Origin of the sequence: Streptomyces sp. LMG1-1-1.1, assembly GCF_040815545.1 — a bacterium.
Lineage (GTDB): Bacteria > Actinomycetota > Actinomycetes > Streptomycetales > Streptomycetaceae > Streptomyces.
Window position 1 is genome coordinate 1 of sequence record NZ_JBFPNH010000037.1, and the last position, 90,331, is coordinate 90,331.

Genomic DNA, 90,331 nt, shown 5'->3' on the forward strand with positions numbered 1-90,331 from the left:
TGGCGACCAGCGCGTCCAGCGCCTCCTGCGGGAACCGGCCCTCCTCGTCCACCGCCGCCGCGAACGGAACGATCTTCGCCTCCGCGAGCGCACGGACCGACTCCCGGAGCATGTCGTGCTCCTCGGAGGGCCGATAGAGGTCGAAGTCCTTGGAACCCGTCACGTTCACTCACTCCCAGGCTTGCTAACTACCGTTAAGTAACTGAAATGGTAGGGCGTGCCCCGGCCCCGGACCAGGGCACGACTATGCTCGGGCAGGCATTTCCGGCCGACGTTCCCTGGAGACCCGCATGGCCCTGAAGATCACCGTGATCGGCACCGGCTACCTCGGCGCGACCCACGCCGCGGCCATGGCGGAGCTGGGCTTCGAGGTGCTCGGGCTCGACGTCGTCCCCGAGAAGATCGAGATGCTGGCCGCCGGCCGCGTCCCCATGTACGAGCCCGGCCTCGAAGAGCTCCTCGCGAAGCACGTGGCCGGCATCGAGGGATCGAGCGGGCGGCTGCGCTTCACCACCTCCTGGGAGGAGGTCGGCGCCTTCGGCGACGTGCACTTCGTCTGCGTGAACACCCCGCAGAAGCACGGCGAGTACGCCTGTGACATGAGTTACGTGGACGCCGCCTTCGCCTCCCTTGCCGGAGTCGTACGCGAAGGGGCCCTGGTCGTCGGCAAGTCCACCGTGCCCGTCGGCTCGGCCGAGCGGCTCGCGGGGCTGCTGCCGGAGGGCGTCGACCTCGCCTGGAACCCCGAGTTCCTGCGGGAGGGCTTCGCCGTGCAGGACACCCTGCGCCCGGACCGGATCGTCGTCGGCGTCCGCGGCGGGACGGCGGAGAAGGTCCTGCGCGAGGTGTACGCCGTCCCGGTCGGCGCGGGCTCGCCGTTCGTGGTCACCGACTTCCCGACGGCCGAGCTGGTGAAGACGTCCGCGAACTCCTTCCTCGCGACGAAGATCTCCTTCATCAACGCGATGGCCGAGCTGTGCGAGGCCGCGGGCGCCGACGTCGCCAAGCTGGCCGAGGCCATCGGCCACGACGACCGGATCGGCTCCAAGTTCCTGCGCGCCGGCATCGGCTTCGGCGGCGGCTGCCTGCCCAAGGACATCCGGGCCTTCATGGCCCGGGCCGGCGAGCTCGGCGCCGACCAGGCGCTGACCTTCCTGCGCGAGATCGACTCGATCAACATGCGGCGGCGCGGCCAGATGGTGGAGATGGCCCGCGAGGCCCTCGGCGGGTCCACCTTCCTGGGCCGCCGGGTCGCCGTGCTCGGCGCCACCTTCAAGCCGGACTCGGACGACGTCCGCGACTCCCCCGCGCTCAACGTGGCCGGCCAGATACACCTCCAGGGCGGCCAGGTCACCGTGTACGACCCGAAGGGCATGGAGAACGCGCGCCGCGTCTTCCCGACCCTGGGGTACGCCGACTCGGCCCTGGAGGCCGTACGCGGGGCGGACGTGGTGCTGCACCTGACGGAGTGGCGCGAGTTCCGCGAGCTCGACCCCGCGGAGCTGGCGGAGGTCGCCGCCGCCCGGGTCGTCCTCGACGGCCGCAACGCCCTCGACGGCGAGCGCTGGCGGGCCGCCGGCTGGACGTACCGGGCGATGGGCCGCCCGCGCGCCTGATCCGGAGGGCACGAGGAGGGGCGCACCGCCGTGGCGGTGCGCCCCTCTCGCGTCCGTACGGTCAGGCCGCGGCCGGGCGGATCCGGTTCGTGCGGGCCAGGAACTCGGTCTCGCGCAGCGCCCGGGTGACGTTGGCGTGCGCGAGCCCGACCAGCTCCTGGGCCGTCCAGCCCCGGCGGAGCAGCTCCGCGAAGAGCGGGACGTAGCCGACGGCCGGGTCGGTGGTGTGGGAGACGCCCGCGCAGTGCGCGCCCGCCTCCGCCCGCACCCGGTCGAGGACGTCGGCGGCGGCGGCCGGGTCGTCGGTCACCGTGACCATGCAGACGGCGCCGTTCGCGCCGAGCAGGCGCAGCACGTCGTCCGGCAGCCCCTCCGGGGCCGCCCGGGTCAGCAGGGCCGGGGCGCGGGTCACCGCCAGGGTGCGGCGGACCGTGTCCTGGTCGGCGCCGGACAGGTCGACGGCCAGGCCGATGCGGTTCATCTCGCGTACCGCGTCACGGGCGAAGCGGTCGAAGCGGGTGAGGTTCACGGCCCGTACGCCGAGCGCGTGGTACGCCCGCAGGGTGGCCGCGGAGCCGCCGAGCGCGGTCCAGCCGACCGGCCCGAGCACCGCGGCGACGCGGCCGCAGTTGCGGGCGTGGGCCATCTCCGAGGTCGTGTACGCCAGCCTCAGGTCCTCCGGGCAGGCGGCGACGAGCGCCCTGACGGCGTCGATCCGGCGCAGGGTCCCGATGACGCCCTCGTCGGCCTCCACGTCCAGCGACCAGAGCTGCGCCCCGGCCTCCGCGGCGCGGGCCGGCGGCAGGTCCTCGGGGTCGAGGCTCCCGGGGAGTCCGGCGTGGCCCTCGGTGACGGGCTGGGCGGCGAGGATGGCCCGGGCGCGCGCCGTCTCGTCGAGCGGCGGGGGTGGCTCCGGAGGGTCGAGCTCGCCGGCGGCGGCAGGGACGGTGGAGAGGTGGGGATGGTCGTCAAGCAGTTCCGCCATGGTCATACTCCGAACTCGGCGATGCAGTACCGCCCCGCCGAGAGCGGCGGGGCAGTACCGTCCACCGTGCCACCGGCCCCCTCGGGGGGCTCGGCGGAGTACGCCGTCCGGGTGATCCGCGGGGCCCGTCCTAAGAGGCGTCGAGCGCCTCGATGGTGGCGTTCGACGGGGCCGTACGGCTCCTCAGGTCACGGGAGACCGATTCCGCGTCGCGCAGGACGCGGACCGCGTTCGACCAGGTCAGACGGGCGAGGTCGGAGCGGGACCAGCCGCGGTGGAGGAGCTCCGCGATCAGGTTCGGGTAGCCGGCGACGTCGTCGAGGCCGACGGGGGTGAAGGCGGTGCCGTCGTAGTCCCCGCCGATGCCGATGTGGTCGATGCCGGCGGCCTCGCGCATGTGGTCGAGGTGGTCGGCGACCGTGGCGGCGGTCACGACGGGCCGGGGGTTCGCCTCCTCGAAGGCGCGGTGGAGCCGCATGGCCTCGGGGGTGGTGTCGAGGTGGTCGAGGCCGTGGGCCCGGAGGTTGTCGTCCGCGCGGGCGGTCCACTCGACGGCCGCGGGGAGGATGAACTTGGGCACGAAGGTGGCCATCGCCACACCGCCGTTGGCGGGCAGCCGCTCCAGGACGTCGTCCGGGATGTTCCTCGGGTGGTCGCAGACGGCGCGGGCCGAGGAGTGCGAGAAGATCACCGGCGCCGTCGAGGCGTCGAGCGCGTCCCGCATGGTGGTGGCGGCGACGTGCGAGAGGTCGACGAGCATGCCGGAGCGGTTCATCTCGCGGACGACCTGCCGGCCGAAGGCGGTGAGGCCGCCGACGCCGGGCTCGTCGGTCGCCGAGTCCGCCCAGTCGTTGTTGTCGTTGTGCGTGAGCGTCATGTAGCGCACGCCCAGGGTGTGCAGGGCCCGCAGGGTGGCGAGGGAGTTGTTGATCGAGTGGCCGCCCTCGGCGCCCTTGAGGGAGGCGATGCGGCCCTGTGCGCGGGCCGCCTCCATGTCGTCCGCAGTGAGGGCCGGGGCGAGGTCGGCGGCGTACCGCTCCAGGAGCTGGTCGACGATGTCGATCTGCTCCAGGGTCGCGCTGACCGCGTCGTCGCCGGCCAGCGCGCAGGGCACGTACACGGACCAGAACTGGGCGCCGACGCCGCCGGCCCGGAGGCGGGCGAGGTCGGTGTGGAGCGCGCCGGTCTGGTCCGCGCCGATGTCGAGCCGGTCGAGGTCGTACCGGACGTGCTTGCGCAGGGCCCACGGGAGGTCGTTGTGGCCGTCGACGACGGGCGCGGAGGCCAGGAGTTCCCGGGCCTCCGCGAGGTGGTCCGCCGCGGTCACTTGGCGAAGCCGAACGACTCCGCGCCCTCGACCTTGGCCCGCAGCCGCTTGCCCTTCTCGGTCGCCTGGTCGTTCAGCTCCTGCTGGAAGTCGCGCATGCGGCCGAGCAGCTCGGGGTCGTGCGCGGCGAGGATCCGGGCGGCGAGCAGGCCCGCGTTCCGGGCGCCGCCGACGGAGACCGTGGCGACGGGCACGCCGGCCGGCATCTGCACGATGGAGAGCAGCGAGTCCATGCCGTCGAGGTACTTCAGCGGCACCGGCACGCCGATGACGGGGAGCGGGGTGACGGAGGCGAGCATGCCGGGCAGGTGGGCGGCGCCGCCCGCGCCCGCGATGATCGCCTTCAGGCCGCGGCCGGCCGCCTCCTCGCCGTACGCGATCATCTCGCGGGGCATCCGGTGGGCGGAGACGACGTCGACCTCGTACGGGATCTCGAACTCGTCGAGGGCCTGGGCGGCGGCCTCCATGACGGGCCAGTCGGAGTCGGATCCCATGACGATGCCGATGACGGGGGCGGTGGCGGGGCTCATTCGGTGATCGTTCCTCGCAGGTAGCCGGCGGCGTGGCGGGCGCGCTCCAGCACGTCGTCCAGGTCGTCGCCGTAGGTGTTGACGTGCCCCACCTTGCGGCCGGGCTTCACGTCCTTGCCATACATGTGGATCTTGAGCTGCGGGTCCCTGGCCATGCAGTGCAGGTACGCGGAGTACATGTCCGGGTAGTCGCCGCCCAGGACATTGCACATCACGGTCCACGGTGCGCGCGGCCGCGGATCGCCGAGGGGGAGGTCGAGAACCGCCCGGACGTGGTTGGCGAACTGCGAGGTGATCGCCCCGTCCTGCGTCCAGTGGCCGGAGTTGTGCGGGCGCATCGCCAGTTCGTTGACGAGGATGCGGCCGTCCGTGGTCTGGAACAGCTCGACGGCGAGGTGGCCGACGACGCCGAGTTCCTTGGCGATCCGGAGCGCCAGCTCCTGCGCCTGGCCGGCGAGCGCGTCGTCGAGGTCGGGCGCGGGCGCGATCACGGTGTCGCAGACGCCGTCGACCTGGCGGGACTCGACGACCGGGTAGGCGACGGCCTGGCCGTGCGGGGAGCGGACGATGTTCGCCGCGAGCTCGCGGACGAAGTCGACCTTCTCCTCGGCGAGGACCGGGACCCCGGCGAGGAAGGGGTCGCGGGCGTCGGCCTCGGTGCGGACGAACCAGACGCCCTTGCCGTCGTAGCCGCCGCGCACGGTCTTGAGGATGATCGGGAAGCCGCCGACCTCGGCCGCGAAGGCGGCCGCGTCCTCGGAGTCCGCCACGATGCGGTGCCGGGGACTGGGGGCGCCGATCTCGTCGAGCTTGGCGCGCATGACGCCCTTGTCCTGGGCGTGCACCAGGGCGTCGGGGCCCGGGCGGACGGGGATGCCGTCCGCTTCGAGGGCGCGCAGGTGCTCGGTGGGGACGTGCTCGTGATCGAAGGTGATCACATCGCAGCCGCGCGCGAAGTCACGCAGCGTGTCCAGGTCGCGGTAGTCGCCGATGACGACCTCGCTCACCACCTGGGCCGCGGAGTCCTGCGGGGTGTCGCTGAGGAGCTTGAACTTGATGCCGAGGGGGATACCCGCCTCGTGGGTCATACGGGCGAGCTGCCCGCCGCCGACCATGCCTACTACGGGGAACGTCACCCTCTTAGGGTATCCGCACAATCCGGATGACCCGTTCGGCTGTGTGTTGACACAGGCGGGACGGGGAAGCATCAGAGTTTCGACGGCGGGCAGACGATCACCGGACGGGCTAGTTAGCATGGATGGGTTGACGTCATCCGGACGTCATATGAACGGATGAAACGAGCAACCACCATGAGTGAACGAGGCGCACTGCGGGTGCAGCTCGACCGGCTCACCCGTGAGTTCGCGAAGTTCGGCGCGGTGGGCGGCCTCGGGGTCCTGGTGGACCTCGGCGTCTTCAACCTCGTGCGGTCCGTCACGGACCTCCCCGTCGTCCGGGCGAGCGTGATCGCGACCGTCGTCGCGATCGGATTCAACTACCTCGGCTTCCGGTACTTCACCTACCGGGACCGGGACAAGAGCCGCCGCACCCGCGAGATGACCCTGTTCCTCGTGTTCAGCGTGATCGGCCTGGTCATCCAGAACGGTCTGCTCTACGCGGCGACGTACGGCTTCGGCTGGGACACCCCGCTGCAGAGCAACTTCTTCAAGTTCTTCGGCATCGGCGTCGGCACGGTCTTCCGCTTCTGGTCGTACCGCACCTGGGTCTTCCGCGCGATGCCCGACCCGGAGGAGAAGGAGGCCGTGCAGGCGGCCGAAGCGCTCCTGGAGCACGCCCCGCGTCAGGCGACCGGTCGCCAGCCCGACCGGGTCTGATCCCCCGCACTCCCCGAAAGGGCCGGTCCGTCCGCGGACCGGCCCTTTCGTGTGCGGAGAGACACAGCGGACCGGCCCTTTCGTGTCCGGAGACACCGCCGTGCGGTCGCGCCTCGCGGCCCGGACGGTCGGCGGACCGGAGTGCGAGAGGCGCCGGTCAGCGGACCGGGCGGTCCCGGGGTTCCTCCGAGACGCTCCTGACCTCGCGGCTCAGGAAGAGCGCGAAGACCGGCGGCTGCTGCTGGAGCAGCTCCAGGCGCCCGCCGTCCGCCTCCGCGAGGTCGCGGGCGACCGCCAGGCCGATGCCGGTCGAGCTGCGCCCGCTGACCGCCCGCTCGAAGATCCGCGCGCCGAGGTCGGCCGGGACGCCGGGACCCTCGTCGGTGACCTCGATCACCGACTGGTTTCCGGTGACCCGGGTGCGCAGGGCGACCGTGCCGCCGCCGTGCATGAGCGAGTTCTCGATCAGGGCGGCGAGGACCTGGGCGACCGCGCCGGGGGTGCCGACGGCCCGCATCCCCTGCTTGCCCGAGTGCACGATGGCCCGCCCCGCGCTGCGGTAGGCCGGCCGCCACTCCTCGATCTGCTGCTTGACGACCTCGTCGAGGTCGAAGGCGACGGCGGAGCCGGTGCGGGGGTCCCGCGCGTTGGTGAGCAGCCGCTCGACGACGTCGGTGAGCCGCTCGACCTGGGTGAGCGCGATCGTCGCCTCCTCCTTGACCGTGTCCAGGTCGTCGGCGAGGGCGACCTCCTCCAGGCGCATGGAGAGCGCCGTGAGGGGCGTGCGGAGCTGGTGGGAGGCGTCGGCGGCGAGCCGGCGCTCGGCGGTGAGCATCCGGGCGATCCGCTCGGCCGAGGCGTCCAGGACGTCCGCGACGCGGTCCAGCTCGGGGACCCCGTACCGCTTGTGCCGGGGCCGCGGGTCGCCGGAGCCGAGGCGTTCGGCGGTCTCCGCGAGGTCGGTGAGCGGGGACGCCAGCTTGTCGGCCTGGCGTACGGCGAGGAGGACGGCGGCGACGACGGCGAGCAGCGCCACGGCGCCGATGATCAGGAGGGTGCGGCCGACCTCGGCGGTGACCGCCGAGCGGGACTCCTCGACGATCACGGTCTCCCCGCGCTCGCCCTCGGCCAGGCCCCGGATGACGTCCCCCTCGGGGCGGGCGCCGATCTCGATCGACTCCCGTCCGGGGATGCGGATCTGCGCGTACCGCTTCGCGCCGCTCTGCTCGGCCAGGATGTCCGGGTTCACCGGCTCACCGCCGATCAGCCGGCTGTCGACGATCGAGACGATCCGCAGTGCCTCCGAGTCGACGCTCTCCTGGGCGCTGTTCGAGATCGTCCGGGTCTCCACGAGCACCAGGGACACACCGAACACGGCGATGACGACGAGCACCACGGCGAGCGTGGAGTTGATCAGACGGCGGCGCATGGCTTAACGGTGGCTCAGCTCTTTTCGAAGCGGAAGCCGACTCCGCGGACGGTGGCGATGTAGCGGGGGTTGGCGGCGTCGTCGCCGAGCTTCTTGCGGAGCCAGGAGATGTGCATGTCGAGGGTCTTGGTGGACGACCACCAGGTGGTGTCCCAGACCTCGCGCATCAGCTGGTCGCGGGTGACGACCCGGCCGGCGTCGCGGACGAGGACGCGCAGGAGGTCGAACTCCTTGGCCGTGAGCTGGAGCTCCTCGTCCCCCATCCAGGCGCGGTGCGACTCGACGTCGATGCGCACGCCGTGGGTGGCGGGGGCGACGGCGGGCTCGGTGGAGCCGCGCCGGAGGAGGGCCCGGACCCGGGCGAGGAGCTCGGCGAGCCGGAAGGGCTTGGTGACGTAGTCGTCGGCGCCCGCGTCGAGCCCGACCACGGTGTCGACCTCGTCCGCCCGTGCGGTGAGGACCAGGATCGGGACCGTGTGGCCCTCGGCGCGCAGCCGCCGGGCGACTTCGAGGCCGTCCATGCCGGGCAGGCCGAGGTCGAGCACGACCAGGTCCACGCCGCCCTGGAGTCCGGCGTCGAGAGCGGTGGGGCCGTCCTCGCGGACCTCGACCTCGTACCCCTCTCTCCGCAGGGCGCGGGCCAGCGGTTCCGAGATGGATGCGTCGTCCTCGGCGAGCAGTACACGGGTCATGGGGTGATGGTAGTCCGCACGGGGTCCGGGCCGGTGCGGGATCCACACGGGCCGGACATCCCCTGGGGATCTTGTGGGTATCTTTCACATGACCTTCGAATGGCCTTGCGTGGTTGCGCCCACGCCTGTGATCCATCTCTCAAGTCCTTCCATATCCGGCACTGTCGTGTCGTATGGTGGCGAGACGTCAGTAGCGGTATTCGGGGACCTTTGGCCAGCTTCGCGCGCCAAGGTCCTCTTTCTGCGTGAGGTGGGCCCTGCCACCCTCGGTGACGACGAATGACCTGTGGGCCGGGTCCCGGAGCGCGTACACGCGTCTCCCGGGGCGTGGATCCCGGTGGAGTCCGACGACCCCGCCGGTGCCGGCCTCCCCCACCGGGCGCATCACGCTCACAAGGCGTGCGTCCCGACAGAGCAAGGATCGACATGGCGTCCAGCCTGACGAAGGACTCGGCGGCCGAACCCCTCGGCTACGAGAAGACCTTCCTCGGCCACCCCCGTGGCCTGGCCACCCTCTTCATGACCGAGATGTGGGAGCGTTTCTCCTACTACGGCATGAGGGCCCTTCTCGTTCTGTACCTGGTCTCCGGCGGCGTGGACGCCGCTACGGGCAGCCAGGGCGGCGGCCTCGCGATGACCGCCGCGACGGCGACGGCGATCTACTCCGTCTACGTCTCGATGGTCTACCTGATGGCCATGCCCGGCGGCTGGTTCGGCGACCGCGTCTGGGGCGCCCGCAAGACCGTCGCCATCGCGGCCTCCGTGATCATGCTCGGCCACGTCTCGCTGGCCATACCGGGCCAGGCGATGTTCTTCGTCGGTCTCGCGCTCGTCGCGGTCGGCTCCGGTCTGCTGAAGGCCAACATCTCGACGATGGTCGGCCACCTGTACAAGGGTGCGGACGACCCGCGCCGTGACGGTGGCTTCACGCTCTTCTACATCGGCATCAACCTGGGCGCGTTCTTCGCCCCGCTGGTCATCGGCACCGTCGGCGAGAAGGTCAACTGGCACCTCGGCTTCGCCCTCGCCGCCGTCGGCATGGGCATCGGCCTGGCCGTCTTCCTGGCCTTCGGCAAGACGCTGAACCCGAAGAGCAGCGAGGTCCCGAACCCGCTGTCCGCCGCGGAGCGCAAGGCCGTCATCACCAAGGTCGCCGTCATCGCCGTCGTCATCGCCGCGTTCTACGGTGCCGTCGTCGCCCTGGGCATGTACACCCTGAACTGGGCGATGGTCCCGATCACCCTCGCGGGCCTGATCATCCCGGTCGCCGTCCTGGCCCGCATCAAGCGCGACAAGGACCTGACGTCGGGCGAGAAGTCCCGCGTGACCGGCTACATCTGGTTCTTCGTCGCCGCCGCCATCTTCTGGATGATCTACGACCAGGGCGGCTCGACGCTCTCCCTGTTCGCGGACGACAAGACCGCCGACACCATCTTCGGCCTCGGCTTCCCCGCCACCTGGTACCAGTCGCTGAACCCGCTGTTCGTCATGGCGCTGGCCCCGGTCTTCGCCTGGCTGTGGCTGTGGCTGGCCCGCAAGAACCAGGAGCCGAACACCATCGTGAAGTTCGCGATGGGCCTCGTCCTGGTCGGCGCGTCCTTCTTCGTCTTCATCGTCCCGATGAACATGGCGGGCGACGGCACCAAGGTCTCCCCGATGTGGCTGGTCACGATCTACATGATCCAGACCATCGGTGAGCTGTGCCTCTCCCCGGTCGGCCTCTCCGTCACCACGAAGATGGCGCCGCAGAAGTACGCCTCCCAGATGATGGGCGTCTGGTTCCTCGCCGTCACCGCCGGTGACTGCACCACGGGTCTGCTCTCCATCGCGGGCGTCGACCTCAACGGCACGGGGATCATCGCGCTCCAGGCGACGCTCGCCGTCGCGGCCGGCTTCGCGATCTACATGTACCGCAAGAAGGTCCAGGGGCTCATGGGCAGCGTCCACTGACCCCACCCCGTACGGCCGAAGGCCGCCGCACCCCTCGGGTGCGGCGGCCTTCGCCGTTCCCTCACCTCCTGAGCCGCGCCCAGGGGGTGAAGGTGAACACCGCGCCGCCGAGCAGGATGACCGTGCCGGCGACCAGCGCGAGGGCGCGCAGGGCGCCGTCGTGCTCGGCGCCCGTCTCGGCGAGGTTCTCGCCGGAGGAGCCGCCGGAGCCGGAGGGCGAACCGCTGCCGCCGTCCGTCCCGGCGTCCGTGCTGCCGGAGGCGCCGCCGGCCTGCTTGCTGGTGTCCAGTTCGAGGGAGGCCTTCACGGCGCCCTTGACCTGGCAGGGGATCTCCATCTTCACGGTGCCGAGGGTGACCTTGATGGTGAGCGTGCCGGGGCTGAGCGTCGACTTCCCGGTCGCGCCGGGCCGGTACGTGCCCTTCATGTCCTCCAGGCTCACCGGCGCCTTCTCCGCGAGGGCGGTGGGGTTGGGCGCGCCGGTCACCTTCACGGTGCCGCTGTCGGCTCCGCCGATCCTGATCGCCATGGAGGGCGTGAGGGCCCCCTTGGGCAGGGCCGCCGGGCTGTTCATGACGCCCTTGGCCGTCTTGACGGTGAGGTCGTAGACCTCGCCGTTCTTCTTGGCGTTGATCGTCACCTTGGAGTCGATGGCCGCCGGTCCGGGCGCCTTGCAGGCGAACGCGACGGTCACCTCCTTGCCCGGGAAGTCGGTCCGCCCGCCGCCCCCGCCGGAGCTCCCGCCGGAGGTGGTGGTGCCACCGGACGTCGTGGTGCCGCCCGACGTCGTGGTCGTACCCCCTGAGGTGGTCGTGCCGCCGGAGGTGGTGGTGCCTCCGGACGTGGTCGTACCGCCTGAGGTGGTCGTACCGCCCGACGTCGTGCCGCCGGACGTCGTCGTGGAGCCGCCGCCGTCCGTGACCTTGATCGTCGCGCCGACGGGGACGGCTTCCTTCGGCGAGCACTTGGTGTCCGTCGAGAGGGGCTTGGACACGTTGATCGTGTACTTGCCGGGCGTGAGGGTGATGTCACCCGCCTTCGTCAGCTTCAGCTTGCCCTTCATGTCGGGCAGCACCATCGGGCTGTTCTTGGGGATCGGCGGGTTCTGCCGGGGCCCCTCCATGGCGACGGTGCCGGTCGCCGCGCCGCCGACGGTGAGGACGCCGGTCGGCTTGACCGTGTCCTGGCCGAGGTCGAGGACGTCGGGGTTCTTCGAGGCGGCCTGGACCGTCTTCCAGACGATCTCGACCTCGTCGCCGACCTTGGCCTCCGCCGGTGCGGTGACGAGCACCTTCGTGGTGCCCTGCACGGGCGGAAGCCCGGAGATGGACGGCGGGATGCACTCCGTCTTGTACGAGATCTCGGCGGCCTGGGCGGGGCCGGCGGCATACAGGATCCCCGCGCCGCCGAGCATCAGCGCGACCCCGGCCGCGCTCATCCTCCGTTGCGTACTCACACCTGTCCCTTCGTCGTCGGGCTGCTGCTCTCTGGCGCTGACGGTGCGGAGTCAGGGCTGAACCACGGCAGGGCCGTGGCCGGTTCGCCGTCCCCCGGACCGCCCGGTACGGGGGCGGCGGGGACGGAAGTACGGGTCCGGGTACGGGTCCGGGTGGGGCTGCGGCCCGGGCGGGCGGGCGTCCGGGCCGGGCCGGCCGGCGGGCGGACCCGGTCCACCACGGCCATCCCGATCCGGAACAGCGCCGCCGGCACGACGACGGCGAGCAGCGCCCAGAAGAGCGTCACGCCCCAGGGCCGGCCGACGCCCCAGGGCTGCTCGACCAGGACCTTGCCCGCGTACCGGACGGAGACCTGGTAGTCGCCGTGGGCGCCGGCCGTCAGTTCGGCCGGGAGGCGGACGAGGGCCTTCCCGCCGGGCGGGATCGTGCCGCGCCACTGCCGTTCCTCGTACTGCGGGGCGAAGACGCCGTGGCTCGTGCCGACCTCGAAGACGGGGTCGCGGACGGGCGCGGAGCCGAGGTTGCCGACGGTGAAGACGACGTCCCGGCGCGGGGGCGCCCCGAACCAGACGAGGAGGCCGCTGGAGCCGTCGAGCCGTACGGCCGCGAGGACCGCGAGCCGGCCGTCGCCCGAGGCCTCGGGGAGGGGCGCGGTGGGATGCCCGGCGACGGTGAACTCCCGGTCGACGGCGTCCTGCTGCCCGGTCACCCCGGCGACGTGCACCACGCAGGGGCAGGGCTTGGGCGGTTCGGAGACCGGGAGCTTCGCGCTGAACGCGCCCCTGGCGTCGACGGTGGCGGCCCGGCCCTCGGTGTTGGCGCAGGAGTTGGTGCCGCCGATGACACCCCGCCCCGGAGCCGCCTGGCCGCAGATCAGGAGCATGAGCAGCGCGCCCGGTTTCCAGCCGCTGCCGCTGACCGTGATCTCGCCGCCCTTGCCGCCCTCCGGCTGCGAGAGCTCGACGGCCGGCCCCGGGGCGGCCGCCGCGGGTGCCGCGGGCAGCAGCGCCAGGGCGAGGGCCGCCAGCAGAGCGGCGGCCGTCCTGATCGTCCTCATGGTGTCGCTCCCTCCGGGGCGCGCTCGGTACGGGACCCGCGCCGCCGCACCGCCCACGCGCCGCCGCCGGCCGCGAGCAGCAGCCCGGCCACCGCGGCGAGCGCGGGACCCGAGGCGAAGGCCGCCTCGGCGCGGGCCGTGGCGGGGGCGGCGCCCGGCGCGGTGGCGGTCAGCCGGACGGTGACGAAGTCGAGGGCGGGCGGGTCGGGCCAGGGTTCGGTGCGGACGGCCCGTTCGCCGGGCCTGAGGGTGAGCGGCAGGGCGCGGTCGGGGCGGTCGAGGACCGTGCCGAGGAGCCCTTCGGCCCGGATCGCGAGGGTCGGGGCGAGGACCGTGGTGCCGCGGTTGACCAGGGTGTAGCGCAGGGTGCCGGCGTCGACGCGGACGTCCTCGACGGTGAGCGCGGCGAGCCGGGGGCCGTTCACCCGCAGCCGCAGGTCCACGCGCACCTCGCGCCCCGCGGCCGTGGCGCGCACGGTCCCCCGGTGGTCGCCGGGCGGGGTGTCGGCGGTGACGGTCACGGCGAAGGGCACGTCCGCCCTGGTCCTGGCCGGGACGGTCACGGTCCGCGCCGCGAAGGCCACCGGCGCGCCCTGCCCGGTGAGGCGGACGGTGAGGGGTCCCGCGCCCGGGTTGGTCACCGACAGGGTGTCCTGGAGGACGCTGCCGGCCTGGCCCTCCAGATAGGCGTACGGCCGGCCGGCGGCGGGCGCCGCCGTCCAGCCCTGGGCTCCGGGGGGAGCCGCCGCCACCGCGCCGACGAGGGCGGTCGCGGCGGCGACGAGCCCGGAGCGCGCCGCCGCCCGCATCAGCGTGCCGTGCGCCGCGTGAGCCAGAGGACTCCGGCGGCGCCGGTCAGCAGGACGGTGCCGCCGAGGGTGCCGAGGGCCATGGCGGAGTCGAGCGGGCCGGTCTTCGGAAGTTCCTCGCCGGAGCCCTCGTCGGCGGGCGGCGGGGTGTCGCCGCCGCCTCCCGAGACGCCGCTGACCTGGAGTTCGAGCGACGGTTCGGGATGGTTCCCGGGGGTGCAGGTGGCCGCGTCCATGCCGAGCGCGTGCACGATCAGCGTGCCGGCGGTGAAGGTGACCTTGCCGTTCTTCTTCGGGGTGAAGGTGCCGGTGAGGGTGCCGATGGCGATCGGGGTGTCGGGCGGGATGGCGGCCGTGTTCGGGGTGCCCTTGACCTTGACCGTGCCGGTCGCGTCGCCGCCGAGGACGAGTTCGGCGCGGGGGGTCATGACGCCCTTGGGGAGTTCGATCGGGCTGTCGGAGACGCCCTTCTCGAACGACATGGTGATCGTGTAGCCGTTGCCGCTCTTGACGGCCTTGATGTCGACGGGCGAGACGGCGCTCTTCGGTCCGATCTTCGTCTCGCAGGCGTAGTCGACGTCGACCACCGCCGCCTGCGCGGCCGGCGCGGAGGCCAGCACGGCCGCGCCCGTCATCGCGACCGCCGCGGTGAGCGCGGCGGTCGTTCTCCTCAGGTTCGGCACCTTGGACACCCCGAGCACCCCTCACCGCAACGTAACTGACGGTCTTTCAGATTGGGCGCCAAGGTACGCCTGAGGCCTCACGGAGGGAAGAAGCACGAAGAAAGAGAGAACGTGAAGGTCCTGGGGAGCCCCGCTCCCCCCATCTCGACTCAGGGAGCGGCGAGTTCGGCCCAGACCGTCTTGCCGGGGGAGCCGGGGGTCCGGTCGATGCCCCAGTTCAGGCAGAGCCGCTGCACGATGAACATGCCGTGCCCGCCGGGCCGGCCGGAGCGGTGCGGGGTGCGCGGCGCGGGCTGTCCGGCGCCCCGGTCGGTGACTTCGAGGCGCAGGACCGCGGACCGGCGCAGGACACGGAGCCGTTCGGGGCCCTCGGCGTGCAGGCAGGCGTTGGTGACGAGCTCGGAGACGACGAGCAGGACGTCCTCGGCCGCGGCCCTGCGGTCGGCGGTGGCGGCGGGCAGCCAGCCCCACTCCTGGAGCGCCGTCCGCGTGAAGTCGCGGGCGAGCGGCACGGTGCCGCTGGTCTCGCCGAGGGCGAGCGTACGGACGTCGGAATCTTGGTCCATCAACGCTTCACCTCACCGATCGACGAGACAGAGGGGACGAGACACAGGGGCGGGACGTGCGGGCGGGAACGCGGGCGGTGCCGGAGGCCCCGCGACGACACCGGCCTCAGCCGGGGAGCGCCGTGGCGAGCGTCTCATGGAGGGTGAAGACGGCTTCCGCGCCCGTGATGTGGAACACCCGGGCCACCGGGGGCCGCATCGCCACCAGATGGACGCCTCCGCCGGCCGCGTCGGCCCGCAGGCGGGCGCCGAGCAGCACGTTGAGGCCGGTCGAGTCGCAGAACTCCAGGCCCGAGCAGTCGACGACGAGCCGTGAACGGCCCGCGTCCAGCGCGTCGTCCAGCGGGGCGCGCAGCAGTTCGGCGGTGTGGTGATCGAGCTCACCCACCGGCGTGAGGAGTTCGCTCGCGCCGTCCAGGGTCCGGACCTCGACCCGCAGCCGGGCGGGCTGCGCGCTGCCGATGTGCTGGCGGTCCATGACCGTGCCTCTTCTCGCTCTCGCGGTGCCGACTGACGTGCGTCGAACCCTACAAGCGGGGCGGCGTTCCGTGCACCCACGCTCCCCCACATAAAGGGACGAAGCGGATTATTGGCACTTGCAACGATCACCTTCGAGCAGGTAGGGCTAGAAGGGAGCACCCGACACGACCGGCTTTGGAGGCGCCGCAAACCGCAGCAGAAGCACGACGAAGGAGACCCATGTCACCCCGGCTCGACGCCCCGCGTACCCCCGACGCGCCGTCGGCGGCGCATCCCCTCCCCGCAATCCCCGAACTGCCGCACGACGTACCCGCCGTCCCCCACGACGTCCCCCTCGACCGGATCGGACCGGTCGACTCCCGCGCCCTGTCGAAGCAGCTCTTCGCCCGGCTCGCGGAGCTCGAGGAGGGCACCCACGACCACGCGTACGTCCGCAACACACTCGTCGAACTCAACCTGGCCCTGGTCAGGTTCGCCGCCGCGCGCTACGGCTCCCGCAGCGAGCCGATGGAGGACATCGTCCAGGTCGGCACCATCGGCCTCATCAAGGCGATCGACCGCTTCGAGCTCGCCCGCGGCGTCGAGTTCCCCACCTTCGCGATGCCGACGATCATCGGCGAGATCAAGCGCTTCTTCCGTGACACCTCGTGGTCCGTGCACGTGCCACGCCGGCTCCAGGAGCTCCGGCTCGACCTGGCCAGGGTCGGCGACGAGCTCTCCCAGAGCCTCGACCGCGCCCCGACCGTCGCCGAACTCTCCGAAGCGCTCGGCATCCCCCCCGAGGAGGTCGTCGAGGGCATGACGGCGAGCAACGCGTACACCGCGACCTCGCTCGACGCGCAGCCCGACGACGAGGAGGGCGGAGGCGGCGAGGCCGCGCTCTCCGACCGGCTCGGCTACGAGGACCACGGCCTGACCGGGATCGAGTACATCGCCTCCCTCAAGCCGATGATCGCCTCGCTGCCCGAACGCGACCGGCAGATCCTCTCCCTCCGCTTCGTCTCCGGCCTCACCCAGTCGGAGATCGGATCCGAACTCGGCATCTCCCAGATGCACGTGTCCCGGCTGCTCTCCCGCACCCTCGCCCGGCTGCGCCGCGGCCTCACCCTGGAGGAGTGACCTCCACCGGCTCCCCCGAGCCGCCGAAGAGGCCCCGGAGAAGGGCCCGTTCACGACCCGCCGGACTCCGGCCGGCCCCGGACGGGCCCTTCCGCACGTCCGGGATGCTCGCGCCGGGGCGCTGGTGAGGGCCTCGGTGTCCTGAGGAACGAGGTCGTGCGCCGGTTCCGGTGGGGTCAGGCGCGGCGCTTCACGTCCGGGCAGCGGACGTCCGGGGAGGCGCCGTAGGGGTCGAGGGTGGTGCGGGTGCCGTCGAAGGTGGCGGAGAGGCAGAGCTGGCTGCCCATGGAGCGGAGGTCGAGGGTGAAGGAGACCTTGCCGCCGGACTGGTGGGGGCCGTCGAGGCGGTAGTCGACGTCGTAGCCGATGCCGTGGAGGGCCTTCGTGACGGCGGCGGGGGTGGCGGCCGTCCTGCCGTCGAGGGCCTGGGTGACGCGCTTGCCGTGGAGGGGCGCGGCGCACTTCTCCATACCGCTCAACGGCTGCTCCTGGCGGGCGCGTTCGAAGCTCCAGGACTCTTCGGAGGCCGGCGCGGATTCCGGGAGCGGGACGTCGGCGGGGCGGGAGGTGGGCGGCGGCGGTCCGTCGACCGGCGGCGGCGGCGGAGGTCCGTCGGCCGCCGGCGGCGGCGGAGGTCCGTCGGCCGCCGGCGGCGGCACGGTGGGGAGGCCCTCCGTGCACGGTTCGGCGACGCGGACGACGAGCTGCATGAACCTCAGCTCGGCCGCCTGCTCCTCAGGGGTGCGGTTCGGGTCGTCGGCGGGGTCGGTGGCCGGCGCCGTGGGCGTCGGGGTGGAGGCCGGCGTCGAGGCCGGTGCGGCGGTCGGCGTGGGGGCCGCGACCTGCGTGGATCCGGCCGCGGCGGAGGTCCCGCCCGCCGCGCCCTCCGTGCCGCAGGCCGTGAGGGCGAGGGCGCTCAGGGCCGCCAGAACAAGACCGCGACCGACTCGACTGCTGCGCAGGGAAGTTGACGTCATGGGTGAAGTGTGGGCCGGGGGGTCCGGCCCACACCTGAGTACGCCTACTCAAACCCGGTGCTCAGACGGCCCGCACGCCCTTGCGCCAGACCTCCGTCACCAGGGGCACGCCCGGGCGGTAGGCCAGGTGGACGTGGGACGGGGCGTCGAGGACGGCGAGGTCCGCGCGGGCGCCGGGGGAGAGGCGGCCGACGTCGGTGCGGCGCAGCGCCGCCGCGCCGCCGGCGGTGGCGGACCAGACGGCCTCGTCGGGGGTCATGCCCATGTCCCGTACGGCGAGGGCGATGCAGAACGGGACGGAGGAGGTGAAGGACGAACCGGGGTTGCAGTCGGTGGAGAGGGCGACGGTGACGCCCGCGTCCAGGAGGCGGCGGGCGTTCGGCCACTCGGCGCGGGTGGAGAACTCCGCCCCGGGCAGGAGGGTGGCGACCGTGTTGCCGGAGGCGAGCGCGTCGACGTCCTCGTCGGTCAGGTGGGTGCAGTGGTCCGCGCTCGCCGCGTCGAGCTCCACCGCGAGCTGGACGCCGGGGCCGTACGTGAGCTGGTTGGCGTGCACCCGGGGGTGGAGGCCCTTGGCCTTGCCGGCGGTGAGGATCGCGCGGGCCTGGTCGCCGTCGAAGGCGCCCGTCTCGCAGAAGACGTCCACCCAGCGGGCGTAGGGGGCGCAGGCGTCCAGCATCTCGCCCGTGACGAGGTCCACGTACGCCGCCGGGTCGTCCGCGTAGTCCGGGGAGACGATGTGCGCGCCGAGGTACGTGACCTCGTCGGTGTGCTCGGCCGCGATGCGCAGGGCGCGGGCCTCGTCCTCGACGGTCAGGCCGTAGCCGGACTTGGTCTCGAAGGTGGTGGTGCCCTGGGCGAGGGCCTCGCGGAGGTAGCGGGCCACGTTCGCGGAGAGTTCGGCGTCCGAGGCCGCGCGGGTCGCCGCGACCGTCGTGCGGATGCCGCCCGCCTTGTACGGCTGGCCGGACATGCGGGCGTTGAACTCGGCGGTGCGGTCGCCCGCGAAGACGAGGTGGGAGTGGGAGTCGACGAAGCCGGGGACGACGGCGCGGCCTCCCGCGTCGACGGCGTGGTCGGCGGCGGGGGCCTGGGCGGCGGGGCCGGCCCAGGCGACGGTGTCGCCGTCCAGGACGAGGGCCGCGTCCTGGAGCAGGCCGAGGGGGCCTTCGCCGAGGGCGGGGTCGTTCGTGACCAGGCTGCCGATGTTCTTGATGACCGTGGTCGTCATGCTGCTCTCCGGTGGGGGCGGGCGGGGTGGGTGCGGCCGGTGGCCCGTGCGGTGCCCACCCGTTCCGCCCTGCGGAACGATGGCGCACCACACGGGGGCGGCGTCAGCTCCGCAGGGCGGCGATCGAGTCCGCGAGGGCCTTGCCGACGTCGGGGACGGCGGTGTGGAAGCCGTCGCGGACGATGTGGCGGCCGCCGACGACGACGTGCCGGACGTCGGCGGCGGTGGCGGCGAAGACGGCGGTCTCGGCGGCGAGGCGCGGGACGGGGCCCGCCGTGCGGACCGTGTCCAGGGCGATGGTGGCGAAGTCCGCCAGGGCGCCCTCCTCGATGACGCCGGCGTCCTGCCAGCCGAGGGCGGCGTGGCCGTCGGCCGTCGCGGCGCGGAGCAGGGCGGCGGCGGTCCAGTGGCCGCGGGTGCGGGTGCGGAGGCGCTCGTTCAGCTCCATGGCCCGCGCTTCCTCCAGGAGGTCGACGACGGCGTGGCTGTCGCTGCCGAGGGAGAGCGGGGAGCCGGCGCGCTGGAGGGCGACGGCCGGGCCGATGCCGTCCGCGAGGTCGCGTTCGGTCGTCGGGCACATGCAGGTGCCGGTGGACGTCGAGCCGATCAGGGCGATGTCCGTGTCGGTCATGTGGGTGTTGTGGACGCCGGTCGTCCGCGCGCCCAGGACACCGTGCTCGGCGAGGAGCTGGGTGGGGGTGAGGCCGTGCGCCGCGAGGCAGGCGTCGTTCTCGGCGGTCTGCTCCGACAGGTGGACGTGGAGGGGCGCGTCGCGCTCCTGTGCCCACCGGGCGACGGTCCCGAGCTGGTCCGCCGGGACGGCGCGTACGGAGTGGATGGCCGCGCCGACGCGTACGCCGTCCCGGTCCTTGAGCGCCGAGACCCGCTCGGCCCACTTCTCCGCCGTGCCGTCGGTGAAGCGGAGCTGGTGCTGCTCGGGGGCGGCGCCGAAGCCGGCGGAGAGGTAGGCGGTGTCGAGGAGGGTGATGCGGATGCCGGCCTCGGCGGCGGCGGCGACGAGCGCCTCGCCCATCGCGTTGGGGTCGGCGTAGGGGCTGCCGCCGGGCGCGTGGTGGAGGTAGTGGAACTCTCCGACGGCGGTGATGCCGGCGAGCGCCATCTCCGCGTACACCGCGCGGGCGAGCGCGAAGTAGCTGTCGGGGGTGAGGCGCTGGGCGACGGTGTACATGACCTCGCGCCAGGTCCAGAAGGTCCCGGAGCCGACCTGGACCGTGCCGCGCAGGGCGCGGTGGAAGGCGTGCGAGTGGGCGTTGGCGAGGCCGGGGACGGTGAGGCCGTGGAGGGCGACGGCGCCGGGGGGCGCGGTCGCCACGCCGGTCCGGACCGCGGCGACGCGGCCGTCGGTGACCTCCAGGGCCACGCCGGGCTCGACGTTCGTGCCGAGCCAGGCGTGTTCCAGCCAGTACGTCGTCAGCGACACGCCAGCTCCTCCAGTACGTCGGCGAGTGCGAGGACACCGGCCACGCAGTCGTCCTCGGCCGCGAATTCGGCCGGGGAGTGCGAGACGCCGGTGGGGTTGCGTACGAACAGCATGGCGGTCGGGATCGATTCGGACAGGATGCCCGCGTCGTGTCCCGCGCCGGTGCCGAGGACCGGGACCTTCCCCGTCGCGCCCAGGATCCGGGAGAGCTCGTCGCGCAGGGTGTGCGAGAAGTCCACGATCGGGGTGAAGGACTCCTGGACGACGGTGAGGTCGATGCCGTGGCGTTCGGCGTAGGCGCGGGCCTCCGCCTCGACGCCGGTGACGACCTTGTCCAGGGAGTCCTGGTCGGCGGCGCGGGCGTCGAGCCAGCCGCGGACCAGGGAGGGGATGGCGTTGACGCCGTTCGGTTCGACCGCGATCTTGCCGAAGGTGGCGACGGCGCCGGCGAGTTCGGCCTCGCGGCGGGCGGCGAGGACCGTCTCCGCATAGGTGAGCATGGGGTCGCGGCGGTCGACGAGCCGGGTGGTCCCGGCGTGGTTGGCCTCGCCGGCGAAGTCGTACCGCCAGCGGCCGTGCGGCCAGATGGCGGAGGCGATGCCGACGGAGTCCCCGGAGAGGTCGAGGGCACGGCCCTGCTCGACGTGCAGTTCGACGAAGGCGCCGATGCGGGCGAGCCGCTCGAGGTCGGCCCCGATCGTCGAGGGGTCGTGTCCGGCGGCCTCCATGGCCTGCGGGAGGGAGATCCCGTCGGCGTCGCGGAGCTCGTACGCCTGCTCCTTCGTCAGCCGGCCGGCGGTGAGGCGGGAGCCGACGCAGGCGAGGCCGAAGCGGGCGCCTTCCTCGTCGCCGAAGTTGACGATGGCGAGGGGCCGCTTGAACGAGACGCCGCGGGAGCGGAGTTCGTCGAGGGCGGCGAAGGAGGAGACGACGCCGAGGGGGCCGTCGAAGGCGCCGCCGTCGGGGACGGAGTCCAGGTGGGAGCCGGTGACGACGGCGTCGCCGGCCGTGCGGTCGCCGAGCCAGGCCCACTGGTTGCCGTTGCGGTCGGTCTCGACGTCGAGGCGGCGGGCCTCGGCCTGCATCCGGAACCAGAGCCGGCAGTCGGCGTCGGCCGCGGTCCAGGCGTGGCGGCGGTAGCCGCCGGAGGCCGCGTTGCGGCCGATGGGGGCGAGGCTGCGCCACATCGCGTGGAACGAGGGGGAGTCCGGCCGCCCCGCCCGGTCCGCGCGGTCGGTGGCGGCGCCCGCCGCCGAGGCGGCCCGGGCGGAGCCGCGGGGCGCCTCGGCGGCGTCGTGGGACGAGGTCACGCGGAGTCACCCTCGCGCATCGGGACGCGGACGCCCTTCTCGTCGGCGACGCGCTCGGCGATGTCGTAGCCGGCGTCGACGTGGCGGATGACGCCCATGCCGGGGTCGTTCGTGAGGACGCGGCGGATCTTCTCGCCGGCGAGCTTGGTGCCGTCGGCGACCGAGACCTGGCCGGCGTGGATGGAGCGGCCCATGCCGACGCCGCCGCCGTGGTGGATGGAGACCCAGGAGGCGCCGGAGGCGACGTTGACCATGGCGTTGAGCAGCGGCCAGTCGGCGATGGCGTCGGAGCCGTCGAGCATGGCCTCGGTCTCCCGGTACGGGGAGGCGACGGAGCCGCAGTCGAGGTGGTCGCGGCCGATCGCGAGGGGGGCGGCGAGGGTGCCGTTGCCGACCATGTCGTTGAACATGTCGCCGGCCTTGTCGCGCTCGCCCTGGCCGAGCCAGCAGATGCGGGCGGGGAGGCCCTGGAAGTGGACGCGCTCGCCGGCCATCTTGATCCAGCGGTGGAGGGACTCGTTCTCCGGGAAGAGGTCGAGGATCGCCTTGTCCGTCTTGTGGATGTCCGAGGCCTCGCCGGAGAGGGCGGCCCAGCGGAACGGGCCCTTGCCCTCGCAGAACAGCGGGCGGATGTAGGCGGGGACGAAGCCGGGGAAGGCGAAGGCGCGGTCGTAGCCCGCGAGCTGGGCCTCGCCGCGGATGGAGTTGCCGTAGTCGAAGACCTCGGCGCCGGCGTCCATGAAGCCGACCATGGCCTCGACGTGCTTGGCCATGGACTCGCGGGAGCGCTGGGTGAAGCCGGCCGGGTCCTTCGCCGCCGCGTCGGCCATGTCCTCGAAGGCGACGCCGACGGGGAGGTAGGCGAGCGGGTCGTGGGCGGAGGTCTGGTCCGTCACGATGTCGATCGGGGCGCCCTCGGCGAGCATCTGCGGGAGCAGTTCGGCGGCGTTGCCGAGGAGGCCGATGGAGAGCGGGCGGCGGGCGTCGCGGGCCTCGGTCGCCAGCTGGAGGGCGTGGGCGAGGTCGTCGGCCCTGACGTCCAGGTAGCGGTGCTCGATGCGGCGCGCGATGGCGCGCGGGTCGACGTCGATACAGATCGCGACGCCGTCGTTCATGGTGACGGCGAGGGGCTGGGCGCCGCCCATGCCGCCGAGGCCGGCGGTGAGGGTGATGGTGCCGGCCAGGGTGCCGCCGAACTTCTTCGCGGCGACGGCGGCGAAGGTCTCGTAGGTGCCCTGGAGGATGCCCTGGGTGCCGATGTAGATCCAGGAGCCGGCGGTCATCTGGCCGTACATGGTGAGGCCGAGGTGCTCCAGGCGGCGGAACTCCTCCCAGTTGGCCCAGTCGCCGACGAGGTTGGAGTTGGCGAGGAGGACGCGGGGGGCCCACTCGTGGGTCTGCATGACGCCGACGGGGCGGCCGGACTGGACGAGCATGGTCTCGTCCTGCTTCAGCGTGCGCAGGGTGCGGACCATGGCGTCGAAGGAGCGCCAGTCGCGGGCGGCCTTGCCGGTGCCGCCGTAGACGACGAGCTTGTCGGGGTGCTCGGCGACCTCGGGGTCGAGGTTGTTCTGGAGCATCCGGAGGGCGGCTTCCTGCTGCCATCCCAGGGCGCTCAGTTCCGTACCGCGGGCTGCTCGTACGGGGCGGGGTCCTGACATGGGGGTGCCTCCTCGGAATGTCGTTCAGATATTCACATCCTGACCTGCTGAATAGTTGTAGTCAACAGGGCCGCCCTCACCCGTACCGGTGAAGCGAGGGGGGAGGATGGGCCGCATGGCCTCCTCCCGCCGAGATCTCGCCGTCCGAGCCTCCGTCGACCAAGGACTCCTCTCCCCCGCCGAACCGGTCGTCGCCCTCCTCGACACCGCCGGCATCCGCGCCTCCGCCGCCGCCCTCACCAGCGCCTTCGCCGCCGTCACCGACGCCCACGTCCTGCACGCCTTCGCCGTGAAGGCCGCCCCGCTCGTCCCCGTCCTGCGCCTGCTGTACGAGGCGGGCCTCGGCGTCGAGGTCGCCAGCCCCGGCGAGCTCGCCCTCGCCCGCGCCGCCGGCATCCCGCCCGGCCACACCGTGCTCGACTCGCCCGCGAAGACCCCGGCCGAGCTCCGCCAGGCCCTCGCGCTCGGGATCGCCGTCAACGCCGACAACCTCCAGGAGCTGGCCAGGCTCGACGCCCTCATGGCCTCGGCGCCCACCGCCTCGCGCCTCGGACTCCGGGTGAACCCGCAGGTCGGAGCCGGTTCCATCGGCGCGCTCTCGACCGCGACCGCCACCTCCAAGTTCGGCGTGGCGCTCCGCGACGAGGGCGCCCGCAAGACCGTCGTCCAGGCCTTCGTCGAGCGGCCCTGGCTGACCCGGCTGCACACCCACACCGGCTCCCAGGGCATCCCGCTCGCCCTGATGGCGGAAGGCGTCGGCGAGGCGTACGCCCTGGCCGAGGAGATCAACCGCACGGTCGGCCGGCAGCAGATCGACACCCTCGACATCGGCGGCGGCCTGCCGGTCGACTTCGCCTCCGACGAGGAGACGCCGACGTACGCGGAGTACGCCCGGCTGCTCGCCGACACCGCCCCCGGGCTCTTCGACGGCCGCTACCGCCTCGTCACCGAGTTCGGCCGCTCCCTGCTCGCCAAGCACGGCACGGTCCTCGCCCGGGTCGAGTACACGAAGACCTCCGGCGGCCGCCCCATCGCCGTCACCCACGCGGGCGTCCAGCTCGCCACCCGTACGGTCTACGCCCCCGACTCCTGGCCGCTGCGCGTCCTCCCGTACGACTCCGAGGGCCGCCCCCGCACCGGCGAGGTCACCGTCCAGGACGTGGCGGGCCCCGCCTGCTTCGCCGGGGACCTGATCGCCACCGGGCGCGCGCTGCCGCTGCTGCACCCGGGCGACATCGTGGCCGTCCCGGACACCGGCGCGTACTACTTCGCCCACCACTACGCGTACAACAGCCTGCCCAGGCCCGGGATCCACGGCTTCACGGTGGCCGACGACGGGGCGGTGGCGTTCACGGCCGTACGGGAGCCCCAGACGCTCGACGAGATCGTCGCCGAGGCGGGCGGGGCGCGGGCGGACGCGCTCGTCCGGTAGCGGGGGCCCGGCGGCCCGGTTTCGATGGGGACATGACTGCTTCGGGTACGGACACCACCTCCGTCGTCGTCGAGCGCCGGGTCGCCGCCTCCCCCGGGCGGGTCTGGGAGGCGATCACCGACCTGCGGGACCTGCCCCGGGTCCTCTCCGGCGTCGAGCGGGTGGAGGTGCTCACCGAGGGCGTCTTCGGCGTGGGCACGCGCTGGCGCGAGACGCGGCGGATGCTGGGCAAGGAGGCCACCGAGGAGATGACCGTGACCGAGTGCGAGGCGCCCGACCGGTACGTCACGGTGGCCGAGTCGCACGGCATGCACTACGTCTCCGCGCTCAGCCTGACGTCCGACGGCGGCGGCGGCACCACCCTGCGGATGGCCTTCTCGGCCCGGCCCGCCCAGGGCCGCACCCCAGGGCTCGTCGCCCGGCTGCTCGCCCGCTTCGGCGCGAAGGCGGTCGCCAAGGCGCTGGCGAAGGACCTGTCCGACATCGCGAACGCCGTCGAGTCGCGGATGTGACGGACGAGCGAGATCAATTTCCGTCAGACACAGGCATGTTCCGATGGAAAATGCCAGAACGCCTCCCCAAGGCCGGAACGTTCAGTAGCGTCACCGTCACTGCCGCACGTTCGCACGCCGCATCGGGAGGGGAATCCGCGTGCCCGGAATCGACGAGTGCCTTCTGGAGGCCATGGCCCTGCCAGGCGCTCGCGGAGCCTCCCTGGTCGACTGGACCAGCGGGCTCGCCCTCGGGACGGCGGGTGATTCACCGACCGGCGACCACGAGGCCACGGCCGCCGAGACCGCCGAACTGGCCCGAGCGGCCGCCGAGTTCGACTCCTTCACCACGACCGACCACAGCGCCGCCGACCCGGCGGCCGCCGACGGCCCGCCCGTCGAGGACCTGATCGTCAGCACCCGCGCCGGCTACCACGTCCTGCGGTTCGTCGAGACCTCCTTCGACAGCAGCATCTTCCTCCACCTCTGGCTCGACCGGCACACCGGCAACCTCGCCCTGGCCCGCCTCCGGCTGCGCGACCTCGCCGAGAGGCTGGTCCTCGGATGAGCGCGGTCGCCACCCCCGTCTCCCCCATGCTGGTCCGGCTCGCCGCCGAGAAGGCCACCGGCGCCCTGCTCCGCGACCACGGCACGCTCTACCTCGTCGACGGCCGGGTCGTCCACGCCGAGAGCCCCGCGGCCCCCGGCGTCGACGTCCTCCTGACCACCGGCGGCCGGCTCCCCCGCGAGGGCTGGGACGAGGCCGTCGACCGGGCCGGGGCCCACCGGGCCGTCGGCCGCTTCCTCGTCGACAGCGGCCGGCTGCACGACGGCGAGCTGGAGATCTGCCACCTCGGCGCCGTCTTCGACGCGGCCTTCTTCGCCCTCTCCCCCACCAGCGGACCCACCCGCTTCCGGTACGGGGTCGGCCACTGGTTCGGCACCGTGCGGCCGGTCTCCGCCGAGGCCGTCGAGCGCGAGACCGTCCGCCGCCGCGAACTCCTCGACGCCGTCTGGCCGTACGCCTCCGTCGACACCGCCCCGGTCGTGCCGCGCCCCGCCGCCCCCGGCCAGAGCGTCGGGGGCCGGCAGCGCGCCCTGCTCGCCGCCGCCGACGGCGAGCGGACCCCGGCAGAGCTGGCCCGGCTCCTCGGCCGCCCCGCCTTCCACACCCTTCTCGACATACGGCGGCTCGCCGCCGCCGGGCTCGTCGAGACGCCCCTGGAACCCGAGTCCGCACCGCCGGCGCCGGCGCCCTTGGCGGCCCCACAGGTCACGGACCCCGACATCGCCCTGCTGCGCCGGCTCCGTGACGCCCTGGAGGCACACCTGTGATGAGGCGTGCCCTGCGCCTGCGCGCCGAAAGGAAACAGCTCATGACCGCAGAAGCCGAGGTCCTCGGCGAGCTCAGACGACTGCGGGCCCGGCTGCCCCAGCTGACGGGCGCGCTCGCGGCCAGCACCGACGGACTCGTCCTGGCCCACGACACGGTGGACGGCGAGGCCGAGAGCGTGGCGGCACTGACGGCGGCGGCGCTCGGCGTCGGCGCGCGGCTGACCGACTCCACCGGCCAGGGCCGCTTCCGCGAGCTGCTCGTCCGCGGCGAGGCCGGCTACGTGGCCACGTACGCGGCGGGCGGCGCCGCCGTCCTGACCCTGCTCGCCGAACCCCGGATCAACGTCGGCCGGCTCCACCTGGAGGCCCGGAGGTCCAGCGCCCGGATAGGGGAGCTCGTCGACGACGCACTGGAACGCAAAGACCTGAACTGACCCGTCCGCACAGCACACTCGAAAAGGAAGTACGACACCATGGCGAACACCGAGACCTCCCTCAAGGAAGCCGCTTCCATCGACGGCGCGATCGGCGCGGCCCTCGTCGACTACACCAGCGGCATGGCGCTGGGCACGATCGGCGGCGGCAAGGAGCTCGATCTGAACGTGGCCGCCGCGGCCAACACCGACGTCGTCCGGGCCAAGGTCCGTGCGATGGAGCTCCTGGGGCTCAACGAGGACATCGAGGACATCCTCATCACCCTCAACACCCAGTACCACCTGATCCGGCTGCTCAAGGGCCGCGGCACCAACGGCCTCTTCCTCTACATGGCCCTCGACAAGAGCCGGGCGAACCTGGCGATGGCCCGCCACCAGCTGAAGAAGATCGAGAACGAGCTGGAGGTCTGAGCCCCGGACGAGACGCCTCGGGCCCGGCCCCCCGGGCCTACTCGACGAACAGACCCCGCGCCGCCGCCTTCGCGTCGAACTCCTCCAGGCGCGCCTGCGCGTCCGGGAGCTCGTCCGCCATGGCCTCCAGGAGGACCCGGCCGAGCAACATCGGCGCGCAGGCGGTGTCGAAGGCGAGACCGGTGCCGACGGCGGCCGGGATGAGCAGGTCACTGTGAGCGGCGACGGGTGCGAACGCGGACTCGGCGACGGTCACGACCGCCAGCCCGGCCGTCCTGGCGTATTCCAGGGCCTCGACGACCTCCCGGGGGTGCCGGGGCAGCGCGAAGCACAGCAGGGCCGTGGCCCCGGCCCGTACGGCCGCGTCGACGCGGTCCGTGAGCATGGAGCCGCCCTCGTCGAGGAGGCGGACGTCGGGGTGCACCTTGGCGGCGAAATAGGCGAAGCCGCGCGCCTGCGAGGAGGCGGCCCGCAGTCCGAGCACGGGCAGCGGGCGGGAGCCCGCGAGCAGTCGGCCGGCGCGCTCGACGGGCGCAGGGTCGGCGAGCAGCCCGGCGAGGTGCTTGAGGTTCTCGATCTCGGCGAGCACGGCCTGCTGGTACTCGTTGCCCAGCGCGCCGTCGGCGGCGTCCGGCTCGGGGGGCGCGACCTCCCGCAGGTGGCGGCGGAGCGCCGGGTAGCCGTCGAAGCCGAGGGCGACGGCGAACCGGGTGACGGAGGGCTGGCTGACCCCGGCGAGCTCCGCGAGCTCGACGCTGGACAGGAACGGCACGTCACCGGCGCGCCGCACCATGCAGTGGGCGATCCGCCGCTGCGTGGGCGTCAGCCGGTGCCCTTCGAAGAGCGCCTGCAGCCGACCGGCCGGGCTGTCGCTCATGCCGCCCCCTCACCTATTCACCCGCCAATAACTCTGCATAAGGATATGCAGTCGGGTGAAGCGAGGGGAAGGAGTGGCGCGGGGACCGCCGCACCCCCAAGGAGGGGGGCGGGACGACGGCGGTCCCCGCGAGGGACACGGGCCCGGGTCAGGGCCGGTCTCCGCGTCCGCGACGTCTCTGGAGGCCCGGGAGCCGCTCCGGAAGTCCGTGACGCCGACGACCACCAATGTGCCGGACGCGTGTTAAGCGGGCGCTGCGGGCACGTGTCACGCTCGTACCGGTTGTACGAAGAACCTGTTTCACGTACCCGCCGCGGGCCGTCCGGGAACTACTTCGCGCCGCCGTTGGCCAGGAAGGCCAGCAGGTCCTGGCGGCTGACGACGCCGGTCGGCTTGCCCTCGACCAGGACGATCGCCGCGTCGGCGGCCTCGCCGAGCACGGACATCAGGTCGGCGACCGGCTCGCCGGAGCCGACCTGCGGCAGCGGCGCGCTCATGTGGCGCTCCAGCGGGTCCTCCAGGGAGGCGCGCTGGGTGAAGAGGGCGTCGAGCAGCTCCTTCTCGACGACCGAGCCGACGACCTCGGCGGCCATCACGTCGGGGTGACCGGCGCCGGGCTTCACGATGGGCATCTGGGAGACGCCGTACTCACGGAGCACCTCGATGGCCTGGCCGACGGTCTCGTCCGGGTGCATGTGGACGAGGGAGGGCATGGTGCCGCCCTCCTTGTGGCGCAGGACGTCGGCGACGGTGGCCGTGGAGGTGTCCTCCAGGAAGCCGTAGTCGGCCATCCACTCGTCGCTGAAGATCTTCGACATGTAGCCGCGGCCGGAGTCCGGCAGCAGGACGACCACGACGTCGTCGGGGCCGAGGTCCTTGGCGACCTCCAGGGCGGCGACGACCGCCATGCCGCAGGAACCGCCGACGAGGAGACCCTCCTCCTTGGCGAGGCGGCGGGTCATCTGGAACGAGTCCTTGTCGGACACCGCGACGATCCGGTCGGTCACGTTCCGGTCGTACGCGGTCGGCCAGAAGTCCTCGCCGACGCCCTCGACCAGGTACGGGCGGCCCGAGCCGCCGGAGTAGACGGAACCCTCCGGGTCGGCGCCGATGACCTTGACGGCCCCGCCGCTGGCCTCCTTGAGGTAGTTGCCGGTGCCGGAGATCGTGCCGCCGGTGCCGACGCCCGCGACGAAGTGGGTGATCTTCCCCTCCGTCTGCTCCCACAGCTCGGGACCGGTGGTCTCGTAGTGGGAGCGCGGGTTGTTCGGGTTGGAGTACTGGTCGGGCTTCCAGGCACCGGGCGTCTCACGGACGAGGCGGTCCGAGACGTTGTAGTACGAGTCCGGGTGCTCCGGGTCGACCGCGGTCGGGCAGACGACGACCTCGGCACCGTAGGCCCGCAGCACGTTGATCTTGTCCAGGGACACCTTGTCCGGGCAGACGAAGATGCACTTGTAGCCCTTCGTCTGGGCCACGATCGCCAGGCCGACGCCGGTGTTGCCGGACGTGGGCTCGACGATGGTGCCGCCGGGCTTGAGCTCTCCGCTCTGCTCGGCCGCCTCGATCATCCGCAGGGCGATCCGGTCCTTGACCGAACCGCCGGGGTTGAAGTACTCGACCTTGGCCAGGACGGTCGCCTGAATACCCGCTGTGACGTTGTTGAGCTTCACCAGCGGGGTGTTGCCGACGAGGCTGATCATCGAGTCGTGGAATTGCACCGTAATCTCCGGGGTCTCCGTAATGGTGTGGCCAGCGTATGCGTAGTCGGAGCGGGTTACGGGGCAGTTAGACCCTGAACGGCTTGAAGGAGGTGATGGCCCATGTCGAGGGCGAGGGTGGCGCGGCGCATCGCGGCGGGTGCCGCGTACGGCGGCGGGAGCATCGGACTGCTCGGGGTGGCCGCGGTGGGGGTCCTGCTGGCCGAGATGCAGCTCGCCAAGCGGACCGTGGGGGGCTGGGCGGCGCCGCTGCCTCCCGGGGCGGACGGCCTCTACGGCCGCGCGTTCGGCACGGACGACCCCCTGAGGCTGGCCCTTCTGGGTGATTCCACGGCCGCGGGACAGGGAGTGCGCCGCTCGGGTCAGACCCCGGGCGCGCTGCTCGCCTCCGGGCTCGCGGCGGTGGCGGAGCGGCCGGTGGTGCTGCGGAACGTCGCGCTCTCGGGGGCGCGCTCGGACGACCTGGAGCGCCAGGTGTCGCTGCTGCTCTCGCAGCCGCTCGGCCCGCCGGACGTGTGCGTGATCATGATCGGAGCCAACGACGTCACCCACCGCCTGGCGCCCACCGAGTCCGTCCGGCTCCTCGCGGCGGCGGTCCGGCGGCTGCGCACGGCCGGCGCGGAGGTCGTCGTCGGGACCTGCCCCGACCTCGGCACCATCGAGCCCGTCTACCAGCCGCTCCGCTGGCTGGCCCGGAGGGCCTCACGGCAGCTCGCGGCCGCGCAGACGATCGTCGTCGTCGAGCAGGGCGGCCGCACGGTCTCGCTGGGCGACCTCCTCGGGCCCGAGTTCGCGGCGAACCCCCGCGAGATGTTCGGCGTCGACAACTTCCACCCCTCGGCCGAGGGGTACGCCACCGCCGCGATGGCCGTCCTCCCCACGCTCTGCGCCGCCCTCGGCGTGTGGCCCGAGGCGGACCACCTGGAACCCGCCCGGCGCGAGGACCTCCTCCCCGTCGCCAAGGCGGCCGCCGAGGCCGTCCGGGAGGCGGGCACCGAGGTGACCGGCGCCCGCGCGCCCTGGGCCCTCCTCAAGCACCGCCGCCGCCGTCGCCTCCCCCTCCCCACCGAACCCGAACCCACCCCCGAAGACGTCCAGACCTGAGCCCGGCTTCCACGCAGCGGACTGAGCGGGCGCTTAGAAAAGAGGTCGGTGTCACACCGCCAGGGCGGTGACCCGTGCGGTACGTACGGGTAACTTCCCTTTCTGTCCGCCCACTCCGCACCCTCATGGAGCCGTGATGCCCGAAGCCGTGATCGTCTCGACCGCCCGTTCGCCCATCGGCCGGGCCTTCAAGGGCTCGCTGAAGGACCTGCGCCCGGACGACCTGACCGCCACCATCGTCCAGGCCGCCCTGGCGAAGGTGCCGGAGCTGGACCCGCGCGACATCGACGACCTGATGCTGGGCTGCGGTCTGCCCGGCGGCGAGCAGGGCAACAACCTGGGCCGGATCGTGTCCGTGCGGATGGGCATGGACCACCTGCCGGGCTGCACGATCACCCGCTACTGCTCCTCCTCGCTGCAGACCTCGCGGATGGCGCTGCACGCGATCAAGGCGGGCGAGGGCGACGTCTTCATCTCGGCCGGTGTCGAGATGGTGTCCCGCTTCGTGAAGGGCAACTCGGACTCGCTGCCGGACACGCACAACCCGTACTTCGCCGAGGCCGAGGCCCGTACCGCCGAGGTCGCCGCCTCCGAGGGCTCCACCTGGCACGACCCGCGCGAGGACGGCCTCGTCCCGGACGCGTACATCGCGATGGGCCAGACCGCCGAGAACCTGGCCCGCGTGAAGGGCATCAGCCGCCAGGAGATGGACGAGTTCGGCGTGCGGTCGCAGAACCTCGCCGAGCAGGCCATCAAGAACGGCTTCTGGGAGCGCGAGATCACCCCGGTGACGCTGCCGGACGGCACGGTCGTGTCGACGGACGACGGCCCGCGCGCCGGCGTCACCCTGGAGGGCGTGCAGGGCCTGAAGCCGGTCTTCCGCCCCGACGGCCTCGTCACGGCCGCCAACTGCTGCCCGCTGAACGACGGCGCCGCCGCCCTGGTGATCATGTCGGACACGAAGGCCGCCGAGCTGGGCCTGACGCCGCTGGCGCGGATCGTCTCCACCGGAGTCTCCGGCCTCTCCCCCGAGATCATGGGCCTCGGCCCGGTCGAGGCGTCGAAGCAGGCCCTCAAGCGCGCCGGCCTGACCATCGGCGACATCGACCTCGCCGAGATCAACGAGGCCTTCGCCGCCCAGGTCATCCCGTCCTACCAGGAGCTCGGCCTCGACCTGGACAAGGTCAACGTCAACGGTGGCGCCATCGCCGTCGGCCACCCCTTCGGCATGACCGGCGCCCGCATCACCGGCACCCTGATCAACAGCCTCCAGTTCCACGACAAGCAGTTCGGCCTGGAGACGATGTGCGTTGGCGGCGGCCAGGGCATGGCGATGGTCATCGAGCGGCTGAGCTGAGCCGTAGCGGAGGGTAGGGGCCGCCCGAGGAACGAGGGCGGCACCTGCCCGCAGCGGTGGCGAAGCTCAGCGCGACCAGGAGAGCGAGCGGCTGAGCTGAGCCGCGCGCTCTCCACGGGCCGAGCGCGTCAACCGCTCCGCGTCCGAGCCGTGACCGAATCTCCCCCAGGATGTGACCTACATCCCGGGGGAGTTCGTTTTCCCAGGTCAGAGGGGTTTTGGGACTAAACACCTGGCAGAAATACCTGTCCAATTCGTGACGTAATGCACTGACAGCGTGCCCCACCCCAGGACAAGCTGATGTAGGAAGTCGGGGGATCGACTCGGAATCGGGAGTACGTCAGTGAGCGCCATGTCTCTTGCCCTGCTGCTGACCACGGCCGCTGCCACGGCCGTGGGCGCTGCTGCCCTGCACGCCGTCCACGGTCTCCGCAAGGAGGTCACCGCCCTCAGGGGCGAGCTGGCCGCCGGCCACGGCGGCACCGTGCCCGCCGCCCGCACCGCCGCACCCGTCGCCGAGATACGGGCCGCGGTCGCGGAGGCGCTGGCCGAGGAGCGCGAGCGCGAGCTCGCCGAGGCGCGGGCCTTCTGGGCCGCGCAGGAGGCCAGGGACGCGGCCGACGCCCCGTCCCTGCTGGGCGGCTTCGGCGGCCAGGCGGACGACGGCGCCTTCTTCGTGCCGCGCCAGGCCGACTTCGCGGGCCTGGAGGCGATGGCCCTGGAGGCCATGGAGGCGGAGGCGGCCGCGCTCGACGGCCCCGACGCGCTGGACGAGTACCCCGAGGACTCGGCGGAGCTGGCCGCGGCCCGCCGCCGGCACCCCTCGCACCCGGACTTCGTGCCGGTGCAGACGCCGGTCGTCACGGACCACGAGCGGACGGTGGCCCGCCTGGAGGAGCTCGCCGACACCCGCACGGCGCTCACCGACGTGCGCCCCGGCCCGCTGGGCACCCTGGACGTCTACGTCTTCGCGGACGGCACCACGCTCTGCATGACCCCCGGCCACCGGGAGACCGCGGAGCTCCTCGCGGAGGCCCTGCGCTCCGGCCGGACCCCGGTCCTGCTCGGCGGCTCGGGCGTCTCGGGCGCCTTCGCCCTCACCTTCTCCTACGGCGACACCGACGAGGAGAACGTCTACATCCTGGCGGACCGCGTCATCGCGTCGCTGTAAGCCCCCAGGGCCGCACCGCCGGATCCGCCGGATCCGCTAGATCCCCGCGCGCTCCATCGCCTTCCGAACGAGTTCCACGGCCTCGTCCAGTTCCCCTCCGGGGGAGCCGGCCGGGGCCGTTCGCATGATCTCCGCGAGATCGTGGCCGGCGACGGCGAGCTGGTCGGCGACGGTGAAGACGCCGGCGTCGGGCATGATCCGCGGCTCCCGTCCGGGTTCCTCGGCGCGCTGGGCGCGCACGGCCAACTCCCTGGCCAGGGCCAGTCCCTCGGCGGCCGCGCCGCGCTGGAGGCGGCTCTGCGGGGCGGCCCGCAGCCGGTCGGCGAAGCGTTCGACGGCGGCGGTCAGTTCACTCGTATCGCGCACCCCGCGACCCTACGCGCCGCCCCGGGCCCCTTGCCAACGGGCGAAGCCTTGGGCACGGTGACGGGAAGAGTACGAGGAGCACACGGTACGAAGCGTCCGGAGGCGCCGATGTCCCAGACTTTCTCCGCAGAGACCCACCGCAACATGCTGGCCCGCATCCCGCGCCGCACCGGTCGTGAGATCGCCGACTGGATGCGCACGGTCGAGGAGGGTCCTTCCCTCCTCCGCTTCGAGGAGCGGGTGAACTGGCTCCGCGGGGCGCACGACCTCGCGTACGGCCACGCCAAGGCGATCCTTCACGAGTACGACCTGCGGCGGGCGGCGCGCAGACTGCTCTGAGTCGCGCGCCGCGCACCGCACCGGCCGGTCGCCGCCGTCACTTCACGTGCCGGCCGAGGAAGCCGCGGACGAGTCCCGCGATCTCCTCGCCGTGCGTCTCCAGGGCGAAGTGCCCGGCGTCCAGGAGGTGGATCTCCGCGTCGGGCAGGTCGCGGGCGAAGGCCTCGGCGCCGGCCGGTCCGAAGATCTCGTCGCCGCGCCCCCAGGCCGCGAGCAGCGGCGGCCGGTGGGTGCGGAAGTACTCCTGGAAGGCCGGGTAGCCGTCCAGGTTGAACTGGTAGTCCCAGAACAGCTGGAGCTGGACCTCCTTGTTGCCGGGCCGGTCGAGGCCGGCCTGGTCCAGGGTCCAGGTCTCGGGGGCGATCCGGTCGAGCCGGTCGGCGGGCACGCCGTGGGTGTACTGCCAGCGGGTGGCCTCGGCGGTCAGCAGCTCGCGCACCCCGGCCTCGTTCGCCTCGCGGTCCTTCGCGTGGGCGAAGAGCACGTCCCAGAAGGGCGTGAAGCCCTCCAGGTAGGCGTTGCCGCTCTGGCTGACGATCGCGGTGACGCGCTCGGGGTGCCGGGAGGCGATCCGCAGGCCGATGGGAGCCCCGTAGTCCTGGATGTACAGCGCGAACCGTTCCAGGCCGAGCCGGTCGAGGAGTCCGAGGGTGATCTCGGTGAGCTTCTCGAAGCCGTAGGCGAAGTCCTCGACGGCGGGTGCGGCGGAGGCGCCGAAGCCGATGTGGTCGGGGGCGATCAAGTGGTAGGAGTCGGCGAGCTCGGCGATCAGCCCCCGGTACATGTGCGAGCTGGACGGGAAGCCGTGCAGCAGGACGAGGGTGGGGTTCGCCGGGTCGCCGGCCTCCCGGTAGAAGACGTCGAGCCCGTCGACGGTGACGGTGTGGGCGCGCTGGGCGAAGGCGGACATGGCTGACTCCCCGTTTTCGGTTCCCGATCGGGAGAACGGTCGTTCTCCCGATGCCCTGTAGACTACGAGAACGGTGGTTCTCCACGCAAGGGATGGTCGGGAATGGATGCGGAAACGGCCGAGCTGAAGCTGCTCGACACCGCGGAACGGCTCTTCGACGAGCGGGGGGTGCAGTCCGTCGGCATGGACGCCATCCGCACCGCGTCAGGGATCTCGCTCAAGCGGCTCTACCAGGTCTTCCCCTCCAAGGAGCTCCTGGTCGAGGCGGTCCTCAGGCGCCGCGACGAGGCCGTGCGGGCCGCCCTGACCGCCCACGGCGCGCAGGCCGCCGACGGGCCGTACGAGCGGGCGCTCGCGGTCTTCGACTGGCTGGCCGGCTGGTTCGCCGAACCCGCGTTCCGCGGGTGCGCGTTCATCAACACCTTCGGGGAGCTGGGCGGGGTCGCCCCGGCGGTCACCACGATCGCCCGCGACCACAAGGAGGCCCTGCGGGCCTACTTCGCCGAGCAGACCGACGCCCTCGGCGCCCCGCCCGTCCTCGCCGACCAGCTGGCCCTGCTCGCCAACGGCGCCATGGCCGTCGCGGGCATCACCGGCTCCCCCGAGCCCGCCGCCCAGGCGAAGGCCGCCGCCCGCGTCCTCCTCGACGCGGCACGACCCTCCTGACGTACGCAGAAGGGCCCGCCCGGCGTGAAGCCGGACGGGCCCTTCCCCCGAGTCAGGGGGTGCGTCAGTCGTCGCCCTGAAGGATCGACAGCAGACGCAGCATCTCCAGGTAGATCCACACCAGGGTCATGGTGAGACCGAAGGCGGCCAGCCAGGCCTCCTCGCGCGGCGCGCCGTAGGTCACGCCGTCCTCGACCTGCTTGAAGTCGAGGGCGAGGAAGCAGGCACCGAGGATGATGCCGACGATGCCGAAGACGATGCCGAGGCCGCCACTGCGGAAGCCGAGGCCGTCACCGCCGGCGAAGACCGCGAACAGCAGGTTGGCCACCATGAGCAGCATGAAGCCCATCGCGGCGGCCATCACGAAGCCGTAGAAGCGGCGGTTGACCCGGATCCAGCCCAGCTTGTAGGCGATGAGCACACCGGCGAAGACCGCCATCGTGCCCAGGACCGCCTGGATGACCACGCCGTCGGCGATGTACGTCGAGACGGCGGCCGAGATCACCCCGAGGAAGACGCCCTCGAAGGCCGCGTAGCCCAGGATCAGCGCGGGAGACGGCTTGCGCTTGAAGGACTGCACGAGCGACAGCACGAGCGCGACCAGGGCCGCGCCGATGGCGATGCCGTACGACTTGCCGAGGTTCGCCGGGTCGACCGGCAGCAGCAGCCAGGACAGGACGGCGGTGAGCACGACCGTGCCGAGCGTCATGGCCGTACGGCTCACGACGTCGTCGATCGTCATCACGTTGCCGCGCGTCTGCTGCGGGGCACCGAGCTGGGTGTCCTGCGGCGCGTACGGGTTGGTCGCGTAAGGGTTCGCGGCGCCCTCGGCATACGGGTTGCCGGTGGCGTACGGGTTGGTTCCTACGGCGGGGCCCCCGGCCTGCGGCTGCTGGCCGTAGCCCGCGGTGCCGTTGTCGCGGCTGAACCCCCGTCGCGAGAAGACCGGGTTGCTGCTCCTCATCTCACTCCTCCATGGCAGACCGCACGGCGCGGCCTTGCGTCAAGAGTAATGCGTAGGCAAAAGAAACTCTCTAGTGCTCGGGGAGGATCTTTTTCCGCCAGTGCCCGATCCTCTTCGGCCTCGACGGGCCGGGGTGGCTCCCCCGGGCCGCAGGCCATCGCCTGGGGCCCGGTGGTGCCCGGAACCGGACTCGAACCGGTACGGCCCGAAGGCCAGCGAGGTTTAAGCTCGCCGTGTCTGCGTTCCACCATCCGGGCGTACGCGGGAAGCTCCGCGTTGGCACAGGAGCCTATCGGGACGCTTCCCCCGTTCAGCGGAACATCGGCCCGATGTTGTCTTATTTTATTGACGTCTGAGGGTGCGTCAGTGCAGGTGGGAGGCTTTTCGCCGAACTGTGACGGGGGTCGCAGGCGCAAAGCCGCACCCTTTGGAATGACGAAAAGTCGCCGCACTTCTGTCACCTCGGCGCAAAGGGCGTCCCTCGGGGACACCGTCATACCTCAGGAGGACGGAGCGACCCTCCGGTCAGACTCGAGAGGGCCCCGAGAACGGGCACGTGGGCGGACGACCCGAGCCATCACGCTCGACACGATGGAGGGGTTCCCCAGACGACCCCGCAGTGACAGGAGTCCCCCGTGACCACCTCCCCCACCGTGTCCCGCGCCACCGCGGTGGCCGCCCGCGCCACCGACCTCTCGAAGGTCTACGGCCACGGCGAGACCCAGGTGGTCGCGCTCGACCACGTCACCGTCGACTTCCGGCAGGGCGAGTTCACCGCGATCATGGGCCCCTCGGGCTCCGGCAAGTCGACGCTGATGCACTGCGTCGCCGGCCTGGACTCCTTCTCCTCCGGCTCGGTCCGGATCGGCGAGACGGAACTGTCCACCCTGAAGGACAAGCAGCTCACGCAGCTGCGCCGGGACAAGATCGGCTTCATCTTCCAGGCCTTCAACCTGCTGCCGACGCTGACGGCCCTGGAGAACATCACGCTGCCGATGGACATCGCCGGCCGCAAGGCCGACAAGCAGTGGGTCCAGCAGGTCATCGACATGCTCGGCCTCTCCGCCCGGCTCAGCCACCGGCCGAGCGAGCTCTCCGGCGGCCAGCAGCAGCGCGTGGCCGTGGCCCGCGCCCTCGCCTCCCGCCCCGAGATCATCTTCGGCGACGAGCCGACCGGAAACCTGGACTCCCGCTCCGGCGCCGAGGTCCTCGGCTTCCTCCGCAACTCCGTCCGCGAACTGGGCCAGACCGTCGTCATGGTCACCCACGACGCCATGGCCGCCTCCTACGCGGACCGCGTGATCTTCCTCGCGGACGGCCGGATCGTGGACGAGATGCTCCGCCCGACGGCGGACGGCGTGCTCGACCGCATGAAGGCCTTCGACGCCAAGGGCCGTACGAGCTGAGCCGGCGGCACCGCCGCACCCCCGCCCGCCGCCCTCCCTCCCCTTCCTCCAGGACACACCCATGTTCCGTACCGCCCTGCGCAACGTCCTCGCGCACAAGGCGCGGCTGCTGATGACCGTCCTCGCCGTGATGCTCGGCGTGGCCTTCGTCTCCGGCACCCTCGTCTTCACCGACACCCTCTCCCAGGCCTTCCGCAACCAGTCGGCGAAGAGCTACGACGACGTCGCCGTGGCCGTCGACATGTACCCGAACCCCGAGGAGGCCCGGAAGGCCCCCGGCCTCTCCCAGCAGGACGTCGACGAGGTCGCGAAGCTCGACGGGGTCGCCTCCGTCGCCCCCCGCGTCGACGGCTTCGCCGGTGTGCCCGACAAGAACGGCAAGCTGATCGGCAGCGGCTGGTCGAACAAGGGCACCAACTTCGCCCCCGGCAAGGACGGCAAGGACCGCGCGTACGCCTTCACCGCGGGCAGCGGTCCGGCCGACGCCGGCCAGGTCGCGCTCGACAAGGACACCGCCGACAAGGGCGGCTACAAGGTCGGCGACACCGTCCGCGTCGCCACCAACGGCCCGGTGAAGGAGTACACCCTCTCCGGCGTCTTCACCACCGAGGACGGCGCCGTCAACGCGGGCGGCAGCCTCGTCGTGTTCGACACCGCCGTCGCCCAGAAGCTCTACCTGAAGCCGGGCTTCTTCCAGAGCCTGACCGTCACCGCCGCCCCCGGCGCGGACGACGGCAAGCTCCTCGACGAGGTCCTGAAGGTCGTCCCCAAGGCGGCCACCGCGCAGACCGGCCAGGCCCTCGCCGACGAGCAGGCCGAGCAGATCGAGGCCGGCCTCGGCGCGCTCAACCAGGTCCTCCTGGGCTTCGCGGGCATCGCGCTCTTCGTCGGGATCTTCCTGATCTCCAACACCTTCACCATGCTGGTCGCCCAGCGCACCAAGGAACTGGCCCTGATGCGCGCGGTCGGTGCCTCGCGCAAGCAGATCACCCGCTCCGTCCTCGCCGAGGCCGGTCTGGTCGGTCTGGTCGCCTCCGCCGTCGGCTACGTCCTCGGCATCGGCCTGGCCGTCGCCCTCCGCTCGGCCATGAGCGCCTTCGACATGAAGGTCCCGGCCGGCGACCTGGTCCTCGGCGCCACCCCGGCCCTCAGCGCCTTCGCCGTCGGCGTCCTGATCACGATGCTCGCCGCCTGGCTGCCCGGCCGCCGCGCCGCGAAGATCCCGCCGGTCGCCGCCATGAGCAGCGTCCACGCCGCCGCGAGCACCAAGTCGCTCGTCGTACGGAACTCGATCGGCGCCGTGCTCACCGCGCTCGGCGTCGTGCTGATCATGCTCGGCGCGAACCAGGGCGGCGACGACGGCCGCATGTTCATCGCGGGCGGCGCGTTCCTCACCCTCATCGGTGTGATCGTGCTGATCCCGATGCTGTCCCGGCCCGTGATCGCCCTTATCCGCCCGCTCTTCGTCGGTGCCTTCGGGGTCTCCGGCAAGCTCGCCGGCCTCAACGCGGTCCGCAACCCGCGCCGCACCGGCGCCACCGCCTCCGCGCTCGCCATCGGCCTGACCCTCGTCACCGGCCTCTCGGTGCTCGGCGCCACGGTCGGCTCGGCCCTCGACAAGGTCACGACCGACCAGATCAAGGCCGACTACATGGTCTCCATGGCCAGCGGCAACAGCCTGAGCCAGGAGGCGCTGTCCGCCCTGGAGAAGGCCCCCGGCGTCTCCGCGGTGTCCCCGCAGCAGGCGGGCGCCTTCGAGCTGAAGGGCTCGTACGTCTCGGTCTCCGGCGTCACCCCCGGTGACATCGAGAAGGTCCTCAAGCTGGACGTCGTCAACGGCTCGCTGTCCTCCCTCGGCGGGAACACGATCGCCATCGACGACGACGTCGCGGCGAAGCGCGGCCTGAAGGTCGGCGACGCCGTCCCGGTCGAGTTCGCGGACAAGCAGAAGGGCACGCTGACCGTCGGCGCGGTCTACGACGCCAACGAGTTCGTCTCGCCCGTCATGGCCGACCACGAGCTGGTCACCGCGCACGAGGAGCAGGCCGAGATCCGCGAGATCTTCGTGTCGACGGACGGCGGCGCGAGCGCGGCCAACGAGCAGGCGCTGTCGAAGGCCATGGGCGACAACCCGGCCATCCAGGTCATGGACCACAAGGAGATCCGCGACACCTTCGGCGGCCCGATCAACATGCTGCTGAACATCATGTACGGCCTGCTCGGCATGGCCCTGATCATCGCCGTCCTCGGTGTCGTGAACACCCTCGCGATGTCCGTCTTCGAGCGCCAGCAGGAGATCGGCATGCTGCGGGCGATCGGCCTCGACCGGCGCCGCGTGAAGCGGATGGTCCGTCTGGAGGCCGTGGTCATCTCGGTGTTCGGCGCGGTCGTCGGCATCGGCCTCGGCTCGTTCCTCGGCTGGGCGCTCGGCGAGACGTTCAAGAACAGCCTGCCGGGCTACACCCTGGTCCTGCCCTGGGACCGGATCGGCCTCTTCGTGGTCCTGGCGGCCCTGGTCGGCGTCCTCGCCTCCCTGTGGCCGGCCCGGAGCGCGGCGAAGCTGAACATGCTCTCCGCCATCAAGGCCGAGTAGCCGGACGCGCGGCGAAGGGCCGGTCTCCCCACCCGGGGTGGCCGGCCCTTCGCGTACGTACGGGGGTCAGGCCCGCTCGTCCCAGACGCGCGGCCGCAGCGCCGTGCCGCTCTTGCCCGACACTTGGGTCTTCACGGCGAGGAACTGGTTCACGCCGATCCGGTTGCGTTCGAAGGAGACGGCCGAGGCCGCCATGTAGAGCCGCCAGATGCGGGCGCGGCCGGGCGAGGTGAGCCGGACCGCGCGGTCCCAGTCGCGCTCCAGGTTGGCCACCCAGCGGCGCAGCGTGAGCGCGTAGTGCTCACGGATCGCCTCGACGTCCCGGACCTCGAAGCCGGCGTCCTCCAGGGTGGACAGGGTGCGGCCCATCGGGGCGAGTTCGCCGTCGGGGAAGACGTACGCGTCGATGAACGGGTCGATCTCGTAGGCCGTCTCGTCGGGTTCGGGGCGGCGGGAGATCTGGTGGTTGAGGAGCCGCCCGCCGGGCTTGAGGAGCCCGTACAGCGTGTCGGCGTACTCCCGGTACCGCTCGGCGCCGACGTGCTCGGCCATGCCGATCGAGGAGATCGCGTCGTACGGGCCGTCGGGGACGTCCCGGTAGTCCTGGACGCGGATCTCGACGCGGTCGGTGAGGCCCTCCTCGGCGATCCGCTTGCGGGCGAAGGCGGCCTGTTCCCGGGAGAGGGTGATGCCGACGACCCGGGCGCCGTACGCGCGGGCGGCGTGCAGGGCCATGGAGCCCCAGCCGCAGCCCACGTCGAGGAGCCGGTCGCCCTCCTTCAGGTTCAGCTTGCGGGCGATGAGGTCCAGCTTGTCGTGCTGGGCGTCCTCCAGGGTCCCGTCCTCGGTCCAGTAGGCGCACGAGTAGACCATCGACGGGCCGAGGACCAGTGCGTAGAAGTCGTTGCCCACGTCGTAGTGGTGACTGATCGCCTGCTTGTCCCGGCGCTTGCTGTGCCGGCTGCCGCTGCGGCCGCTCACCTCCTCGGCGGGCGGCTTCGGCGGCGGCAGGGGCCCGGCGAGCCGCAGCAGGGCGCGGGCGGCGGCGCGGAGCCGGGGGTCGCGTACGGAGTCGAGGAGGCTCCTGGTCCCCTCCGGGCGGTCCCACAGGAGGCCCGAGAGGCGGTCCAGGAGGCCGTACAGGTCGCCCTCGACGTCGAGCTCACCGGCCACCCAGGCGCGGGCCAGGCCCAGTTCGCCGGGTTTCCAGATCATCCTCCGCAGGGCGCGGCGGTCGCGGACGATCAGGACGGGGCCGCCGGCGGGACCGGCTTCGCTGCCGTCCCAGGCTCGCAGTCGGACCGGGAGCGGTCCTCCGAGGAGTTCCTCGGCGAGGGTCGTCAGCCGCGACGCGGCGTCGGCCATGGTGCACACCTCCGTGATCTCGTGCCCCAGAAATGCTCGTGACCAAGGGAACACCGTCCGTAGGCTTTTCCAGTCCCATCACAGCGCAACATGTCGGCAAAACACGCGAAGGGCCGTCCGCACCACGGATGGCGGACGGCCCTTTTACGGCCTTGCGTGTACTTCTGGTACTGCGGGTACTGCGAGTACTACGGGTCTTACGAGGCCTTGGCCTTCTCCTGGGCCGGGGCGGCCGGCGCGGGAGCGGGCTTGGCGGCCTCGTAGAACTCCTCGCGCGGCGTCTCCATGGCGCCGAGCGAGACGACCTCGCGCTTGAGGAACATCGCGAGGGTCCAGTCGGCGAAGACGCGGATCTTGCGGTTCCAGGTCGGCATCGCCATGCCGTGGTAGCCACGGTGCATGTACCAGGCGAGACGGCCCTTGAGCTTGATCTTCACCTTGCCCATGACGATCATGGCGACGCCCTTGTGCAGACCGAGTCCGGCCACCGCGCCCTTGTTGGCGTGGCTGTACTCCTTCTGCGGGAAGCCGCGCATGCCGGCCACCACGTTGTCGCCGAGGACCTTGGCCTGGCGCAGGGCGTGCTGGGCGTTCGGCGGGCACCAGGCGTTCGGGTTGCCCGCCTTGCGGCCGACCATGTCCGGGACCTGGGCGTTGTCGCCCGCGGCCCAGGCGTAGTCGAGGCCGTTGATCTGGAGCTTCTCGTTGCAGTCCACGTGGCCGCGGGGGCCGAGCGGCAGACCGAAGCGGGAGAGCGCCGGGTTGGGCTTCACGCCGGCGGTCCACACGATCGTGTTGGAGTCGACCTCGAGGCCGTTCTTCAGCACGACGTGGCCGTCGACGCAGGAGTCCATGGAGGTCTCGAGGTAGATCTCGATCCCGCGGGACTCCAGGTGCTCCTTGCCGTACTGGCCGAGCTTGGGGCCCACCTCGGGGAGGATCTTGTCGGCCGCGTCGACCAGGACGAAGCGCATGTCCTCGCGCGACACGTTCTGGTAGTACTTCGCGGCGTCGCGGGCCATGTCCTCGACCTCGCCGATCGTCTCGGCGCCGGCGAAGCCACCGCCGACGAAGACGAAGGTCAGCGCCCTGCGGCGGACCTCCTCGTCGGTGGTCGAGTCGGCCTTGTCGAGCTGCTCGAGGACGTGGTTGCGCAGGCCGATGGCCTCCTCGATGCCCTTCATGCCGATGCCCTGCTCGGCGAGACCGGGGATCGGGAAGGTGCGGGAGACCGCGCCCATGGCGATGACCAGGAAGTCGAACGGCAGCTCGTACGCCTCGCCGACGAGCGGCGCGATCGTGGCGACCTTGCGGTCCTGGTCGATGGTGGTGACCCGGCCGGTGAGCACCTCGGCTCCGCGGACGACGCGTCGCAACGGGACGACGACGTGACGCGGCGAGATGCTGCCGGCGGCGGCTTCGGGGAGGAAGGGCTGGTAGGTCATGTACGACCGCGGGTCGACGACCGTGACGGTCGCTTCCGCATAGCGCATCTTCTTGAGGATGCGCCGAGCTGCGTACAGGCCTACGTACCCGCCGCCTACTACGAGGATCCTGGGACGCTCCGTGGTGCTCATGGGATCGAGTATCCACCCCTCAGGAGGGGGGTGCTCGTGCGCCCCTTCACAAGGTTCGGGGACACCTCTGCTACACTCCGCCGCCCACGTGATCCATGTCATGGTGCTGCAAAGGAACCAGGGTGCAAGGGCGAACGTTGTTCACCCCTTGTGAACTGGCCCGGAGAGGGCCCGTTAACGCCGAACCGCCGGATGCGTTCACACGATGGAAACAGCGAGCGAACCGACCCCCGGACCTGCGAAAGGGCCCTGAGACGCCCCCCGAAGGGGCTAAAGACCCTCCTCGGGCGCCATCAGGGCCCTTTTCCTTGTGAAGAACTTCACGAACTTTCCCGACGGCACGTCGCCGGAAGGCTCGATAGCTGCCCGCTATGCCACGGATAGGGCGATCCCATCGAGGATGTCGTGCTCGCTGACGACGACCTCGCGGGCTCCGACGCGCTCGACGATCTCCCGCAGGACGAGGGTCCCGGCGATGATCACGTCGACCCGGCCGGGGTGCATGACGGGGATCGCGGCGCGCTCGTCGTGGGTGGAGGCGAGGAGCCGGTCGGTCACCTCGGCGATCTGCTCGGCGGAGATCCGGGCGTGGTGGATCTTCGCCGAGTCGTACACGGTGTGCCCGTGCACGATCCCGGCGACCGTGGTGACGGTGCCGGCGAGCCCGACGAGGGTCTCGGCGGTGTCGATCGGCACGGTCTCGGCGGCCAGGTCGAGCGCGGCGCGCACGTCGGCGCGGATCGCCTCGACCTCATCGGCGGTGGGCGGGTCGTGCCGGACGTGCCGCTCGGTGAGCCGGACGCAACCGATGTCGACCGAGCGGGCCGCCTCGACCGACTTGTTGCCGATGACGAACTCGGTGGAGCCGCCGCCGAGGTCGAAGACGAGGTACTTCTGCGAGCCGTGCAGCTCGCCGGTGGCGCCGGTGAAGGAGAACGCGGCCTCCTGGTCGCCGGTGATCACCTCGGGCTCGACGCCCAGGATCTCCACGACCCCGTCCACGAACTCGTGGCGGTTCTCGGCGTCGCGGGAGGCGGAGGTGGCGACGAAGCGGAGCCGCTCGGCGCCCAGCCCCTTGATGACCTCGGCGTACTCGCGGCAGGCCGCGAAGGTGCGCTCCAGGGCCTCCGGGGCGAGCCGGCCCGTCTTGTCGACGCCCTGGCCGAGCCGGACGATCTTCATCCGCCGGTCCAGCTCGACGAGGTCGCCCGTCTCCGGGTCGACGTCGGCGACGAGCAGGCGGATGGAGTTCGTACCGCAGTCGATTCCGGCGACCCGGGTCATTCCGCCGACTCCTTGTCGTCCTCGTCGGCGCACGGGGTCACGCAGGGGCCCTTGGCCCACCACTCCGGCAGCATCGCGAGGGCCTCGTCGCCGAAGGGGTTCACGCCGGGTCCGGCGGCCAGCGAGTGTCCGACGAGGACGTGCAGGCACTTGACGCGGTCCGGCATGCCGCCGGCGCTCGGGAAGCCCTCCAGGACCTCGATGGCGTCGCGGCGGGCGATGTAGTCCTCGTGCGCGGCCCGGTAGGCGGCGGCGAGCTCCGGGTCGGTGGCGAGCCGGGCCTGCATCTCCTTCATGACCCCGTTGGCCTCCAGGGTGCCGATGGCCGAGGCCGCGCGGGGGCAGGTCAGGTAGTACGTCGTCGGGAACGGGGTGCCGTCGGGGAGCCGGGGCGCGGTCTCGACGACGTCCGGGTTGCCGCACGGGCAGCGGTGCGCGATGGCGCGCAGGCCGCGGGGCGGCCGGCCGAGCTGCTGCTCGAAGGCGGCGATGTCCTGCTCGGTGGGCTCGGTGCGGTCGGTCTGCGGAGGGGGCGTTTCCATGTCTGCCTTGCTGTGTCGCGGAGGAGGGGTCAGGGACGGTCGGCGTGGTCGACGCCGTCCCAGAGGTTGTCGTACCAGGGGCGTTCGGCCGCCCCCTGGTCGGCGCGGGGCCGCTGCTCCGCGTCGGGGTCGTTCACGGTGAAGCCGGTCTCGCCGGGCAGCACGTAGTGCAGGTGCTCGCGGGCGAGGCGGCGGACGTAGGCCGGATCCTGGAGCCGGGCCTTCTCGTCCCTGAGTTCCTCGACCCGACGCGCGGCCTCGGCGGCCTTGCGCTCCTGTTCGGCGATCTCGCCCTGCTGGGACACGTAGCTCCGCATCGGATAGGCGAGTGCCACGACGAGGGAGCAGACGACGAGGGCGAGGAAGGCCGCGCGGCCGGTGAGCCGGGAGCGGCGGGCCTGACGGCGGGTCTGGGAGCGGTAGACACGGGCGGCGGTCTGCTCGCCGAGCAGCCTGATCCGGGTCGCGGTCGAGAACCGGTCCCGGTCCTTCGCGGCCATGTCGTGTCGCCTCCCCTGTTCACGCGGACGTCCCCGCACACGGTACGGGACCGAGTACGGGGACGCTTCGCTTCGCTACGCCTTTGCTCCCGGTTCGATTCTCCGGAGGCCGAGCGCGTAAGCCGCTCTGGGGAGAGCTCAGCCCTTGAAGCGCGGGAAGGCGCTGCGGCCGGCGTAGACCGCGGCGTCGTCGAGGATCTCCTCGATGCGCAGCAGCTGGTTGTACTTGGCGACGCGGTCCGAGCGGGCCGGGGCGCCGGTCTTGATCTGGCCGCAGTTCACGGCGACCGCGAGGTCGGCGATGGTGACGTCCTCGGTCTCGCCGGAGCGGTGGGACATCATGCACTTGAAGCCGTTGCGCTGGGCCAGCTCGACGGCGTCGAGGGTCTCGGTCAGCGAGCCGATCTGGTTGACCTTGACCAGGAGGGCGTTCGCGGTGCCCTCCTCGATGCCGCGGGCGAGGCGCTCCGGGTTGGTGACGAAGAGGTCGTCGCCGACGATCTGGACCTTGCTGCCCAGCTTGTCGGTGAGGACCTTCCAACCCGCCCAGTCGTCCTCGAACAGCGGGTCCTCGATGGAGACCATCGGGTACGCGGCGACGAGCTCTTCGTAGTACTCGGTCATCTCGGCGGCCGAGCGGGACTTGCCCTCGAACTCGTACGTGCCGTCCTTGTAGAACTCGGACGCGGCGACGTCGAGCGCCAGCGCGACGTCGGAGCCCGGGGTGTAGCCGGCCTCCTTGATGGCCTCGACGATGAGGTCGAGGGCGGCGCGGTTCGACTCGAGGTTCGGGGCGAAGCCGCCCTCGTCGCCGAGGCCGGTGGAGAGGCCCTTGCGCTTCAGCACGCCCTTGAGCGTGTGGTAGATCTCCGCACCCCAGCGAAGGGCCTCGGAGAAGGACTCCGCGCCGATCGGGGCGATCATGAACTCCTGGATGTCCACGTTGGAGTCGGCGTGCGACCCACCGTTGAGGATGTTCATCATCGGAACGGGCAGCAGGTGCGCGTTCGGGCCGCCGAGGTAGCGGAACAGCGGGAGGTCGCTGGCCTCGGAGGCGGCGTGCGCGACGGCGAGCGAGACGCCGAGGATGGCGTTGGCGCCGAGCGAGCCCTTGTTCTCGGTGGCGTCCAGGTCGAACATGGCCTGGTCGATCAGCCGCTGCTCGGTGGCGTCGTAGCCGACGAGCTCCGGGCCGATCTGCTCGATGACGGCGAGGACGGCCTTCTCGACACCCTTGCCCAGGTAGCGGTTGGGGTCACCGTCGCGAAGCTCGATGGCCTCGAACGCACCGGTGGAGGCGCCGGACGGAACAGCAGCACGGCCGGTGCTGCCGTCGTCGAGGCCGACCTCGACCTCGACCGTGGGGTTGCCTCGGGAGTCCAGGATTTCCCGGGCTACGACGACGTCGATGGACGGCACGAGCATCTCCTTCTGGGATGTGACGCTGGATGTGACGCAAGGTCGATGCAGGTCGCTTGGCCTTGCGACAAGAGCCTAACCGCCTCGGGGGCTCCAGCCAGCCGGGCGCCCGCACCCTGGGACGAAAAAGGACCCAAGGGCACGCACATGGGGACGAAGGGCCTCAGATCTACTGGACGGTAACCGCCGGGGCCCCGCTACGGGCCCTCATTAAGGGGTCCGACACGACGGAACCCCGGTCCGGCGTGCACGGGGGGAAGGCACGCCGGACCGGGGTGGTCACCGCGGGAGAGTCGTCAGGCTCACTTCAGGTGGAGCTGCTGGCCCACGTAGATGAGGTCGGCGTCGGCGACGACGTCCTTGTTCAGGTCGTAGAGCTTCTCCCAGCCGCCCTTGACGCCGTGCTCCTGGGCGATGGTGCCGAGCGTGTCGCCGGCCTCGACCCGGTACTCGCCGTCACCCTTCTTGACCGTCGTGCCGGCCGGGGTGGTGACGGTCTTGCGGGCCGTGGCCTTCTTGGCGGAGGCGGCCTTCTTGGTGGCCTCGGCCTTCTTCGGGGCCTGGCGCTGCTCGCTGCGCGTGGTCGGCTCGGTGGCCGTGCGCTGGGGAGCCTCGGTAGTGCCACCGGTGTAGGCGGCGCCCGAGAGGCCCACGCCACAGCTCGGCCACGCGCCCTTGCCCTGGCCCGCGAGGACCTTCTCGCCGATGGCGATCTGCTGGGACTTCGAAGCCTGGTTGGCGGTCGAGGCGTAGGCGGTGCCGCCGTACGCGGCCCAGGTGGAGGCCGAGAACTGCAGGCCGCCGTAGTAGCCGTTGCCGGTGTTGATGGACCAGTTGCCACCGGACTCGCACTGGGCGACGCGGTCCCACTCGGAGGCCGTGGCGGCCGACGCGGTGCCCGCGGTCATCAGCGGGGCGGCGACGGCGACACCGGTGACGCCGACGAGCGTGGCGACCTGGGTGGCCTTGGAGGGACGACGGTGTTTGCCCTTGCCGGAAAACAGCATGGAGATTCTCCTCACCGACGCCTGTGAGGTGAGCTGTCGGGTTCGGGCCGGAAAGTTGCCCGGCCGCGTGTCCTAGCACGCGGCTTCACCCCAAGCCGGTCTTCGGCCGTCTGTCTCAACGGCCGGGACCGGCACTTACCTTGGGTCCCCCACTCCTGCCTTCGGCGCTGACGCGACGACTGTTCCCATCGGCCGACGGCAGGATTCGGCGTTTCGGTCGACGGGGCCCGCGGTGGCGAGCGGTTACGACCGTAGACACAGACCCACCGGAAGTTCAAAGAGGCCGATTGCGGAAATATCGCCCTTACTTGCCCTCCGGTGGGGGGCGTTTGTGCAGGTGAGAGGTGACGGAGGCAAAGGTTACGGACAGGACACGCCAGTTGAGGCGAAGAGACCCATGTCTCACTTGCCCAGAACCGGACATACAGCCCTGAACTACCCCTCGACCGAAGCCGGATCCGTCGTCAGCTCAAGGCTCTGACCAGGCAGGATCAGGTCCGGATCGGCGCCCACCGTCTGACGGTTGGCGTCATAGAGGGCCGTCCACCCTCCCGGCAGTTCGTTCGACTGCGCGATATCGGAGAGGCTGTCGCCGGGCTGCACGGTGTACGCGCCCGAAGTGTCCTGACTGTCCGTTGCGTTCGAATTCTTCGCACCGTCAGCCGAGGGCGTCGAGGAGGCGTTTTCAGCCAGCTTGTCCGTGGAAGATGCGTGTCTACCCGATTCGCCCGAGCTGCCCGGCTTGCCGGTTTCCTCCGGAGCGGCCTCGCCCCGGTGCTTGCCGGAACCCGGCGTGGCCGACGGCACGTCACCCTCCGCCCCATCGGGGGAAACGGGCGTACCGGGCGTAACGGACTCATCAGGCGTGCCGGGAGTCGTCGGCGTACCGGGGGTGACGGGCACTCCCGGGGTGACCGAGGCGTCCGGGGTCCCCGGCGTGCCGGGCGCGACGGGCGACGGGACGGCCGTGGCCGTCTTCGCCTCCCCGGCGGCGTCGGCGGAGCCCGCCGGGAGGCCGTCGGTCCGGTTCGACTCGGCGACCGGCCCCGTGGGGGCCTTCGGGACGGAGGTCGGGCCCGGGTCCACCCCGGTGCCCTTGCCGTCGTTCGTCAGGCCGGCGATCGGCGCGCAGGTGGCCCACTCGGTGCTGCCCTTGGCAAGGGCCTTCTCGGCCACCGCGATCTGCTGGGCGCGGCTGGCGAGGTCGGGGCTGGGCGCGTACGCCAGACCCCCGTTGCGCTCCCAGCTGTCCTGGGTGAACTGGAGTCCGCCGTACATGCCGTTGCCGAAGTTGGCACTCCACTGGCCGCCGGACTCGCACTCGGCCACCCGGTCCCAGGTGGAGGCGTCGGCGGCGGAGGCGGACCCCGTGGCGAGCAGCGGCAGCGCCATGGCGGATCCGGTCACACCTGCGGCGACGACGAGGGCGGGGGCCTGACGGGGGCGACGGTGTCGTCCGTTCCCGGAACGCATAGAAGCGCCTTTCGCGTGACGGCTGAAGACTGCGGTGAACGTAGCCGTATTCGAACGCTCGTCACAAGTCGATGGACCGGCGATCACGCGAAGATCACAGTTCTGATGAATCGTCAGTTCACTGGAGGGGTACGGAAGGGGAGAATTCCACCGGAAGCGTGCGCAATCCCCGCATGATGAGCCCACCGCGCCACCGCAGTTCGTCCGGGTCGACCGCAAGTCGCAGGTCCGGCAGGCGAGTCAGCAGGGTCGCCAGCGCGGTCTGCCCCTCCAGGCGGGCGAGCGGCGCGCCCAGGCAGTAGTGGATGCCGTGCCCGTACCCGAGGTGCTGGTTGTCCCGCCGGGTGAGGTCCAGCACGTCCGGTCCCGCGAACCGCGCCGGGTCCCGGTTCGCGGCGGCGAGCACCACGAGCACCGGGTCCCCGGCCGGGATCTCCTGCCCGCCGATGGTCAGCGCCCGCGTCGCGTAGCGCCAGGTCGCCATCTCCACCGGCCCGTCGAACCGCAGCAGTTCCTCCACGCCCGTCTCCAGGAGCCCCTGCTCCCCGGCCGCGAGCGAGGCCTGGAGCCCCTCGCGCTGCCCGGGGTGGCGCAGCAGCTGGTAGACCCCGTTGCCGATGAGGTTCACGGTCGTCTCGAAACCGGCGAAGAGGATGATGAAGGCCATGGCGGCGGCCTCGTTCTCGGTGAGGTGCTCGCCGTGGTCGGAGGCCTTGATGAGCCCCGAGATGAGGTCCTCGCCGGACTCCTCGCGCTTGCGGTGGATCAGCTCCGCGAGATAGCCGCGCATCTTCTTGACCGACCGCGCGACCCCGCCGCGCGGCCCCCCGCCGTGCCGGATCATCATCCCGGCCCAGTCCCGGAAGTCGTCCTGGTCCTCCGGCGGCACGCCGAGCAGGTCGCAGATCGCGTAGATGGGCAGCGGGAACGCGAACTCGTGGATGAGGTCGGCGCTCCCCCGCTCCGCGAACGAGTCGATGAGCCCGTCGGTCAGCTCCTGCACCCGCGGCGCGAACTCGGCGACCCTGCGCGGGGTGAAGGCCTTCGACACCAGCCGCCGCAGCCGGGTGTGGTCCGGCGGGTCGATGTTGAGCAGGTGGGTCATCAGCTCGGCCTTGCGCTCGCCCGGGATGCCCGTCTTCCCCTTCGCGTGCGGGGACTCGTCGTGGTGCGCCGGGTTCTTCGAGAGCCGCTGGTCCGCCAGCGCCTGCCGGGCGTCGGCGTACCGGGTCACGAGCCAGGCCTCGACCCCGCTGGGCAGCGTCGTCCGGTGCACGGGCGCGTGCTCGCGCAGCCAGGCGTAGGCGGGATACGGATCGCTCGCGAACTCCCAGGTGAAGAGCTCGGGGGCGGAGGCGGGGCCGGGAGTCGTACGCACGGCACGACCGTACAGGGATACCCCGGGAAGGCACGTTCGTGGAGAACCTGTGATCAAGGGGTACAGGTCGTGCCCTAGATTCTTGTCGGTGGACCCCCAGCTGCTCAGAGCTACCTTCGCCGTCGTCGAGAGACGCGCCGAACAAGCCGTCACCTTCTTCTACTCGCACCTGTTCTGGAACAACCCGGGTGTGCGCGAGCTGTTCCCCGCGGACATGCTCCCGCAGCGCGACCGGCTCTTCGCCGCGCTCACCCATGTGGTGACGCACCTGGAGGACCCCGGCCTCGGCCCCTACCTCGGGCAGCTGGGCCGCGACCACCGCAAGTTCCTCGCCTCCCCCGCGCTGTACGCCGCCGTCGGCGGCAGCCTGCTCGCCGCCTTCGCGCACGCCGCCGGTTCCGCCTGGAACCTGGAGGCCGAGAAGGCGTGGACCGAGGCCTACGGCCTGGTCGCCGACCTCATGCTGGCCGGCGCGGACGAGGCCGCGGCGGCCGGCGAACCGTCCTGGTGGGACGCGGACGTCGTCCGCCACGAGCGGTACGGCGACGACCTGGCCGTCCTCACGCTCCGCCCCCGTCAGCCGCTCCCGTACCTCCCCGGCCAGTACGTCAGCGTCAGCTCGCTGCGCGTCCCCCGCGTCTGGCGCACCTACTCCCTCGGCAACGCGCCGCGCTCCGACGGCACCGTCGACCTGCACGTCAGCCGCATCCCCGGCGGCGCGATGAGCACCGCGCTCGTCGAGGAGACCGGCCCGGGCGAGGTCCTGCGGCTCAGCGCCCCCGGCGGCGGCCTCACCGCCCGGACGGCGCCGGGCGGACTCCGCACCTATATATGCGCCGGTACGGGCTGGGCGCCGGTGAAGGCCCTCCTGGAGGAGGCCGCCGCGGACGAGCCGGCACTCGAGGGGCGGCTGTTCGTCGTGGCCCGCGCCAAGGAGTACCTCTACGCGCGTACGGAGGCCGAGCTGCTGAAGGAACGCCTCCCCGCGCTGAGCGTCACCTACATCACGGCCGCGCCCCGCCAGCGCCGCGACCAGGCGACCGAGCGGCTGGTCCAGGCCCTGCGGGCCTGTGTCCACTGGTCGTCCCACGACGTCTACCTCGCCGGCCCGCCCGCCTTCGTGACCGAGGTCGTTGAGGTCCTGGAGGAACTCGGCACCGACCCGGCGCGCACCCACCACGACACCCTGCCGTTCGTGGGCCGCTTCACCACCCGCCCCGGCACCGCCGCCGAGCGCCTCCTCGGCCCGCCGGCCCCCGTCTGGCACAACCCGGACGCCCGGGCCCCACGCGACCACTGAACCGGACGCCGGATCCGGGCCGAGCACCGGGGCCGTCACGCCCGGCGCGTCGGCGCCCGGCCTCCCCGCGGGGGCTACGCCCCGCTCAGAGCCCTTCCGCCGCGCGGATCGCCTCGCGGTACGTGCGGGCCGCCGCCCGCAGTGCCGCCTCCGGGTCCGCCCCGGACGCCTCGGCCCCGGCCGCGAGGGCGAGCAGCTCGTACCCGATGCCCTCGCCCGCCGGGAGCTCCACGTCGAGACCGGCGGCACGTACCCGGCCCGCCAGCTTCGCGGCCAGCGCGAGGCCGGGCTGGCCGAGCGGGACGCCGTCGGTGACGGACTCGCGCTTCTTCTCGATCGCCTTGGTGCGCAGCCAGTGCGCCTTGACCTCCTCGGGGGTCTCGGCGGTCTCGTCCCCGAAGACGTGCGGGTGGCGGTGGATCAGCTTCTCGACGATCGTCGCGGCCACGTCGTCCACGGAGAACGGCTCCTCCGGGTCCTCCTCGGCGATCCGGGCGTGGAAGACGACCTGCAGGAGGACATCCCCGAGCTCCTCGCGCAGTTCGTCCCGGTCGCCGTCCTCGATCGCCTCGACGAGTTCGTACGCCTCCTCGATGCCGTACTTGGCGAGTCCCTTGTGGGTCTGCTGCGAGGACCACGGGCAGGCGCGCCGGATGCGGTCCATGATCTGCACGAGGTCGAGGAGGCGGGCGCCGGGCAGGTCGTACGAGCCGGGCAGCAGCTCCAGGTCGGGCATCGCGTACCGGCCGGAGCCGGCGAGCCGGGCGAGGCCGTCGGTCAGCGCGCGGTCGCCCTCGCCGGACGGCAGCAGCAGGACCGTCCGGCCGCCGGCGCAGTCCGCCACGAGCTCCTCGGCGGTCGGCCGGACGTGCTCGACGGCGACACCGGCCTCCCGCAGGTACGGCAGCTGGGGGTGGTCCTCGTCGGGGCAGAGCACCCGGTCGGCACCGTGCAGCGCCTGCCAGGCGGGCCAGGAGAGGATTCCGGGCGCCACGCGGTGGCTGGCGGTGAGCAGGACGATGCGGCCGGGGCTCTCAGAAGTCACCCCTCGAACCTACCTGGGTTCAGGCTCCGGCCTGGACGGCGGCCGGGTCCTGGCTCGCCCTGCGGAGCCAGGGGGTGGTGGCGGCGGTCAGTCCGCCCCGTGCCGAGTCCCAGGCGCCGTAGCGCGGGTTCACGTCGATGGCGAGCGCCTTGGAGGCGGCGGAGTAGACGTCGGTCCGCTTCTTCTGGCCTTCGGCGCTCTCGGTGAAGCCGAGCTTGTCGGCGATCTTGAGCATGAGGACCTCGTGGCGGATGAAGTAGTCGATCTGGTCGGGCGCCACGCCACGCTGCTGGAGCAGGATGGCCTCGAACCGCTCCTCGCCGCCGTTCTCGCGGGTGTAGGCGGTGCGGGTCTGCTGGATGTCGGCCCGGGTGGCGGTGACGCCGTTGTCCTGGGCGACCTTCTCCACGATCCGGTCGATGATCATGGAGTTGAGCTTCTGCCGGCCGAGGTCGCCGGTGGCCTTGAGCAGCTCGGCGGACTGCGCGGAGGAGGCCTGCGCGGCGCGCACGTCCTTCACCTGTGCCTGGAGGCTGGAGACCTCGATCCGTTCGCCGCCGACGACGGCCGCCGCTCCTGGATGGGCGTCACTGCCGCAGGCGGTGAGCAGTGGGGCCGCGGCGAGGAGCGCGGCGGAGACGGTGAGCGCAGTGCGGCGGTGCAAAGGAGCCTCCCGGGCTGGTCGTGCGTCACGTTGAACGACCTTGCGGTGATCGATGGTAGGGAGTCGCCGGGGCCTGAGCCACTACTTCGGTGCGACTGTTTCCCACAACGACTCACCCGTCACCCGGGTGTCGGCCGGTTCCGGACCTCCGCTCGTCTCCTGGAGCAGGTAGTGCGGCCTCCGCTTCACCTCGTAGTAGATGCGGCCGACGTATTCGCCGATCAGTCCGACCATGACCATCTGGACCCCGGCGAGGGCGGTGACAGCGACGAGCAGGGTGACGTATCCGGGGGTGTCGACGCCGTGGGCGAGGGCGTCGGCGACGATCCAGGCCGCGTAGCCGAGGGCGACGACGAGGAGCAGCAGCCCGAGGTGGACGGCGGCCCTCAGGGGCTTGTTGTTGAAGGACAGGAGGCCGTCGAGGCCGTAGTTGAGGAGCTTGCCGAAGGACCACTTGGAGCGGCCCTGCTCCCGGACGGCGTTCTCGTACGCGAAGGTCGTGGTGCGGAAGCCGACCCAGGAGAACAGCCCCTTGGAGAAGCGGTTGTACTCGCCGAGGTCGAGGACCGCGTCGACGGTGCGTCGGGAGAGCAGCCGGAAGTCGCCGACGCCGTCCACCAGCTCGACGTCGACGAGCCGGTTGATCGCCCGGTAGTAGAGGCGGGCCGTCAGGGTCCGGGTGACGCGGTCGCCGTCGCGGGTGCGGCGGGCGACGACCTGGTCGTACCCCTCCGCGTGCAGCGCGAGCATGCGGTGCACCAGCTCGGGCGGGTGCTGGAGGTCCGCGTCCATGATCACGACGGCGTCGCCGGCCGCGTGCCGGAGACCCGCCAGCATCGCGGCCTCCTTGCCGAAGTTGCGACTGAAGGAGGCGTAGCGGACCCGGCGCGGGTCGCGCGCCGCGAGCTCCCTGAGGAGCGGGAGGGTCCCGTCCCGGCTTCCGTCGTCCACGTACACGATCTCGAACTCGCCGTCCATCTTGGCGAGTTCGGCCGTCACACGGTCATGGAAGCGGGCGAGGACGTCCTCCTCGTTGAAACACGGGACGACGATCGAGAGCAGCACGTGCCCCACGACAACGGAGCGCGGTGTCCCGGCCGGTCCGCGTGCGTGGCGGGCAGACGACCATCACGTGAACTGGCCCTCCGACTCCGCCCCTTCCCCCCGGGACGCTGACATATTCGGACCGTCATGCCGAACACCAAGCGCTCCTCCCCGCTCGCCGCCCTCCTCGCCGCCGTCGCCGTCTGCGCCGGTGACGCCGTCGCCCGGGTCTTCCCCTTCGGCCCGCGCCACCGGGCCGTGAACGACCTCGCCAACCAGTTCGTCCCGTTCCACGCCCGCCTGTGGGACCTCCTGCACGGCCGGGCGGACGGCGGACTCCTCCTCGACTGGCAGGCGGGCTGGGGCACGAGCTTCCTCCCCGACTACGGCACCTACCTGTCGAGCCCGCTCGCCCCGCTCGTGGCCCTCTTCCCGCGCGCCGACATCGAGTACGCGGTGTACACGATCACCGTCCTGAAGACGGCGCTCGCGGCGGCCGCGATGGCCTTCCTGCTGCGCCGCGTCGGACCGGGCGGCGTGTGGTGGTGGGCCGCCGTCCTGGGCGCCTCGTACGCGCTGTGCGGCTGGTCGCTCGCGGAGGGCACGTACAACCCGATGTGGCTGGACGGCCTGATCGCGTTCCCGCTGCTCTGCCTCGTGGGCGAATGGACCCGGGAAGGGCGGCGGCCGCTCCTCGGGCCGCTCGTGGTGGCCGTCTGCTGGCTGGCGAACTTCTACACGGCCTACATGGCGACCCTGGGCGCGGGCCTCGTGCTCCTCGTCCGCCTCGCGGCGACGGACTCGTTCCGCGTACGGACCCTGGGCCGGGCCGCGCTCACGACCGGACTCGGGATCGGCCTCGCCGCTCCCGTCCTCGTCCCCGTCTTCCTGGGCTCCCGGCACGCCTACCCGGGTGTCGTACGGGACTTCGCGCCCGCGGACGGTACGGACGTGCTGGCCCGGCTGCTCCCGGTGACGTACGGCTTCGCGACCCCGGCGGCCTTCGTCTGCACGGCGGTGCCGCTGCTCGCGGGCGCGCTGCTCTTCCGCCGGGACGCGCCGGGCCGCGAGCGGTGGCTGTGGGGAGGCCTGTGCGCGGCGGTCGCGATGTCGATGCAGTGGGGCCCGACGCATCTCGTCTGGCACGTCTTCGCCACCCCGAACGGCAGCCCGTACCGCCAGACCTTCGTCCTGTCCGGCGTCCTCGTCCTCGCCGCGTGGACGGGCCTCGCCCGCGGCCTCCCGGACCGCGGGGCGCTGCTCGGCGGGTCCGCGATCGTCCTCGTCCTCGCGGCCGGAGCCCTGCCGAGCCCCCTGCTCACCTCCTGGTCCCTCCTCCTCGCGGGCGCGGGCCTCGCCGCGGTCGCGGGCGCGCTCCTCCTCCCCCGCCGCGGCCGGTACGGACTCCTCGCCGCGCTCCTCGTCACCGGGACCCTGCTCGGCCAGGCCGCCGCCACGACGGCGTACGCGGACCGCGAACGCCTCGCCCGGCTCGACGACTACCCGCCGTGGGGTCCGGAGCACGCCCGGCGCGCGGCCGCCCTGGCCGCGGCCGACGACTGGCCCGCCTCCCGCACGGACTCCGGCCTCCCCCGCGTCGCCGGAAACGACCCGCTGCTCCTCGGCGGCCAGGGCTCCGCCTACTACAGCAGCCACACCCCCGCCGTCCTGACCGAGACGCTGGCCGCGCTCGGCGGCGGCTGGACCTCCCGCGGCCGCAACCTCCTCAGCCTCGACAACCCGGTGACGGACGCCCTCTTCGGCGTCGGTGCCCGCTGGCGCGACGGCGCCGTCGCCCGCACGGACACCCGCCTCCCCCTCGTCACCGTCCGCCCCCCGGGACCGCCCCCGGCCTACGGCCCCTCCCCCTTCCGCAACCAGGAACTCCTCCTCGGCTCCCGGGTGTACGAGCCCCCGCACGCGGGCGCGTGCCGCGTCGGCACCGAGGTCTTCCTCTGGTCCCCCGACGCCACCGGCACCGCCCGCCTCGGCGACCACCCCCCGGTCCACCTCCTCGGCGGCGGCCCGAAACGCCGCGCGGCCATGACCTCCCTGGGCGTCCAGCGAGTGCCCGGCCTCAAGCCGGTCCTCCCCGGCCCCGGCGAACTCGGCTGCCTCGACCACGCACGCCTCCGCTCGGCGGTGACGGCCCTGCGCGCCCGCGCGGCGACGTCGATCCGCGTGACCCCGGACGGCATACGGGCCACCCTCCCGCCGGGCGGCGGCACGGCCGTCGTCGCGGCCCCCCGCATCGCGGGCTGGCACTGCGCGGACACGGAAGCCCTCGCGTACGGCGGCCTCCTCGCCGTCCCCCTCCGCCCCGACCGCACCGAACTCTCCTGCGCCTTCCGCCCCCCGGGCCTCGGAGCGGGCCTGGGAGCGGGAGCGCTGGCCGCGCTGCTGCTCCTGGTCGTGCTCGTGGCGCCCCGGCGGGAACGGCCGGACTAGGAGGGGAGCCGCAGCTCCCAGCGGACCTCGCCGTCCTCTTCCTGGTCCGTCGGGGCGAGGCCGACGGCTCGGGCGACGGAGGCCGAGGCGGTGTGGTCGGGGTGGATGTGGGCGACGACGGTGCGGACGCCGTGTTCCAGGAGGAGGGCGACGAGGGCTTCGGCGGCTTCGCGGGCGATGCCCTGTCGCTGCCAGGGAGTGCCGGTGACCCAGGCGACCTCGGCGGTGCGGCCGGCGTCGGTGACCGTCGCCTGGACGGTGCCGGCGAGGCGGCCGGAGGCGCGGAGCCGGATGACCCAGTTGCACCAGAGGACCGCCGGGTCGGGTGACCCGGCGGTCAGGCGCTCGTAGCGGGCGCGGAGGTCGGGCTCGGCGAGCGGGGTGCCGCCGGTGAAGGAGTGGAGGGCGGGGTCGGCGAGGACCTCGGCCATCTCGGCGGCGTGGGCGACCGCGAGCGGCACGAGGTCGAGGCGCTCCGTGCGCGCGGTCGCGGCCGCGGTGCCGTGCCGTTCGGTTTCCGTCTTCACGCGTCGGCGTCCCAGGTCCCTTGGTCGATGTCTCTGGTCATTGTGGCCCTCCTCCCCCATGCTCCCGCGGCCGGGCCTCCGCCGGCCGGTCGAACGGCTCCGAGCCTAGGCTGGGGCGACGGCGCCGGCTGTGCGTCCGGCGCGGGCGTCCTTGACGCTCAGCGCGCGGAACTCGGTGGGGCTGACGCCGTACGCCGCGCGGAAGGCGCGGCTGAAGACGGCCGGGCCGCTGAAGCCCCAGCGTGCGGCGATGGCCTGCACGGGCCGCCCGAGGAGTTCGGGGCGGGCGAGGTCGTCGCGGCACCGCTCCAGGCGGCGGCGCCGGATGCCGGCCTGGACGGTCTCGCCGTCGCCGTACGCCTGGAAGAGCTCGTGGAGGGTGCGTACGGAGATGTGGTGGCCGGCGGCGACGGCGGCCGGGGTGAGGTCGGGGTCGCCGAGGTGGGTGTCGACGAAGGTGTGGATCCGCTGGAGCAGGGTCCGCGCCCGGGCCTCGGCGGGCAGCTGGTCCTCGGCGTCGAGGTTCTGGGCGAGGCAGGCGGCGGTGAGGTCGACGACGACGGAGCCGAGTCGCGGCAGGTCACCGGGCCCGCACTGTCCGGCGTGGGCGTCCAGGGAGTCGAGGAACGAGGCGAGGACCGCCCCGAGCCCGTGCCCTCCGGGGATCCTGCTGCCGAGCAGCCGGTCGATCCGCTGGGTGCGCAACGGCATCACGGTGCGCGGGAGTTGCAGCATGGTCAACTGCACGGGCCCCGCTTCGTCGGGCATGGCCGCCTGGGAGGGCCGCGAGGTGTCCCAGAAGACCAGGTCGCCCGCCCCGACGCGGCAGTCGTTGCGGTGCTGGGACAGGACGGTGGCGCCCCTCCGTATCAGCCCCAGCTGGTACTGCTCCGGATCGCCGCGCCTGATCAGCGCGGGCGTGCGGCGCGACCGCAGGGGCGAGAAGGAGAACCGTGCGACGCGGACGTTCCCGAGGTCCAGCACGGCGGCCTCGGCCTGGAAGTCGGCGGGCCGCTCGGCGGTGAGGGCGGTGGGCATCACCTCGCGCGTGACCAGGTCGGCGAACCAGTCGAACCGTTCCCGCGCGGGCAACTCCCCTGCCGAGACCACTGTCCACATCGCTTACTCCCCCGTCGATCTTCATGTCGGCGGCCAGAATGCAGCGGCGCGAACGCGTTTGTCGCCGGGTTTCGTGATCGGCGTGGCGCTCCCGGAAATCCCCGTGGACCCTTCGGCACGCCCTCGGACCTGCGCTTCAACGGCCTTGCGTTGAGCGGAGGTTGAGGCTCCCTTGACCGTTCGTTGAGCGCCCCTGGCAGCGTCGTGCCGTACCGGAGAACCGGTCCATGAGAAACGGAGAGCCTCTCGTGAACTTCAAGCGATCCCTCGCTGCCCTCGGCATGGCCGCAGGAGTTGCCCTCGGTGCGGCCGCCGTCGCGCCGGCCGCGAACGCCGCCCCGGCGGGCTGTGCCAGCGGCGGCCTGTGCGTGTACTGGCAGGCCGACTACCAGGGCGCCGTGCAGACGGTCTTCCAGGACAACTACGACCTCACCGGGTACAACAACTTCAAGTACGCCCTGAACGGCGCGGCCTTCAACAACGGCAACAGCTGCAACGTGGTCGTGTGGAAGGAGACCGGCTACCAGGGCCAGGGCTGGATCCTGTACCGGGGCACCGGCTGGAGCCGCATCGGCGACAACCTGAGCACCATCGGCTCCAACAAGTGGTGCACGGTCTGAGTCGATGACCTCCGCACGGCGCACCACCGCCGTGGCGCTGCTTCTGGGTCTCGGTGCCGCCGGATGCTCGACGTCCGGCGGCACCGCCGCCCCCGGCCCCGCGCCACTCCCCGCACCCCGCCCCTTCCAGGGCGTCACCCACTACCCCGGCTCGCAGCTCGCACCCCTGCACGCGGCGGAGGAGGACCTCGTCGCCGCCTGCATGAAGCGGCGCGGGTTCACGTACCGCCCCCAGCCCCTGCCCACCGGGAACCACCTGGCCGACGTCAACCCGTACGGGCTGCTCAGCGTCGCGCAGGCGGTGAACGACGGCTACGGCATCACCAGCACCACGCTCTCCATGGGACCGCCGGCGGACGCCAACGCCGCCGAGGGGACGGACAAGCGCTGGACGGACGCCCTGCTCGGCACCCCGGCCCACCGCGTGAACCTGGCGATGCCGATGCGGCGGGAGTTCTTCTACCAGGCCGACTCCTGCGTCTCCGACGCCAAGTCCCGTCTCTTCGGGCCGGATTACTACAAGCTCTACAACACCTTCCAGGTGCTCGGCGACGCCGTCGTCGACAAGGTCAGGACCGACCGCCGCTACCTCGCCGCACAGGACTCCTGGCGCACCTGCATGAAGGACGCCGGAGCGACGGTGAAGGCGTTCGGCGATCCGCAGACCGCGGTCGACCGGCAGCTCCGGCAGGCCGGCCGGGACCAGGCCAAGCTGCACGCCGTCGCCGGCGTCGAGCTGAAGCTGTCCCGTGCGGACGCGCACTGCCAGGCCTCGACCGGCCTCACCACCGTCGTCTCGGCCGCCCAGACCGACGCCGAGAAGACGATCGGCGCGGGGTACGAGGACGAACTCGCCGCACTCCGGAGCATGCGGGAGAAGGCCCTCGCGACGGCGGCACACCGCTGACGGGGCCGCCGGGCCCCGCGCGGGGGGCCTACACGTCGCCCAGGAAGCCGGGGTCGGCCCCGTCCAGTTGCAGGCTCGTGTCGCGGGCGAACCCGAGAAGCTCCCCGAGGGGGACGACCGCGCGGCTGGTCGCGGCCAGGTCCTGGTGCGCCTCGGCGGACCACAGCGGCGGGTAGAGGCTGAGCCCCTCCCCGCCGGTGAGGCCGGGCACCTCGTCCCGCCAGCCGGGCCAGCGCAGGCCCTCGTAGAACTCCTCGGTGCCGCCGTCGAGCAGCCAGGACAGCCAGGCCCCGTACCCGGCGCCGACCGCGTCCCAGCGGAGCGAGTCGGGGGCGAAGTAGACGATCTCGCCGGGGCGGCCGGGCAGCCCGGTCTCCTCCTCCGTGCCGCCCTGGACGGCGAAGGTCCCGCCGAGGACGTCGTGCGCGACGACGAGTGCGCCGGCGGGCCGCCAGGCGGCGTCGGGCTCGGCGGGGTAGCCGTTGACCCGCGCGAGGCCGGGCAGGCGCCGGTCGTTGTGGGCGGCGGGGCTGCCGTACACCCTCAGCCAGCCGTCGTCGACGAGCAGGCCGCCCGTGCGGAACAGGAACGCCCCCAGGTACGAGCGGACGGTGACCTGCGTCTGCAGGAGGGTGGCGGCCGCGCGCCCGGGGTCGGCGTCCAGGACCTCGACGGGCACCTTCGCCGCCCGCAGTTCCTCTTCGAGCAGCGGCCACGCCGGCTCGTCGACCCCGGTCAGCTCGTCCAGTCCACGCAGTTCTCGCACCCCCGCATCGTCGCACGCGGTTCGCCGTTGATCAGCGGCGCCGTCGGGGGTATCTTGCATTACATGGTTCCTGGCGAAGCAAGATCGGAGGCGACCGGAAAGGTCGCCAGTCAGCTGCGCAAGGGCGTACTGGAGTACTGCGTCCTCGCCCTGCTGCGCGACGGCCCGCGCTACGGCGTCGAGATCCTCGACGAACTGGCCGCCGTCAGCGTCATGACCACCAGCCAGGGCACGATCTACCCCCTGCTGTCCCGGCTCCGCCGCGACGGACTCGTCGACACCGAGCTTCGCGAGTCGGCCACCGGCCCCGCCCGCCGCTACTACACCCTCACCGCTCCGGGCAGGACCGCGCTCACCGAGTTCACCGAGAGCTGGCCGCGCTTCCGCGACGGCGTCGACCACTTCCTGACCGCACCCCACGGAGGCACCGCATGACCGGCACCGAACACCCCCTCGTCACCGACTACCTCGCCACGATCGAGCGCGAGGCGTCGTTCCTCCCCGCCGGCCGCCGCGCGGAACTCCTCGCCGACCTCCGCGAGCACCTCGACGTGGCCGTCGGCGACGAGCAGGACCCGGCCACCGTCCGCGCCGCCCTCGAACGGCTCGGCGCCCCCTCCGCCATCGTGGCCGCCGCCCGCGCGGAGGAGCCCGAGACCGCCGCGGCGCCCCCGGCCCCCGCCGCCGAGCCGCAGCCCCGGTCGCGGACCGTCACCACCGCCGTCCTGCTCGGCGTCAGCGGCGTCGCCACCCTCGTCACCGCCTTCGCCGGCCTGGCCGCGCTCGTCGTGGGCCTCGTCCTGCTGTGGACGTCCGCCGCCTGGGACCAGCGGACCAAGACCCTCGCGACCTGCCTCGCCCTCGCGACCCCGGTCGTCGTCACCGCCGGCGCCCTCTTCCTGGCCGCCCGCGTCGGGCCGACGGAACTGCTCGTCCTCCTCGCCGTGAGCATCGCCCTCCCGGCCACGGCGGCCGCGCGTCTCCTCCGTACCCGGCCCGAGGCCGCCTGACCGGGCCCGGAGCACGGGGGGGCGCGGGGGGGCACCCCCACTCCGACCAAGATCATCACGGGTACAGAATGACCCGTATGCCCCTAGCGAACACACCGAAGACGGCCACGATCGACGACGCTCGCATGGTCGGCCGCACCCTGGCCTCCGCCTTCGGCGACGACCCGATGATGCAGTGGTTCTTCCCCGACGCCGCCACCCTTGAGACGGACCTCTGCCGCTACTTCACCACCCTCTTCACCCGGCAGTACGGCCTCCACGGCGTCTGCGAGCGCACCGAGTCCGCCGCCGCGTTCTGGGTCTCGCCCGAAGGCGCGGACAGGGCCGTCCCCGACGCGGAGACCATCCAGGAGCTCGTGGCGATACTCGGCGACCGCGCGCCCGTCTTCCGCGAGGCCGTCATGGCCGCCGCGGAACACGGGCCCACCGAACCCCACTGGTACCTCGCCGTCATCGGCGCCGACCCCGCCGCCCGCGGCCAGGGCCACGGCGCCGCCCTCCTCCGCTCCGGCCTCGCCAAGGCCGACGCGGCCGGGATGCCCGTGTACCTGGAGTCGTCCAAGCCCGACAACCTCCCGGTCTACGAGCACTTCGGCTTCACCGTCCGCGACGAGTTCGCCCTGCCCGGCGGCGGCCCCGTCCTGTGGTCCATGAAGCGCGACCCGAGGTCGGCCTGACGTCCTTCACACGCGCTGCGGCGGGCGCCGATGACCCCGTGGCCGAACCGCTCGGCCAGCCACTGGACCCGCTCCTCCTCGTAACCGTCACCGTTGCGGCGACGGACGTGAACGAGGGCCAGGTGTGCGTCGGCCGGCACGTCGAGTTCACGCGAGTCGTTGTCAGCGGTGGTCCTGCCACAAGTGCCGCCTCAGCAGCACGTCCGCATCCGTCACCGCACTGTGGTCGAACCGGCGCCGGGTCTCGGCCCGTTCCCGTACCAGCAGCGCACACGCCACACAGTGCTCCACCGGCTCCGGCGGACGGCTCAGGTCCGGCGCGGGCTGCGGCGAGCAACCGGCGCGAGCCCTGCCGTTGGCGGCGCGCACCCCGGCGCTCAGCCGCTCGGCCGGCGTGGCCGGCCGCACGTCGGCCGGGTCCGCCTGCCACTCACGGCCGCCCCCGACCGGCCGCAGCATCACATAGGGCCCCGCATCCCCCTTGAACTCACCGACCACACCCGCCACTTGGTCGTAGACCCAGGCCCCTCGTTCCATTAATTCCGCCCCTCTCCGTGGACTACCCTCTGTGATCCCGGCACTACGAGAATGGACCGGGACACACGGAACCCGGAGCGGTGGCGGACCGTACTTCCCCAGGTCGCGCGGGTAGTTCCACATCTTCCACAAGGGAGTACGCGCGATGCCGACGAGACGCGTGGTGACGGGCCGCAGCCAGGAGCCCAGGAAGAGGTTCGCCGAGGAACTGAAGCTCCTCCGCACCGACCGGGGCCTCAGCCTCCGGAAGCTCGGCGAGGCGCTGGGGTGGGACTGGTCGCTGTTCTCGAAGATGGAGAAGGGCGAGACGGTCGGCGGACCCGAGGTGGTCCAGGCGCTGGACCGGTACTACGGGACGGCGACGACGCTGCTGGCGCTGTGGGAGCTGGCGATGGGGGATCCGACCCAGTTCAAGGAGCGGTACCGGAGGTACATGACGCTGGAGGCAGAGGCGATCAGCCTGTGGCACTTCGCGCCCTACTTGCTGCCAGGCCTGCTCCAGACCGTCGACTACGCGCGCACGCTGATGAGTTGGAGCGGCGGCTTCGAGGGCGACGAGTTGACCCGGCAGGTCGAGGCGCGCTCAGGACGACGAGCCCTGCTGGAAGGGGAGCACGCTCCCGTGTTCCGCACGATCCTCTCGGAGACGGTGCTCCGCACCCCGCTGCCGGTGCGAGCACAGTGGCAGGAGCAGCTGGGACGGCGGCCAGTGCGCCGAGGTCGCCGACCACCTCCCCGTCGTCCCCGTCCGCGACAGCAAGACCCCCGCCGGCCCCGCGCTCGTCTTCGGGCCCGCCGCATGGTCCTCCTTCGTCGCCGGAGTCAAGGGCGGGCGGCTCGGCGCCTGAGGCACCGGTTCAGCAGTCAGGGCAGCAGGGTGAAGGCCTCGGTGTGTGCCGGGCGTACGGCACCGAAGTGGCGGCGGTCGACGGTCGCCACCTCGTGCACACCGAGCCGCTCGGCGCAGGCGATGACGGACGCGTCGACGAGGCCGAGCGGGAAGCTCGCGTACCGGGCCGTCAGTTCGGCGATCCTCAGCCAGTCGCCCGGGTGGACGGATTCGACGGTGAAGAGGCCTTCGGCGAAGTCCTGGGCGAGGAGGAGTTCGGAGCGGGCTCCGAGCCGTCGGCCGAGGAGGTGGGCGACTTCGGCGATGACGAGGGTAGGGACGACGAGCGGGCCTGGGTGGGTCTCCAGGAGGCGTACGCACCGGTGGTGCCACGCGTCGCTCCTGTCGTGCAGGGCGTAGAGCGGTCCCGCGTCGACGATCAGAGCGGTCATGCGCTGCGCCGCACGTCGTGCGTCTCCTCCTCCGCGATGAGGTCGCGCCCGTCGGCCAGACCGGCCAGCAGTTCCTCCATGCGCTCCGCGATGTCACTGCGCCCGCTGGAACCGGACCCTGTGGAGTGGAACCTGCGCCGGACGGGCGCGTCGCCCCGCTCGTCACCGGGCAGGTGGGCGGCGATGGCCTCGCGCGTCCACTCCGAGACCGTCATGCCGCGCCGGGCGGCCTCGTGGCGCATCCGGGCGTCCAGCGATTCGTCGATCTTGATCGTCGTCCGCTTCACGTATGCCAGCATACCCGGATCGGCCGCACGCATCCCGGGCCTCACGCGGCGACGGCCGTGGCGCCGGTAGACACGTTCGCGGCGAGCCACCCCGCCCCCGCCTCCCTGGCCGCCGCCGCGTCCGCGCGACAGTCGGGGCACTGGCCCGGTTCCCAGGCGCGGAAGGCGACGTTCTCGCAGGTGACGCAGAGCTGGATCGGGCGCTGCCCCTGCGCCGGGGCCGGTGTGGGGAGGGGCGGCGGGAGCAGGTTGGCGAGGCGGTGGGAGAGGGGTCCCGCCGGGTGCTTGAGGGTGTCGGGGAGCGCGGCGAGGAGCGTGCGGCGGACGGCGTCCGGCGTCGCGCCCCGCGCGAACCACGCGTCGATGCCGGGGGCCAGGTGCCGCACGTCCCGCGCCGACAGCAGCAGGCGCTCGTCATGGCGCCGCAGGTCGAGCAGCAGCTCGGTGGCCGCACCTTCCGGAAGCAGCTCCGCATCGCGGCGTACGTGCTGCGCGGGCGGGGCCTCGGCCGCGTCCGGGACGGAGGGGGGAGCAGGGGCGGTGGTGGCGGTGGTGGCGGCAGGGGCGTGGGCCGCCGGGCTCTGGGCCGAGGACGGCGCCGAGCCCTGTGCGAAGTACGGGATCGGGCCCTGCCCCGTGGTGCCCGGGACCGACCCCTGCGCCCCGTGCCGGGCCTCGCCCTGCGCCGCCTGCGGGGCAGGGCGGTTTCCCCGATCGAGCTCCTCCCCCGAGTCCCCGCCCGCCCCTGGGTTGTTGCACGAGAACGTCCGCGTCACGATCCGACCGCTCGGCAGGCGCTCGCGGAGGCGGCGGAGGTAGCCGTACGCCTCCAGCTCGCGCAGGGCGGAGGCGATGCGGATCTCACCCTCGGGGAAGCGGCCGGCGAGCGTTTTGATGCCGATCGGAGTGCCGGCGGGCAGCGACTGGATGTGGGCGGCGAGACCGATCGCGGTGAGCGAGAGGTGCTCGTGCTGCGCGAGGTGGTTGCCGACGACCACGAAGCCGCTCGTGTGGGGGACGTTGGCGTGGATGACGCCCATGGCGGGCACGGTCGCGCTAGGGTGCTGGATACCCATAGGGAAGTTGCTGCTTCCTTGTTGGTCAGGCCCTCCCCGGGATTCCGAGTCCCGGGCGAGGGCCGAACTGTTTCCGAGTTCAGGTCGCCGCGAGCATATGCCAAGCAACCACCCCGAAATCCAGCCCAGTTGGGATGGTTCGCTCGTGTGGGTGACACCCCCCGGCATGGCCAGTCAGAGCAGGTGGGGGTGGGGTGGGTACTTTCCCCGGGTACTTAAAAGGACGTCGGGAGCCGCCGCGTCGCGGGGCCGCGCGACACGGCGGGACGCGGTCCGGTCCGGGACGCACGAAAGGGCCGGAACCCGTGGGTTCCGGCCCTTTCGGGGGTGCGGGGATTACTTCTTGACCGCGTTGAGGCAGAGGACGAACTTGTCGGCGTCCCACTGCTGGGCGAGGGCCTGCTCACTGTCCTCGGCGCACTTGTTGACGTCGAAGGTGTCGTCGTAGACCTTGACGACCTTGAAGAGGTCGGCCTTGCCGGAGGAGCAGTCCGCGCTGTCGACCTTGGGGTCGTTGTCCGAGCCGGTGACGACGACGCACTCGCCGGCCTTGGCGTGGACCGGGGTGTCACCCGTGAGGAAGGGGAGGCCGAACTTGACGGCGAGGGCGACGACGATCGCGACGACGACGCCGCCGACCTTCTTGAGGGCGGCACCACCCTTCTTCACGGGGGCGGGAGCGGCGGGCTGCTGCTCGGGGGTGAGAGGCGCGGAGGGCGTCGTCATGAGGGATTCCTTGGGGACGCGGACATGATCAGACGCGAACGTTACATGCGCCAAAACCGGCAAAAAGGATCGGGAAGATCCACTACTGGATCAGTTGTGGAGTCGTGATCCTGGCGGCGCGTCAGAAACCCTTCAGGGGCGGGGCCCAAGCTGCCGCTGGTGGTCGAGCGCCCTGCGCAAGTCGACCGGAAGCGGGTGATAGGGGCCGTAGGCGCGCTCGGCGTCGAACAGGAGCCGCTGGAGCTGGTCCTGGCCGGCCGTGTGCTCGCCGGTCGCCAGGAGGAGCAGCCCGATGCGGCGGCGGATGTCGAAGGCGCGGGCGGGGTCGTGCTCGTAGTACGGGAGGACGGCCCGGAACTCCGTGAGCGCGGCGGCCGTCTCGCCCAACTGCTCCAGGCAGAGGGCGGCGTCGTGACGGAACTGGAGGGTCCCCGGGTCCGCGGGCCCCGCCTCCGCGTCGCGGTCCTCCGCGAGCCTACGGAGCTCCGGGAGCGCGCGGCGGTACTGGCCGTCGTCCATCAGCGTGGAGGCGTACTGCTTGCGCAGGATGTGGACGACCGGCGAGCGCTCCCCGTGCTCGGCCGCGGCCGTGGGCAGGATGCCGCCGAGGAGGTCCACGGCCTGGGTGAGCGAGCCCTCGCCGAGGAGCCGCTTGACCTCGTCCACCGCACCGGCGAGGTCGACGCGCGGTGCGGCGGCGCCGAGCGGGACCCGGGGGTCGCTCCGGAGGTCGGTGCGGGGGTCGTTCCGGGGGGCCGCGGGTGCGGCATGCGGCGGCAGGGGCGGCGGTACGGGCACGGGCACGGGCGCCGACACGGCGGTGGGGCGGGCCGGCCAGGGGGCGTGCGGGCGGAGGAAGGGACGGGTGGGGTCCATGGGTCCCGTGGGGGCGCCGCGCGCGGGCAGGAGGGGGAGCAGGTGCTCGTAGACCTCGTGGGCGCCGGACGGACGGGCCTGCGGGTCCTTGGCGAGGAGGTGGAGGACGAGCGCTTCGAGGGCCTCGGGGACGTCGGGCCGGATCCGGCGGACGGGCACGGGCGGCTCGTACAGGTGGCGGTGGAGGACGCCGAGCGCGGTGGAGCCGGCGAACGGCACGTCACCGCTGAGGAGTTCGTGGAGCAGGACACCGAGTGCGTACAGGTCGGTGGACGGGCCGACCGCACCGCCCATGGCCTGCTCAGGCGCCATGTAGGCCGGGCTGCCGATCTGCGAACCGGTCTGGGTGAGACGGGTGGTGTCCGTGTCGAGGACGGAGGCGACGCCGAGGTCGAGGACGGTGAGGGAACCGTCCGGGCGGATCATCACGTTCCGCGGCTTGAGGTCGCGGTGCACGATCGGCACCGCGTGCACGGCGGCGAGCACCGCGCACAACTGCGCGGCGACGCAGACGGCCCACTCCCACGGGTACGGGTCGTGCTCGGCGAGGTGGTCGGCGAGGTCGGCGCCCTCCACGTACTGCATCACGAGGTAGAGGTCGTCGCCGTCGCTGCCCGCGTCGTGCACGGTCACCAGACCGGGGTGGTCGACGTGCGCGGTCACCCGGCACTCCCGGACGAAGCGGCGCCGCAGCTCCTCGGCCGCCGTGGCGGGGCCGGTCATCGTCGCCGGCCGGAGCAGTTTCACCGCGACGCGGCGGTCGAGCCGCCCGTCGTACGCCGTCCAGACCTGCCCCATCCCGCCCTGCCCGATGACGGTGGCGAGCTCGTAACGCCCGCCGATGACACGCCCGTTCACCTGCGGTCTTCACCTTCCGGAGCGTTCTTGCGGAGCAGGTCGCTCAGCTCGTCGAGCTCGGCGCGGACCTGCTCGATCCGGGGAGCGACGGGCGGCTTGACCGGCGGCTCCGGAGGCGGCGTGCTGGTGTACGGGTTGGGGGGACCGAGCGGACTCGGCACCGTGACGGCCGCGCCGTCGGCGCCGTAGCCGTGGCCGAGCGGCCGGTACGGCGGGGGAGCCTGCTCCAGGGCGACACGGCGGCGCTCGAAGTGGCGGATCTCCGCGACCAGGTAGTACGTGACCGAACCGGCGGCGAGGACCGTGATCGTGCCGATCCCGACGAACGCCTCCAGGGTGCTGCCCTCCTCCTCACCGGTCGCCGCGGCGTACGCGAAGAGGGCGCCGCCCGCCAGGAACGCCAGGCCGAACAGCACCCAGTCCAGTGTCCTGCGGGTCACGATCGCGAGCCGCAGCAGCGGGGCCCAGGCGAGGAATCCGCAGCTGAGCAGCGGGAGCGCGGCGAAGAGCACGCGCAGCGCGATCAGGCCGCCGGAGGCGGGGCTCTGCGGCGACTTCGGGGCCTGCGGGTGGCCGTACATCTCGGCTGCTCCTGCTCGGACGGATCGGGGTGCGGAGACGAGCGTATACACCGACGCGGACAACGGTTCCGGGATACCCGGAACCGTTGTCGAAGTGAGCGGGAAGCGGCCCCCGGGGCGGGGTCAGGGCGCGACCGTGCCGTCCGCCAGGCCGTCGTAAAGCCCCTGCACGAGCTGGTCCCCGAGCCGGGACGTCTGCCGCAGCGCCTCCTCGAACTCGGCGAGGGCCCGGAACCGCGCCCCGAACCCGCGCTGTTCGGCCAGGGGCAGCCGCGGCAGCTGGAGGCGGCGGACGTCGAGCCGGGTCGCGGTGGAGGCGTAGCTGCTGGCCTGCCGGTTGTTGGCGGTGGCACGGAGGAAGCCGGCCAGGAACCAGGGGTCGAGCGCGGCCGGGTCGGGGCGCAGGAGCTGGAGGTTGCGGCCGAGCGCCGCGCCCTCCGCCGAGGCGTCGACGACCCGGACGGCCGCGCCGCCGCCCAGGACGGGGACGACGACGTCGCCGGCGGCGAGCAGCACCGGCTCCTCGGGCGGGCCGTCGGGCAGCGTGCCCGACGGCGGCTGGGCGGCCAGCACGTCGTGGTCGGTGAGGACGGCGATCGGGGACGCGGCGGGGGTCGTGCCCGTGCCGCCCGCGCGCAGGACCAGGGCTCCGGCCCTGGCCAGTTCGCCGACGGTGGTGGTGGGGCGGCCGACCGGTCCGGTACCGGCGTCGGCCGGGTCGGTCACGGGCGGCGGGGTCAGCTCACAGGTCCGGCGCAGGGTCTCCGTCAGGCTCTCGCGCACCCCGGCCAGCTGGGCCGCGCCCTCGGCGGCGGCCGGGGGCGGCAGCCGGCGGGCGGGGGCGAGGTCGACGTCGTCGTCGAGGAGCTCGACGACGGGGAGGGAGCGGCTCACGCCCGGCGTCGCCGCGACGCCGCCGTCCCGGTCGAAGGGCGTCCACGCGTCGAGTACGGCGGTGTGGACGCTCGGCCAGTCGATCCGGTCGCGGGCGTCCCGCGCCGGGCCCGCGTGCTCGGAGGCGGTGTCGACGAGGAGGAGTTCGGCGGGGGGCCGCTCGCCGGGGACGGGCCGGCGCAGCACCCAGAGGTGCAGCGGGATGCCGTACGGCGGCGCGGCGCCGGCCGGGAGGGCGACGACCGCGCGCAGGGCGCCCCGGCGCAGCAGGTCGGCGCGGATCCGGCGGCCCGAGCGGCGGGAGGCGGCGGCGGGCGGCATGAGGAGGACGGCGGTGCCGCCGGGGCGGAGGCGGGCCAGGGCGTGCTGGACCCAGGCGAGTTCGGACTCGGTGCGGGCCGGGAAGCCGTACTCCCAGCGCGGGTCGTAGGCCAGTTCGTCGTGGCCCCAGTTGCGTTCGTTGAACGGCGGGTGGCAGAGGACGGCGTCCGCGGCGAGCGACGGGAAGGCGTCGGCGCGCAGGCTGTCGCCGGACCGGACGCGGATGTCGGCGTCGGTGGCGAGCGCCAGGCGCAGGGCGGTGAGCGCGGCGAGGTCGGGGTCGGCGTCCTGGCCGCAGAACGCGCCGGGCCGCTCGACCGCGGTGAGCAGGCTGCCGGTGCCGGAAGCGGGGTCGAGGACGGTGAGCGGGGCGTCGTCGTCCGCGCCGGTGGCGAGCGCCGCCATGAGGGCGGCGGGGCCGGGCGGGGTCAGGGTGTACTGCCGCGGGTTGGCGTCGAGGTGACGGCCGAGCAGGAACTCGAACGCCGCGCGGACCCCGGTCTCGGCCGCCAGCTCGGCCGCCCCGCGCAGGAGGGGGACGGAGGCGGCGAGCGCGGTGCTGGTGGGGGTGAGGACGGGCCGCCCGTGGCCGAGGCGCTCGCCGAGCGTCTCCTCCAGGGCGACGGGCAGCACCTCGACGAGCCGCTCGTCGGGCAGCTCGGCCAGCGCGGGCCAGGCCGCGGACCGCTCCCGTACGAGGAGGAGGGCGCAGCCCGCGTGGACGAGGGCGGTGACGGCGCCCGCCGGATGGCCGGCGACCTGCTGCCAGACCCGCTCTCGGAGTGGGACCTCGGCCAGTTTTCCCTGGTCGCGGAGCCACTGCTCGACCTCGACGAGGGCGAAGGAGGGGCTGGCCTCGGTGCCGCCGACGGGCTTGGGGAAGTCGGCGTGGCGGCGGCGCCAGTTGCTGACGGCGGCCCGGCCGACCCCCGCGAGCCGGGCGATCCCGGCGGCGGTCACCTCGGCCCCGCTCACCTCTTCGGTGCCCGCGTCCCCGCTGTCTCCGCCGCCTACGTCCGCTGCGCGCTCCGGCACGTGACCCATCTCCCCTGTTTCGCCCGCTTGCTCGTCCTGCTCTTCCTCGTGTGACACCAATCCTACTGACGAACGCCCGCCGCACCACTTCACAGTGTGAGTCGATCCGTTTTTCGTGAACCGTGTTGACTCGGTTCACAGGCTCTGCTGTGATTGACCCATCGCGCCAGACATCTTCACCGTCCGGGAGGACACACCCATGTCGTACGACACCCAGGTCCCGCCTGCCGCCGCCCCGCAGGTCATGCGCAACGGGCTCGGCACCGCGGCCCTGATCCTCGGCATCATCGGCACGCTCTCCGGCCTCATCCCGCTCTTCTTCTGGCTGGCCGGCATCCTCGGCCTGATCGCCCTGATCCTGGGCCTCGTCGCCAGGGGCCGCGTGAAGCGCCGCGAGGCGAACAACAAGGGAGTGGCCCTCACCGGCGCGATCCTGGGCCTCGCGGCCCTGGTCCTCTCGGTCGTCGGCGCGGTCATCACGTTCACGGCCGTCAGCGACGCGGTCGACGAGCTCGACAAGGCGGTCAAGGACGCGGCCCCGAAGGACCCGAGCGCGAGCCCGAAGGGCAAGGCCCCGGCCGACTCCGCCTCCAAGGCCCCCGCCGGCGACGCCGGCAAGAAGGACAAGGGCGCGGGTCTCGCCGACGGCGACACCTCGGTCTACGACGACGACGTCAAGGTCACGGTCTCGGACCCGAAGCCGTACACCCCGGGCGAGTACGCGATCGGCCACACCAAGGGCAACACGGCCTACCAGGTCACCGTCGTCATCGAGAACGGCGGCAAGGAGAAGTTCGACACCGCCCTCGTGTCCCTGAGCGCCACCGCGGGCAACGACGGCGTCGCCTCCGAGCAGATCTTCGACGACAAGGTCGGCGCGGGCTTCGAAGGCACGATCATGCCCGGCAAGAAGGCCACGATCACCGTCGCCTTCGACGCCCCCAAGGCCGCCAAGAACCTCACGGTCGAGGTCAACCCCGGCTTCACCTACGACGCCTCGCAGTGGGAGCTGAAGATCGGCTGACCCGGCACCACCGGGCGCCACTCCGGCACCGCCGAACCACCCCCGGCACCACCGGGCTCCACCGAGCCCTACCGAGCACCGCCCAGCACCACCCACCACCACCGCGCCCCACCGAGCACCACCCAGCACCACCGAGCACGCCAGGACCGGGGGCCCTCAGGGGCCCCCACCGCCCGTACGACCCCTCTCGGAGACACTTCATGCGCGCCCTCACCCGCCCCCGGATCCACCCCGCCACCCGGACGACCCGCATCGCCGCCACCACGCTCCTGTGCGCCGCCGTCGCGGCCGGCGCCGCCGCCTGCGGCCCGTTCGCGGACGAGGCGAAGGGCAAGCCGGCGGGTCCCTTCGCGGAGCTGACGGGGTCGCAGATCGCCGAAAAGGCGTTCGCCGCGACGAGGACGGCGAAGTCGCTGACCCTGACCGTCGACCTGAAGTCCGCCGACGAGCCGACGAAGGGCTACCTGTCCCTGGACGCCGAGGGGAAGTGCGCGGGCACGCTGACCTTCGACACGGTCAACACGGCCGAGCTGGTCAAGGCCGACGACAAGGACGTGTACCTGCGCTTCGACGAGGGCTTCCTGCGCGCACAGGTCGAGGACGAGAGCCCGGAGGTGCAGGAGGCCACGCTCAAGGAGCTCAAGGGCCGCTGGGTGAAGACGCCCGTGTCCGACCCCGACTCCAAGGACATGACGGCGCTCTGCGACCTGGAGTCGCTGCTCTCCGCCTTCGAGGAGGGCGCGACCGGCATCAGCAGGGGCGGGGAGACCACCGTCGACGGGCACAAGGCGCTGGCGCTGACGGAGCCGGGCGACGCCGGCGAGTCGAGCACGGTCTACGTGGCCACGGAGGGCACGCCGTACATCCTGAAGATCGTCACGAAGGGCGGCGAGGAGCCCGGGACGATCGCCTTCTCCCACTACGGGAAGCCGGTCGTCGCGAAGGTCCCCGCGCCGAAGGACGTCGTCGTCACCGACTGAGCCGCACGGACACGCGTACGCGGGGTGGGGCCGCCGCAGGGGAGCGGCCCCACCCCGCGTGCGCGTGTCCCCACCGGGGCACGGACACGGACGCGCGCCCGTGCCCGCCCGTGCGCCCGGACGTCAGATGCGGTGACGGACCCAGACGTTGGGCTCGACGTAGACCGCGTAGCCGCGCGTGACCTGGCAGTGGACCGGCACCAGGGCGCCCGCGACCTCGACCGGACCGTCCGTGTCGAAGGGGAGGCCGGTCCAGTCGCGCCACTGCTCGACGGAGCCGGAGACGGTCATCGAGGCCGCGGCCACCGCCACGATCGCGCCGCCCGCGCGCACGTGGACGCGGAGCCACGGGTCGTGCGGCAGGCCGTCCTCACGGGTGCGGAAGGCGTACTCGTGGATGGAGGTCCCGGCCTCCAGGTGCTTGCCGTTGGGGCGGACCGGGGCGACCAGTTCGGCGAAGCCGAGCCGGCCGACGTTCTCCCGCATGGCCGCGAGCATCCGGTGCGACAGGCCCTTGCCGAGGTGGGCGAGGTCGACGGTGATCTCGATCGCGCTCACGGTGTCCGCCTCCCTGCCGTGCCGCAGGTCGGAGAAGGCCCAGTTGAGGACCTCGTCCCAGCCCCGGGCGGGCAGCTCGCGGCGGCCCTCCGCGTCGAGCCGGAAGGGCACGCTGAAGCCACGGGCGACGACCGCGCCCTCCGCGTCGGTGGCGACGAGCACGTACTCCGGGAACTCCCGGACGATCCGGCCCATGTTGGCCCACCCGACCGGGTCGTACATCATGAACTCGGGCCAGAGGTCCTTCATGGACCACATCGCCCCTTCGAGTTCGGGTCGGGCGGCGAGGGTCGATATGTTGATGTCCATGCGGGCAGGATAGGGATCACTGCCCGCTACACCAACCGACTTTCCCGTCTGTTTTCATGGCGGATTTCCCGACAGGGCCCCGCGCTACGGGAGTTTCTGCTGCGGGCAGCCGCCGAGGACCCTCTTCATCGCGTCCCGCTCACCCGTCGTCACCCACACCCCGTACTTCTTCTTCACCGCGACCTGCCGGGCCACGTAGGTGCAGCGGAAGGCCTTGTTCGGCGGCAGCCAGGTCGCCGCGTCGCCGTCGGACTTGCGGCGGTTGGCGGACGCGTCGACGGCGAGGAGGTTGAGCGGGTCGTTGGCGAAGCGGCGCCGGGTCTCCCCGTCCCACTTCTGCGCACCCTTCTGCCAGGCGTCGGAGAGCGCGACGACGTGGTCGATGTCGACCTTGCTGCGGCCCCGGACATAGGGCACGTCGGCGCCCGTGTACGGGTCGTCGGCCAGGGTGCCGGACGCGACCTTGCAGCGGCCGTCCGTGAAGCGGACGCCGGTCAGGTCGCGCTTGAGTATGTCGTCGCGGGTGCCGCAGCCGTTGCCGTCGACGTCCACCCAGGAGCGGCCGAACTTCTCCCGCTCGTAACCGGCCTTCGGGGCGCGGCCCTTGACCGTGAGGGTGTCCACGGCCGCCAGGGCCGTACCGCGTGCCGCGGGCTTGCCGCCCGAGCCGTCGCCCGGCCCGGGGGTGCCGGTACCGGGCGAGCATGCGGTGGCGACGAGCGCGGCGGCGGCGAGCACCGTGGCGGCCAGGGGCCTTCGATTCGTTCGATACGTCCGTTGTGTGAACACCCCGGAATCCTAAGGGGGTGTCCTGTCGGCGGCTCAGAACGTACCGAGGGGTGCCCTGTCGGCCGCTCAGATCTTGCCGATGCCCAAAGTGTTCTCGGAGGGGAGCAGGCCGGAGCCGATCGCGGCGAGCCAGGGGCCGCCGAGGAGGTTGGCGAGCCGGGCGGTGGACTCGGGGCCGAGGGCGGTCCAGGGGGCGGCGGCCAGGACGTCCGTACGGTGCTCGACGTCGGCGCGGAGGGCGCGGCCCGCCTCGGTGACGGCGCCGGCCGGGTCGAGGAGGCCGCGGGCGGTCAGGCGGGCGCGGACGGCCGACCAGTCGGCGGCGGACCAGCCGCGGCTCTCGAAGACGGGCTCCGGGGCGGCGCCGACGGCGGCGAAGGAGACGAGCGCCTCGACCGGGTCGAGTCCGGCGGCGAGGAGGGCGGCGAGGTGCCCGTCGCCGCGGTGCTCGCGCAGGACCGTCGCGGCCTGCCAGAGGACGAGGTGCGGGGCGTCGGGCCAGGGCAGTCCGGCGTTGGCGGCGGCGAGCGGGCGTCCGGCCAGGCCGAGCGGCCGGACGGCCTCCGCGGCGCGGCGGGCGAGCGCGGCGGCCTCGGCGAGTTCGGGGCCCGCGACGGCGTCGTCGCCGAGGACGGCCCGGTAGGTGCGGTCGACGGCCCGCAGCCGGGCGGCGAGGACCTTGGCCGGGGCGGCGGTCTCCCAGACGGCGGGGACGTAACGGGCGACCATCCCGGGGCTGAAGCTGTAGAAGGCGGAGGTCACCGGGAGCGGGCCCGCGGTGCCGAGGGGCGCGGCCCGCCAGGCGAAGTAGGAGGGCCAGCGCTCGGCGGTGTCGTAGCCGAGGGCGGCGGCCTCGTCGAAGGCCTCGGGGGCGTAGTAGAGCAGGGCGTGCAGGGGTTCGAGCAGGTGCCACATCTGGCGTACGCGTCCGGGTTCCACGGCTTCCTCGTTCCCTCGCTCCATCGTCTTGTCACTGACTAGATTGCTCCGGCGCCCTCAACTTGTCAATGCCTAGATACGGGCTACGCTGCTGCCATGACGAGCCGGAACAGCTACCACCACGGCGACCTGCGACAGGCCGTCCTCGGCGCCGCCCTCGACGTCATCGCCGCCGAGGGCCCCGGAGCCCTGAGCCTGCGCGACCTCGCCCGCCGCGCCGGGGTCTCCCACGCCGCCCCCGCCCACCACTTCAAGGACCGCACCGGACTCCTCACCGCCATCGCCGCCCAGGGGTACGGGCTGCTCGCGGACGCCCTCGCCGACGCGCCCGAACTGAGCGAACGCGGCGTGCGGTACGTACGGTTCGCCGTCGACCACCCCGCCCACTTCACCGTCATGTTCCAGCCCGAGCTGCTGCGCGCCGACGACCCCGACCTCCTCGCCGCCAAGGACCGCGCCTCCGCCGAACTCCGCGCGGGCGTCACCGACCTGGGGAACGTCCCCGACCCCCGCACCGCCGGTATCGCCGCCTGGTCGCTCGCCCACGGCTTCGCGACCCTGCTCCTCACCCGCAACCTGGACGACCCCGTCGGCGACCGGGACCCGGGAGAGGTGTTCCGCTCCCTGACCGGCTCGATGTTCGGCCCTCCGGGAGCTTGATGCTCCCTCAACTCCCTTGGGGCGCAAGGGAATAGACGGAGCCGATCAAGGCTTGGAACCTATGTGCGCCCACCGGCGCCAGCGATCGAACTCCACGGGGGAAACACCAGATGAGCACCCGCACGACCGTCCGGCGCTCCGCCGCCGCCCTGCTCGCCGCGACCACCCTGACCCTCCTGCCGACCACCGCGACGGCCACGGCCACCACGGGCACGACCGCCGACCGTCACACGGACGGCGGGTGGCGCGGCGCCTGGGCCGCCTCCCCGCAGTCGGCGGCCGAGTCCTTCAGCCCCAACTGGTCGCGGCAGGGCTTCGCCGACCAGACGGTCCGCCAGGTCGTACGCGTCACCGCGAGCGGCACCCGGAACCGGATCGAGCTGACCAACCGCTACGGCACCACCCCGCTGCGGATCACCGGCGCCACCGTCGCCCGTACCGCCGACGGCGGCGCGGTCGAGCCCGGCTCCGTACGCCGGCTGCTCTTCGGCGGCCGGACGTCCGTGACCATCCCGGCCGGCGGCACCCTCCGCAGCGACGCCGCGCACCTCCCCGTCGAGGCCTTCGAGTCGCTGACCGTGACCCTCTACCTGGCGGGCGAGACCGGCCCCGCCACCTTCCACCAGTTCGCCACGGCCACCAGCTACCGCGCGAACGGCGACCACCGCGCCGACGTGTCCGGCACCGCCTTCGGCGAGAGCACCGACTCCTGGTACTACCTCTCCGGCGTCGAGGTCTCCGGCGGCCGGGAGGCCGGACGGAGGAACGGCATCGTCGCCTTCGGCGACTCGATCACCGACGGCGTCGGCTCCACGGCGAACGCGAACGACCGCTACCCCGACGAGCTCGCCGAACGCCTCGCCGCCGCCGGCAGGCCCCGCGCCGTCCTCAACCACGGCATCGGCGGCAACCAGGTCGTCAACGACACCACCTGGGCCGGCGAGAAGGCCCTCACCCGCTTCCGCAAGGACGTCCTCACCGAACCCGGCGTCCGGACCGTCATCCTCCTCGAAGGCATCAACGACATCGGCGGCAGCGGCCCCGCCTTCCCGGACCCCACCCCCGAGGTCTCCGTCGACCGGCTGATCGCCGGCCACCTCACCCTCGTCCGCGAGGCCCACGCCAAGGGCCTCAAGGTCATCGGCGCGACCCTCACCCCGATCGAGGGCTCCTTCTACGACAGCCCGGAGAACGAAGCCAAGCGGACCGCCTTCAACGAGTGGGTCCGCACCTCCGCCGCCTACGACGCCGTCGTCGACTTCGACCGCGCCGTCGCCGACCCGGCCCACCCGGACCGCATCCTCCCCGCCTACGACGCCGGCGACCACCTCCACCCGAGCGACGCCGGCTACGCCGCCCTGGCCCGCGCCCTCGACCTCGACGAGCTCTGACCGCACCGTCGCCCCGGCCGCCCCGATCCCGGGGCCGGCCGGGGCGACACCGTCACGAGTCGAGGATCGTCGTCAGGAACTCCCCGGTCCACGCCAGCAGTTCACGGCCGACCACCGGCTTGCCGCCGATCTTGCCCGCCGTCGGACGCGGGACGAGGATCTGGCGGACGGCCGGCTTGATGACCGTACGCGGGTGGAGGCGCTTGAGGCGCAGCTCCTGCGACTCGCGCAACTCCACCGGCGCGAAACGGATGTTGGAGCCCTGGAGGACGATCTCGCCGACACCGCAGGAACGGGCCAGCATCCGCAGGCCCGCCACCAGGAGCAGGTTCTCGACGGGCTCCGGCAGCTTGCCGTAGCGGTCGGTGAGCTCCTCCCGCACGGCCCTGATGTCCTCCTCCGAGTTGGCGGAGGCGATGGAGCGGTAGGCCTGGAGGCGCAGCCGCTCCCCGGGGGCGTAGTCGTGCGGCATGTGGGCGTCCACCGGCAGCTCGATCTTGACCTCCAGGGGGGCCTCCTCCTCCACCCCGCCCTCCATCTGCGCCCGGTAGTCCGCGACCGCCTCGCCGACCATCCGGACGTACAGGTCGAAGCCGACGCCCGCGATGTGGCCGGACTGCTCGCCGCCGAGGAGGTTGCCCGCGCCGCGGATCTCCAGGTCCTTCATGGCCACGTACATGCCGGCGCCCATCTCGGTGTGCTGGGCGATCGTCGCGAGCCGCTCGTGCGCGGTCTCGGTCAGCGGCTTCTCCGGCGGGTAGAGGAAGTACGCGTACCCTCGCTCGCGGCCACGGCCGACGCGGCCGCGCAGCTGGTGCAGCTGCGACAGGCCGAAGTTGTCGCCGCGCTCCACGATCAGGGTGTTGGCGTTGGAGATGTCGATGCCGGACTCCACGATCGTCGTGGACACGAGCACGTCGAACTTCTTCTCCCAGAAGTCCACCACGACCTGTTCGAGCGCCGACTCCGACATCTGGCCGTGCGCGGTCGCGATCCGCGCCTCGGGCACGATCTCCCGGAGCCGGGCCGCCGCCCGGTCGATCGAGTCGACCCGGTTGTGGATGTAGAAGACCTGGCCCTCGCGCAGGAGTTCACGGCGCACGGCCGCGCCGATCTGCTTCTCCTCGTACGGGCCGACGAAGGTGAGGACCGGATGCCGCTCCTCCGGCGGGGTGGTGATCGTCGACATCTCGCGGATGCCGGTGACCGCCATCTCCAGCGTGCGGGGGATGGGGGTGGCCGACATGGTCAGCACGTCGACGTTGGCGCGGAGCTTCTTCAGCTGCTCCTTGTGCTCGACGCCGAAGCGCTGCTCCTCGTCGACGATGACCAGACCCAGGTCCTTGAACTTCGTCTCCGACGAGAACAGGCGGTGGGTGCCGATGACGACGTCGACCGACCCCTCCCGCAGCCCCTCCAGGGTCGCCTTCGACTCGGTGTCGCTCTGGAAGCGGGACAGCGCCCGCACCTTCACCGGGAACTGGGAGTACCGCTCGCTGAACGTGCCGAAGTGCTGCTGCACGAGCAGGGTCGTCGGGACGAGGACCGCGACCTGCTTGCCGTCCTGGACGGCCTTGAACGCCGCCCGCACCGCGATCTCCGTCTTGCCGTAGCCGACGTCGCCGCAGATCAGACGGTCCATCGGGACCGTCTTCTCCATGTCCTCCTTCACCTCGGCGATGGTCGACAGCTGGTCGGGCGTCTCCGCGTACGGGAAGGCGTCCTCCAGCTCCCGCTGCCACGGCGTGTCCCCGCCGAAGGCGTGGCCGGGGGCCGCCATCCGGGCCGAGTACAGCTTGATCAGGTCGGCCGCGATCTCCTTGACGGCCTTCTTCGCGCGCTGCTTCGTCTTCGTCCAGTCCGCGCCGCCGAGCCGGTGCAGGGTCGGCGCCTCGCCGCCCACGTACTTGGTGACCTGCTCCAGCTGGTCCGTCGGGATGTAGAGCCGGTCGCCGGGCTGGCCGCGCTTCGCGGGCGCGTACTCGACGAGGAGGTACTCGCGGGTGGCGCCCTGCACCGTCCGCTGGACCATCTCCACGTACCGGCCCACGCCGTGCTGCTCGTGCACGATGTAGTCGCCGACCTCCAGGGTCAGCGGGTCGATCGTCTTGCGGCGCTTGGCCGGCATCCGCTGGCCGTCCTTGCCAGCCGCCTTCTGGCCGGACAGGTCGGTCTCGGTGAGGACGGCGAGCTTGAGGGCCGGGTCGACGAAGCCGTAGTCGATGGAGCCGGTCGACACGTGCACGACGGACGGCGAGATCTCCGCCAGGTCGGCGTCCAGACGGGCGGCGATGCCCTCGCCGCCGAGGACCTCGACCGTGCGGGACGCGGGGCCGTGCGCCTCCGTCACGTAGACCGTGCGCCAGCCGTCGGCCAGCCAGCCCTTGGTGTCGGCGAGCGCGCGTGCGGTGTCGCCGCGGTACGACTCCGGGGCGTGCATGCCGAGCGTCAGGGTGTCGCCCGACACGACCTCGTCCGCGGCGAACGGCGACACCGACCACCAGGCGATGCCCAGCTCCCGCGCCCGGTCCCGCACGTCCGCGATCCCCCACAGGGACGCCGCGTCCACGTCGATCGGCGCCTCGCCTCCGCCGGCGGTCGCCGCCCAGGACGCCTGCAGGAACTCCTGCGACGTCGCCACCAGGTCCGCCGCCCGGGTCCGCACCCGCTCGGGGTCGCAGACCACCGCCATGGCGCCCTTCGGCAGCACGTCGAGCAGCAGCTCCATGTCGTCGACGAGGACCGGTGCGAGGGACTCCATGCCCTCGACCGCGATGCCCTCCGCGATCTTGTCCAGCAGCTCCGCGAGCTCCGGGTGCGCCTCGGCCAGCTCGCGGGCCCGGGCCCGCACGTCGTCGGTCAGCAGCAGCTCGCGGCAGGGCGGCGCCCACAGCCCGTGCTCGGCGACCTCCAGGGACCGCTGGTCGGCGACCTTGAAGTAGCGGATCTCCTCGACTTCGTCGCCCCAGAACTCGATCCGGAGCGGATGCTCCTCGGTCGGCGGGAAGACGTCCAGGATGCCGCCGCGCACGGCGAACTCGCCGCGCTTCTCGACCAGCTCCACCCGGGAGTACGCGGCCGCCGCCAGGCCCTCGACGATCTCGTTCAGATCCGCCGTCCGGCCGCTGCGCAGCGCCACGGGCTCCAGGTCCCCCAGGCCCTTGACCTGCGGCTGGAGCACGGAGCGGATCGGCGCGACGACCACGCTGACCGGTCCGGCCGCCGGGTCGTCGTCCCGGGGGTGCGCGAGGCGGCGCAGTACGGCCAGGCGGCGGCCGACGGTGTCCGAGCGCGGCGAGAGCCGCTCGTGCGGCAGCGTCTCCCACGACGGGTACTCGACGACCGTGTCCGGGTCGAGCAGCGACCGCAGCGCGGCCGCCAGGTCCTCGGCCTCCCGGCCGGTCGCGGTCACCGCGAGCACCGGCCGCCCCGAGTCGCGGGCCAGCGCGGCCAGCGCGAACGGCCGCGCGGCGGCCGGACCGACCAGGTCCACATGCGGACGGTTCCCGTCGGCGGCGGCCTTCACCGCCTCGGCGAGAGCCGCGTCCTTGACGACGACATCGAGCAGACCGTGCAGGCTCATGAAGGTGTCCATCCCGAGGGGTGCCGGAGGCGGGCAACACGAACAGCCCGACACGTCGTACGGGCCGGGGTGTCCAGCGTACGACGGTGCACCGACAGTCGCTTCCGAAACACGGGCGGCCCCGGTGGAGCTCCACCGGGGCCGTACCGCTTCGGGTCGGTGCCTCTACTCGCTCGCGATCGCGTTCAGGACGTTCATCCGGCCGGCCCGGAAGGCCGGCACGAGGGCCGCGAAGAGGCCCACGAAGGCCGAGCCCACGAACACGGTGAGGATGGTCGGCCACGGGATGTCCAGGACCCCCAGGCCCTCCAGGGCGAGGAGCTTCTGGGCGGCCGTGCCCCAGCCCATGCCCAGGCCGAGGCCGAGGAGGGCGCCGAAGAGGGCGATGACCACCGACTCCAGCCGGATCATGCGGCGCAGCTGGCGGCGGGAGAGGCCGATGGCCCGCATGAGGCCGATCTCGCGGGTCCGCTCGACCACCGAGAGGGCGAGGGTGTTCACGACGCCGAGGACGGCGACGACGATCGCCAGGGCGAGGAGCCCGTACACGATGTTGAGCAGCTGGCCGACCTGGTCCTTGAGGTCCTCCTTGTAGTCGGCCTGGTTGCTGGCCTTGTACTGCGGGTAGGGCGCCAGCGCGTCCTTGACTGCCTGGTAGGCCTGGGTCTCCTGGCCGTCCTTCGCGCTGGCGAGCAGGAGCAGGCTGCGCGGCATCCGGTCGGCGGGGACGTGCTCGGCGAGCGTGGCGACGTTCACGTACATCGCCCCCTTGTCGACCTGGCCGGTGTCCGCGGTGATCGCCGCGACCTTCAGCTTCGCCGTCTCGCCGCCCTTGAACGCGACGGTCAGGACGTCGCCGACCTTCACGCCGTGCTCGGTCGCGTAGTCGCTGCCGACGGACATCGCGCCCTTGCCGTAGGCGTCCGCCAGCGTGCCGGCGGTGGTCTCGCGACGCAGGTCCTTCATGTACGTCGGGTCGGTGGCGGCCATGTCGGCCGTGGAGACCTTGCCGCTCGGGTCGGTGACCTTGGCGTCGACCCACCGGTACTCGGTCACGTGGTCCAGGGCCGGGACCTTCTCCAGGGCCTCCTGCGCCTGCGGCACGATCGGCTGCCCGGTGCCGGACTGCACGATGAAGTCGGCGCCGACGGACCGGTCCAGTTCCTCGGTGGCCGAGGCCACCATCGAGGAGCCGACCACCGAGAGGCAGGCGACCAGCGCGAGGCCGATCATCAGGGCGGCGCCCGTGGCGCCGGTGCGCCGCGGGTTGCGCAGCGCGTTGCGTTCGGCCATCCGGCCGACGGGGCCGAAGACCCGCAGGACGACGACGCCGAGGGCGCGGACCACACCGCCCGCGAGGAGCGGGCCGATGACGACGAAGCCCAGCAGGGAAAGGACCACGCCGAGACCGAGCCACAGGGAGCCGGGGCCGGCCTCCGCCGCGCGGGTCGCCGTCCACAGCGCCGCCGCTCCGGCGGCCGTGAGGGCGAGCCCGAGCCCGGCGCGGACCCAGCCGGCCTTCCCGTCGGCGGGAGTGCCCGCGTCGCGGAGGGCCGCCATCGGGGAGACCTTGCCGGCCCGGCGGGCCGGGATGTACGCGGCGAGGACGGTGACGACGATGCCGAGGACCAGGCCCACGACCGGGGTCGTCCACTTCACGGTGAGGTCGCGGGTGGAGAGCTCCATGCCGACCGCGGACATCAGCTTCATCAGGCCGACGGCGAGACCGACGCCCGCCGCCACTCCGGCGACCGAGCCAACGACGCCGAGCAGCACGGCCTCGACGAGGACGGAACGGTTCACCTGCCTGCGGCTCGACCCGATGGCCCGCATCAGGCCGATCTCGCGGGTGCGCTGGGCGACCAGCATCGAGAAGGTGTTGACGATGAGGAAGATGCCGACGAGGAAGGCGATCCCGGCGAAGCCGAGCATCGCGTACTTCATGACGTCGAGGAAGCCGGCGACGTCCTCGCGGCCCGCGTCGGCGGTCTCGGCGGCGGTCTGCAGCTTGTAGCCGTCGCCGATCGCGGCGGCGATGTCCGCCTTCAGGGCGTCGTCGCCGACGCCCGGCTTCGCGTCGGCGGTGATCTGGGTGAACAGGCCTTCCTTGCCGAGCAGTCCGCGCTGCGCGGTGGCCGTGTCGAAGTAGACGACCGTGGCGCCCGGGTTGGTGACCTTGAAGTCGACGATGCCGGAGATCTTCGCGGTGAGGTCGCCGGTCACGGCGATGGTCCGCAGCGTGTCGCCGATCTTCAGGTGGTGCTTCTCGGCGGTCGCGCCGTCGACGACCACGTCGGTCGGGCCGCGCGGCTCGTGGCCGGAGACGAGCTCCACCGAACGCAGCTCGTTCGGCGTCCAGTTGACCGCGATGGTCGGCGCGCCGCCGGTGGGACCGACGTTCTTGTTCCGCCCGTCGACGACCGTGACGCTGGTGGACGCGACCGAGCCCTGGGCGGCCTGTACGCCCTCCGCCTTGCGCACCTGCTCGACGAGCGAGGCGGGCAGGGCCTCCGGGCGGCCGGTCTGCGGGGTCTCGTCGTTGCCCGCCGCGTTCTTCGGGCTGACGGTGACGTCGGAGGCCGTCACCGCGAAGAGCTTGTCGAACGTCGTGTTCATCGTGTCCGAGAAAACCAGCGTGCCGCTGACGAACGCGACGGAGAGCAGCACGGCGACGGCCGAGAGCGCCATCCGGCCCTTGTGCGCGAAGAAGTTGCGCAGCGAGGTCTTGAGGACGCTCATGACGTCCGCCCGCGCGCGTCGAAGTCCTTCATCCGGTCGAGCACGGCGTCGGCCGTCGGCCGCTCCATCTCGTCCACGATCCGCCCGTCCGCCAGGTACAGCACCCGGTCCGCGTACGAGGCGGCCACCGGGTCGTGCGTCACCATCACGATGGTCTGCCCGAGCTCGTCCACCGACGTCCGCAGGAAGCCGAGCACCTCTGCGCCCGCCCGCGAGTCCAGGTTTCCGGTCGGCTCGTCCCCGAAGATGATCTCCGGCCGCGCCGCGAGCGCACGGGCCACCGCGACCCGCTGCTGCTGGCCGCCGGACAGCTCGTTCGGCCGGTGCTTCAGCCGGTCGGACAGGCCCACCGTGTCCACCACGCGCCGCAGCCACTCCGCGTCGGGCTTCCGCCCCGCGATGTCCATCGGCAGCGTGATGTTCTCGATCGCGCTCAGCGTCGGCAGCAGGTTGAACGCCTGGAAGATGAACCCGATCCGGTCCCTCCGAAGCCGCGTCAGCTTCTTGTCCTTCAGGCCGGTGATCTCGGTCTCGTCGAGGAAGATCTGCCCACTGGTCACGGTGTCGAGCCCCGCGAGGCAGTGCATCAGCGTCGACTTGCCCGAGCCCGACGGCCCCATGATCGCGGTGAACTGCCCCCGCGCGATGTCCACGTCCACGGAATCCAGCGCCACGACCCGGGTCTCCCCCGATCCGTACGCCTTCACGACCTGCCGCGCCCGCGCAGCGACGGCCGTACGCCCTCCAGTACCCCCGTGCCTGGGGATGGTCACAGCCGAAGTCACGGTTCTCTCCTCGAAGCGGTTGGCTTGCTTTGTAAGTCCCAGTTAAGAACCCCGTACCCCCCTCCACCTCATCCGCCGGTACGAACGACCCCTGGCCCCTATGGGGGAGGGGCCCCTAGGGGTTCCTCCACCTGTGGTCCTAGTGAGACCCTGTCCCCGAACATTTAGGTGTACGAAGAAAGGAATGGTGCGCGCGGTGACGGAACCGTCGACGACCCGGGCCGGGGCCGATCCGGCGCCCGCGTCCCCCTCGCCCTCCCCCGCTCCCGCGCGCCGGGGCCCCGTCGTGGCGGCGCTGATGATCACGATGGGGCTGGCGGCGATCGACGGGACGATCGTGTCCACGGCGGTGCCGCAGATCGTGGGCGACCTCGGCGGACTGGCCGTGTTCTCGTGGCTGTTCTCCGGATACCTGCTGGCGGTGACCGTGACGCTGCCGGTGTACGGGAAGCTCAGCGACACCTTCGGGCGGAAGCCGGTGCTCATCGCCGGGGTCGTCCTGTTCGTCATCGGGTCGCTGCTGTGCGCGGCGGCGTGGAACATGGCGTCGCTGATCGCGTTCCGGGTCGTGCAGGGCTTCGGCGGCGGCGCGCTCCAGGGAACGATCCAGACGATCGCCGCCGATCTGTACCCGCTGAAGGAACGCCCCAAGATCCAGGCGAAGCTGTCCTCCGTGTGGGCCGCGTCCTCCGTCGCGGGACCGGCGGCGGGCGGCCTCCTCGCCGGGTACGCGGACTGGCGCTGGATCTTCCTCGTCAACCTGCCGGTGGGGCTGCTCGCCCTCTGGCTGATCGGCCGCAACCTCGTCGAACCCGCCCGCACCGCCGCCCGCGCACGGGTGCGGATCGACTGGGCGGGGGCGCTCGCCATCTTCGCCACCGGGGCGCTGCTGCTCACCGCGCTGGTCCAGGGCGGCGTCGCGTGGCCCTGGCTCTCCGCGCCCTCCCTCGGCCTCCTCGGCGGAGCCGCCGTCCTCGCCGGCGTGACCGTCGCCGTCGAGCGGCGCGCCGCCGAGCCGATCATCCCCGGCTGGGTGTGGCGGCGCCGCACGATATCCGCCGTCAACCTCGCCCTCGGGGCCCTCGGGCTGCTCATGGTCGCCCCGACCGTCTTCCTGCCCACGTACGCCCAGTCCGTCCTGGGTCTCGGGCCGATCGCCGCCGGGTTCGTCCTCTCCGTGATGACCCTGAGCTGGCCCGTCTCCGCCGCGTTCTCCAACCGCGTCTACACCCGGATCGGCTTCCGCCTCACCGCGATCCTCGGCATCTCCTGCGCCCTCCTCGTCCTGCTCGCCTTCCCCCTCCTGCCGTTCCCCGGCGCACCGTGGCAGCCCGCCCTCCTCATGCTGCTGCTCGGCGCCGCGCTCGGCCTCTTCCAGCTCCCCCTGATCGTCGGCGTCCAGTCGACCGTCCCCTACGAGGAACGCGGCACCACCACCGCCTCCGTCCTCTTCTGCCGCCAGGTCGGCCAGAGCGTCGGCGCCGCCGTCTTCGGCGCCCTCGCCAACTCCGTCCTCGCCTCCCGGCTCGGCGCCGCCGGCGACCTCGACACCCTCGCCCGCGCCCTCGCGGCCCCCGCCTCCCTCACCGCCGAGGCCACCGACCACCTCCGCCGCGCCGTCGACGCCGCCGTCGACTACGTCTACCTCGGCGCCGCCGGTGCCGCCGCGCTCGCCCTCCTCGTCCTCCTCACCCTGGCGCCGCGCCGCTTCCCCGTCCTCGCGGAGGAAGGGGAGCGGCGCGGCGCGGAGTGAGAGCGGACGCGTCCGCGGAACGCCGTCCTCGTCCCGGGCTCAGGGGACGGGGCGGGTCACGCGGGGCGCGGGATCGTGAGGCAGAAGGGGTGGCCCGCCGGGTCGAGGAGGACGCGCCACAGGTCGGGGCGGGGCTGGTCGGGGGCGAGGGTGGCGCCCCATGCGACGAGTCGGGTGGTGGCCTCGTCGAGGTCGGGGACGTCGAAGTCGAGGTGGAGTTGCTGAGGGGTGTCCTGGCCGGGCCAGGTCGGGGGGCGGTAGTCGTCGACGCGCTGGAAGCCGAGGAAGAGGCCGTCGGCGCCGCGGAGGCCGGCGAAGTCGTCGTCGGAGCGGTCGGCGAGGGGGAGGCCGGTGGCGCGGTGGTAGAAGGTGGCGAGGGCCATGGGGTCGGCGCAGTCGAGGGTGACGGCCGTCAGTTTCATGAGCATGGGCGGGGAGCCTACGGGGTGCGTTCGGGGCCTTCCGAGCCCGTCAAGTCGTCGCCTTCGTCGGCCTGTTCCCTGTCGCTGCCGCCTTCGCCGGCCTGTTCCCCGTCGCTGCCGCCTTCGCTGGCCGGTCCCTCGTCGCTGCCGCCTTCGTCGGCCTGTCCCTCGTCGCCGTCGCCTTCGTCGGCCGGTTCCTCGTCGGGGGCGGCGGCTCGGCCGGTGAGGGCGGCGAGGGAGGTGCGGATGTGTTCCATGTGGGAGTGGATCTCGTCGCGGGCCTCGTCGTGTTCGCGGACGACGCGTTCGGTCTCGCGGTCGACGCGCTCGGCCTTCATCCGGGCTTCGGCGAGGAGTTCCTCCGCGCGGGCTTCGGCGTCCTCCTGGCCGTGGCGGGCCTGCTCCTCGGTCTCGGCGAGGGCGCGCCGGGCCTCGGCGAGCCGTGCTTCGGCGGCGGTGACGAGCGCGTCGTGGCGGGCGTCGAGGTCGGTGGCGCGGGCCTCGGCCTCCCGGTCGGCGTCGTCGCGTACGGCGGTCTGCTCGGCGCGCTGGGCGGCGAGGAGTTCGGTGGTGCGCCGCCGGGTCTCCTCGAAGGCCCCGTGGGCCGCGGCGCGCTGTTCGCCGGTGTCGCGGTGGGCGTCGGAGGCCAGTTCGGCGGCCTGTTCGCGGGCGGCTTCCAGGGTCGCCCCGGCGGCGGTCTCGGCGGCGGTGCGGACGTCTTCGGCGTAGGCCCGGGCGGCTTCGGCGGCCTCGGCGCCGGCGGCCTCTGCGGCTTCCGCGAGGGCCTGGGCCTCGGCTTCGGCGGCGCGGACGAGGGCCTCGTCCTCCTGCTCGGCCATCTCCAGTATCGCGCGGGCCCGCTCGCCGAGGGACTCGTAGCGCTGGGGTGCGAGGGCCTCGACGACGGCGCGCAGCCGGGCGGCCTCGGCCTCCATCTCCTTGGCGAGCACGGTGAGCCGCGCCGCCCGTTCCCAGGATCCGTCGCGTTCCTCGGAGAGTGCGGCGACGTACCGGTCGACCTGTTCGGGGCGGTATCCCCGGCCTCGTCCGACAGCGAACCCCATCCCTGACGCCCCTTCCCTTATGGCCTCAAACGTCAAGGATGCGCCATCAGAACGGACAAAAGGCGCCGAACGTGCATGCACGTCGAGCGCCTTTCGTCACATTCCGCCTGCCGGTGGCTACAGGAGGCCGTCCCACATCTGCTCCAGGAGCACCGACCACCAGTTCTCCGGGGACGACAGCGCCTGCGGGTCGAGCATCGCCAACTGCGCCTGGAAGTCGACGGTCCAGCGGCCCGCCTGCTCGGGGTTGAGCCCGAAGCGCAGCCGCCACATGCGGCCGAGCAGCGCCAGGGAGCGGGTGAACTCGGGCAGTCCGGTGTTCACGAACTGCGGCGGCACCGGCTGCCCGCCGGGTCCGGCCTCCACCGGGACCGCCACGATGTGCGCGGTGCCGTACTGGACGCAGATCGCCCGGCCGAAGTCCGAACCGAGCACCAGGTACGAGCTGGCGTCCGACGCGGGCTGCACCTGACGCTGCGCCGCGAGCTCCGCGAGCGTCGGCACCACCGGCACGGCCGGCTGCGCCCAGAAGAACGGACCGAAGTCGGCCGGCAGACCCGCCCACACCAGCGTCCGCGCCACCAGCTCGGGCACGCCCTGCCGGGACACCGCGCGCTGGTCGAAGCGGAGGATGCCGGGACCGAACGCCCCGGCCAGCTCCTGCGCGATGCCCTCCGGCGGGATCGGCGGCGTCGGCTGCACCTGCGGCAGCGGCACCCGCACCGGCGCGGGCCGCGCCGGGCCGTCCGCGACCTGGTGCAACTCGCCCTGATGGGTCAGGAGTTGCCGCATGCCCTGCTGCCGGCCCGCGTGATCGCGGCCGTACGGGGCGATGCTGGTGATCCGCGCCTGCGGCCACGTCTCCCGGATCATCCGCGCGCAGTAACCGCCGGGCAGCTCACAGGACTCCAGCTCCGTGTGCAGTTCGAGCACCTGCTGCGGCGGCACGTTCATCGCGCGCAGCTCGTGCAGGATCTGCCACTCGGGGTGCGGGGTGCCCGGCGCCGAACGCCGGATGATCTGCGCCTCGGAACCGTCGGGCGCCCGGTACCGCAGCACCGCCTGGTAGCCCGGACCCACCGTCGGCTGTCCCGTCGGCTGCGGATAGCCGTACGCGGGGGGTACGGGACCGGCCGCGGGCGGCGGCGTGTGCCCGCCGTGCACCGGCGGCGCCGGAGCGGGCGGGGGCGGGACGCCCGGACCGGCCGGACCGGGGTGCGCCAGCATCGTCGCGGCGTGCGCGATACCGCCCGGCGGCGTACCGGGCACGCCCGGCGGCGGCGGGGGCGGCGGGGGCGCGCCGGGGCCGCCCTGGTTCGGGTGCGCCAGCATCGTCGCGGCGTGGTGGTGCAGCCGACGCCGCCGATCCCGCCGGAGGGCATCGCGCAGGAGCTGGCCGGGGCGTTCGGTCCCGGCATCCTCCGCTTCGACCAGCGCGCGGTGTCCCGGCAGGGCGTGC

The 90,331-nt window shown here is 72.6% G+C and carries 84 protein-coding genes, 1 tRNA gene, 2 pseudogenes and 1 riboswitch; of the genes and pseudogenes, 31 read left to right on the top strand and 56 right to left on the bottom strand.

What is annotated here, in order from left to right:
• Positions 1-163: acyl-CoA dehydrogenase family protein (locus MRBLMG1_RS21765; protein WP_367825846.1), on the bottom strand; the 163-nt coding region annotated here is incomplete at its 3' end.
• A 127-nt stretch (positions 164-290) separates the two neighbouring features.
• Between MRBLMG1_RS21765 and MRBLMG1_RS21770 the strand changes: the two genes are divergently transcribed.
• On the top strand, positions 291-1,616 hold the full coding sequence (locus tag MRBLMG1_RS21770) for a UDP-glucose dehydrogenase family protein (protein ID WP_367825771.1): 1,326 nt from the start codon (positions 291-293) through the stop codon (positions 1,614-1,616).
• A 61-nt stretch (positions 1,617-1,677) separates the two neighbouring features.
• Here the strand turns inward: MRBLMG1_RS21770 and MRBLMG1_RS21775 are convergent, their stop codons facing one another.
• From MRBLMG1_RS21775 to MRBLMG1_RS21790, 4 genes are all read right to left on the bottom strand, one after another.
• Entirely contained in the window at positions 1,678-2,601 is a 924-nt protein-coding gene (locus MRBLMG1_RS21775; RefSeq protein ID WP_367825772.1) for a membrane dipeptidase, read from the bottom strand.
• 130 nt (positions 2,602-2,731) lie between these two features.
• Positions 2,732-3,928, bottom strand: a complete 1,197-nt coding sequence (locus MRBLMG1_RS21780) for a dipeptidase (RefSeq protein ID WP_367825773.1) — start codon at positions 3,926-3,928, stop codon at positions 2,732-2,734.
• Positions 3,925-4,458 (bottom strand): 5-(carboxyamino)imidazole ribonucleotide mutase, encoded by a 534-nt coding sequence (gene purE / locus MRBLMG1_RS21785; RefSeq protein WP_367825774.1) that lies wholly within the window; start codon positions 4,456-4,458, stop codon positions 3,925-3,927. Before purE ends, MRBLMG1_RS21780 begins: the two co-directional genes overlap by 4 nt.
• Entirely contained in the window at positions 4,455-5,594 is a 1,140-nt protein-coding gene (locus MRBLMG1_RS21790; RefSeq protein WP_367825775.1) for a 5-(carboxyamino)imidazole ribonucleotide synthase, read from the bottom strand. Before MRBLMG1_RS21790 ends, purE begins: the two co-directional genes overlap by 4 nt.
• A gap of 174 nt (positions 5,595-5,768) precedes the next feature.
• On the opposite strand from MRBLMG1_RS21790, the gene MRBLMG1_RS21795 reads away from it, so the two are divergent.
• Positions 5,769-6,293, top strand: coding sequence for a GtrA family protein (locus tag MRBLMG1_RS21795; protein ID WP_367825776.1), 525 nt, complete (start codon positions 5,769-5,771; stop codon positions 6,291-6,293).
• Between the two features lie 157 nt (positions 6,294-6,450).
• Here the strand turns inward: MRBLMG1_RS21795 and MRBLMG1_RS21800 are convergent, their stop codons facing one another.
• The gene (locus tag MRBLMG1_RS21800; protein ID WP_367825777.1) at positions 6,451-7,722 is read right to left on the bottom strand and encodes an ATP-binding protein; all 1,272 of its coding nucleotides are present in this window, start codon (positions 7,720-7,722) and stop codon (positions 6,451-6,453) included.
• A gap of 14 nt (positions 7,723-7,736) precedes the next feature.
• Positions 7,737-8,414 carry a response regulator transcription factor gene (locus MRBLMG1_RS21805; RefSeq protein ID WP_030690380.1) on the bottom strand — a complete coding sequence of 226 codons (678 nt, stop codon included), beginning with the start codon at positions 8,412-8,414 and terminating at the stop codon, positions 7,737-7,739.
• Between the two features lie 426 nt (positions 8,415-8,840).
• On the opposite strand from MRBLMG1_RS21805, the gene MRBLMG1_RS21810 reads away from it, so the two are divergent.
• Positions 8,841-10,364: a peptide MFS transporter gene (locus MRBLMG1_RS21810; RefSeq protein ID WP_367825778.1), complete on the top strand. Its 1,524-nt coding sequence runs from the start codon at positions 8,841-8,843 to the stop codon at positions 10,362-10,364.
• A 61-nt stretch (positions 10,365-10,425) separates the two neighbouring features.
• On the opposite strand, the gene MRBLMG1_RS21815 is transcribed toward MRBLMG1_RS21810, so the two are convergent.
• From MRBLMG1_RS21815 to MRBLMG1_RS21840, 6 genes are all read right to left on the bottom strand, one after another.
• Positions 10,426-11,802, bottom strand: coding sequence for a hypothetical protein (locus MRBLMG1_RS21815; RefSeq protein WP_367825779.1), 1,377 nt, complete (start codon positions 11,800-11,802; stop codon positions 10,426-10,428).
• Between the two features lie 14 nt (positions 11,803-11,816).
• Positions 11,817-12,878, bottom strand: a complete 1,062-nt coding sequence (locus MRBLMG1_RS21820) for a hypothetical protein (protein ID WP_367825780.1) — start codon at positions 12,876-12,878, stop codon at positions 11,817-11,819.
• Positions 12,875-13,687, bottom strand: coding sequence for a hypothetical protein (locus tag MRBLMG1_RS21825; RefSeq protein WP_367825781.1), 813 nt, complete (start codon positions 13,685-13,687; stop codon positions 12,875-12,877). Before MRBLMG1_RS21825 ends, MRBLMG1_RS21820 begins: the two co-directional genes overlap by 4 nt.
• Complete coding sequence (locus MRBLMG1_RS21830; protein WP_367825847.1) at positions 13,687-14,370, bottom strand: peptidase; 684 nt, start codon at positions 14,368-14,370, stop codon at positions 13,687-13,689. The genes MRBLMG1_RS21825 and MRBLMG1_RS21830 overlap by 1 nt, the downstream gene beginning before the upstream one ends.
• 149 nt (positions 14,371-14,519) lie before the next feature.
• Positions 14,520-14,936 carry an ATP-binding protein gene (locus MRBLMG1_RS21835; protein ID WP_367825782.1) on the bottom strand — a complete coding sequence of 139 codons (417 nt, stop codon included), beginning with the start codon at positions 14,934-14,936 and terminating at the stop codon, positions 14,520-14,522.
• A 106-nt stretch (positions 14,937-15,042) separates the two neighbouring features.
• A complete protein-coding gene (locus MRBLMG1_RS21840) occupies positions 15,043-15,414 on the bottom strand; it encodes an STAS domain-containing protein (protein ID WP_367825783.1) in 372 nt (123 codons plus the stop codon).
• Positions 15,415-15,635: 221 nt separating this feature from the next.
• On the opposite strand from MRBLMG1_RS21840, the gene MRBLMG1_RS21845 reads away from it, so the two are divergent.
• Positions 15,636-16,535: an RNA polymerase sigma factor SigF gene (locus MRBLMG1_RS21845; RefSeq protein WP_367825784.1), complete on the top strand. Its 900-nt coding sequence runs from the start codon at positions 15,636-15,638 to the stop codon at positions 16,533-16,535.
• A 176-nt stretch (positions 16,536-16,711) separates the two neighbouring features.
• Here MRBLMG1_RS21845 and MRBLMG1_RS21850 read toward each other — a convergent pair whose 3' ends face one another.
• From MRBLMG1_RS21850 to hutU, 5 genes are all read right to left on the bottom strand, one after another.
• Complete coding sequence (locus MRBLMG1_RS21850; protein WP_367825785.1) at positions 16,712-17,512, bottom strand: hypothetical protein; 801 nt, start codon at positions 17,510-17,512, stop codon at positions 16,712-16,714.
• Between the two features lie 61 nt (positions 17,513-17,573).
• Positions 17,574-18,743, bottom strand: coding sequence for an imidazolonepropionase (hutI, locus tag MRBLMG1_RS21855; RefSeq protein ID WP_367825786.1), 1,170 nt, complete (start codon positions 18,741-18,743; stop codon positions 17,574-17,576).
• 103 nt (positions 18,744-18,846) lie between these two features.
• Positions 18,847-20,184 carry a formimidoylglutamate deiminase gene (locus tag MRBLMG1_RS21860; RefSeq protein ID WP_367825787.1) on the bottom strand — a complete coding sequence of 446 codons (1,338 nt, stop codon included), beginning with the start codon at positions 20,182-20,184 and terminating at the stop codon, positions 18,847-18,849.
• Positions 20,175-21,371 carry an allantoate amidohydrolase gene (locus MRBLMG1_RS21865; protein WP_367825848.1) on the bottom strand — a complete coding sequence of 399 codons (1,197 nt, stop codon included), beginning with the start codon at positions 21,369-21,371 and terminating at the stop codon, positions 20,175-20,177. Before MRBLMG1_RS21865 ends, MRBLMG1_RS21860 begins: the two co-directional genes overlap by 10 nt.
• A 119-nt stretch (positions 21,372-21,490) precedes the next feature.
• Positions 21,491-23,155: a urocanate hydratase gene (gene hutU, locus MRBLMG1_RS21870; RefSeq protein ID WP_367825788.1), complete on the bottom strand. Its 1,665-nt coding sequence runs from the start codon at positions 23,153-23,155 to the stop codon at positions 21,491-21,493.
• Between the two features lie 106 nt (positions 23,156-23,261).
• Here hutU and MRBLMG1_RS21875 point away from each other — a divergent pair, with 106 nt between their 5' ends.
• The 6 genes from MRBLMG1_RS21875 (at position 23,262) to MRBLMG1_RS21900 (ending at position 27,258) form a co-directional block, all read left to right on the top strand.
• Positions 23,262-24,587: a diaminopimelate decarboxylase gene (locus MRBLMG1_RS21875; protein ID WP_367825789.1), complete on the top strand. Its 1,326-nt coding sequence runs from the start codon at positions 23,262-23,264 to the stop codon at positions 24,585-24,587.
• Positions 24,588-24,619: 32 nt separating this feature from the next.
• The gene (locus tag MRBLMG1_RS21880; RefSeq protein ID WP_367825790.1) at positions 24,620-25,099 is read left to right on the top strand and encodes an SRPBCC family protein; all 480 of its coding nucleotides are present in this window, start codon (positions 24,620-24,622) and stop codon (positions 25,097-25,099) included.
• Positions 25,100-25,238: 139 nt separating this feature from the next.
• Entirely contained in the window at positions 25,239-25,646 is a 408-nt protein-coding gene (locus tag MRBLMG1_RS21885) for a hypothetical protein (protein ID WP_367825791.1), read from the top strand.
• Positions 25,643-26,413 (top strand): transcriptional regulator, encoded by a 771-nt coding sequence (locus MRBLMG1_RS21890; protein ID WP_367825792.1) that lies wholly within the window; start codon positions 25,643-25,645, stop codon positions 26,411-26,413. Before MRBLMG1_RS21885 ends, MRBLMG1_RS21890 begins: the two co-directional genes overlap by 4 nt.
• Before the next feature lie 41 nt (positions 26,414-26,454).
• A complete protein-coding gene (locus MRBLMG1_RS21895) occupies positions 26,455-26,847 on the top strand; it encodes a roadblock/LC7 domain-containing protein (RefSeq protein WP_367825793.1) in 393 nt (130 codons plus the stop codon).
• A gap of 39 nt (positions 26,848-26,886) precedes the next feature.
• Positions 26,887-27,258, top strand: coding sequence for a hypothetical protein (locus tag MRBLMG1_RS21900; RefSeq protein ID WP_367825794.1), 372 nt, complete (start codon positions 26,887-26,889; stop codon positions 27,256-27,258).
• A 37-nt stretch (positions 27,259-27,295) separates the two neighbouring features.
• Here the strand turns inward: MRBLMG1_RS21900 and MRBLMG1_RS21905 are convergent, their stop codons facing one another.
• Together MRBLMG1_RS21905 and MRBLMG1_RS21910 are read right to left on the bottom strand one after the other, a co-directional pair.
• Positions 27,296-28,135 (bottom strand): MurR/RpiR family transcriptional regulator, encoded by an 840-nt coding sequence (locus MRBLMG1_RS21905; protein WP_367825795.1) that lies wholly within the window; start codon positions 28,133-28,135, stop codon positions 27,296-27,298.
• A 329-nt stretch (positions 28,136-28,464) separates the two neighbouring features.
• Positions 28,465-29,856 carry a cystathionine beta-synthase gene (locus MRBLMG1_RS21910; RefSeq protein ID WP_367825796.1) on the bottom strand — a complete coding sequence of 464 codons (1,392 nt, stop codon included), beginning with the start codon at positions 29,854-29,856 and terminating at the stop codon, positions 28,465-28,467.
• 117 nt (positions 29,857-29,973) lie between these two features.
• Here MRBLMG1_RS21910 and MRBLMG1_RS21915 point away from each other — a divergent pair, with 117 nt between their 5' ends.
• The 3 genes from MRBLMG1_RS21915 (at position 29,974) to MRBLMG1_RS21925 (ending at position 33,488) form a co-directional block, all read left to right on the top strand.
• Positions 29,974-30,960, top strand: coding sequence for an SGNH/GDSL hydrolase family protein (locus MRBLMG1_RS21915; RefSeq protein ID WP_367825849.1), 987 nt, complete (start codon positions 29,974-29,976; stop codon positions 30,958-30,960).
• Between the two features lie 136 nt (positions 30,961-31,096).
• Positions 31,097-32,317 carry an acetyl-CoA C-acetyltransferase gene (locus MRBLMG1_RS21920; RefSeq protein ID WP_367825797.1) on the top strand — a complete coding sequence of 407 codons (1,221 nt, stop codon included), beginning with the start codon at positions 31,097-31,099 and terminating at the stop codon, positions 32,315-32,317.
• 352 nt (positions 32,318-32,669) lie between these two features.
• Positions 32,670-33,488 carry a hypothetical protein gene (locus MRBLMG1_RS21925; RefSeq protein WP_367825798.1) on the top strand — a complete coding sequence of 273 codons (819 nt, stop codon included), beginning with the start codon at positions 32,670-32,672 and terminating at the stop codon, positions 33,486-33,488.
• Positions 33,489-33,524: 36 nt separating this feature from the next.
• Here MRBLMG1_RS21925 and MRBLMG1_RS21930 read toward each other — a convergent pair whose 3' ends face one another.
• Positions 33,525-33,854 carry a hypothetical protein gene (locus tag MRBLMG1_RS21930; RefSeq protein WP_367825799.1) on the bottom strand — a complete coding sequence of 110 codons (330 nt, stop codon included), beginning with the start codon at positions 33,852-33,854 and terminating at the stop codon, positions 33,525-33,527.
• A 108-nt stretch (positions 33,855-33,962) separates the two neighbouring features.
• On the opposite strand from MRBLMG1_RS21930, the gene MRBLMG1_RS21935 reads away from it, so the two are divergent.
• On the top strand, positions 33,963-34,193 hold the full coding sequence (locus MRBLMG1_RS21935) for a DUF4287 domain-containing protein (RefSeq protein WP_017241213.1): 231 nt from the start codon (positions 33,963-33,965) through the stop codon (positions 34,191-34,193).
• A gap of 37 nt (positions 34,194-34,230) precedes the next feature.
• Here the strand turns inward: MRBLMG1_RS21935 and MRBLMG1_RS21940 are convergent, their stop codons facing one another.
• Entirely contained in the window at positions 34,231-35,103 is an 873-nt protein-coding gene (locus MRBLMG1_RS21940; RefSeq protein WP_367825800.1) for an alpha/beta fold hydrolase, read from the bottom strand.
• Positions 35,104-35,205: 102 nt separating this feature from the next.
• On the opposite strand from MRBLMG1_RS21940, the gene MRBLMG1_RS21945 reads away from it, so the two are divergent.
• Positions 35,206-35,769: a TetR/AcrR family transcriptional regulator gene (locus MRBLMG1_RS21945; RefSeq protein WP_367825801.1), complete on the top strand. Its 564-nt coding sequence runs from the start codon at positions 35,206-35,208 to the stop codon at positions 35,767-35,769.
• A gap of 64 nt (positions 35,770-35,833) precedes the next feature.
• On the opposite strand, the gene MRBLMG1_RS21950 is transcribed toward MRBLMG1_RS21945, so the two are convergent.
• Positions 35,834-36,733 carry a Bax inhibitor-1/YccA family protein gene (locus MRBLMG1_RS21950; protein WP_367825802.1) on the bottom strand — a complete coding sequence of 300 codons (900 nt, stop codon included), beginning with the start codon at positions 36,731-36,733 and terminating at the stop codon, positions 35,834-35,836.
• A gap of 172 nt (positions 36,734-36,905) precedes the next feature.
• Positions 36,906-36,990 (bottom strand) — tRNA-Leu (locus MRBLMG1_RS21955).
• A 378-nt stretch (positions 36,991-37,368) separates the two neighbouring features.
• Here MRBLMG1_RS21955 and MRBLMG1_RS21960 point away from each other — a divergent pair.
• Together MRBLMG1_RS21960 and MRBLMG1_RS21965 are read left to right on the top strand one after the other, a co-directional pair.
• Complete coding sequence (locus tag MRBLMG1_RS21960; RefSeq protein ID WP_367825803.1) at positions 37,369-38,139, top strand: ABC transporter ATP-binding protein; 771 nt, start codon at positions 37,369-37,371, stop codon at positions 38,137-38,139.
• A 61-nt stretch (positions 38,140-38,200) separates the two neighbouring features.
• Positions 38,201-40,732: an ABC transporter permease gene (locus MRBLMG1_RS21965; RefSeq protein WP_367825804.1), complete on the top strand. Its 2,532-nt coding sequence runs from the start codon at positions 38,201-38,203 to the stop codon at positions 40,730-40,732.
• A gap of 66 nt (positions 40,733-40,798) precedes the next feature.
• Here the strand turns inward: MRBLMG1_RS21965 and MRBLMG1_RS21970 are convergent, their stop codons facing one another.
• The 9 genes from MRBLMG1_RS21970 to MRBLMG1_RS22010 form a co-directional block, all read right to left on the bottom strand.
• Positions 40,799-42,097, bottom strand: coding sequence for a class I SAM-dependent methyltransferase (locus tag MRBLMG1_RS21970; RefSeq protein ID WP_367825805.1), 1,299 nt, complete (start codon positions 42,095-42,097; stop codon positions 40,799-40,801).
• Between the two features lie 197 nt (positions 42,098-42,294).
• Complete coding sequence (locus tag MRBLMG1_RS21975) at positions 42,295-43,674, bottom strand: NAD(P)/FAD-dependent oxidoreductase (protein WP_367825806.1); 1,380 nt, start codon at positions 43,672-43,674, stop codon at positions 42,295-42,297.
• A 369-nt stretch (positions 43,675-44,043) separates the two neighbouring features.
• Positions 44,044-44,958: an exopolyphosphatase gene (locus tag MRBLMG1_RS21980; RefSeq protein ID WP_367825807.1), complete on the bottom strand. Its 915-nt coding sequence runs from the start codon at positions 44,956-44,958 to the stop codon at positions 44,044-44,046.
• Positions 44,955-45,500: a DUF501 domain-containing protein gene (locus MRBLMG1_RS21985; RefSeq protein WP_367825808.1), complete on the bottom strand. Its 546-nt coding sequence runs from the start codon at positions 45,498-45,500 to the stop codon at positions 44,955-44,957. Before MRBLMG1_RS21985 ends, MRBLMG1_RS21980 begins: the two co-directional genes overlap by 4 nt.
• A gap of 29 nt (positions 45,501-45,529) precedes the next feature.
• Complete coding sequence (locus tag MRBLMG1_RS21990) at positions 45,530-46,000, bottom strand: FtsB family cell division protein (protein ID WP_367825809.1); 471 nt, start codon at positions 45,998-46,000, stop codon at positions 45,530-45,532.
• A 138-nt stretch (positions 46,001-46,138) separates the two neighbouring features.
• A complete protein-coding gene (eno, locus tag MRBLMG1_RS21995) occupies positions 46,139-47,425 on the bottom strand; it encodes a phosphopyruvate hydratase (RefSeq protein ID WP_367825810.1) in 1,287 nt (428 codons plus the stop codon).
• 296 nt (positions 47,426-47,721) lie between these two features.
• Positions 47,722-48,426, bottom strand: coding sequence for a transglycosylase family protein (locus MRBLMG1_RS22000; RefSeq protein ID WP_367825811.1), 705 nt, complete (start codon positions 48,424-48,426; stop codon positions 47,722-47,724).
• A 3-nt stretch (positions 48,427-48,429) separates the two neighbouring features.
• Positions 48,430-48,603, bottom strand: a riboswitch (cyclic di-AMP (ydaO/yuaA leader).
• A 258-nt stretch (positions 48,604-48,861) separates the two neighbouring features.
• Positions 48,862-49,899, bottom strand: coding sequence for a transglycosylase family protein (locus MRBLMG1_RS22005; protein ID WP_367825812.1), 1,038 nt, complete (start codon positions 49,897-49,899; stop codon positions 48,862-48,864).
• A 118-nt stretch (positions 49,900-50,017) separates the two neighbouring features.
• Positions 50,018-51,277 carry a cytochrome P450 family protein gene (locus tag MRBLMG1_RS22010; RefSeq protein WP_367825813.1) on the bottom strand — a complete coding sequence of 420 codons (1,260 nt, stop codon included), beginning with the start codon at positions 51,275-51,277 and terminating at the stop codon, positions 50,018-50,020.
• Positions 51,278-51,365: 88 nt separating this feature from the next.
• Here MRBLMG1_RS22010 and MRBLMG1_RS22015 point away from each other — a divergent pair, with 88 nt between their 5' ends.
• The gene (locus MRBLMG1_RS22015) at positions 51,366-52,577 is read left to right on the top strand and encodes a globin domain-containing protein (protein ID WP_367825814.1); all 1,212 of its coding nucleotides are present in this window, start codon (positions 51,366-51,368) and stop codon (positions 52,575-52,577) included.
• 85 nt (positions 52,578-52,662) lie between these two features.
• Here the strand turns inward: MRBLMG1_RS22015 and MRBLMG1_RS22020 are convergent, their stop codons facing one another.
• The 3 genes from MRBLMG1_RS22020 to MRBLMG1_RS22030 all read right to left on the bottom strand — a co-directional run bounded on the left by MRBLMG1_RS22020 (position 52,663) and on the right by MRBLMG1_RS22030 (position 55,351).
• The gene (locus tag MRBLMG1_RS22020) at positions 52,663-53,622 is read right to left on the bottom strand and encodes a nucleoside triphosphate pyrophosphohydrolase (RefSeq protein WP_367825815.1); all 960 of its coding nucleotides are present in this window, start codon (positions 53,620-53,622) and stop codon (positions 52,663-52,665) included.
• Positions 53,623-53,641: 19 nt separating this feature from the next.
• The gene (locus tag MRBLMG1_RS22025) at positions 53,642-54,286 is read right to left on the bottom strand and encodes a SurA N-terminal domain-containing protein (protein WP_367825816.1); all 645 of its coding nucleotides are present in this window, start codon (positions 54,284-54,286) and stop codon (positions 53,642-53,644) included.
• Between the two features lie 81 nt (positions 54,287-54,367).
• Positions 54,368-55,351 (bottom strand): glycosyltransferase family 2 protein, encoded by a 984-nt coding sequence (locus tag MRBLMG1_RS22030; RefSeq protein ID WP_367825817.1) that lies wholly within the window; start codon positions 55,349-55,351, stop codon positions 54,368-54,370.
• A gap of 126 nt (positions 55,352-55,477) precedes the next feature.
• Between MRBLMG1_RS22030 and MRBLMG1_RS22035 the strand changes: the two genes are divergently transcribed.
• A complete protein-coding gene (locus MRBLMG1_RS22035; RefSeq protein ID WP_367825818.1) occupies positions 55,478-57,778 on the top strand; it encodes a YfhO family protein in 2,301 nt (766 codons plus the stop codon).
• Here MRBLMG1_RS22035 and MRBLMG1_RS22040 read toward each other — a convergent pair.
• On the bottom strand, positions 57,775-58,305 hold the full coding sequence (locus tag MRBLMG1_RS22040) for a GNAT family N-acetyltransferase (protein WP_367825819.1): 531 nt from the start codon (positions 58,303-58,305) through the stop codon (positions 57,775-57,777). The genes MRBLMG1_RS22035 and MRBLMG1_RS22040 overlap by 4 nt on opposite strands.
• A 105-nt stretch (positions 58,306-58,410) precedes the next feature.
• On the bottom strand, positions 58,411-59,424 hold the full coding sequence (locus tag MRBLMG1_RS22045) for a helix-turn-helix domain-containing protein (RefSeq protein WP_367825820.1): 1,014 nt from the start codon (positions 59,422-59,424) through the stop codon (positions 58,411-58,413).
• Between the two features lie 248 nt (positions 59,425-59,672).
• On the opposite strand from MRBLMG1_RS22045, the gene MRBLMG1_RS22050 reads away from it, so the two are divergent.
• Together MRBLMG1_RS22050 and MRBLMG1_RS22055 are read left to right on the top strand one after the other, a co-directional pair.
• A complete protein-coding gene (locus MRBLMG1_RS22050; protein ID WP_367825821.1) occupies positions 59,673-60,044 on the top strand; it encodes a peptidase inhibitor family I36 protein in 372 nt (123 codons plus the stop codon).
• Positions 60,045-60,048: 4 nt separating this feature from the next.
• Complete coding sequence (locus tag MRBLMG1_RS22055; protein ID WP_367825822.1) at positions 60,049-60,951, top strand: hypothetical protein; 903 nt, start codon at positions 60,049-60,051, stop codon at positions 60,949-60,951.
• Between the two features lie 28 nt (positions 60,952-60,979).
• On the opposite strand, the gene MRBLMG1_RS22060 is transcribed toward MRBLMG1_RS22055, so the two are convergent.
• Positions 60,980-61,717 (bottom strand): DUF2625 domain-containing protein, encoded by a 738-nt coding sequence (locus tag MRBLMG1_RS22060; protein WP_367825823.1) that lies wholly within the window; start codon positions 61,715-61,717, stop codon positions 60,980-60,982.
• A 63-nt stretch (positions 61,718-61,780) separates the two neighbouring features.
• Between MRBLMG1_RS22060 and MRBLMG1_RS22065 the strand changes: the two genes are divergently transcribed.
• The 3 genes from MRBLMG1_RS22065 to MRBLMG1_RS22075 all read left to right on the top strand — a co-directional run bounded on the left by MRBLMG1_RS22065 (position 61,781) and on the right by MRBLMG1_RS22075 (position 63,404).
• Positions 61,781-62,152: a PadR family transcriptional regulator gene (locus MRBLMG1_RS22065; protein ID WP_367825824.1), complete on the top strand. Its 372-nt coding sequence runs from the start codon at positions 61,781-61,783 to the stop codon at positions 62,150-62,152.
• Positions 62,149-62,727, top strand: a complete 579-nt coding sequence (locus tag MRBLMG1_RS22070; protein ID WP_367825825.1) for an HAAS signaling domain-containing protein — start codon at positions 62,149-62,151, stop codon at positions 62,725-62,727. The genes MRBLMG1_RS22065 and MRBLMG1_RS22070 overlap by 4 nt, the downstream gene beginning before the upstream one ends.
• Before the next feature lie 68 nt (positions 62,728-62,795).
• On the top strand, positions 62,796-63,404 hold the full coding sequence (locus tag MRBLMG1_RS22075; protein WP_367825826.1) for a GNAT family N-acetyltransferase: 609 nt from the start codon (positions 62,796-62,798) through the stop codon (positions 63,402-63,404).
• A 162-nt stretch (positions 63,405-63,566) separates the two neighbouring features.
• On the opposite strand, the gene MRBLMG1_RS22080 is transcribed toward MRBLMG1_RS22075, so the two are convergent.
• Complete coding sequence (locus tag MRBLMG1_RS22080; protein ID WP_367825827.1) at positions 63,567-63,941, bottom strand: hypothetical protein; 375 nt, start codon at positions 63,939-63,941, stop codon at positions 63,567-63,569.
• A 145-nt stretch (positions 63,942-64,086) separates the two neighbouring features.
• On the opposite strand from MRBLMG1_RS22080, the pseudogene MRBLMG1_RS22085 reads away from it, so the two are divergent.
• Both MRBLMG1_RS22085 and MRBLMG1_RS22090 read left to right on the top strand, forming a co-directional pair.
• Positions 64,087-64,638 (top strand): annotated as a pseudogene (locus MRBLMG1_RS22085) (Scr1 family TA system antitoxin-like transcriptional regulator); the annotation flags it as partial.
• Between the two features lie 43 nt (positions 64,639-64,681).
• Positions 64,682-64,789: pseudogene (locus tag MRBLMG1_RS22090) on the top strand (DUF397 domain-containing protein); the annotation flags it as partial.
• A gap of 16 nt (positions 64,790-64,805) precedes the next feature.
• Here MRBLMG1_RS22090 and MRBLMG1_RS22095 read toward each other — a convergent pair.
• The 7 genes from MRBLMG1_RS22095 to MRBLMG1_RS22125 all read right to left on the bottom strand — a co-directional run bounded on the left by MRBLMG1_RS22095 (position 64,806) and on the right by MRBLMG1_RS22125 (position 71,801).
• Positions 64,806-65,222 carry a type II toxin-antitoxin system VapC family toxin gene (locus MRBLMG1_RS22095; RefSeq protein WP_367825828.1) on the bottom strand — a complete coding sequence of 139 codons (417 nt, stop codon included), beginning with the start codon at positions 65,220-65,222 and terminating at the stop codon, positions 64,806-64,808.
• Complete coding sequence (locus MRBLMG1_RS22100; RefSeq protein WP_362562198.1) at positions 65,219-65,509, bottom strand: CopG family transcriptional regulator; 291 nt, start codon at positions 65,507-65,509, stop codon at positions 65,219-65,221. The genes MRBLMG1_RS22095 and MRBLMG1_RS22100 overlap by 4 nt, the downstream gene beginning before the upstream one ends.
• A 41-nt stretch (positions 65,510-65,550) precedes the next feature.
• On the bottom strand, positions 65,551-66,549 hold the full coding sequence (locus MRBLMG1_RS22105) for a helix-turn-helix domain-containing protein (RefSeq protein WP_367825829.1): 999 nt from the start codon (positions 66,547-66,549) through the stop codon (positions 65,551-65,553).
• 372 nt (positions 66,550-66,921) lie between these two features.
• A complete protein-coding gene (locus MRBLMG1_RS22110; protein ID WP_367825830.1) occupies positions 66,922-67,311 on the bottom strand; it encodes an LppU/SCO3897 family protein in 390 nt (129 codons plus the stop codon).
• 132 nt (positions 67,312-67,443) lie between these two features.
• Positions 67,444-69,045, bottom strand: coding sequence for a protein kinase domain-containing protein (locus MRBLMG1_RS22115; RefSeq protein WP_367825831.1), 1,602 nt, complete (start codon positions 69,043-69,045; stop codon positions 67,444-67,446).
• Positions 69,042-69,626 carry a hypothetical protein gene (locus tag MRBLMG1_RS22120; protein ID WP_367825832.1) on the bottom strand — a complete coding sequence of 195 codons (585 nt, stop codon included), beginning with the start codon at positions 69,624-69,626 and terminating at the stop codon, positions 69,042-69,044. Before MRBLMG1_RS22120 ends, MRBLMG1_RS22115 begins: the two co-directional genes overlap by 4 nt.
• A gap of 123 nt (positions 69,627-69,749) precedes the next feature.
• Positions 69,750-71,801, bottom strand: a complete 2,052-nt coding sequence (locus MRBLMG1_RS22125) for an N-6 DNA methylase (protein WP_367825850.1) — start codon at positions 71,799-71,801, stop codon at positions 69,750-69,752.
• A gap of 274 nt (positions 71,802-72,075) precedes the next feature.
• Between MRBLMG1_RS22125 and MRBLMG1_RS22130 the strand changes: the two genes are divergently transcribed.
• A complete protein-coding gene (locus tag MRBLMG1_RS22130; protein WP_367825833.1) occupies positions 72,076-72,900 on the top strand; it encodes a DUF4190 domain-containing protein in 825 nt (274 codons plus the stop codon).
• 200 nt (positions 72,901-73,100) lie between these two features.
• Positions 73,101-73,880 (top strand): hypothetical protein, encoded by a 780-nt coding sequence (locus tag MRBLMG1_RS22135; RefSeq protein WP_367825834.1) that lies wholly within the window; start codon positions 73,101-73,103, stop codon positions 73,878-73,880.
• A 123-nt stretch (positions 73,881-74,003) separates the two neighbouring features.
• On the opposite strand, the gene MRBLMG1_RS22140 is transcribed toward MRBLMG1_RS22135, so the two are convergent.
• The 3 genes from MRBLMG1_RS22140 to MRBLMG1_RS22150 form a co-directional block, all read right to left on the bottom strand.
• On the bottom strand, positions 74,004-74,747 hold the full coding sequence (locus MRBLMG1_RS22140) for an N-acetyltransferase (protein ID WP_367825835.1): 744 nt from the start codon (positions 74,745-74,747) through the stop codon (positions 74,004-74,006).
• Positions 74,748-74,831: 84 nt separating this feature from the next.
• Positions 74,832-75,536, bottom strand: a complete 705-nt coding sequence (locus MRBLMG1_RS22145; protein ID WP_367825836.1) for an HNH endonuclease family protein — start codon at positions 75,534-75,536, stop codon at positions 74,832-74,834.
• Positions 75,537-75,602: 66 nt separating this feature from the next.
• Positions 75,603-76,499 carry an SCO6745 family protein gene (locus MRBLMG1_RS22150; protein ID WP_367825837.1) on the bottom strand — a complete coding sequence of 299 codons (897 nt, stop codon included), beginning with the start codon at positions 76,497-76,499 and terminating at the stop codon, positions 75,603-75,605.
• A 72-nt stretch (positions 76,500-76,571) separates the two neighbouring features.
• On the opposite strand from MRBLMG1_RS22150, the gene MRBLMG1_RS22155 reads away from it, so the two are divergent.
• Positions 76,572-77,135, top strand: coding sequence for a TetR/AcrR family transcriptional regulator (locus MRBLMG1_RS22155; RefSeq protein WP_367825838.1), 564 nt, complete (start codon positions 76,572-76,574; stop codon positions 77,133-77,135).
• 110 nt (positions 77,136-77,245) lie between these two features.
• Positions 77,246-78,526, top strand: a complete 1,281-nt coding sequence (locus tag MRBLMG1_RS22160; RefSeq protein ID WP_367825839.1) for an SGNH/GDSL hydrolase family protein — start codon at positions 77,246-77,248, stop codon at positions 78,524-78,526.
• 52 nt (positions 78,527-78,578) lie between these two features.
• Here MRBLMG1_RS22160 and mfd read toward each other — a convergent pair whose 3' ends face one another.
• From mfd to MRBLMG1_RS22175, 3 genes are all read right to left on the bottom strand, one after another.
• Positions 78,579-82,109, bottom strand: a complete 3,531-nt coding sequence (mfd, locus tag MRBLMG1_RS22165) for a transcription-repair coupling factor (protein ID WP_367825840.1) — start codon at positions 82,107-82,109, stop codon at positions 78,579-78,581.
• A gap of 165 nt (positions 82,110-82,274) precedes the next feature.
• Positions 82,275-84,848: an ABC transporter permease gene (locus MRBLMG1_RS22170; protein ID WP_367825841.1), complete on the bottom strand. Its 2,574-nt coding sequence runs from the start codon at positions 84,846-84,848 to the stop codon at positions 82,275-82,277.
• Entirely contained in the window at positions 84,845-85,633 is a 789-nt protein-coding gene (locus tag MRBLMG1_RS22175; RefSeq protein ID WP_367825842.1) for an ABC transporter ATP-binding protein, read from the bottom strand. Before MRBLMG1_RS22175 ends, MRBLMG1_RS22170 begins: the two co-directional genes overlap by 4 nt.
• A gap of 184 nt (positions 85,634-85,817) precedes the next feature.
• On the opposite strand from MRBLMG1_RS22175, the gene MRBLMG1_RS22180 reads away from it, so the two are divergent.
• Positions 85,818-87,386 (top strand): MFS transporter, encoded by a 1,569-nt coding sequence (locus tag MRBLMG1_RS22180; RefSeq protein WP_367825843.1) that lies wholly within the window; start codon positions 85,818-85,820, stop codon positions 87,384-87,386.
• Positions 87,387-87,442: 56 nt separating this feature from the next.
• On the opposite strand, the gene MRBLMG1_RS22185 is transcribed toward MRBLMG1_RS22180, so the two are convergent.
• The 3 genes from MRBLMG1_RS22185 to MRBLMG1_RS22195 all read right to left on the bottom strand — a co-directional run bounded on the left by MRBLMG1_RS22185 (position 87,443) and on the right by MRBLMG1_RS22195 (position 90,204).
• Positions 87,443-87,814: a VOC family protein gene (locus MRBLMG1_RS22185; protein WP_367825844.1), complete on the bottom strand. Its 372-nt coding sequence runs from the start codon at positions 87,812-87,814 to the stop codon at positions 87,443-87,445.
• Positions 87,815-87,825: 11 nt separating this feature from the next.
• Positions 87,826-88,872 carry a cellulose-binding protein gene (locus tag MRBLMG1_RS22190; protein WP_367825845.1) on the bottom strand — a complete coding sequence of 349 codons (1,047 nt, stop codon included), beginning with the start codon at positions 88,870-88,872 and terminating at the stop codon, positions 87,826-87,828.
• 117 nt (positions 88,873-88,989) lie between these two features.
• Positions 88,990-90,204: an SUKH-4 family immunity protein gene (locus MRBLMG1_RS22195; protein WP_414721625.1), complete on the bottom strand. Its 1,215-nt coding sequence runs from the start codon at positions 90,202-90,204 to the stop codon at positions 88,990-88,992.
• Positions 90,205-90,331 lie beyond the last annotated feature (127 nt).

Coding starts and splice junctions, on each gene's coding strand:
- MRBLMG1_RS22170 (WP_367825841.1), bottom strand. CDS start 84,848: ATGAGCGTCCTCAAGACCTCGCTGCGCAACTTCTTCGCGCACAAGGGC.
- MRBLMG1_RS21815 (WP_367825779.1), bottom strand. CDS start 11,802: ATGAGCGCGGCCGGGGTCGCGCTGATGCTCGGCGGCGCGGGGATCCTG.
- MRBLMG1_RS21850 (WP_367825785.1), bottom strand. CDS start 17,512: ATGACGTCAACTTCCCTGCGCAGCAGTCGAGTCGGTCGCGGTCTTGTT.
- MRBLMG1_RS21875 (WP_367825789.1), top strand. CDS start 23,262: ATGGGCCGCATGGCCTCCTCCCGCCGAGATCTCGCCGTCCGAGCCTCC.
- MRBLMG1_RS21810 (WP_367825778.1), top strand. CDS start 8,841: ATGGCGTCCAGCCTGACGAAGGACTCGGCGGCCGAACCCCTCGGCTAC.
- MRBLMG1_RS22055 (WP_367825822.1), top strand. CDS start 60,049: ATGACCTCCGCACGGCGCACCACCGCCGTGGCGCTGCTTCTGGGTCTC.
- hutU (WP_367825788.1), bottom strand. CDS start 23,155: ATGTCAGGACCCCGCCCCGTACGAGCAGCCCGCGGTACGGAACTGAGC.
- MRBLMG1_RS21805 (WP_030690380.1), bottom strand. CDS start 8,414: ATGACCCGTGTACTGCTCGCCGAGGACGACGCATCCATCTCGGAACCG.
- MRBLMG1_RS21990 (WP_367825809.1), bottom strand. CDS start 46,000: ATGGCCGCGAAGGACCGGGACCGGTTCTCGACCGCGACCCGGATCAGG.
- MRBLMG1_RS21935 (WP_017241213.1), top strand. CDS start 33,963: ATGTCCCAGACTTTCTCCGCAGAGACCCACCGCAACATGCTGGCCCGC.
- MRBLMG1_RS22070 (WP_367825825.1), top strand. CDS start 62,149: ATGACCGGCACCGAACACCCCCTCGTCACCGACTACCTCGCCACGATC.
- MRBLMG1_RS22080 (WP_367825827.1), bottom strand. CDS start 63,941: ATGGAACGAGGGGCCTGGGTCTACGACCAAGTGGCGGGTGTGGTCGGT.
- eno (WP_367825810.1), bottom strand. CDS start 47,425: ATGCTCGTGCCGTCCATCGACGTCGTCGTAGCCCGGGAAATCCTGGAC.
- MRBLMG1_RS21800 (WP_367825777.1), bottom strand. CDS start 7,722: ATGCGCCGCCGTCTGATCAACTCCACGCTCGCCGTGGTGCTCGTCGTC.
- MRBLMG1_RS22155 (WP_367825838.1), top strand. CDS start 76,572: ATGACGAGCCGGAACAGCTACCACCACGGCGACCTGCGACAGGCCGTC.
- MRBLMG1_RS21905 (WP_367825795.1), bottom strand. CDS start 28,135: ATGAGCGACAGCCCGGCCGGTCGGCTGCAGGCGCTCTTCGAAGGGCAC.
- MRBLMG1_RS21865 (WP_367825848.1), bottom strand. CDS start 21,371: ATGTGGCGCAGCCTCGCCCCCATCGGCCGCAACGCGGCCTCCGGCGGC.
- MRBLMG1_RS21985 (WP_367825808.1), bottom strand. CDS start 45,500: ATGGAAACGCCCCCTCCGCAGACCGACCGCACCGAGCCCACCGAGCAG.
- MRBLMG1_RS21975 (WP_367825806.1), bottom strand. CDS start 43,674: ATGAGCACCACGGAGCGTCCCAGGATCCTCGTAGTAGGCGGCGGGTAC.
- MRBLMG1_RS22195 (WP_414721625.1), bottom strand. CDS start 90,204: ATGCTGGCGCACCCGAACCAGGGCGGCCCCGGCGCGCCCCCGCCGCCC.
- purE (WP_367825774.1), bottom strand. CDS start 4,458: ATGAGCCCCGCCACCGCCCCCGTCATCGGCATCGTCATGGGATCCGAC.
- MRBLMG1_RS21770 (WP_367825771.1), top strand. CDS start 291: ATGGCCCTGAAGATCACCGTGATCGGCACCGGCTACCTCGGCGCGACC.
- MRBLMG1_RS22110 (WP_367825830.1), bottom strand. CDS start 67,311: ATGACGACGCCCTCCGCGCCTCTCACCCCCGAGCAGCAGCCCGCCGCT.
- MRBLMG1_RS22095 (WP_367825828.1), bottom strand. CDS start 65,222: ATGACCGCTCTGATCGTCGACGCGGGACCGCTCTACGCCCTGCACGAC.
- MRBLMG1_RS21835 (WP_367825782.1), bottom strand. CDS start 14,936: ATGGACCAAGATTCCGACGTCCGTACGCTCGCCCTCGGCGAGACCAGC.
- MRBLMG1_RS21940 (WP_367825800.1), bottom strand. CDS start 35,103: ATGTCCGCCTTCGCCCAGCGCGCCCACACCGTCACCGTCGACGGGCTC.
- MRBLMG1_RS22135 (WP_367825834.1), top strand. CDS start 73,101: ATGCGCGCCCTCACCCGCCCCCGGATCCACCCCGCCACCCGGACGACC.
- MRBLMG1_RS22190 (WP_367825845.1), bottom strand. CDS start 88,872: ATGGGGTTCGCTGTCGGACGAGGCCGGGGATACCGCCCCGAACAGGTC.
- MRBLMG1_RS21970 (WP_367825805.1), bottom strand. CDS start 42,097: ATGGCCGACGCCGCGTCGCGGCTGACGACCCTCGCCGAGGAACTCCTC.
- MRBLMG1_RS22045 (WP_367825820.1), bottom strand. CDS start 59,424: ATGTGGACAGTGGTCTCGGCAGGGGAGTTGCCCGCGCGGGAACGGTTC.
- MRBLMG1_RS21880 (WP_367825790.1), top strand. CDS start 24,620: ATGACTGCTTCGGGTACGGACACCACCTCCGTCGTCGTCGAGCGCCGG.
- MRBLMG1_RS21965 (WP_367825804.1), top strand. CDS start 38,201: ATGTTCCGTACCGCCCTGCGCAACGTCCTCGCGCACAAGGCGCGGCTG.
- MRBLMG1_RS22120 (WP_367825832.1), bottom strand. CDS start 69,626: ATGTACGGCCACCCGCAGGCCCCGAAGTCGCCGCAGAGCCCCGCCTCC.
- MRBLMG1_RS21825 (WP_367825781.1), bottom strand. CDS start 13,687: ATGCGGGCGGCGGCGCGCTCCGGGCTCGTCGCCGCCGCGACCGCCCTC.
- mfd (WP_367825840.1), bottom strand. CDS start 82,109: ATGAGCCTGCACGGTCTGCTCGATGTCGTCGTCAAGGACGCGGCTCTC.
- MRBLMG1_RS21950 (WP_367825802.1), bottom strand. CDS start 36,733: ATGAGGAGCAGCAACCCGGTCTTCTCGCGACGGGGGTTCAGCCGCGAC.
- MRBLMG1_RS21945 (WP_367825801.1), top strand. CDS start 35,206: ATGGATGCGGAAACGGCCGAGCTGAAGCTGCTCGACACCGCGGAACGG.
- MRBLMG1_RS21900 (WP_367825794.1), top strand. CDS start 26,887: ATGGCGAACACCGAGACCTCCCTCAAGGAAGCCGCTTCCATCGACGGC.
- MRBLMG1_RS21895 (WP_367825793.1), top strand. CDS start 26,455: ATGACCGCAGAAGCCGAGGTCCTCGGCGAGCTCAGACGACTGCGGGCC.
- MRBLMG1_RS22035 (WP_367825818.1), top strand. CDS start 55,478: ATGCCGAACACCAAGCGCTCCTCCCCGCTCGCCGCCCTCCTCGCCGCC.
- MRBLMG1_RS21840 (WP_367825783.1), bottom strand. CDS start 15,414: ATGGACCGCCAGCACATCGGCAGCGCGCAGCCCGCCCGGCTGCGGGTC.
- MRBLMG1_RS21795 (WP_367825776.1), top strand. CDS start 5,769: ATGAGTGAACGAGGCGCACTGCGGGTGCAGCTCGACCGGCTCACCCGT.
- MRBLMG1_RS21820 (WP_367825780.1), bottom strand. CDS start 12,878: ATGAGGACGATCAGGACGGCCGCCGCTCTGCTGGCGGCCCTCGCCCTG.
- MRBLMG1_RS22065 (WP_367825824.1), top strand. CDS start 61,781: ATGGTTCCTGGCGAAGCAAGATCGGAGGCGACCGGAAAGGTCGCCAGT.
- MRBLMG1_RS22105 (WP_367825829.1), bottom strand. CDS start 66,549: ATGGGCGTCATCCACGCCAACGTCCCCCACACGAGCGGCTTCGTGGTC.
- MRBLMG1_RS21920 (WP_367825797.1), top strand. CDS start 31,097: ATGCCCGAAGCCGTGATCGTCTCGACCGCCCGTTCGCCCATCGGCCGG.
- MRBLMG1_RS22000 (WP_367825811.1), bottom strand. CDS start 48,426: ATGCTGTTTTCCGGCAAGGGCAAACACCGTCGTCCCTCCAAGGCCACC.
- MRBLMG1_RS22160 (WP_367825839.1), top strand. CDS start 77,246: ATGAGCACCCGCACGACCGTCCGGCGCTCCGCCGCCGCCCTGCTCGCC.
- MRBLMG1_RS21925 (WP_367825798.1), top strand. CDS start 32,670: ATGTCTCTTGCCCTGCTGCTGACCACGGCCGCTGCCACGGCCGTGGGC.
- MRBLMG1_RS21845 (WP_367825784.1), top strand. CDS start 15,636: ATGTCACCCCGGCTCGACGCCCCGCGTACCCCCGACGCGCCGTCGGCG.
- MRBLMG1_RS21775 (WP_367825772.1), bottom strand. CDS start 2,601: ATGGCGGAACTGCTTGACGACCATCCCCACCTCTCCACCGTCCCTGCC.
- MRBLMG1_RS22140 (WP_367825835.1), bottom strand. CDS start 74,747: ATGGACATCAACATATCGACCCTCGCCGCCCGACCCGAACTCGAAGGG.
- MRBLMG1_RS21980 (WP_367825807.1), bottom strand. CDS start 44,958: ATGACCCGGGTCGCCGGAATCGACTGCGGTACGAACTCCATCCGCCTG.
- MRBLMG1_RS22185 (WP_367825844.1), bottom strand. CDS start 87,814: ATGCTCATGAAACTGACGGCCGTCACCCTCGACTGCGCCGACCCCATG.
- hutI (WP_367825786.1), bottom strand. CDS start 18,743: ATGACGACCACGGTCATCAAGAACATCGGCAGCCTGGTCACGAACGAC.
- MRBLMG1_RS22130 (WP_367825833.1), top strand. CDS start 72,076: ATGTCGTACGACACCCAGGTCCCGCCTGCCGCCGCCCCGCAGGTCATG.
- MRBLMG1_RS22075 (WP_367825826.1), top strand. CDS start 62,796: ATGACCCGTATGCCCCTAGCGAACACACCGAAGACGGCCACGATCGAC.
- MRBLMG1_RS22150 (WP_367825837.1), bottom strand. CDS start 76,499: ATGGAGCGAGGGAACGAGGAAGCCGTGGAACCCGGACGCGTACGCCAG.
- MRBLMG1_RS22180 (WP_367825843.1), top strand. CDS start 85,818: ATGGTGCGCGCGGTGACGGAACCGTCGACGACCCGGGCCGGGGCCGAT.
- MRBLMG1_RS21890 (WP_367825792.1), top strand. CDS start 25,643: ATGAGCGCGGTCGCCACCCCCGTCTCCCCCATGCTGGTCCGGCTCGCC.
- MRBLMG1_RS22005 (WP_367825812.1), bottom strand. CDS start 49,899: ATGCGTTCCGGGAACGGACGACACCGTCGCCCCCGTCAGGCCCCCGCC.